At 64.4% G+C, this 112,353-nt stretch carries 109 protein-coding genes and 2 tRNA genes (2 of these 111 only partly in view); 57 read left to right on the top strand and 54 right to left on the bottom strand.

Annotated features, from left to right (window positions below; genetic code table 11):
- Positions 1-1,529: the 3' portion of a M13 family metallopeptidase gene (locus L7H23_RS02090; RefSeq protein WP_237837708.1), read on the top strand. 556 nt of this gene lie to the left of the window's left edge; 1,529 of the gene's 2,085 nt are visible here — the last part of the coding sequence; its start codon lies beyond the left edge, outside the window; the stop codon is at positions 1,527-1,529.
- A gap of 20 nt (positions 1,530-1,549) precedes the next feature.
- Here L7H23_RS02090 and L7H23_RS02085 read toward each other — a convergent pair whose 3' ends face one another.
- The 5 genes from L7H23_RS02085 to L7H23_RS02065 are packed head-to-tail and all read right to left on the bottom strand — an operon-like array spanning position 1,550 to position 4,569.
- Positions 1,550-2,365: a c-type cytochrome gene (locus L7H23_RS02085; RefSeq protein WP_237837707.1), complete on the bottom strand. Its 816-nt coding sequence runs from the start codon at positions 2,363-2,365 to the stop codon at positions 1,550-1,552.
- Positions 2,362-2,640 carry a hypothetical protein gene (locus L7H23_RS02080; protein WP_237837706.1) on the bottom strand — a complete coding sequence of 93 codons (279 nt, stop codon included), beginning with the start codon at positions 2,638-2,640 and terminating at the stop codon, positions 2,362-2,364. Before L7H23_RS02080 ends, L7H23_RS02085 begins: the two co-directional genes overlap by 4 nt.
- Positions 2,637-3,056 carry a VOC family protein gene (locus L7H23_RS02075; protein ID WP_237837705.1) on the bottom strand — a complete coding sequence of 140 codons (420 nt, stop codon included), beginning with the start codon at positions 3,054-3,056 and terminating at the stop codon, positions 2,637-2,639. The genes L7H23_RS02080 and L7H23_RS02075 overlap by 4 nt, the downstream gene beginning before the upstream one ends.
- Positions 3,053-3,403 carry a hypothetical protein gene (locus tag L7H23_RS02070; RefSeq protein ID WP_237837704.1) on the bottom strand — a complete coding sequence of 117 codons (351 nt, stop codon included), beginning with the start codon at positions 3,401-3,403 and terminating at the stop codon, positions 3,053-3,055. Before L7H23_RS02070 ends, L7H23_RS02075 begins: the two co-directional genes overlap by 4 nt.
- Entirely contained in the window at positions 3,400-4,569 is a 1,170-nt protein-coding gene (locus tag L7H23_RS02065) for an isovaleryl-CoA dehydrogenase (RefSeq protein WP_237837703.1), read from the bottom strand. The genes L7H23_RS02070 and L7H23_RS02065 overlap by 4 nt, the downstream gene beginning before the upstream one ends.
- 100 nt (positions 4,570-4,669) lie before the next feature.
- Between L7H23_RS02065 and L7H23_RS02060 the strand changes: the two genes are divergently transcribed.
- From L7H23_RS02060 to L7H23_RS02045, 4 genes are read left to right on the top strand one after another with little or no spacing between them, the layout of a single operon-like run.
- The gene (locus L7H23_RS02060; RefSeq protein ID WP_237837702.1) at positions 4,670-5,566 is read left to right on the top strand and encodes a LysR family transcriptional regulator; all 897 of its coding nucleotides are present in this window, start codon (positions 4,670-4,672) and stop codon (positions 5,564-5,566) included.
- 36 nt (positions 5,567-5,602) lie between these two features.
- On the top strand, positions 5,603-6,547 hold the full coding sequence (gene cysD / locus L7H23_RS02055) for a sulfate adenylyltransferase subunit CysD (RefSeq protein WP_275671249.1): 945 nt from the start codon (positions 5,603-5,605) through the stop codon (positions 6,545-6,547).
- Positions 6,548-8,449 carry a sulfate adenylyltransferase subunit CysN gene (gene cysN / locus L7H23_RS02050; RefSeq protein WP_237837700.1) on the top strand — a complete coding sequence of 634 codons (1,902 nt, stop codon included), beginning with the start codon at positions 6,548-6,550 and terminating at the stop codon, positions 8,447-8,449.
- Between the two features lie 3 nt (positions 8,450-8,452).
- Positions 8,453-9,202 carry a 3'(2'),5'-bisphosphate nucleotidase CysQ gene (locus tag L7H23_RS02045; protein ID WP_237837699.1) on the top strand — a complete coding sequence of 250 codons (750 nt, stop codon included), beginning with the start codon at positions 8,453-8,455 and terminating at the stop codon, positions 9,200-9,202.
- Positions 9,203-9,254: 52 nt separating this feature from the next.
- Here L7H23_RS02045 and L7H23_RS02040 read toward each other — a convergent pair whose 3' ends face one another.
- Positions 9,255-10,172 (bottom strand): MBL fold metallo-hydrolase, encoded by a 918-nt coding sequence (locus L7H23_RS02040; RefSeq protein ID WP_237837698.1) that lies wholly within the window; start codon positions 10,170-10,172, stop codon positions 9,255-9,257.
- A 220-nt stretch (positions 10,173-10,392) separates the two neighbouring features.
- On the opposite strand from L7H23_RS02040, the gene L7H23_RS02035 reads away from it, so the two are divergent.
- Positions 10,393-11,526, top strand: a complete 1,134-nt coding sequence (locus L7H23_RS02035) for a zinc-binding dehydrogenase (RefSeq protein ID WP_237837697.1) — start codon at positions 10,393-10,395, stop codon at positions 11,524-11,526.
- Here the strand turns inward: L7H23_RS02035 and L7H23_RS02030 are convergent.
- Positions 11,523-12,224: a YafY family protein gene (locus L7H23_RS02030; RefSeq protein WP_237837696.1), complete on the bottom strand. Its 702-nt coding sequence runs from the start codon at positions 12,222-12,224 to the stop codon at positions 11,523-11,525. The genes L7H23_RS02035 and L7H23_RS02030 overlap by 4 nt on opposite strands.
- A gap of 91 nt (positions 12,225-12,315) precedes the next feature.
- Here L7H23_RS02030 and L7H23_RS02025 point away from each other — a divergent pair, with 91 nt between their 5' ends.
- A complete protein-coding gene (locus L7H23_RS02025) occupies positions 12,316-13,053 on the top strand; it encodes a glutathione S-transferase C-terminal domain-containing protein (RefSeq protein WP_237837695.1) in 738 nt (245 codons plus the stop codon).
- A gap of 48 nt (positions 13,054-13,101) precedes the next feature.
- On the opposite strand, the gene L7H23_RS02020 is transcribed toward L7H23_RS02025, so the two are convergent.
- The 4 genes from L7H23_RS02020 to L7H23_RS02005 all read right to left on the bottom strand — a co-directional run bounded on the left by L7H23_RS02020 (position 13,102) and on the right by L7H23_RS02005 (position 17,313).
- Positions 13,102-14,256 carry a cell wall hydrolase gene (locus L7H23_RS02020; protein ID WP_237839311.1) on the bottom strand — a complete coding sequence of 385 codons (1,155 nt, stop codon included), beginning with the start codon at positions 14,254-14,256 and terminating at the stop codon, positions 13,102-13,104.
- Positions 14,257-14,265: 9 nt separating this feature from the next.
- Positions 14,266-15,186, bottom strand: coding sequence for a cysteine synthase A (gene cysK, locus L7H23_RS02015; RefSeq protein ID WP_237837694.1), 921 nt, complete (start codon positions 15,184-15,186; stop codon positions 14,266-14,268).
- Positions 15,183-15,851: an alpha/beta hydrolase gene (locus L7H23_RS02010; protein ID WP_237837693.1), complete on the bottom strand. Its 669-nt coding sequence runs from the start codon at positions 15,849-15,851 to the stop codon at positions 15,183-15,185. The genes cysK and L7H23_RS02010 overlap by 4 nt, the downstream gene beginning before the upstream one ends.
- A gap of 151 nt (positions 15,852-16,002) precedes the next feature.
- Complete coding sequence (locus L7H23_RS02005; protein ID WP_237837692.1) at positions 16,003-17,313, bottom strand: MFS transporter; 1,311 nt, start codon at positions 17,311-17,313, stop codon at positions 16,003-16,005.
- Between the two features lie 127 nt (positions 17,314-17,440).
- Between L7H23_RS02005 and L7H23_RS02000 the strand changes: the two genes are divergently transcribed.
- Genes L7H23_RS02000 through L7H23_RS01990 form a run of 3 tightly spaced genes read left to right on the top strand, consistent with a single transcriptional unit; the run spans position 17,441 to position 22,154 of the window.
- Positions 17,441-19,162 (top strand): DUF885 domain-containing protein, encoded by a 1,722-nt coding sequence (locus L7H23_RS02000; protein WP_237837691.1) that lies wholly within the window; start codon positions 17,441-17,443, stop codon positions 19,160-19,162.
- A gap of 53 nt (positions 19,163-19,215) precedes the next feature.
- On the top strand, positions 19,216-20,388 hold the full coding sequence (locus tag L7H23_RS01995) for a YARHG domain-containing protein (protein ID WP_237837690.1): 1,173 nt from the start codon (positions 19,216-19,218) through the stop codon (positions 20,386-20,388).
- Positions 20,385-22,154: an adenylate/guanylate cyclase domain-containing protein gene (locus L7H23_RS01990; RefSeq protein WP_237837689.1), complete on the top strand. Its 1,770-nt coding sequence runs from the start codon at positions 20,385-20,387 to the stop codon at positions 22,152-22,154. Before L7H23_RS01995 ends, L7H23_RS01990 begins: the two co-directional genes overlap by 4 nt.
- Here the strand turns inward: L7H23_RS01990 and L7H23_RS01985 are convergent.
- Entirely contained in the window at positions 22,146-23,441 is a 1,296-nt protein-coding gene (locus L7H23_RS01985) for a transcription antitermination factor NusB (protein WP_237837688.1), read from the bottom strand. The genes L7H23_RS01990 and L7H23_RS01985 overlap by 9 nt on opposite strands.
- A gap of 58 nt (positions 23,442-23,499) precedes the next feature.
- On the opposite strand from L7H23_RS01985, the gene L7H23_RS01980 reads away from it, so the two are divergent.
- On the top strand, positions 23,500-23,709 hold the full coding sequence (locus L7H23_RS01980) for a DUF1674 domain-containing protein (RefSeq protein ID WP_345790416.1): 210 nt from the start codon (positions 23,500-23,502) through the stop codon (positions 23,707-23,709).
- Between the two features lie 103 nt (positions 23,710-23,812).
- On the opposite strand, the gene L7H23_RS01975 is transcribed toward L7H23_RS01980, so the two are convergent.
- Together L7H23_RS01975 and L7H23_RS01970 are read right to left on the bottom strand one after the other, a co-directional pair.
- On the bottom strand, positions 23,813-24,595 hold the full coding sequence (locus L7H23_RS01975) for a SapC family protein (RefSeq protein WP_237837687.1): 783 nt from the start codon (positions 24,593-24,595) through the stop codon (positions 23,813-23,815).
- Positions 24,596-24,707: 112 nt separating this feature from the next.
- On the bottom strand, positions 24,708-26,132 hold the full coding sequence (locus tag L7H23_RS01970; protein WP_237837686.1) for an FAD-binding oxidoreductase: 1,425 nt from the start codon (positions 26,130-26,132) through the stop codon (positions 24,708-24,710).
- 185 nt (positions 26,133-26,317) lie between these two features.
- On the opposite strand from L7H23_RS01970, the gene L7H23_RS01965 reads away from it, so the two are divergent.
- Entirely contained in the window at positions 26,318-26,836 is a 519-nt protein-coding gene (locus L7H23_RS01965) for a hypothetical protein (RefSeq protein WP_237837685.1), read from the top strand.
- A 117-nt stretch (positions 26,837-26,953) separates the two neighbouring features.
- Positions 26,954-28,336, top strand: coding sequence for a DEAD/DEAH box helicase (locus L7H23_RS01960; protein ID WP_237837684.1), 1,383 nt, complete (start codon positions 26,954-26,956; stop codon positions 28,334-28,336).
- A gap of 12 nt (positions 28,337-28,348) precedes the next feature.
- On the opposite strand, the gene L7H23_RS01955 is transcribed toward L7H23_RS01960, so the two are convergent.
- Positions 28,349-29,365 carry an NADP-dependent oxidoreductase gene (locus L7H23_RS01955; protein ID WP_237837683.1) on the bottom strand — a complete coding sequence of 339 codons (1,017 nt, stop codon included), beginning with the start codon at positions 29,363-29,365 and terminating at the stop codon, positions 28,349-28,351.
- Between the two features lie 93 nt (positions 29,366-29,458).
- On the opposite strand from L7H23_RS01955, the gene L7H23_RS01950 reads away from it, so the two are divergent.
- A tRNA-Ala gene (locus L7H23_RS01950) sits at positions 29,459-29,534 on the top strand.
- A gap of 23 nt (positions 29,535-29,557) precedes the next feature.
- Here L7H23_RS01950 and L7H23_RS01945 read toward each other — a convergent pair.
- From L7H23_RS01945 to L7H23_RS01930, 4 genes are all read right to left on the bottom strand, one after another.
- On the bottom strand, positions 29,558-30,607 hold the full coding sequence (locus tag L7H23_RS01945) for an aspartyl/asparaginyl beta-hydroxylase domain-containing protein (RefSeq protein WP_237837682.1): 1,050 nt from the start codon (positions 30,605-30,607) through the stop codon (positions 29,558-29,560).
- A 52-nt stretch (positions 30,608-30,659) separates the two neighbouring features.
- Positions 30,660-31,571 carry a DUF4349 domain-containing protein gene (locus L7H23_RS01940; protein ID WP_237837681.1) on the bottom strand — a complete coding sequence of 304 codons (912 nt, stop codon included), beginning with the start codon at positions 31,569-31,571 and terminating at the stop codon, positions 30,660-30,662.
- A gap of 74 nt (positions 31,572-31,645) precedes the next feature.
- Positions 31,646-33,958 (bottom strand): UvrD-helicase domain-containing protein, encoded by a 2,313-nt coding sequence (locus L7H23_RS01935; protein ID WP_237837680.1) that lies wholly within the window; start codon positions 33,956-33,958, stop codon positions 31,646-31,648.
- 48 nt (positions 33,959-34,006) lie between these two features.
- Positions 34,007-34,876: a DUF2520 domain-containing protein gene (locus L7H23_RS01930; protein WP_237837679.1), complete on the bottom strand. Its 870-nt coding sequence runs from the start codon at positions 34,874-34,876 to the stop codon at positions 34,007-34,009.
- A 115-nt stretch (positions 34,877-34,991) separates the two neighbouring features.
- Between L7H23_RS01930 and L7H23_RS01925 the strand changes: the two genes are divergently transcribed.
- Positions 34,992-36,257: an MFS transporter gene (locus tag L7H23_RS01925; RefSeq protein WP_237839309.1), complete on the top strand. Its 1,266-nt coding sequence runs from the start codon at positions 34,992-34,994 to the stop codon at positions 36,255-36,257.
- Here the strand turns inward: L7H23_RS01925 and rsmD are convergent.
- A complete protein-coding gene (gene rsmD, locus L7H23_RS01920; RefSeq protein ID WP_237837678.1) occupies positions 36,244-36,786 on the bottom strand; it encodes a 16S rRNA (guanine(966)-N(2))-methyltransferase RsmD in 543 nt (180 codons plus the stop codon). The two genes, L7H23_RS01925 and rsmD, sit on opposite strands and share 14 nt — an antisense overlap.
- Positions 36,783-37,631 (bottom strand): pseudouridine synthase, encoded by an 849-nt coding sequence (locus L7H23_RS01915; protein WP_237837677.1) that lies wholly within the window; start codon positions 37,629-37,631, stop codon positions 36,783-36,785. The genes rsmD and L7H23_RS01915 overlap by 4 nt, the downstream gene beginning before the upstream one ends.
- 155 nt (positions 37,632-37,786) lie before the next feature.
- Between L7H23_RS01915 and L7H23_RS01910 the strand changes: the two genes are divergently transcribed.
- From L7H23_RS01910 to L7H23_RS01900, 3 genes are all read left to right on the top strand, one after another.
- Positions 37,787-38,224, top strand: coding sequence for a response regulator (locus L7H23_RS01910; RefSeq protein WP_237837676.1), 438 nt, complete (start codon positions 37,787-37,789; stop codon positions 38,222-38,224).
- Between the two features lie 128 nt (positions 38,225-38,352).
- Positions 38,353-39,696, top strand: coding sequence for an MFS transporter (locus L7H23_RS01905; RefSeq protein WP_237837675.1), 1,344 nt, complete (start codon positions 38,353-38,355; stop codon positions 39,694-39,696).
- A 4-nt stretch (positions 39,697-39,700) separates the two neighbouring features.
- The gene (locus L7H23_RS01900; RefSeq protein WP_237837674.1) at positions 39,701-40,444 is read left to right on the top strand and encodes a PLDc N-terminal domain-containing protein; all 744 of its coding nucleotides are present in this window, start codon (positions 39,701-39,703) and stop codon (positions 40,442-40,444) included.
- Here L7H23_RS01900 and L7H23_RS01895 read toward each other — a convergent pair.
- The 8 genes from L7H23_RS01895 to purB all read right to left on the bottom strand — a co-directional run bounded on the left by L7H23_RS01895 (position 40,441) and on the right by purB (position 47,684).
- Positions 40,441-41,781, bottom strand: coding sequence for a folylpolyglutamate synthase/dihydrofolate synthase family protein (locus tag L7H23_RS01895; protein WP_237837673.1), 1,341 nt, complete (start codon positions 41,779-41,781; stop codon positions 40,441-40,443). The genes L7H23_RS01900 and L7H23_RS01895 overlap by 4 nt on opposite strands.
- Before the next feature lie 19 nt (positions 41,782-41,800).
- A complete protein-coding gene (accD, locus tag L7H23_RS01890) occupies positions 41,801-42,652 on the bottom strand; it encodes an acetyl-CoA carboxylase, carboxyltransferase subunit beta (protein ID WP_237837672.1) in 852 nt (283 codons plus the stop codon).
- The gene (gene trpA, locus L7H23_RS01885; protein WP_237837671.1) at positions 42,649-43,440 is read right to left on the bottom strand and encodes a tryptophan synthase subunit alpha; all 792 of its coding nucleotides are present in this window, start codon (positions 43,438-43,440) and stop codon (positions 42,649-42,651) included. Before trpA ends, accD begins: the two co-directional genes overlap by 4 nt.
- Positions 43,437-44,648 (bottom strand): tryptophan synthase subunit beta, encoded by a 1,212-nt coding sequence (gene trpB / locus L7H23_RS01880; protein WP_237837670.1) that lies wholly within the window; start codon positions 44,646-44,648, stop codon positions 43,437-43,439. The genes trpA and trpB overlap by 4 nt, the downstream gene beginning before the upstream one ends.
- Positions 44,645-45,274 carry a phosphoribosylanthranilate isomerase gene (locus tag L7H23_RS01875; protein WP_237837669.1) on the bottom strand — a complete coding sequence of 210 codons (630 nt, stop codon included), beginning with the start codon at positions 45,272-45,274 and terminating at the stop codon, positions 44,645-44,647. Before L7H23_RS01875 ends, trpB begins: the two co-directional genes overlap by 4 nt.
- Before the next feature lie 10 nt (positions 45,275-45,284).
- The gene (pyrF, locus tag L7H23_RS01870; protein ID WP_237837668.1) at positions 45,285-45,959 is read right to left on the bottom strand and encodes an orotidine-5'-phosphate decarboxylase; all 675 of its coding nucleotides are present in this window, start codon (positions 45,957-45,959) and stop codon (positions 45,285-45,287) included.
- Positions 45,956-46,303 carry a LapA family protein gene (locus L7H23_RS01865; protein ID WP_237837667.1) on the bottom strand — a complete coding sequence of 116 codons (348 nt, stop codon included), beginning with the start codon at positions 46,301-46,303 and terminating at the stop codon, positions 45,956-45,958. The genes pyrF and L7H23_RS01865 overlap by 4 nt, the downstream gene beginning before the upstream one ends.
- 70 nt (positions 46,304-46,373) lie before the next feature.
- On the bottom strand, positions 46,374-47,684 hold the full coding sequence (gene purB, locus L7H23_RS01860; protein ID WP_237837666.1) for an adenylosuccinate lyase: 1,311 nt from the start codon (positions 47,682-47,684) through the stop codon (positions 46,374-46,376).
- A 199-nt stretch (positions 47,685-47,883) separates the two neighbouring features.
- Here purB and L7H23_RS01855 point away from each other — a divergent pair, with 199 nt between their 5' ends.
- A complete protein-coding gene (locus tag L7H23_RS01855; protein ID WP_237837665.1) occupies positions 47,884-48,384 on the top strand; it encodes a calcium-binding protein in 501 nt (166 codons plus the stop codon).
- 68 nt (positions 48,385-48,452) lie between these two features.
- Here the strand turns inward: L7H23_RS01855 and radC are convergent, their stop codons facing one another.
- The gene (radC, locus tag L7H23_RS01850; RefSeq protein WP_345790415.1) at positions 48,453-49,130 is read right to left on the bottom strand and encodes a DNA repair protein RadC; all 678 of its coding nucleotides are present in this window, start codon (positions 49,128-49,130) and stop codon (positions 48,453-48,455) included.
- 197 nt (positions 49,131-49,327) lie between these two features.
- Here radC and L7H23_RS01845 point away from each other — a divergent pair, with 197 nt between their 5' ends.
- From L7H23_RS01845 to L7H23_RS01810, 8 genes are all read left to right on the top strand, one after another.
- On the top strand, positions 49,328-52,477 hold the full coding sequence (locus L7H23_RS01845; protein WP_237837663.1) for a YdbH domain-containing protein: 3,150 nt from the start codon (positions 49,328-49,330) through the stop codon (positions 52,475-52,477).
- Positions 52,474-52,689 (top strand): YnbE family lipoprotein, encoded by a 216-nt coding sequence (locus tag L7H23_RS01840; protein WP_237837662.1) that lies wholly within the window; start codon positions 52,474-52,476, stop codon positions 52,687-52,689. Before L7H23_RS01845 ends, L7H23_RS01840 begins: the two co-directional genes overlap by 4 nt.
- Before the next feature lie 16 nt (positions 52,690-52,705).
- A complete protein-coding gene (locus tag L7H23_RS01835; protein WP_237839308.1) occupies positions 52,706-53,101 on the top strand; it encodes a YdbL family protein in 396 nt (131 codons plus the stop codon).
- A gap of 228 nt (positions 53,102-53,329) precedes the next feature.
- Entirely contained in the window at positions 53,330-53,659 is a 330-nt protein-coding gene (locus L7H23_RS01830; protein ID WP_237837661.1) for an AtpZ/AtpI family protein, read from the top strand.
- A gap of 50 nt (positions 53,660-53,709) precedes the next feature.
- The gene (locus L7H23_RS01825) at positions 53,710-54,462 is read left to right on the top strand and encodes a F0F1 ATP synthase subunit A (protein WP_237837660.1); all 753 of its coding nucleotides are present in this window, start codon (positions 53,710-53,712) and stop codon (positions 54,460-54,462) included.
- Between the two features lie 42 nt (positions 54,463-54,504).
- Positions 54,505-54,735 carry a F0F1 ATP synthase subunit C gene (locus L7H23_RS01820; protein ID WP_037515205.1) on the top strand — a complete coding sequence of 77 codons (231 nt, stop codon included), beginning with the start codon at positions 54,505-54,507 and terminating at the stop codon, positions 54,733-54,735.
- 68 nt (positions 54,736-54,803) lie between these two features.
- Positions 54,804-55,301, top strand: a complete 498-nt coding sequence (locus L7H23_RS01815; protein WP_237837659.1) for an ATPase — start codon at positions 54,804-54,806, stop codon at positions 55,299-55,301.
- A complete protein-coding gene (locus tag L7H23_RS01810) occupies positions 55,294-55,839 on the top strand; it encodes a F0F1 ATP synthase subunit B (protein ID WP_237837658.1) in 546 nt (181 codons plus the stop codon). The genes L7H23_RS01815 and L7H23_RS01810 overlap by 8 nt, the downstream gene beginning before the upstream one ends.
- A gap of 69 nt (positions 55,840-55,908) precedes the next feature.
- Here L7H23_RS01810 and L7H23_RS01805 read toward each other — a convergent pair whose 3' ends face one another.
- Both L7H23_RS01805 and L7H23_RS01800 read right to left on the bottom strand, forming a co-directional pair.
- Positions 55,909-56,340 (bottom strand): surface-adhesin E family protein, encoded by a 432-nt coding sequence (locus L7H23_RS01805; RefSeq protein WP_237837657.1) that lies wholly within the window; start codon positions 56,338-56,340, stop codon positions 55,909-55,911.
- A gap of 78 nt (positions 56,341-56,418) precedes the next feature.
- Positions 56,419-57,138: an SDR family NAD(P)-dependent oxidoreductase gene (locus L7H23_RS01800; RefSeq protein ID WP_237837656.1), complete on the bottom strand. Its 720-nt coding sequence runs from the start codon at positions 57,136-57,138 to the stop codon at positions 56,419-56,421.
- Positions 57,139-57,206: 68 nt separating this feature from the next.
- Between L7H23_RS01800 and uvrC the strand changes: the two genes are divergently transcribed.
- From uvrC to L7H23_RS01765, 7 genes are read left to right on the top strand one after another with little or no spacing between them, the layout of a single operon-like run.
- On the top strand, positions 57,207-59,141 hold the full coding sequence (uvrC, locus tag L7H23_RS01795) for an excinuclease ABC subunit UvrC (RefSeq protein ID WP_237837655.1): 1,935 nt from the start codon (positions 57,207-57,209) through the stop codon (positions 59,139-59,141).
- 25 nt (positions 59,142-59,166) lie between these two features.
- Positions 59,167-59,559: a PaaI family thioesterase gene (locus L7H23_RS01790; RefSeq protein ID WP_237837654.1), complete on the top strand. Its 393-nt coding sequence runs from the start codon at positions 59,167-59,169 to the stop codon at positions 59,557-59,559.
- Positions 59,547-60,284: a DNA repair protein RecO gene (gene recO, locus L7H23_RS01785; protein WP_237837653.1), complete on the top strand. Its 738-nt coding sequence runs from the start codon at positions 59,547-59,549 to the stop codon at positions 60,282-60,284. Before L7H23_RS01790 ends, recO begins: the two co-directional genes overlap by 13 nt.
- A gap of 45 nt (positions 60,285-60,329) precedes the next feature.
- Positions 60,330-61,379: a 3-isopropylmalate dehydrogenase gene (gene leuB, locus L7H23_RS01780; RefSeq protein ID WP_237837652.1), complete on the top strand. Its 1,050-nt coding sequence runs from the start codon at positions 60,330-60,332 to the stop codon at positions 61,377-61,379.
- Between the two features lie 4 nt (positions 61,380-61,383).
- Positions 61,384-62,592 (top strand): aminotransferase class I/II-fold pyridoxal phosphate-dependent enzyme, encoded by a 1,209-nt coding sequence (locus tag L7H23_RS01775; RefSeq protein WP_237837651.1) that lies wholly within the window; start codon positions 61,384-61,386, stop codon positions 62,590-62,592.
- 17 nt (positions 62,593-62,609) lie between these two features.
- Positions 62,610-63,011: a Co2+/Mg2+ efflux protein ApaG gene (gene apaG, locus L7H23_RS01770; RefSeq protein ID WP_237839307.1), complete on the top strand. Its 402-nt coding sequence runs from the start codon at positions 62,610-62,612 to the stop codon at positions 63,009-63,011.
- Positions 63,008-63,802, top strand: coding sequence for a LysR family transcriptional regulator (locus tag L7H23_RS01765; protein ID WP_237837650.1), 795 nt, complete (start codon positions 63,008-63,010; stop codon positions 63,800-63,802). The genes apaG and L7H23_RS01765 overlap by 4 nt, the downstream gene beginning before the upstream one ends.
- 2 nt (positions 63,803-63,804) lie before the next feature.
- On the opposite strand, the gene L7H23_RS01760 is transcribed toward L7H23_RS01765, so the two are convergent.
- Both L7H23_RS01760 and parE read right to left on the bottom strand, forming a co-directional pair.
- Positions 63,805-65,118, bottom strand: a complete 1,314-nt coding sequence (locus L7H23_RS01760; RefSeq protein ID WP_237837649.1) for a serine hydrolase — start codon at positions 65,116-65,118, stop codon at positions 63,805-63,807.
- 10 nt (positions 65,119-65,128) lie between these two features.
- Positions 65,129-67,108, bottom strand: a complete 1,980-nt coding sequence (parE, locus tag L7H23_RS01755; RefSeq protein WP_237837648.1) for a DNA topoisomerase IV subunit B — start codon at positions 67,106-67,108, stop codon at positions 65,129-65,131.
- A gap of 170 nt (positions 67,109-67,278) precedes the next feature.
- On the opposite strand from parE, the gene L7H23_RS01750 reads away from it, so the two are divergent.
- Positions 67,279-68,112 carry an outer membrane beta-barrel protein gene (locus L7H23_RS01750; protein ID WP_237837647.1) on the top strand — a complete coding sequence of 278 codons (834 nt, stop codon included), beginning with the start codon at positions 67,279-67,281 and terminating at the stop codon, positions 68,110-68,112.
- A gap of 54 nt (positions 68,113-68,166) precedes the next feature.
- Here L7H23_RS01750 and L7H23_RS01745 read toward each other — a convergent pair whose 3' ends face one another.
- Together L7H23_RS01745 and L7H23_RS01740 are read right to left on the bottom strand one after the other, a co-directional pair.
- Positions 68,167-68,562, bottom strand: coding sequence for a PaaI family thioesterase (locus L7H23_RS01745; protein WP_237837646.1), 396 nt, complete (start codon positions 68,560-68,562; stop codon positions 68,167-68,169).
- Entirely contained in the window at positions 68,559-69,242 is a 684-nt protein-coding gene (locus tag L7H23_RS01740) for a GcrA family cell cycle regulator (RefSeq protein WP_237837645.1), read from the bottom strand. Before L7H23_RS01740 ends, L7H23_RS01745 begins: the two co-directional genes overlap by 4 nt.
- Before the next feature lie 108 nt (positions 69,243-69,350).
- Between L7H23_RS01740 and L7H23_RS01735 the strand changes: the two genes are divergently transcribed.
- Entirely contained in the window at positions 69,351-70,223 is an 873-nt protein-coding gene (locus tag L7H23_RS01735) for an ABC transporter permease (RefSeq protein WP_237837644.1), read from the top strand.
- A gap of 7 nt (positions 70,224-70,230) precedes the next feature.
- On the opposite strand, the gene hspQ is transcribed toward L7H23_RS01735, so the two are convergent.
- Positions 70,231-70,617, bottom strand: coding sequence for a heat shock protein HspQ (gene hspQ / locus L7H23_RS01730; protein WP_237837643.1), 387 nt, complete (start codon positions 70,615-70,617; stop codon positions 70,231-70,233).
- 182 nt (positions 70,618-70,799) lie between these two features.
- Here hspQ and L7H23_RS01725 point away from each other — a divergent pair, with 182 nt between their 5' ends.
- Entirely contained in the window at positions 70,800-71,426 is a 627-nt protein-coding gene (locus tag L7H23_RS01725) for a Yip1 family protein (protein ID WP_237837642.1), read from the top strand.
- A gap of 90 nt (positions 71,427-71,516) precedes the next feature.
- Here L7H23_RS01725 and rlmJ read toward each other — a convergent pair whose 3' ends face one another.
- Positions 71,517-72,347, bottom strand: coding sequence for a 23S rRNA (adenine(2030)-N(6))-methyltransferase RlmJ (gene rlmJ / locus L7H23_RS01720; protein ID WP_237837641.1), 831 nt, complete (start codon positions 72,345-72,347; stop codon positions 71,517-71,519).
- 1,349 nt (positions 72,348-73,696) lie between these two features.
- Between rlmJ and L7H23_RS01715 the strand changes: the two genes are divergently transcribed.
- From L7H23_RS01715 to L7H23_RS01695, 5 genes are all read left to right on the top strand, one after another.
- A complete protein-coding gene (locus tag L7H23_RS01715; protein ID WP_237837640.1) occupies positions 73,697-75,949 on the top strand; it encodes a hypothetical protein in 2,253 nt (750 codons plus the stop codon).
- 97 nt (positions 75,950-76,046) lie between these two features.
- On the top strand, positions 76,047-76,484 hold the full coding sequence (locus L7H23_RS01710; protein WP_237837639.1) for a hypothetical protein: 438 nt from the start codon (positions 76,047-76,049) through the stop codon (positions 76,482-76,484).
- A 48-nt stretch (positions 76,485-76,532) separates the two neighbouring features.
- Positions 76,533-77,408, top strand: a complete 876-nt coding sequence (locus L7H23_RS01705) for a discoidin domain-containing protein (protein WP_237837638.1) — start codon at positions 76,533-76,535, stop codon at positions 77,406-77,408.
- A gap of 31 nt (positions 77,409-77,439) precedes the next feature.
- Positions 77,440-77,991: a hypothetical protein gene (locus tag L7H23_RS01700; RefSeq protein WP_237837637.1), complete on the top strand. Its 552-nt coding sequence runs from the start codon at positions 77,440-77,442 to the stop codon at positions 77,989-77,991.
- An 83-nt stretch (positions 77,992-78,074) separates the two neighbouring features.
- Positions 78,075-78,641 (top strand): ECF-type sigma factor, encoded by a 567-nt coding sequence (locus tag L7H23_RS01695; RefSeq protein WP_237837636.1) that lies wholly within the window; start codon positions 78,075-78,077, stop codon positions 78,639-78,641.
- A gap of 8 nt (positions 78,642-78,649) precedes the next feature.
- Here L7H23_RS01695 and L7H23_RS01690 read toward each other — a convergent pair whose 3' ends face one another.
- From L7H23_RS01690 to copC, 3 genes are all read right to left on the bottom strand, one after another.
- Positions 78,650-81,088 carry a serine/threonine-protein kinase gene (locus tag L7H23_RS01690; RefSeq protein ID WP_237837635.1) on the bottom strand — a complete coding sequence of 813 codons (2,439 nt, stop codon included), beginning with the start codon at positions 81,086-81,088 and terminating at the stop codon, positions 78,650-78,652.
- A gap of 199 nt (positions 81,089-81,287) precedes the next feature.
- Positions 81,288-82,199: a copper homeostasis membrane protein CopD gene (gene copD / locus L7H23_RS01685; RefSeq protein WP_237837634.1), complete on the bottom strand. Its 912-nt coding sequence runs from the start codon at positions 82,197-82,199 to the stop codon at positions 81,288-81,290.
- Between the two features lie 4 nt (positions 82,200-82,203).
- Complete coding sequence (copC, locus tag L7H23_RS01680) at positions 82,204-82,599, bottom strand: copper homeostasis periplasmic binding protein CopC (RefSeq protein ID WP_237837633.1); 396 nt, start codon at positions 82,597-82,599, stop codon at positions 82,204-82,206.
- 146 nt (positions 82,600-82,745) lie between these two features.
- Here copC and L7H23_RS01675 point away from each other — a divergent pair, with 146 nt between their 5' ends.
- The 8 genes from L7H23_RS01675 to L7H23_RS01640 all read left to right on the top strand — a co-directional run bounded on the left by L7H23_RS01675 (position 82,746) and on the right by L7H23_RS01640 (position 91,430).
- A complete protein-coding gene (locus L7H23_RS01675; protein WP_237837632.1) occupies positions 82,746-83,012 on the top strand; it encodes a hypothetical protein in 267 nt (88 codons plus the stop codon).
- Entirely contained in the window at positions 83,012-83,452 is a 441-nt protein-coding gene (locus L7H23_RS01670; protein WP_237837631.1) for a periplasmic heavy metal sensor, read from the top strand. The genes L7H23_RS01675 and L7H23_RS01670 overlap by 1 nt, the downstream gene beginning before the upstream one ends.
- Positions 83,449-84,012 carry an RNA polymerase sigma factor gene (locus tag L7H23_RS01665; RefSeq protein ID WP_237837630.1) on the top strand — a complete coding sequence of 188 codons (564 nt, stop codon included), beginning with the start codon at positions 83,449-83,451 and terminating at the stop codon, positions 84,010-84,012. The genes L7H23_RS01670 and L7H23_RS01665 overlap by 4 nt, the downstream gene beginning before the upstream one ends.
- Positions 84,013-84,069: 57 nt before the next feature.
- Positions 84,070-85,854 carry a copper resistance system multicopper oxidase gene (locus L7H23_RS01660; protein WP_237837629.1) on the top strand — a complete coding sequence of 595 codons (1,785 nt, stop codon included), beginning with the start codon at positions 84,070-84,072 and terminating at the stop codon, positions 85,852-85,854.
- The gene (locus tag L7H23_RS01655) at positions 85,851-86,942 is read left to right on the top strand and encodes a copper resistance protein B (RefSeq protein WP_237837628.1); all 1,092 of its coding nucleotides are present in this window, start codon (positions 85,851-85,853) and stop codon (positions 86,940-86,942) included. Before L7H23_RS01660 ends, L7H23_RS01655 begins: the two co-directional genes overlap by 4 nt.
- A gap of 335 nt (positions 86,943-87,277) precedes the next feature.
- The gene (locus L7H23_RS01650) at positions 87,278-89,980 is read left to right on the top strand and encodes a TonB-dependent receptor (RefSeq protein WP_237837627.1); all 2,703 of its coding nucleotides are present in this window, start codon (positions 87,278-87,280) and stop codon (positions 89,978-89,980) included.
- Between the two features lie 11 nt (positions 89,981-89,991).
- Positions 89,992-90,696, top strand: coding sequence for a PepSY domain-containing protein (locus tag L7H23_RS01645; protein ID WP_237837626.1), 705 nt, complete (start codon positions 89,992-89,994; stop codon positions 90,694-90,696).
- On the top strand, positions 90,693-91,430 hold the full coding sequence (locus tag L7H23_RS01640) for a PepSY domain-containing protein (RefSeq protein ID WP_237837625.1): 738 nt from the start codon (positions 90,693-90,695) through the stop codon (positions 91,428-91,430). Before L7H23_RS01645 ends, L7H23_RS01640 begins: the two co-directional genes overlap by 4 nt.
- Before the next feature lie 4 nt (positions 91,431-91,434).
- Here the strand turns inward: L7H23_RS01640 and hutC are convergent, their stop codons facing one another.
- The 11 genes from hutC to L7H23_RS01585 form a co-directional block, all read right to left on the bottom strand.
- Positions 91,435-92,235 carry a histidine utilization repressor gene (gene hutC, locus L7H23_RS01635; RefSeq protein WP_237839306.1) on the bottom strand — a complete coding sequence of 267 codons (801 nt, stop codon included), beginning with the start codon at positions 92,233-92,235 and terminating at the stop codon, positions 91,435-91,437.
- 148 nt (positions 92,236-92,383) lie between these two features.
- A complete protein-coding gene (gene speD / locus L7H23_RS01630) occupies positions 92,384-92,758 on the bottom strand; it encodes an adenosylmethionine decarboxylase (RefSeq protein ID WP_237837624.1) in 375 nt (124 codons plus the stop codon).
- A gap of 2 nt (positions 92,759-92,760) precedes the next feature.
- Positions 92,761-94,386: an FAD-dependent oxidoreductase gene (locus tag L7H23_RS01625; RefSeq protein WP_237837623.1), complete on the bottom strand. Its 1,626-nt coding sequence runs from the start codon at positions 94,384-94,386 to the stop codon at positions 92,761-92,763.
- Complete coding sequence (locus L7H23_RS01620) at positions 94,376-95,908, bottom strand: polyamine aminopropyltransferase (RefSeq protein WP_237837622.1); 1,533 nt, start codon at positions 95,906-95,908, stop codon at positions 94,376-94,378. Before L7H23_RS01620 ends, L7H23_RS01625 begins: the two co-directional genes overlap by 11 nt.
- Positions 95,901-96,110: a DUF350 domain-containing protein gene (locus tag L7H23_RS01615; protein WP_237837621.1), complete on the bottom strand. Its 210-nt coding sequence runs from the start codon at positions 96,108-96,110 to the stop codon at positions 95,901-95,903. The genes L7H23_RS01620 and L7H23_RS01615 overlap by 8 nt, the downstream gene beginning before the upstream one ends.
- 20 nt (positions 96,111-96,130) lie before the next feature.
- Positions 96,131-96,274: a hypothetical protein gene (locus L7H23_RS01610; protein ID WP_237837620.1), complete on the bottom strand. Its 144-nt coding sequence runs from the start codon at positions 96,272-96,274 to the stop codon at positions 96,131-96,133.
- Between the two features lie 10 nt (positions 96,275-96,284).
- A complete protein-coding gene (locus tag L7H23_RS01605; RefSeq protein ID WP_237837619.1) occupies positions 96,285-97,646 on the bottom strand; it encodes a DUF4178 domain-containing protein in 1,362 nt (453 codons plus the stop codon).
- The gene (locus L7H23_RS01600) at positions 97,643-98,269 is read right to left on the bottom strand and encodes a DUF4178 domain-containing protein (RefSeq protein WP_237837618.1); all 627 of its coding nucleotides are present in this window, start codon (positions 98,267-98,269) and stop codon (positions 97,643-97,645) included. Before L7H23_RS01600 ends, L7H23_RS01605 begins: the two co-directional genes overlap by 4 nt.
- Positions 98,270-98,339: 70 nt before the next feature.
- A complete protein-coding gene (locus L7H23_RS01595; RefSeq protein ID WP_237837617.1) occupies positions 98,340-99,332 on the bottom strand; it encodes an SPFH domain-containing protein in 993 nt (330 codons plus the stop codon).
- A 203-nt stretch (positions 99,333-99,535) separates the two neighbouring features.
- Positions 99,536-99,625: transfer RNA gene (locus L7H23_RS01590), tRNA-Ser, on the bottom strand.
- A 92-nt stretch (positions 99,626-99,717) separates the two neighbouring features.
- Positions 99,718-102,954 (bottom strand): amidohydrolase family protein, encoded by a 3,237-nt coding sequence (locus L7H23_RS01585; RefSeq protein WP_237837616.1) that lies wholly within the window; start codon positions 102,952-102,954, stop codon positions 99,718-99,720.
- Positions 102,955-103,094: 140 nt separating this feature from the next.
- On the opposite strand from L7H23_RS01585, the gene L7H23_RS01580 reads away from it, so the two are divergent.
- From L7H23_RS01580 to L7H23_RS01560, 5 genes are all read left to right on the top strand, one after another.
- Complete coding sequence (locus L7H23_RS01580; RefSeq protein WP_275671218.1) at positions 103,095-104,273, top strand: CoA transferase; 1,179 nt, start codon at positions 103,095-103,097, stop codon at positions 104,271-104,273.
- A gap of 74 nt (positions 104,274-104,347) precedes the next feature.
- Positions 104,348-105,232 (top strand): glutathione-dependent disulfide-bond oxidoreductase, encoded by an 885-nt coding sequence (gene yghU, locus L7H23_RS01575; RefSeq protein ID WP_237837614.1) that lies wholly within the window; start codon positions 104,348-104,350, stop codon positions 105,230-105,232.
- 159 nt (positions 105,233-105,391) lie between these two features.
- Complete coding sequence (locus L7H23_RS01570) at positions 105,392-105,814, top strand: TadE/TadG family type IV pilus assembly protein (protein ID WP_237837613.1); 423 nt, start codon at positions 105,392-105,394, stop codon at positions 105,812-105,814.
- 3 nt (positions 105,815-105,817) lie between these two features.
- On the top strand, positions 105,818-107,437 hold the full coding sequence (locus L7H23_RS01565) for a TadG family pilus assembly protein (protein WP_237837612.1): 1,620 nt from the start codon (positions 105,818-105,820) through the stop codon (positions 107,435-107,437).
- A 94-nt stretch (positions 107,438-107,531) separates the two neighbouring features.
- Complete coding sequence (locus L7H23_RS01560; RefSeq protein WP_237837611.1) at positions 107,532-108,410, top strand: PAS domain-containing protein; 879 nt, start codon at positions 107,532-107,534, stop codon at positions 108,408-108,410.
- Here the strand turns inward: L7H23_RS01560 and L7H23_RS01555 are convergent.
- A complete protein-coding gene (locus L7H23_RS01555) occupies positions 108,407-109,483 on the bottom strand; it encodes an MBL fold metallo-hydrolase (RefSeq protein ID WP_237837610.1) in 1,077 nt (358 codons plus the stop codon). The two genes, L7H23_RS01560 and L7H23_RS01555, sit on opposite strands and share 4 nt — an antisense overlap.
- 156 nt (positions 109,484-109,639) lie before the next feature.
- Between L7H23_RS01555 and L7H23_RS01550 the strand changes: the two genes are divergently transcribed.
- The gene (locus L7H23_RS01550) at positions 109,640-110,833 is read left to right on the top strand and encodes an acyl-CoA dehydrogenase family protein (protein WP_237837609.1); all 1,194 of its coding nucleotides are present in this window, start codon (positions 109,640-109,642) and stop codon (positions 110,831-110,833) included.
- Positions 110,834-110,930: 97 nt separating this feature from the next.
- Entirely contained in the window at positions 110,931-112,070 is a 1,140-nt protein-coding gene (locus L7H23_RS01545; RefSeq protein ID WP_237837608.1) for an acyl-CoA dehydrogenase family protein, read from the top strand.
- Between the two features lie 25 nt (positions 112,071-112,095).
- On the opposite strand, the gene L7H23_RS01540 is transcribed toward L7H23_RS01545, so the two are convergent.
- A protein-coding gene (locus L7H23_RS01540) for a TonB-dependent receptor (protein WP_237837607.1) crosses the window boundary here: on the bottom strand, positions 112,096-112,353 show its end. 2,229 nt of this gene lie beyond the right edge of the window; 258 of the gene's 2,487 nt are visible here — the last part of the coding sequence; its start codon lies off the right edge, out of view; the stop codon is at positions 112,096-112,098.

Raw genomic sequence — 112,353 nt, 5'->3', positions numbered from 1 at the left:
GCGAGGTCATCCCCTATATGCTGCAGGGCGGCCTCGGTATGCCCGAGCGCGAATATTATCTCTCGGCCGATCCCAAAATGGCGAGCATCCGCACCGCCTATAAGAGTTATGTCGCGAAGCTTCTGACCGAGGCGGGCATCGCCGACGCCGACGTGAAGGCGGGCCGCATCTTCGACCTCGAGATGAAGATAGCGAAGGCGCATGCGAACCGCGAAGCGAGCGAGGACTTCACCAAGTCCGCAGGTGTTTGGACGAAGGCCGATTTCGCCAAAAAGGCACCCGGCATCGACTGGGATGCCTATTTCGCGGCGGCGGGCCTCGACAAGGCGGGCAAGTTCGGCGCGTATCATGCGGGCGCGATCACCGGTCTGTCGGCGCTTGTGGCGTCGGAGCCGCTTGATGCGTGGAAAGACTGGCTGACGTTCCATCAGATCAACAGCCACACCGACGTGCTGCCGACGAAGCTCGATAATGCGCACTTCGCCTTTTACGGCACGACGCTTGCGGGCACACCGGAGCAGCGCAGCCGCGACAAGCGTGCGCTCGACGCACTGAACACCGATCTCGGCGACGCGGTCGGCCGCGTCTATGCCGAGAAATATTTCCCGGCCTCGGCGAAAGCCGAAGTCGGCGACATGGTGAAGGGGATCAAGACCGCCTTCGCCAAGCGCGTCAACACGATCGACTGGATGGCACCCGAAACCAAGAAGGAAGCGATCAAGAAGGTCGAAACGATCGTCGTCGGCGTCGGTTATCCCGAAACCTGGCGCGATTACGGCAGCTACACGGTCAGCGCCGACAACGCCTATGCGAACCAGATTGCGGGGCAGAAGGCCGAATATGCGCATCAGCTCGCCAAGATCGGCAAGCCGATGGACAAGGCCGAATGGTGGATGACGCCGCAGACCGTCAACGCCGTGAACCTGCCGGTCCAGAACGCACTGAACTTCCCCGCCGCGATCCTGCAGCCGCCCTTCTTCAACGCCAAGGCCGACCCGGCGTACAATTATGGCGCGATCGGTGCCGTCATCGGCCACGAGATCAGCCACAGCTTCGACAACAATGGTGCGGCGTTCGACTCGACCGGCGCACTCCGCAACTGGTGGACCGCGGCGGATCTGGCGAAGTTCAACGCGGCCGGTGCGGCGCTGGCGGCGCAGTACGACACCTACAAGCCGTTCCCCGACCTCGCCGTGAACGGCAAGCTGACGCTCGGCGAGAATATCGCCGACGTTGCAGGCCTGCAGGCCGCCTATGATGCCTACCGCGCGTCGCTCGGCGGCAAGGAGGCGCCGGTGATCGACGGCTTCACCGGTGATCAGCGCTTCTTTATCGCCTATGCGCAGACCTGGGCGACCAAGATGCGCGACGAGGCGCTGCGCGCGCGCGTTGCGACCGACGGCCACGCGCCGGGCATGTATCGCGCGCTCACCGTCCGCAATCTCGACGCATGGTACAAGGCGTTCGACGTCAAGGAAGGCGACAAGCTCTACCTCGCGCCCGACAAGCGCGTGCGCGTCTGGGGCTGACAGGGGAACGGGGCGGCCGTTCATTGCGGCCGCTCCGCCCGTGCCTTGAGATAAGCGATCAGGGCGTTGCGCTCGTGAGGCGTTAAGCGGTTGAGCCGGGCACGCACGGTGTCGCCCATCATGCCCAGGTCGCGCGGCGTAATGCCTTTACCTGTGATCAGCAACTGTTCGAGCTGTTCGGCGCTATAGGCGCCGGCGATATCGAGATCGGGCGTGAAGTCGACATAGCCCTGCAATTTTGAATTATGGCATTCGGAGCACACCAGCATCGCGATATAGCGGCCATAGCGATGCTGCGATCCCACGTCCGCGGGCTGTTCCTTCCGGAAGCGTTCGGCGATCTCGGGAGCCGGACGCATCTCGCCGGTGTCGATCAGATGGAAGAATAGCGGCCCTTTCATCAAAGGCGGCATTGGCTTTCCGCCGGGGGGCACGGTCCGGAGATAGGCAATCAACGCCGCCATGTCCGCATCGCCCAGAAATTGCAGACCCTCCGACGGCATAAACCAGAATTCGCGCCCGTCCTTCGGCACGCCCTTGCGCAGCGCGCGCTCGAACTCGGCATCTGAGTAGCGCGGCATCAGCAGGCTGAGATTCGGGGCGTTCATCTCGCCCATTTCGGGATCGTCGGCCGAGGCATTCGTGCCCTGCATCGTGGAACCGTGGCAGGACTCACACCCGAGCAGCACGGCCAGACGCTTGCCGTGCGCCAGCTTTTGCTGCGCGGTCCGGTAATTTGCGCCGTCGAGTTGAAATTCTTCCGCCTCCGCGCGCTTTCCGCAAGCGCCGAGGCATAGCGCGGCTGCTGTCAACAAAAAGGCAAGCGGCTGTATCATGCCTCCTCCTCGGCGGAGGACGGGGCCTTCTTGCGGATCAGATGGCTATAAACGCCGACAAGGTTGATGCAGAGCAGCGCAACATTCTGCCAGCCGATGCCTTCGCTGTCGGGCTGAAGGAAGCCCCATGCGATGAGCGCGAGGCTGCTCGTCACGAAGATCACGAACGCCCAGCCATTCCATCGTTCGCCGAGGTTGAGCGATACCAACAACGCCGCGAGCGTCGCGGCAGCCGCACCATAATATTGCAGCGCGTCGAGCAGCGTCCCGTTCATCCGCCGGTCGCCCCGAAAACGAACTCGAGCTTCAATCCGTCGGGATCGGCGAAAAAGACGGCGTAGTAGTTTGGGCCGTAGCGCGGATAATCGGCTGGTGCATCGAGCACGGTGGCGTCGATGCTGCGCAGCAAATCATGGAGCGTATCGACGTCCTCGCGGCTTTCGGCGGTCCATGCAAGATGGTGGAGGCCCGGGGAGTAACGGTCGTGGGTCCGCGCTGTGCCGTCGCCGCGCGCTTCGAGGATGCCGATCGAATGGAAGGGCTCGCCTTCGCGGTCCCAGTCGCTGCCATGATCGTAATCCGCCGCACGGCGATAGCCAAGGAAGCCAAGCACCGCGTCGTAGAAGACGCGAGACCGCTCCTTGTCTGTGACCGTAAGATCGATGTGATGGACGAGCCCGCGCATGGTCATGCCAACGCGCCGATGACAGCGAAGATGCCCGACGCGGTCAGGAACGGCCAGCCGATATGCTTGCCGCGCGTATAGATCGCATCGAACAGGCCGGTCGCGGTCCACGCGGCACCGATCAGCAGGATAAGCTCGCGCGGTGTGCCGGGCCAGATGACCGACGCCGCCGACACCAGCATCAGCAGCGACAGGGCGTGCCACGCGAGCCGGAACACCTTGCGCGCCAGATCGACGCTCATCACGCCCTGGTCGAGCGTCATCAGCGGCTGGATCAGCCGCCGCTCGCCCAGAAAGCCGTGAACTACGGCCGTCGTCGCCATGAAGGCGGCCGACAGCCAGAGCCAGATCACGCGCCCGCGCCGATCAGTTCGCGGCCGATCAGCATGCGGCGGATCTCATTCGTCCCCGCGCCGATGTCGAGCAGCTTGGCGTCGCGCCAGTAACGTTCGACCGGCCAGTCCTTGGTGTAGCCCGCCCCGCCCAGCGCCTGGATCGCTTCGCCGGCGACCTTCACCGCATTTTCGCTGGCGAGCAGGATGCAGCCGGCGGCGTCGAAGCGCGTGGTCTGCCCGGCATCGCATGCCTTGGCGACGTTATAGACGTAGGAGCGCGCCGACTGCAGCATCACATACATGTCGGCGACCTTCGCCTGCATCAGCTGGAACGATCCGATAGGCTTGCCGAACTGCTTGCGCTCGCGAACGTAGGGAATGACCGTGTCGAGGCACGCCTGCATGATACCAAGCTGAAGCCCCGCGAGCACGACGCGTTCATAGTCGAGCCCCGACATCAGGACACCGACGCCGCCATTCTCGGGACCCATGACCTGTTCTTCGCTGATCTCGCAATCGGTAAAGACGAGTTCGGCGGTCGGCGAACCGCGCATGCCGACCTTGTCGATCTTCTGCCCGATGCTGAAGCCCGGCATGTCCTTTTCGATCAGGAAGGCGGTGATGCCGCGCGAGCCCGCGTCGGGGCTCGTCTTGGCATAAACGACCAGCGTGTCCGCATACGTGGCGTTGGTGATCCAGAATTTGGTGCCGTTGAGGACATAACCGCCCTGAACCTTGTCGGCCTTCAGCTTCATCGAGACGACGTCGCTGCCCGCGCCGGCTTCGGACATCGCGAGGCTGCCGACATGCTCGCCGCTGATCAGCTTGGGCAGATATTTCGCCTTCTGCTCGGCATTGCCCCAGCGGCGGATCTGGTTGACGCAAAGGTTTGAGTGCGCGCCGTAGGACAGGCCGATCGCGGCGCTCGCACGGCTGACTTCCTCGACCGCGATAACATGCTCGAGATAGCCGAGGCCAAGACCGCCAAACTCTTCCTCGACGGTGATGCCGTGCAGGCCGAGCGCACCCATCTGCGTCCACAGTTCGTCGCGCGGGAACCAGTCTTCGGCGTCGGCCCTGGCGGCAAGCGGAGCGATCTGCTCGTCGGCGAAGCGGGCAGTGGTGTCGCGGATCATGTCGGCGGTTTCGCCGAGCGCGAAATCGAAATCGGGGGTAGCGCGCATGAGGGTCCCTTCGGTCAGGGGCGGAACATGCCGCGGTTGTGCCTCAAAGCGGCTTCATATGAAAATTGAAACTTCACGCGTTTCAGCATAAGAAAATCTTATGATAAAGCGTTCGCACATCCGCCAGTTCCTCGCCGTGGTCGACGCGGGCAGCTTCACCCGCGCGGCGCAGCAAATCCGCGTCACCCAGCCGGCGCTGTCGACGGGCATCGCCGACCTCGAACGCCTGGTCGGTGCGCCGCTCTTCATCCGCAATCGCCGCCAGATCCGCCTCACCGAAGCCGGCGGCCGCTTCTTGCCGATCGCCCGCGATCTCGAACGGGGTTTCCGCTCCGCCGACGGCTTCGGCCGCGCCGAGGAAAGCGACAAACCGGTACTGAAGCTCGGGACCATTCGCTCCGTGCCGGGCGAGTTTTTCCAGAATGTCGCGGGATTGCTGTCGCGCGACTTCGCGCTGGAGATCAGCGAGAACAGCGACTCCGAACTTCGCGCCGCCATTCATGCCGGGCGCCTCAATATAGCAATGCTGTCGCTGCGTTCGGGCGAGCGCGAGCCGAATGTCGTGCCGCTCTACGAAGAGCCGATGGTGATGTTCGTCGCGGTGAACCACGCGCTGGCGGCGCAGGGGGAGGTTACGCCGGAAGAGCTGGCACCCGAAACGATGATCGCCCGCCGATCGTGCGAGTTCCTCGACGCCACCAGCCGCTTCTTCACCCGCCACCGGGTGCGCCCGCGTTTTGCCCTGCGCAGCGACAGCGACGACCGCTGCCTGCGGATGGTCGCTGCTGGGGTAGGGATCACGACCGCGCCCGGGTCGCTCGCGATCGAGGGCATCGTGCCCATCAAGGTCAGCGGCTATGACTTCCGACGCGAACTGGGCCTGCTCATCGATCCGGCATGGCTCGCACAACCCGAGATGGAGCAACGCCTGTCTCGCGCCCTTCCGGCTATCCAACGCGCCGGCGCCGACTGGCAGGATGCAAAGGTTGATGGCTGAGCTTTCAAGTCTGGCTTGTCCCCACGAAAGCCCATACTGCTTGCCCGCCGTCATCCACAGCGGCAAGGGCGGGTCATGACCGATACGCTGACCCATCTCGACCGGCTCGAGGCCGAGAGCATTCATATCATGCGCGAAGTGATGGCCGACGCGGCCAAGCCCGTGATGCTGTACAGCGTCGGCAAAGACAGCGCGGTGATGCTCCATCTCGCGCGCAAGGCCTTCTATCCGTCGCCACCGCCGTTTCCACTGCTACATGTCGACACGACATGGAAATTCCAGGCGATGTACGAACTGCGCGACCGGATGGCGGCCGAAAGCGGCATGGAACTGATCGTCTATCAGAACCCGGAGGCCAAAGAACGCGGGATCAACCCGTTCGACCACGGCCCGCTCCACACCGACATGTGGAAGACCGAGGGGCTGAAGCAGGCGCTTGACCTTCACGGTTTCGACGTCGCCTTCGGCGGTGCGCGGCGCGACGAGGAAAAGAGCCGCGCCAAGGAGCGCATCTTTTCCTTCCGCACCGCAAGCCACGGCTGGGACCCGAAGAAGCAGCGCCCCGAGCTCTGGAACCTCTACAACGCCCGCAAGGCGAAGGGTGAGAGCATCCGCGTCTTCCCGATCTCGAACTGGACCGAACTCGACATCTGGCAATATATCGCGCGCGAGAATATCCCGATCGTACCGCTCTATTTCGCCGCGCCGCGCCCGACGGTCGAGCGCGATGGCCTGCTGCTGATGGTCGACGACGACCGCTTCCCGCTCAAGGATGGTGAAGTCCCAGTCGAACGTTCCGTGCGCTTCCGCACCCTCGGCTGCTATCCGCTCACCGGCGCGGTCGAGAGCGAGGCGAAGACCCTTTCTGAAGTCATTCAGGAAATGCTCCTGACCACGACGAGCGAACGACAGGGCCGCATCATCGACAAGGATGGCGGCGATGCGTCGATGGAGAAGAAGAAGCAGGAGGGGTACTTCTAAATGACCGATCCTGTTTACGTCACCGACGCGCTGATCGCCGAGGACATCGACGCCTATCTCGCCGGCCATGAGAAGAAGTCGCTGCTCCGCTTCATCACCTGCGGCTCGGTCGACGACGGCAAGTCGACGCTGATCGGACGCCTGCTCTACGACAGCAAGATGATCTTCGAGGATCAGCTTGCCGCGCTCGAAGCCGACAGCAAGCGCGTCGGCACGCAAGGGCAGGAGATCGACTTCGCGCTGCTCGTCGACGGCCTTGCGGCCGAGCGCGAGCAGGGGATCACGATCGACGTCGCCTACCGCTTTTTTACGACGGAGAAGCGGAAGTTCATCGTCGCCGATACGCCGGGGCACGAACAATATACGCGCAACATGGTCACCGGTGCGAGCACCGCCGATCTCGCTGTCATCCTGATCGACGCGCGCAAGGGCGTGCTCACGCAGACGCGTCGCCACAGCTTCCTCGCGCACCTCCTCGGCATCAAGCATATCGTGCTCGCGGTGAACAAGATGGACCTTGTCGGTTATGACAAGACAGTGTTCGACCGTATCACGCTGGCGTATCGCGCCTTCGCGAGCGAGATCGGCATCACGAATTTCGCCGCGATCCCGATCTCGGGCTTCAAGGGCGACAATATCACCGGGCTGTCGGACAACACGCCCTGGTTCAGAGGGCCGGCGCTGATCGAGCATCTGGAGAATGTCGAGATCGGCAGCGCTGCGGATGAAGCCAGGCCGTTCCGAATGCCGGTACAATGGGTCAATCGTCCCAACCTTGATTTCCGCGGTTTCTCGGGTCAGCTCGCGAGCGGCAAGGTCAGGCCCGGCGACGCCGTACGGATCCTTCCGAGCGGCAAGACGACGACCGTCGATCGTATCGTGACGCTGGACGGCGACCTTGACGAAGCCGTCGCCGGCCAGTCGGTGACGCTGACGCTCGCCGACGAGGTCGATTGCTCGCGCGGCGACGTCATCGCGACCGCCGACAATCCGCCCGCGGCGGCCGACCAGTTCGAGGCGACGCTGGTCTGGATGGCCGACGAGGCGATGATCGCTGGCCGCGCCTACTGGCTGAAGCTCGCGACGCAGAGCGTCTCGGCGACGGTGCAGGCGCCGAAGTACGAGATCAACGTCAACACGCTCGATCATCTGGCGGCGAAGACGCTCGACCTCAACGGTATCGGCGTCGTCGAGCTGTCCACCGACAAGCCCATCGTGTTCGAGGCCTATGCCGACAACCACAGCCTCGGCGGTTTCATTCTCATCGACAAGCTGACCAACGCGACCGTCGCTGCGGGCATGCTGCACTTCAGCCTTCGCCGCGCACAGAATGTCCATTGGCAGGCGACCGACATCGACCGCGACATGCGCGCCGGGCTGAAGAATCAACGGCCTGCGCTGCTTTGGTTCACCGGTCTCTCGGGCTCGGGCAAGTCGACGATCGCGAACCTGGTCGAGAAGAAGCTGCACCGGATGAACCGCCACAGCTTCCTGCTCGATGGCGACAATGTCCGCCATGGGCTCAACCGCGACCTTGGCTTCACAGAGGCCGACCGGATCGAAAATATCCGCCGCGTCGGCGAAGTCGCGAAGCTGATGACCGACGCCGGTCTCATTGTGATCACCGCCTTCATCTCGCCGTTCAAGGCCGAGCGCGACATGGTGCGGTCGATGCTGTCTGAAGGCGAGTTTCTGGAAATCTTCATTGATACGCCGCTTGCCGAGGCCGAGAGGCGCGACGTGAAGGGGCTCTACAAAAAGGCGCGTGCCGGTCAGCTCAAGAATTTCACGGGCATCGACAGCCCTTATGAGGCGCCCGAGGCTCCCGAAATTCGCATCGACACGACCGCGATGACGCCGGATGAAGCGGCGGATCTGATCATCGATCGCTTGCTGGGATAGGGTATGAGCGCGGAGGAAACCGACGAACAGCTTGCTGAAAGGCTCGCAACCGCGGCTGGCGTCATGCTGCTCGACCTTCAGGTATCCGGCAAGTTTGTCGGCAAGTCGCTTGGACAGGCCGGCGACGCGCGCGCCAACGCAATGTTGATGCACGAACTTCGCGCCGCGCGCGCCGACGACGCGATTCTGTCCGAGGAAGAAAAGGACAATGTCGTACGCTGCGGCAACAAGCGTGCGTGGATCGTCGACCCGCTCGACGGCACGCGTGAATATAGTGAGGGCCGCAGCGACTGGGCGGTTCACGTTGCGCTTGCGATCGAAGGCGTCCCGACGGTGGGCGCGGTCGCGCTGCCTGGGCTTGGCCTCACACTGACCTCGGGATCGCCGAAGTCGCTGGAGCCGGCGAATGTTCCGCTCAAGATGCTCGTCAGCCGCACCCGGCCCGCCGCCGAAGCGGTCTATGTCGCCGAAAAGATGGGCGCCGAGCTGCTGGCAATGGGTTCTGCCGGCGCCAAGGCCATGGCCGTGGTGCGCGGCGAAGCGGATATCTACCTCCACACCGGCGGGCAATATGAGTGGGACAATTGTGCTCCGGCAGCGGTCGCGGTCGCGGCGGGGCTCCACGTCAGCCGTGTCGACGGTTCGCCGCTCGTCTATAATTGCGCGAACCCCTATCTCCCCGACCTGCTGATCTGCCGGCGGGAACTGGCGGAAGAGGTGCTCCGTCTCGCCGCTGCCTATCCGGGCGAATAGCACCGCGGGCGGAACCGCCGACGCACTTGTGGCGCGCCGACGGTATCGGGTTTCAATAGTCCCAGACTGCCGGCACGGCGCGGAAGGCGTCGCCCGCTACTGCGACATGATAGATCGACGGGAAGGGCAGGTGCGTTGCGACGAACGGCTCGCGCGTAGCCGCAAACTCGCGCAGCAGATCGATCCGGACGCGCGCAGATTCTTCGGGATCGTGTTCGAATCCGTTGTACCAGTCGGGCTGGTCGAAGCCGACCTGGAAGATCGCGTCACCGACGAAGGTCAGGCGCTCGCCGCCTGAGACCACCCGCACCATGCAGTGTCCGGGGGTATGGCCGCCGGTCAGCTGCGCAACGACCCCGGGCGCGACCTGGGCTTCCGTCTCGAAGGTCCGGATTTGCGCTGCATATTGTTCCATGAAGCGCTTGGCGGTGCGGCGAAGCGCGTCGGGAAAACCGTCGGGCATGACGGTCCGCGAGAAGTCGGGATTCTTCCAGAACGCCACCTCTGCCGCCGCGACATGCACGCGTAGATCCGGGCGCATGCGTTCGTGCGTGCCTTCGATGACGAGGCCGCCGATATGGTCCATGTGCATGTGCGTTACGACCACGTCGGTGATCGAATCGAGTGCGATCCCCGCGGCTTCCAGACGCTGCACGAGGCGCCCGGCCTTCGCCAGTTTCAGGTCGGGATCCATGCCAAGCCCTGCATCGACGAGGATGGTCTGATCGCCGCTGCGCACGACGAGGACGTTGAGCGGCCATTCGGCAATTTCGCGCGGAAGAAACTGGGCGTCCAGCCAGTTATCGAGGGCCTTCGATTCGACATTGTGCGCCAGAACATGAGCCGGGATCGGCAGGATGCCGTCGCTGATCACCAGCACGTCGATATCGCCGACTTTCAGCGCGTACCGCGACGGAACCGGCTCGTCGAGGATCGGGCTTGCCGGGCGGGAAAGGGTATCAAGGGTCATGTCAGCCTCCTCTGCGTTAGGAAAGCAAGGATCGCGCAACTGCAAAGCGGCACATATCGTGCACGCCGACAGGTCTCGCAGTCGGTTCGACAGATTGACCTGTACCTCGGGATAGGCCGGGCTCGCGAAACGTGATCGGCGACCTTCGGTTGGCGATTGCCATCGGCGGCGCCGCGCCGTAATTCGGTTTCATCGAAAAACCGAACAACGGGAGACCCAGATGACCGACCTGCCGGCAACCAACACCGTCATGGTGACCCTCGTGAAGCCCGAGGGGCAGCTCGAGGTCTATTTCGAGCGCCGCCCGATGCCCGAGCCCAAGCCGCATGAAGTGCTGGTGAAGGTCCTGACGACGCCGATCAATCCGTCCGACCTCGGCCTGCTGTTCGGCGGTGCCGATATGTCGACCGCGCGCGCTGGCGAGCGTGACGGCTTACCGATGATCACCGCAGATGTGCCGTCCGCCGGCATGCGTGCGATGGGCGGACGTATCGGCGATGCGCTGGCGATCGGCAACGAGGGCTGCGGCGTGGTCGTGAAGGCGGGAGCCTCGCCCGAGGCGCAAGCGCTGGTCGGTAAAACGGTCGCGCTGCTCGGCGGCGAAATGTATGCCGAATATCGCTGTCTGCCGCTGCAGATGACGATGCCGCTGCCCGACGGCACCGATCCGGTCGACGGCGCCTCGTGTTTCGTCAACCCGCTTACCTCGCTGGCGTTTACAGAGACGATGCGCATGGAGAACCACAGCGCGATCGTCCACACGGCCGCCGCATCGAACCTCGGCCAGATGCTCGTCAAGATTTGCGCGAAGGACGGCATTCCGCTCGTCAACATCGTGCGCAGCGATGCGCAGGTCGAAATCCTCAAGGGCATCGGCGCGCAGCATATCGTCAACAGCAGCGCCGACGATTTCATGGACCGCCTCGTCGATGCGATCGCCGATACGGGTGCAACGCTGGGCTTCGACGCGACGGGCGGTGGCAAGCTGTCGGGGCAGATCCTGACCGCGATGGAAGCCGCGGCGGTGCGCAAGATGACGAACTACAGCCGATACGGTTCGGACACCTTCAAGCAGGTGTATATCTATGGCGCGCTCGACCTGTCGCCGACGACCTTCTCGGCGCGCAGCTTCGGCCTGACCTGGGGGCTGGGCGGTTTCCTGCTGACACCGTTCATGCAGAAAGCCGGGATGGAGACTGTAGGCCGGATGCGCAAGCGCGTCGTTGACGAACTGACCACGACGTTCAAGAGCCACTACAGCCACGAGATATCGCTGACCGAGGCGCTGAATCTCGACACGGCGCACGCATACAACGCGAAGCGCACGGGCGAGAAATATCTGATCCGTCCCTAATCGGACCGTTGCGTGCGGCACCTGCGCTGATCCGCTTCCCATCGCGCGCGCAGCCGCGCGAAGGGTTCGGGGATGCGTTCGTCGAGGCGCTCGACGCGCTGCATCCGGTCGGTCCGGAAGTGGCGGAAGGTGCCGCGCAGTTCGCAGTGGGCTGCAAGCAGCCGGACGTCGTCCTGGTAACCGATGACGATCGGCCATAGCACGCGTTCGGTCGCGCGGCCCTCGACGTCGGCATAGGCGATGGCGAGCTTGCGCCGGTCGCGGATCGCGGCGCGGACGACCGATACCTCGTCCCTGTCCGGACGGGCGTCACGGAACAGGAAGGGCTGGATCGCGGGGTCGATGATCGCCGTGCGCAAATGGTCGGGTACAGCAGCCGACAGCTTCGCGACCAGATCGCGCGCGCCGCGGGCGAGCGCTTCGTCGCCGCGCTGCGCGACCCATGCTGCACCAAGCGCGGCGGCTTCGAGTTCGTCGACGGTCAGCATCAGCGGCGGCATGTCAAACTCGCTGTCGATGACATAGCCCGTGCCCGCCTCGCCTCGGATCGGGACTCGCTGTGCCAGCAGTTCGGCCATGTCCCGATAAAGGGTACGGAGCGACACTTCGAATTGCTCCGCCAGTACATGGCCCGCCACAGGGCGCCGCGCGGTGCGCAGCGTCTGGATGATGCCGAAAAGTCGTTCGGTCCTTCGCATGGATCGATTCTGCCAAACCTATGCTGACATCATGCTGTCAGTAGTGGTTCGATAGAGGGGCGGCGTCCTTTTGAAAAGCAGGAGACGAGCCATGACGACGCTATACGGATGGGGGCCGATGTTCGGCTGCCAGAGCCCCAGCCCCTTTGTGATGAAGGCCGATATTCACCTTCAGATGTTCGGCATGCCGTTCGACCGCGCGATGGCGGACCTCGACAGCGTGAGCAAGCACAAGGCGCCCTATGTCGAGGACGAAGGACGCATCATCGAGGATTCGACCTTCATCCGCTTCTATTTCGAGGAAAAGCTCGGAGCCGACCTCGACCATGGCCTTAACACCGAACAGAGGGCGATTGCCGCCGCTGCTGAGCGGATGTTCGAGGACCGGCTGACCGCGATCGTCGGTCATGAGCGCTGGATCGAGGGCGACAATTTCGAACGCGGCCCGGCGGCCTTCTTCGGCGCCGTTCCCGAACCGGTGCGCGCGATGGTCATCGCCGAAACGCGCGAGCGTGTCCGGACGGGATATGAGATCAGCGGGATCGGGCGGCACAGCCGCGCCGAGCGGATGCAACTCGCGCGGCGGGATATCGCAGCGGCGGCGGCCCTGCTTGGCGACAAGCCCTTCTTCCTTGCCGACTATCCGACGGCGATCGACGGCATCGCCTATGGCGCGCTGTCGGCGTGCACCGCGCCGATCTTCGATACCGAGCTCAAGGATATGGTGGCAGCGCACGCCAATCTGGGCGCCTATTTCAAGCGAATGGAGGCACGCTTCTTCGCCGAGGATCGCTGGCCTTCGATGATGCCGCAGGCCGAGGCGGCCTGAAGAAGGGGACGGTCGCGCGCGGATGCCGCGACCGTCCGTTTCATTCCGTCAGCGCTTCATGCACTGGCGCACGTCGTCGCGCTTGTACTCGCTGCAGTTCCAGAGCGCCTTTTCGAACCCGGCCTTGTCATCGCGAAGGTAGGAAAAGGTCATCGCCGAACGCTGCATATCGTTCATCGCGTCGTTGTCGGGCTTGAGCGTCGGATTGGTCCAGCCCATGAACTTGCAATAGGGCTTGTCGCCGCAGAGGCGGAGCGCGGTCGTCACGAAGCTTTCGGGCGCCGCCTTCCGGTCGAGCGCAACATAGATGGTATCGCGGCCCGCCTTTTCTCCGGCGCCGGTCACAACCTTGGCTTCGCCGACAGCGGCATTGGCATCGACACCGGCAAGTTCCGCGGGTGGCAGCGTACCGATCGCAAGCGCATGCGCCGGCGAGAGCGCGGCCATCTTCACGATGCCCGGATCGCTCCCCGATACGGCGCCGCGGAAGGCGCCCGGCGTTCCCCAGAAGCCCGGCCAGCGAAAGAAGAGATGCGTGTCGACGATCGCAATCTTCTCGAGGCTGTCGCTCCAGTAGGGGCGCACCCAGTCGGTGTGATAGTGGGTCGCGAGCCCGACGGGCGAATAGACCGTTCCCGAGAGCATCATCTCGGCATTCGCCTGTGCACGCGCCCAGGCGGCGTCCGAATAGCGGCGGCCGAGCGCGCCATCGCAAGTGAAGGTGAACTGGCATCCCGTTGTGCGTTCGGAGCCCTGAAACACGACGCCGCAGATCGACTTCGGGAAGGCGGGATGGCGGGCGCGGTTGATCACGACCTGACCGACCGCCTGCTGCCCTTTGGCGTCGTCGCCCGCTTCGTAGATCATCGCAGCCGCAAGGCAGTCGCGCGCGCGGGCGCGGCCGTCGCCGCTTCCGGCATAGATGAACGGACGTGCTGCGACGAAGCCTTTGGTCACGAGCGGGATTTCGGCGTTCTGCGCCTTGGCGTCGGCCTCGGTCACCGGCGCCAGCTCCATTGGTGCAACTACGGGAACGACATCGGCGGGCGGGGCGACCGGATGCGGTCGTACGCCATGCTTGCCGGCTCCTGCATGGCTGCTCGCATAGAGCACGGCAACCATCGCCACGACCGTCAGCAGGACGAACAGCCAGCCCGTCCAGTCGCGCCGCAGCGGCATCGCCTGTTCGCCTTCAAGGCGCATCACGAAGGATCAGATTTCGGGCAGGAAATCGGGAACCGACAGATAGCGCTCGCCGGTGTCGTAGTTGAAGCCGAGCACGCGCGTGCCGGGCGGGAGTTCGGCGAGCTTCTGCTCGATCGCCGCGAGCGTCGCACCCGACGAGATGCCGACGAGCATCCCTTCCTCGGTCGCGGCGCGGCGTGCGAAATCCTTGGCCGCGGCGGCGTCGACCTTGATCACGCCGTCAAGCAGGTCGGTGTGCAGGTTGCGCGGAATGAAGCCGGCACCGATGCCCTGAATGGGATGCGGCGCGGGCTGCCCGCCCGAGATGACCGGCGAGGCCTCGGGTTCGACCGCGAAAACTTTCAGGTTGGGCCAGTGCTGCTTCAGGAACTGCGCGGTGCCGGTGATGTGGCCGCCGGTACCGACGCCGGTAATCAGCACGTCGATGGGTGCATCCTTGAAGTCGGCGAGAATTTCAGGGCCCGTCGTGCGGACATGGACGTCGATATTCGCTTCATTCTCGAACTGCTGCGGCATCCACGCGCCGGGGGTGGTTTCGACCAGCTCGATCGCGCGCTCGATCGCGCCCTTCATGCCCTTTTCGCGCGGTGTCAGGTCGAAGGTCGCGCCATAGGCGAGCATCAGGCGGCGGCGTTCGAGCGACATGCTCTCGGGCATGACGAGCACGAGCTTGTAGCCCTTGACCGCTGCGGCCATCGCCAGACCGATGCCGGTGTTACCCGACGTCGGCTCGACGATGGTGCCGCCTTCCTTCAGGCTGCCGTCGCGTTCGGCGGCCTCGATCATCGCAAGTCCGATCCGATCCTTGATCGACCCGCCGGGATTGCTGCGTTCCGACTTTACCCACACTTCGGAGTCGGGGAACAGTTTGGCCACGCGAATGTGCGGCGTATTCCCGATGGTCTCGAGGATCGAATTGACTTTCATGATCGGTGCGCTCTTTCTTTATACTCGAACCGGGGGTCGAGACGGACCCGGTTCGGCCAGTCTCCGGCGCGCAGCCACTGGGTCTCGTCGGCCAGGGCGGGCAACGGCGCGGGTTGTAACGAGGCGAGCAGATACTGTCCATAAGGCCAGTCGCCGATCCCCGAGTCCGCGTTGATGTGGCCGAACGGGCCGGCGTTGACGAAGCGGGCATCCCACTGCCGCGACAGGCGCCAGACGTGCGGCGTCTTCGCATAGGGATCATTGTCGCTCGCGACGACGATCATCGGGGTGCGCGAGGTGAAGCCGGGCGCGTCACCGAAGCCATAGAGGCGATTCTCGTGCCGCAGCCGCGACAGTTCGGGCGGTGCGACGAGCAACGCACCGGCGACACGGGTACGGGTCAGGGCGCTGGCGGCCGCGAACCAGTGCGCGAAGGCGTGGCAGCCGAGGCTGTGCGCAGCGATCAGGACCGGCTCGCCTTCGGCGTCGATCGCTTCGGCGATGCGCTTGACCCATTCGTCCTTGTCGGGGTTCGACCAGCGACCAAGATCGACTCGCTCGCAGTCGGCGAACTTGTGCTCCCACAGGCTCTGCCAGTGGGTCGGGCCGCTGTTGTGAAGGCCGGGAATGGTCAGGATTTTGTGGCGTATCGTTGCATTGGGCATCGGAGGTTCTCCATCGAAGAGGGGGAGGGGAACCGCGGTGACGGGTGCAATCGAAATAACTCAACTAATTTAGTTGGCAATCACTTTGTGGCGAAAGGAAGGCAGTTTGCGACGAGCCGATTCTGCCCTTTCGGGCGGCCGCGAAAATGCGTCAGTCGGCCTGTTTGAACTGTGGCTCGAAGGTCTTGGCGCGGCGCAGCTCGGGGAAGAGCCAGGCCCAGAGCGCGGTAACGCCGACTGCGGCAGCTCCTCCGACGACAACAGCGGGAACGGGGCCCAGCGCCGCAGCCATTGCACCTGCGCGCATCTCGCCGAGCTCGTTCGACGCCGAAATGGCGAGGCCCGAGGCAGCACTGACCCGGCCGCGCATATGGTCGGGGGTATTGAGCTGGATCAGCGTCCCGCGCACGAAGACCGAGAACATGTCGGCGGCGCCGAGCAGGACAAGCATTGCGAGCGAAAGGAGAAGGCTCGTGGAAAGGCCGAACGCGACGGTGGCGAGCCCGAAGACCACGACCGCCCACAGCATTTTCACCCCGACGTTGCGTTCGATCGGGCGGAACGAGAGTCCCAGCGCCACGACCGCCGCACCGAGCGCGGGCGCCGCACGGAGCAGGCCGAGGCCTTCGGAACCGACATGCAGGATGTCGCGCGCATAAACGGGCAGCATCGCGGTCGCGCCCGAGAGGATCACCGCGAACAGGTCAAGCGTGATCGTGCCGAGCAGGAAACGTTCCATCCACACGAATTTGAGACCATCGAGCATCTCGCGCAGCGGATGGCGGCGCACCTCGACCGGGGGCGGCAGCACGGGCCGGACGCGGCTGATCGTGAAGGCCGAGACTGCCAGCAGGATGGCCGCGAAGATATAGACCGACGTCGGATGCGCGGCATAGATCAGGCCGCCCGCGGCGGGGCCGATGACCGAGGCCGATTGCCAGGCGATGCTGCTCATCGCGATTGCCCGCGGCAGCACCGCCGGGGGGACAATGTTCGGCGCGATTGCGCTCATCGCCGGGCCCGAGAAGACGCGCGCCACGCCGTGCAGCGCAGCGAGTCCGAAGAGCAGGGGCAGCGTCAGGCCGCCGGTCCAGGTGAACCAGCCGAGCGTCGCGGCGATCGTCATGTCGATCAGGTTCGAAAAGATTGCGACGCTGCGCCGTTCGAAGCGATCGGCCGCCCAACCGGCGACCGGCGTCAGCACCGCAAGCGGGACGAACTGGAAAAGGCCGAGCAGGCCGAGCTGGAACGATGCTTCCTTGATCGACATGCCGTAATCGGTGCGGGCGGTGTCGTAGAGCTGGTAGCCGATGACCACCACCATCGCGATCGTCGCCATCACCGCCGTGAAGCGCGCGACCCAGTAATAGCGGTAATCGGGATAGCTCAGCGGGGAGGGGGCGGGGGGCGTGTGTTCGGGCAGAACCGGCTCTTCGCCATCGGGTGGTAGTATCGTCGCCATCGACATCCGCCCTATCGTGCTTTTCGCCGCTGTCCAGTAACCCTTACGTATGCCGTTCGTCGATTATCGGATGTCATCCGCCGGTCGTGGTGGCAGAAGCCCGCCATCGATTGAGGGAGATAATCGAATGACACGTAAATTTGCCCGTTTCGGCGGCGCGGCGATGGCTGCGACGCTGCTGGTCCTGACCGCCTGCAACGCGTCGGACAACAAATCTGCGTCGGCGCCGAGTGCGAAGAACTGGACCGAGTTTCGCGACAATTTCCTGAAGGGCTATTTCCCGCTCAATCCCAATTTCGCAGTCTATCAGGGCAAGCACGAGTTCGACGGCCAGCTTCCGGACTGGTCGCTGGAAGGCCTCGAAAAGCAGACTGCATTCCTCGAAAAGACGATCGCTGACGCCAAGGCGTTCGACGGCAAGATGACCGACGCGGAGAAGTTCGAGCGCGACTATCTGGTGCATGTAGCCGAGGGGCAGTTGTTCTTCCTGAAGGATGCGGATTTTCCGCACACCAATCCTGCCTTCTATGTCGGCTCGCTCGATCCGAACGTCTATATCGCGCGCCCCTATGCCGATGCGACGACGCGGATGAAGGCGTTCATCGCCTATGCGCAGAAGGTTCCGGCGGCTACCGCGCAGATCAAGGCGAACCTCAAGCTGCCGCTGCCCGCGACATTCGTCAAATTCGGCACTGCGGGCTTCGGCGGCTTCGCGGATTATTACACGGGCGATGCCAAGAAGGCCTTCGCCGAGGTCAAGGATCCCGAACTCCAGAAGCAGTTCGACGAGGCGGCGGCAAAGGCCGCTGCGGCCGTGAAGGATCTGGCAACCTATATCGGATCGAAGCCCGGCACCCCCGACGGCTATGCCCTGGGCGCCGACAAGTTCGCGAAGATGATCCTGACGAACGAGGCGGTCGATACACCGATCGACGAACTCGAACGGATCGGTCAGGCCGATCTCAAGCGCAATCAGGACGCGCTGAAGGCCGCCTGCGCGACCTATGCCGCGGGGATGACGATCGCCGACTGCATGAAGAAGATGAACTCCGACAAGCCCGCCGACGGTCCGGTCGCCGAGGCACGGCGCCAGCTTCCGTCGCTTCGTGCGTTCATCGTCGAAAAGGATCTCGTCTCGATCCCCGGCACCGAACAGGCGCAGGTCGAGGAATCGCCGCCGTACAACCGGCAGAACAGCGCCTATATCGACATCCCCGGGCCGTACGAGAAAGGCTTGCCGTCGGTCTATTACATCTCGCCGCCCGACCCGACCTGGGACAAGCAGACCCAGAACGACTTCGTCCCCGGCAAGAAGGACCTGATGTTCACCTCGGTCCACGAAGTGTGGCCGGGTCACTTCCTGAACTTCCTCCACTCGAACCGTGCCGAGAGCATCTTCGGCAAGCTGTTCGTCGGCTATGCCTTCGCCGAGGGCTGGGCGCATTATACCGAGGAGATGATGTGGGATGCAGGTCTCGGCAACGGCGACCCCGAAACGCACATCGGCCAGCTGTCGAACGCGCTGCTCCGCGATTGCCGCTATCTCTCGGCGATCGGGCTGCACACCAAGGGCATGACCGTCGCGGACTCGGAAAAGCTGTTCAAGGAACAATGCTATCAGGACGAGGGCAACGCCCGGCAGCAGGCGGCGCGCGGCACTTATGATCCGCTCTACCTCAACTACACGATGGGCAAGCTGATGATCCGCAAGCTCCGCGAGGACTGGACGAAGGGTGACCGGACGAAGTGGAAGGCCTTCCACGACGAGTTCCTGTCGTACGGCGGCCCGCCGATCCCGATGGTCCGCGCGGCGATGATGAAGGAAGATGCGCCGAAGGCTGTGTTCTAAGTCACTGGCGAATCGACCGACCCGAGGCTAGCCTCTTCGAAAGGGGCTAGCCGATGGTCGACGTCTTCATTTCCTATTCGCGCGATAACAAGGCGCGCGTCGCGCAGATCGCGCAGGCGGTCTCTGCTGCGGGCTATGCGGTTTGGTGGGACGCAGAGCTCCCCCCGCACCGTTCCTATGGCGATGTCATCACCGAAAAGATCGGCAGCGCAAAAGCCGCGATCGTCGTCTGGTCGCATCAGTCGGCGCAGTCCGAATGGGTGCGCGCAGAAGCGGATGTCGCGCGCAACCAGAAGAAGCTGGTCCAGACGGCGATCGACGATGTGATGCCGCCTTTGCCCTTCAACCAGATCCAGTTCGCCGAGCTTGCTGACTGGAACGGCGAGCCCGATCATCGCGGCTGGCGCAAAGTGCTGATGAGCCTTGAGGAACTGTGCGGGCGCGAGGCGGCACCGGCAGTTGCGCCTCGACCCGTGCCGACACCTGCTCCTTCGGGTGATTTGCATGTAGCGCCGGCGGAACGGAAATCGTCCACGGCCCTGACGCTTGCCTGGTTGCTCGTCGGGCTGGCGGTGATCGCGATTGCGCTCCTCGCGTGGAAGTTGACCCAATCGCCTCCGGCCTCGGCGCCTCCGGCGGAGACCGTTTCCGCTCCGGCAGAGGAGCGCGCATCCGGAACATCGTCCGCGACCGACAGCACACCGGTCGAAGCTTTCACCCTTGCGGCGGTGATCGACGACCCCGACGGCTTCACCAATATCCGGGCCGGCGGGAGTACGAAGGCCGAGATCGTCGGCAAGGTGCTCGATGGCGAGAAATTCCTGACCTATCAGCAGTCCGGGCAATGGTGGCGGGTTCGCAAGGCCGATGGAACGACCGGCTATATGTTCCGCAAATATATCCGGTTGATCGAGGGAGGGGTGGCACCGAAACCCGCTTCTGGCGGCCCCATGCCTACAGGCGTCGGCGGAAGCGGAGTCGTTATTCCCGACTCATCCGAAAGACTGCTGACGGCCGAAGAGCTTGGAAATTACAGCGCGCTGGAACTGCGGATCGCCCGCAACGAGATTTTCGCTCGCAAAGGTCTGCGATTCAAGGACCCGGCGCTGCAGGCGCACTTCAGCCAGTTCGGCTGGTACCGTCCGACGACCGACGCCGTTGCGCTGTCGTCTACCGAAAAGGCAAACGTCGCCCTGCTGAAATCGGCCGAAGACGCGGCGCAATGACTGACGCCGCCACGGTCGAGGCGGAGGTCGCACATCGGCTGGGCCAAGGCGACGCGCTGAGCGCTTTCGACTGTGCGGCGGCGGCACGACGCGAGGGGATCGAAAGCTCACGGCTGCGCTATCTGATGGTACGCGCGCTGGCGGCATCGGGCGACAGCCTCGGCGCGATGCATCTTTACGAGCAGCTCGATCTGGCGGCATCGGGCGACGTCGACAGCCTCGCGCTGGCGGGACGTATCTGGAAGGATGAGGCATTCGACCAGACGGGGACGGAGCGCACCGCCTTTCTTCAACGTGCGGCCATGGCTTATGACCACGCCTTTCAGGCGTCGGGCGCGGATTTCCCAGCCATCAACGCCGCAAGCCTTTATGCGATGCTCGGGGAGTTCGACCGCGCAGCGGCGCTCGCCGGACCGATCGCGGCCAATGGCGCGGCGGACAATTATTGGGATCAGGCGACGCTGGTCGAGGCATTGCTTCTGCTCGGTCGCGGCGACGAAGCGCTGTTTCACGCACATGCCGCCAATGCACAAGCGGGGACGCGGGCCGGGGATCGCGCCTCGACCTGCCGCCAGATCGCACGCCTTTCGGCGAGCGGTGCCGTCGACCCCGGCCACGCGAAAACCATCATGGCCTTGCTTCGTCCGCCTCCGGTCGGCTTCTATTGCGGCCGCATGTTCCGTGCGGGAGGCGAAGGCGAGGCGAACGCCGTCCGCGCGATCGCCGACACGCTCGACGCGCAGCCGTTGTCGGCGCTGATCGGCCCGCTCGCATGCGGCGCCGACATATTGTTCGCGGAAGCCGCGCTCGATCGCGGCATCGACCTGACGATCGTCCTGCCTTTTGCCGAGGACGACTTTATCGCCCAATCGGTGCAGTCGGGCGGCGATGAATGGCTGCCTCGCTATCTTCGTTGCCGGGACCGGGCTGCGATGGTGCATTTCGCCAGCACCGCGCGCTACGTCAGCGACGACTGCCAGTTCATCCTCGGGTCGCATACCGCCATGGGTCTTGCTCGGCTACGCGCGCGCGAGCTCGAAACCGTTGCGCTTCAGCTTGCGGTCGTCGATCCCGATGTGGCGGCGCGTTCCGGCGCCGAAATTGCGGGGACCAATGCCGATATTGCGCTCTGGCGGGACAAGGGGGGGGAGACACTGACGATCCCGGTCGGCGACCTTGATCGCAATCTCGATTTCCCGCCCGCTCCGAAGCCGCCCGAAGGGACCCGGCGCGGCCTTTATGCCATTCTTTTCGCCGACTTTGCAGGTTTCTCGAAACTTGGCGAGGCCGAGCTGCCGATCTTCGCGCATGAAGTGATGGGCGGAATAGGCCGCATTCTCGACGGCTTCGGCGATGCGGTCCTGTTTCGCAATACGTGGGGCGACGCAGTCTATGCCGTGATCGACAATCCCGCCACGGCCGCCCGAATCGCACTCGCAATGCAGGAAAGGCTCGACGTGCTTCCCCCCGGTCTCGGCCTCGAAGGCCAAAAGGCGGGCATGCGGACCGGTATCCACTTCGGGCCTATCTATCGCGGCGTGGATCCGGTTGTCGGTAACGAACTCTGGTATGGAACCGAGGTCACGCGGACCGCGCGGATCGAACCGGTCACGCTGGTCGGGCAGGTCTATTGCACCCAGCCGCTCGCGGCGATGCTCGCACTTGAAAATTCCCGCGATTTCGATTGCGACTATGTCGGCAAGGTCCGCCTCGCCAAGGATTATGGAGAACTGGCGCTGTATCGGCTCTCGCGCCGTTCAGCCTGAAGGCGCGCACAGTCGCGCGACGAAGAAGCCATCGAGGCCGCCGACGTCCGCCAGCATGCCGGGAAGCGTGCGGACAAAACCTTGCCCGTCTGGAACGATGCCGTCAGGGAGTTCGCCCGCGTCGACGGGCGCGATGCTCCAGCCGGGATGCGCTTTCAGGAAGGCGACGACCCGATCCTCGCCCTCGGCCCGCTCGAGCGAGCAGGTGGCGTAGACGAGCGTCCCGCCCGGCTTCAGCCATCCGGCCGCGCGAGAGAGCAGTTCGGCCTGCAAATTCGCCATGTCCCCGATCTGCCGGGGCTCGATCCGGTGCAGCACGTCGGGGTGACGTCGGAAGATGCCGGTTGCAGAGCACGGCGCATCGAGAAGGATCGCGTCGGCAGGGGCGTCGGGTGCCCATTTGCGGACGTCGCCCTGCACGACGCCGGCTTCGAGCCCGGTCCGCGCCAGATTGTCCGACAGCCGCTCGAGGCGCCTCGCGCTTGAGTCCACCGCCACGACCTCCCAGCCTGCGGCCGCCAGTTGCATCGTCTTGCCGCCCGGAGCGGCGCAGAGGTCGAGGACCGTCTTCCCGTGCCCCGCGCCGAGCAGGCGGGCGGGGAGGCTGGCGGCGATGTCCTGCACCCACCAGCCACCGTCCTGATATCCGGGCATGGTTTCGACAGCCTGGCCGCGCGGGAGGCGAATATGATGTGCGGCCAATGCTGTCCCGTCATCCCAGCCATCCCGCGGTTCGTCTGCAAAGCTGAGGTCGATCGGCGGCGGTACGCTCCACGCGGTCGCGGCCGCAGCGACGATTTCGTCGCCCCATTGCGCGGCCCATCGCTCGGCGACGGCTTCGGGCAGGTTGGCAGCGTCGGGAAGTGCCCATTCTTCCTGCTGCGCGCGCGAAAGGATGGCATGGACTAGCCGGCGCGGACCACCCGCCACGAGTGGGAGCGCCGTTGCGACGACGGCGTGCGGCGGCGTCTTCAGAACGAGCAGTTGGGCAAGGGCGAGGCGCAGCACAGCACGCGACTTCACATCCTCGGGCAAGGTTTGGGACGTCGCGCTGTCTATCAGCGCGTCAAGGTCGCCCATCCAGCGCAGCGCCTCCGACACGATGGCGATCGCGAAGGCACGGTCGGCAGGCGCCAGTCCCTGCGTCGCCGCGTGCGCCGCAATGTCGAGCGGGTCGCCGCGGCGGAGCACCGCATCGATCAGACGCAGCGCAGCGCGCCGCAGCGCGGTGCCGGGCGGATCGGCCTCGGCAGGGCCGCGACCTCGACGGGGGCGACGGTCAACCATATGATCGGTGCTCGGCGGGATTGGCTTCGGACATGCAAGCTCCTATATCCGCCATATCATGGCTGAAAACAGAGAAACCCGGGATATGGGCGGTACGCCCCGCGCAACGACGCGTCCGGCGCACGTCAAGGCGCCAGCGGGCTGGACCAACACGCCGCTTCCCGTTCCCGCGCCGATCCATGAGGACAAGGCGGAGGAGCAGCCCGGAGGGCGCAACCCCGTGCGTTACGGCGATTGGGAGCTCAAGGGCCTTGCGATCGATTTCTGAGATTCGCAGCCCGGTTCGCAAGCAAGCGAGCCGATGACCCGCAACACCGGCGCCGGAACCGCGATCGGTCCGGCTCCGGCGTCGACGGTCACCGGTCATGACGTCAGACGGCGGGGGTCTGAACCTCGAGGATTTCCGGCACCTTGCCTGCGCGAACCTGTTCGGCGAACACGTCGCGCATCAGCTGCAGCGAGAAGAGGTGCGCGAAGATCAGGCCGAGAATGCCGTTCTGCATCATCTTGCGCAGGACGTCGCCGCGCAGTTCGCGCAGCTTGTTCTCGTCAACCATCTGGAAGCCGCGGTAGACATAGGGCTTGTCGCTGCCTTCGGGCTGGATCGCGACTTCGCCGTCCATCAGCAGGTCGGCCTTCTTGAGTTCTTCCATGAAGAAACCGGTACGCTGTCCCGCTTCCTCGAAATTCTTGCAGAATTCGAGCACGGCCTGGACCGGCTGCGTCGGCTGGCCGTTCTCGAACAGCGCGTCGCCTTCCTCGAACTGACCGATCGCGCCCGAGGTCGGATCGAAGCAGAGCGACAGGTCTTCGCTGTCGGGATTGAGGCGCGCGAGGAGGAAGGGGTAGCGGCGAATATAGGCCGGGACATAGACCGGATTGAGCAGCTTGCCTTCGGTATCGACGAAGGTGTTCACACCCTCGTTGAGGCCCATCAGAGCGAGCGGGACGGGGTTGTCGCCCGCCGAAAACACGATCGGGAAGAAACGGCACGCCGAGACGAACTCGTCCGAGGTCAGCGGTACGGCATGCTGGTCGACCAGGAATGCGGCGCTGTCGAGCGGGCGAGCATGGAAATCGGCGTGATCGACGCTCGAAAGCGGAACCAGATCCTTGTAGAAAAGCGGCAGGTTGTTGGCGGGCGCAGTGGCCATGAATTGAACTCCGGTCATTGGCCCCGAGACCGTCGGGGCAAAAAGCTGATTGCGCGCCTTATTGGTACGCGCGCCGCCGCGCAAGGGGCGATGGCGCGAACCGTCCTGCAGCTCAGGCGATCAGCTTGCCAGGATTGAACAGACCGGCGGGGTCGAGCCCGGCCTTGATCGCGCGAAGCGCCGCGAGCCGCGCCGGACTGTCGAGTTCGGCGAATATGTCGCGCTTCATCTGGCCGATACCATGCTCGGCAGAGATCGAACCGCCCAGTTCGATGACATGGGAGTAGACGATCCGGCTGGCGGTTTCCCCGTGCTCGACGAGCCATGCCGCACCGTCGGTATCGACCGGCGGCTGGACGTGATGATGGACATTGCCGTCACCGAGATGGCCGAACGAGAGCGCGCGCACCCCGGGAAGCGAGGCCCGGAGACGCCCCGGATTAGCGGCGATGAAGCGAGGCATCAGATCTACAGGGACGCTGATATCGTGCTGCAGGGCCGGCCCCTCGGCGCGTTCGGCTTCGGAAATGGAATCGCGAATCCGCCAGAAATCCTCGCTTTCGCGGTCATTCTTGGCGATCGCGACATCGCGGATGAGCCCGGCGTCGAGCGCCGCGCCAAGCTCCACCTCAAGGGCGGCCGCCAAGGCTTCCTCTTCGTCGCCTGCAAGTTCGACGAGCGCATACCATGGGTGCCCGTCCGGCAGCGGATTTCGCGTGCCGGGAATGTGCCGCAGCACCGCCTCGATGCAGATGTGCGGGATGATCTCGAACCCCTCGAGCGGACCGCCGATCGCAGCGTCGAGGCGACGCAGCAGCGCGAGCGCCGCGTCCGGAGAATCGAGCCCGATCCACGCCGTCTGCCGTGCCGTGGCCGCGGGGACGAGCCGGAGACAGGCGGCTGTGACGATGCCGAGCGTTCCTTCAGCTCCGCAGAGAAGGTGGCGAAGATCGTATCCGCGATTGTCCTTTTTCAGAGGCGCGAGCCCGTCGTAGATGCTACCGTCGGGAAGTACGGCCTCGATCCCGGCGACCAAGGCGCGCATCGTACCGTGGCGCAGCACCTGCGTGCCGCCGGCGTTTGTCGACACCAGCCCGCCGATCGTCGCCGATCCCTTGCCGCCGAGAGTGAGGGGGAAGCGCAGCCCGTGATCGAGAACGGCATGATGGAAATTCTCGAGAATGACGCCGGCTTCGGCGATCGCGATGCCGGCGGCCGTGTCGATCTCGTGAATCCGGTCCATTCGCCGCAGACTGAGCAGCAGTTGATTGCCGCTCGGGTCGGGGGTCGCCCCGCCGACCATGCCGCTGTTGCCCCCTTGCGGCACGAGAGCGACGCCTTCGGCAGCGCAGAGGCGGACGATTGCCGCAACCTCTGCAGTTGTGGCCGGCGACAGCATTGCCACGGTGGCTCCGCGATATTTGCCGCGCCAGTCGGTCAGCCACGGGTTCAGGATATCGGGATCTGCGGTATAGCCTTTCGGCCCCAAAAGGTCGTTCAGCGCCTGAAGCAATGCGGTCGAGGGCGCCCGCGTCATGCCGGGGCCTTCCCCGCCGGGGCTCGACGATTGCGCGAAGGGGCTCGACAGCAATTCATTTCGTGTTCAATCATGGCTGTTAGAGAGGGCATTGGACGAATATCCTGTTTTCGTCCAGCATCGATGCGGGAGCCACAGGTGTACATCATCCGTCGTCACGACGCCGAAAGGGCGACAGCGCCGCTGTGCTGACGATTGCGGCCCTGTGGATGATGGTTGCGGGCCCCGCAGCCGACGCGCCCACGGCGCCCGAGCCTCCGGTTGCGGTGTCGATGCCCGCGCCTGACGTGCCGGCTTCCTTCTGGCAGGTCGTGATCGAGCAGCAGCTGATCATCCGCGTTCCGGCGCAGCGCTCGTCGCTCAACAATTTCGGTTCCGCACCGGCTCCCCAAATGCGCGCGCCGCAGGTTCCCATGGAATGGAAGGAAAAGAAGGCGCCGAAATGCGTCGCGATGCGCAACATCCTGGGAATGCAGGCTGCGCAGCGCGACAGCATCGACATCATCACCCGCCAGAAACAGCGTCTTCGTGCCCAGCTCAACCGCGGCTGCCGTGCGCTCGATTTCTATGCGGGCTTCTATATGCAGGGTACCAAGGACGGGCAACTTTGCGAGGATCGCGACCAGATCCACGCCCGAACCGGGGCGAAGTGCGAGATCGACAAATTCCGCCTGCTGGTCGCCGTCCCGCGCGACGAGGACTGAATCGCAGGCGAATTATCGCCTTTCCTTGACTTTTCATCGCATCTTCCCCTAGGGGCGCCCCCAGCAACGGTTGGCGTGGGACGCCGTGCTGAAACATTTTCCGGACAGTTTGACCCTATGAAATTTGCCGACCTCGGCCTTTCCGACGAACTTTTGCGTGCCGTGACCGAGTCCGGCTACGACGAGCCGACTGCGATCCAGGCGGGGGCGATCCCGTCCGTGCTGATGATGCGCGACATGATCGGCATCGCGCAGACGGGGACGGGCAAGACCGCGTCCTTCGTGTTGCCGATGATCGACATCCTGGCGCACGGCCGCACGCGTGCGCTGATGCCGCGCTCGCTGATCCTCGAGCCGACGCGCGAACTCGCAGCGCAGGTCGCGGAAAACTTCGAGAAATACGGGAAGTATCACAAGCTCTCGATGGCGTTGCTGATCGGTGGCGTGCAGATGGGGGATCAGGTCAAGGCGCTCGAAAAGGGCGTCGACGTGCTGATCGCGACCCCGGGCCGGCTGATGGACCTGTTCGAACGCGGCAAGATCCTGCTTACCGGCTGTAACCTGCTGGTGATCGACGAAGCCGACCGGATGCTCGACATGGGCTTCATCCCCGACATCGAGAATATCTGCACCAAGCTGCCCGCGAATCGGCAGACCCTGCTTTTCTCGGCGACGATGCCGCCGCCGATCAAGAAGCTGGCCGACAAGTTCCTGTCGAACCCGAAGACGATCGAGGTCGCGCGTCCGGCGAGCCGCAACGAGAATATCGAGCAGTTCGTCGTCAAGACGTCGGAGCGTGGCAAGCGCGATACGCTACGCGGGCTGATCGAGGCCGAGGACATCGGCACCGCGATCATCTTCTGCAACCGCAAGACGACGGTGCGCGAACTGGCGAAATCGCTGCAGCGGCACGGGTACAAGGCCGGAGAAATCCATGGTGACATGGATCAGTCGAGCCGCATTGCCGAGCTCGACCGGTTCAAGGCCGGCACGATCAACATTCTGGTGGCTTCGGACGTCGCCGCACGCGGGCTCGACGTGAAGGGCGTCAGCCACGTCTTCAACTTCGACGCCCCCTGGCATCCCGACGATTATGTCCACCGGATCGGTCGTACGGGCCGCGCGGGCGCGAAGGGGCGGGCGTTCACTCTCGTGACACCGTCGGACGACGAAGCACTCGACAATATCCAGAAACTGACCGGCTATCAGATTCCGGTACACGATACGGGCACGGCCGAGGCCAGGCCGGATCGGCAGACCGACGAGCGCGAACCCCGCCGCGGCCGCTCCGAGCGTGGCGGGCGCCGCCCTGCCAAGGCCGACAAGGAACCGGTGCGCGCCGAAGAGAAGCGCACGGCCCCGAAAGAAGAGAAGCGCGTGTCGCCGAAGAAGGACGAGCGTCGCAAACCGGCGCCCGCTTCGCGGCAGGACGACGATGGCCCCGACGACGGCTGGAACGGCCCGATGCCCGGCTTCCTGTCGGTGGGCTTCGGCGGCTGATCCCGTCCGGCCTCAGAGCCGGACGAGCATTTTCCCGATATTCGCGCCCGAGAAAAGACCGAGAAAGGCCTCGGGCGTCGCTTCGATCCCGTCATATACGGTTTCGCGGATCGTCACCGCCCCGCTGGCGATCAGCCCGCCCATGTCGGCATAGAATTCCTCCATGCACTCGATGAACTGGTCGGTGTAGATAAAGCCTTCCATGCGGATGCGCGCGGGGATCGAGCGGATGATATATTTCATCTCCTGCGGCTTGCCGTCGTTGTAGACGTCGATCATCCCGCAGATCGCGAAGCGCGCGAAATCGTTGGCGACCGCGAAGGCGGCGTCGAGGTGCTCGCCGCCGACATTGTCGAAATAGACGTCGACGCCGGACTTCCCGAGCCCTTCAAGCGCCTGAGCAAGCTGGGGCAGGACGGCCCCCGCTTTATAGTCGATTACCGCGTCGGCGCCGAGATCCGACACCCATGCGCATTTCTCCGCGCCGCCCGCCGAGCCGATCACCGTCATCTCGCGCGCCTTGGCGATCTGCACCACGGCCGAGCCCACCGCGCCCGCCGCCGCCGAAACGAAAACCGTGTCGCCGGGCTTTGCCGCCGCAACGCGGAGCAGTCCTATCCATGCGGTGCCCCCGGTCAGCCCCATATTGTGAAGGAAGGTCTGCGGCGACATGCCGCCAGCCAGCAGCTCGGCGGGCAGCTTGTTGGGCATCATGTCGAGACCGATGATTCCGCCCTCGCGCCAGCCGCCCATGTGAAGGATCATGTCGCCGGGGGCGAACCCCTCCATCGTGCTTTCGAGCACTTCACCGATCGCGCCGCCGGTCATCGGCTGGTCGATCTGGAAGCTGGCGGCATAGCTTTTCGCGTCGTTCATTCGCCCGCGCATATAGGGGTCGACCGACAGCCAGTGATTGCGGACGCGAAGCTGATCGGCTTCGAGCGGACCGTCAGGCAGTTCGCGAAGTGCAAAATTGTCCGCTGTCGGCAGTCCCTGCGGACGGCTGGTCAGATGCCATGCCTTGGCCATAATCCCCACACCCCCTTTTTGCCGGCGCTGGTGGCTAGGGTCAGAAAAGCCGTTGCCACTGTCAATCTGTATCGTTAAGAGCCGCCCGGTCGCGGGGCCGTAGCTCAGATGGGAGAGCGCTGCAATCGCACTGCAGAGGTCAGGGGTTCGATTCCCCTCGGCTCCACCAGCGACCTTTCTCCCCCGAATTCCTTACGATTCGCTATAGCTGTCGATGGCGGAGAATATACGCGTCAGCTGTTCGCGCTCGTCGGCGTCGATGTCGGGGCGCCAGATTTCGAACAGCAGGACGGTGCGGTCGCTCGTCCCGCGATTCCAGGCTTCATGCTCGAAACTGTCGTCGAAGATCGTCAGTTCGCCCTCGCGCCATTCCCGCGTTTCTGCACCGACGCGGAGACCACAACCTTCCGGCACGATCAGCGGCAGATGACAGATCAGCCGCGTATTGAGCATGCCGTGATGCGGCGCGATGTGCGTGCCGGGCGTCAATCGCGAAAAGAGCGCGAGCGGCGCTCGCCCCGGAATGACCGGCTGTGGCGCCTTTGCCAGAGCGGCGAGCGCTTGCGGACAAAGGTCCGCCATGTCGTCCGCGACCACGCCTTCCCGCCATAACCACGCCGCGCCCCAATCGGGCTTGTCGAGCAGGGGATTGTTCGGCGGCGGCCGATCGGGGCTGGCGGTCACATAGGGACCGAAACGATCGGATGCCGCATCGATCAGCGCCAGCAATTCCTTGCGGATTGCATCGGTCGCCGCCTCCACCGCCGGGACCCAGTCGAACTCTGCGCGGTCGAAAAAGCCACGCTGCGCAAGGCCGGGGAAATAGAACATGCTCGGCTGCTGGACATAGAGCGGTTGCTCGCCGGCGAGCATGCGCAGAGCTTCGGCCACGCGCGGCGTCGCGCCGCGCTGGTCGATACCGGCGTTGCGAAGCTGGCCGAGCAGATGGTCCGCAAAGGCGCGTTCGGTGGTTGCCAGATATTCTTCTGCGCGCCGAAGCCCCGAATGCAGGGCGGGGGGGACGCTTCGCGCCTGCGCCGCCGTGCCCAGCGCCAGGCGATAGAAGCTGCCTGCCGCGCGGTCGTCCTGCAGGCGTCGCTTGAGTTCGGCCATCGCCAGCATGGCGGCGATATTGCCGCGGTCGGCGCGGATGGCACTGTCGAGCGCTGCGGCTTCCGCCTCCACGTCGCCGCGGCGATGGGCGTCGCGTGCCTGGTCCAGCCATGAGGTTTGCCCCGTCATCGACGAAGCCATACCGCAGCACCCGACCTTTGCAAGCGACGCCCTGCCGTCGTCAGCTTGCGGGCGGGGTGGCGGGGTCGCTCGCCCCGGGCTTCGTGTTCCGCATCTGACGCCGGACGGCGGTCATGAAACGGCTGCGCCAGAAGGCGATGACCAGCATTGCAAGCACGCCCCACGGAAGCACGACCGCGCCGAGCGTCAGAATGAAGGTGAGGGCGGTGCTGCCGCTGCGCATCAGCGTTTCGCCAGCGTCGGAGAAGGGGTTCTCGTGGCCGATGCCGGGCAGGCCGCCGTCGCTGACATAGTTGAATGCGACGCTGGTCCAGGCGATTCGCGCTTCGCCGGAGCGGCGGCTCTGGCGCTCGTCGCCGACCTGGCCGCGGAGCTGACCGATCTGCGCCAGGATTTCGGCGCGTTCGCTCTTGCTGAGGCCGCCGGCCTTCAGCCGCTCTTCCAGACGTGCGATTTCGGCTTCGGAGCCTGCACTGCGTTGCTGCGAAGCGAGGATTTCGGTGCCGACGTCCTCGCCGGCAACGCTGGCATCCGCGAGCACGCCCTCGGCCTTCTCGACACTCTCGATGGCCTTTGCGCCGAACTTGCGGGCGATGCCCGGTTCCAGCTTGAACTGGGTTTGCGCCTCGACGAGTTTCTCGTCGGTCAGCTGGTAGCGCACATCGACGATGCGACACCGCTGGACGCCGAGCGTTTCGCACGCGGCGGCATGTTCTTCCTGGACTTTCGAAATCAGCTTGTCGGCAAGGCGGAAGGTGTAGGCATAGTCGAACGCGACGCCGGGAGCCGCTTCGACGCCGATCCGAGGCGTAGCGGCGGCATCGGCAGAGCCGCCTTCTTCGGCGACACTCTCGGCGGCGGGGGTATCGGTCGTCGCAGCTTCGTCGGCTGGCTTTTCGCCGCAGCCGACCAGGGCGAGCGCCATCGCGCCCGCTAAGAGCTTATTTCGCATGCAGATTCTCCCAAAACGCGACTCGTTGGCCGCGGGAGACGGCATATCATAACTGATATAGTTGACAATAGAATTCAGGCGGCTCGCACGAAGCCGTCCAGAACCTTCTTGCTGCCAGCCTGATCGAACTCGACGTCGAGCTTGTTGCCGTCGATATCGACGATCTCGCCATAGCCGAACTTTTCGTGGAACACGCGCATCCCGATCGCAAGGTCGGAGCGGGGTTTGGCGCCGACCGAGGCGGCTGGACCGCGTTCGCTGGGGGCGGGGGCCCGCGTGACGGTCGATGACGAGGCGACAGCGCGCTGCCACGCCGGCCCACGCGTCATGGTGCGCGATGGCTGGCGTTCGGCGACATGCGCGAAGGGATCGCCCTGCGCCGACCAGTTCGCGCGCCACAGGCTCTGCCCGCCGCCGAAGCTGTTTTCGCTGTCGACATGTTCGGGCGGGATTTCCGCGATGAAGCGGCTCGGGATGCTGCTCATCCACTGGCCATAGATACGCCGGTTCGCGGCGTGATAGATGCTCGCGCGCTGGCGTGCGCGCGTGATCGCGACATAGGCGAGACGGCGTTCCTCTTCGAGGCTGGCGGTGCCGCCTTCGTCCATCGATCGCTGCGACGGAAAGACGCCGTCTTCCCAGCCCGCGAGGAAGACATGGTCGAACTCCAGGCCCTTGGCGGCGTGGATCGTCATGATCGTCACCGTCTCGGTCTGGTCGTCATTGTCGCGGTCCATCACGAGGCTGACATGCTCGAGAAAGGCTTCGAGTGACTCATATTCCTCCATTGCGCGGACGAGCTCGGACAGGTTCTCGAGCCGCCCCGCCGCTTCGGCACTGCGATCGGCCTGCAGCATCGCGGTATAGCCCGACTCGTCGAGGATCAGCTGGGTCAGCTCGGGATGCGACAGCTCGTTCGCCTTGCCCTGCCAGCTGCGCATCTGGGCGATAAAGTTTGCGAGCTGGCGGCGCGCCTGCGGGGTCAACTCGTCGGTTTCGGTGATCCGCGAAGCGGCATGGAGTAGCGGCGCGCGCTCGATCCGCGCGAACTGGTGGATACGCGCGAGCGCCTTGTCGCCGAGACCGCGCTTCGGGACATTGACGATCCGTTCGAAAGCGAGGTCGTCGGCGGACGACTGAACGAGGCGGAGATAAGCGAGAGCGTCACGGATTTCGGCGCGCTCGTAGAAGCGGAAGCCGCCGACGATGCGGTAGGGCATGCCGATCGCGATGAAGCGGTCTTCGAACTCGCGCGTCTGGAACTGCGCGCGGACGAGGATGGCGGTGCGATCGAGGCTGACCTTGCGGTGCTGGAGAGTCTCCAGTTCCTCGCCGATCCGCCGCGCCTCCTCGGGACCATCCCATACCCCGACGACGCGCACCTTGTCGCCGGCATCGAGATCGGTCCACAGTGTCTTGCCGAGCCGGTCGCTGTTCTGTGCGATCAGCGCGGATGCGGCGGCGAGGATCTGCGGCGTCGAGCGGTAATTCTGTTCGAGGCGGATCACCGTCGCCCCCGGAAAATCCTTTTCGAAGCGCAGGATGTTCGCGACCTCGGCGCCGCGCCATGAATAGATCGACTGGTCGTCGTCGCCGACGCAGCAGATATTTTTCCGGGATTGGGCGAGCAGCCGCAGCCACAGATACTGGCTGGCGTTGGTGTCCTGATATTCGTCGACCAGCACATATTTGAAGCGCTGCTGATACTGCTCGAGCACGTCGCGATGCGTCTTCAGGATGACGAGCATGTGCAGCAGCAGATCGCCGAAATCGCACGCGTTCAGCGTCTTCAGTCGCGCCTGATAGAGCGCATAGAAATGCTGCCCCTTGCCATCGGCATAGGCTTCCTTGTCGGCGACATCGAGATCGGCGGGTGTCAGCCCGCGGTTCTTCCACTTGTCGATGAGCCCGGCGAGCTGGCGTGCAGGCCAGCGTTTCTCGTCGAGTCCCTCGGCCTGGATGAGTTGCTTGAGGACGCGGAGCTGGTCGTCGGTATCGAGAATCGTGAAATTGCTCTGCAACCCCACAAGCTCGGCATGACGGCGGAGCATCTTCGCCGCGATACTGTGAAAGGTGCCGAGCCAGGGCATGCCCTCGACCGCATCGCCAATCATCCGCCCGATGCGTTCGCGCATCTCACGCGCCGCCTTGTTCGTAAAGGTCACGGCGAGGATTTCGGACGGCCACGCGCGCCGGGTCGCGATGATATGCGCGAGCCGGGCGGTCAGCGCCGCGGTCTTGCCGGTGCCCGCACCCGCGAGCATCAGCACCGGACCTTCGGTCGTCAGCACGGCCTGCCGCTGCGGGCCGTTGAGGCCCTGCAGATAGGGCGGGTCCGACGGGTCGGGGCGGGTCAGATCGGGCGTCGAGGCGGGGAGGTGGTTCACGCGCGAACGATTAGGGAACAGCGGCCGCGCTGTCCAGTGCGCGGAGGCTCAACCGAGCACGTTGTGGAGCGCCGCAACGTCAACGGGAGCGCCCGCGCGTTCCAGCTCGTCGACCGTCGCAAGCGCCATCGCGCGATAGGCCGGCAGCAGTTCGGGGCAATCGGCAGCGAGCGCTGAAATATGGCTCGCGACCGTCTGCGCATCGCCGCGCAGCAACGGTCCCGACAATGCGTCGAACCCGCGATCGAGGCTGTTTTCCAGTGCGGCGCGAACCAGCGGTGCGATCAACGCTTCGGGATCGGCGACGCCGGCCCGTGTCAGCGCGTTCGATGCCCCGGCAAGCAGCGTCACGAGGTGGTTCGATGCGTGGCAGAGCGCCGCATGATAGAGCGTCCGCTGTGCCTCGCCGATTTCGACGGCCGTCCCGCCGAGCATCGCAACGATATGCTGCGCTTTCGCAGTTGCCTGGTCCGATGATCCCGTGATCGCAAATCGCGCTTCGGCCATTCGCGCCACTTCGCGTTCGGGATGTCCCGTGAATGTCATCGCCGGATGGATAGCTGCTGTCAGCGCGCCATGTGAGCGGAGCGGTTCGAGGATCGCCGCGCCGCTGCGTCCGCTGACGTGAAAGACGAAGGGCGCGCTCCCTGCTGTCAGCATCGGCGCCAGTTCGTCGATCACCGCCGCGATCGCGTCGTCGGACACCGCAATCGCGATGACATCGCAATCGACCGCGATCCGGTGAATCGACACCGCGACCTCGCTGCCGGTCGCAGCGGAGGCTGCGCCGAGCTTCTCGAGCGAGCGCCCCCACATCAGCGGCGGCTCGACCGAATGGCCGGCAAGCCCCAGCGCGAGTGCCTGCGCGGCGCGTCCTGCGCCGATGATGCCGAGTTGCTGGACCGGAGGGCTTTCCATCAGGCAACCTTAGCGCGAGCCGCGCCGCTTCACCAATGTCGATACGCCTTGCGTCAAAGCGGCAAAGACGCTCAAAGCGCGCCGACACACTAGGGGAGGGGCATCACCCGTGGATCTGGCACCCTATCGCGCGCACCGACGCATATTGACCGCGAGCCTCGTCGGCACCGCGGTCGAATTCTATGATTTCTACATCTACGCCACAGCGGCTGCGCTGGTGTTCGGCCCTCTGTTCTTTCCCGTCGAATCGGCGTCAGCGCAGCAGATGCTCGCCTTCATGAGCTTCGGCCTGGCCTTCTTCGCCCGGCCTGTCGGCGCGATTGTGTTCGGCCATTATGGCGACCGGATCGGGCGGAAGTCGACGCTTGTCGCGTCGCTGATGCTGATGGGAGGGTCGACGCTGCTGATCGCCTTTCTGCCGACCTATGCGATGGTCGGCTGGGTCGCACCGCTGCTGCTCTGCATCCTGCGTTTCGGGCAGGGTTTCGGGCTCGGAGGAGAGTGGGGCGGCGCGGCATTGTTGGCGGTCGAAAATGCACCGCCGGGATGGAAATCACGCTTCGGCATGTTTCCGCAGCTCGGCGCTCCGGTCGGATTCATCGCCGCGAACGGGTTGTTCCTTCTTCTCGGCCTGACGCTGAGCGATCAGGATTTCGCCAGCTGGGGCTGGCGCATTCCGTTCCTCTTTTCGGCGTTGCTCGTCGGACTGGGGCTCTGGGTGCGGCTCAGGATCGGCGAGACGCCCGACTTCGCCGAGGCGCTTGAAAAAGATGCACCGGTCGGCGTGCCGATCGGCGAGTTGCTGCGCCACCATTGGCTTGCAACCCTGGCAGGCACGTTCGCGGTCGTCGCCTGCTTCGCCATCTTCTATCTCGCGACCTCTTTCGCCCTTTCGCACGGCACGAAGGAACTGGGCTATCCGAAGGAGGCATTCCTTCTGGTCCAGCTCGGCGCGATCCTGTTCATGGCGGGTGGGATCATTTTCGCCGGCTACGCGAGCGATGCATCGAGCCCGCAGCGTATCCTGACGTGGGGCTGCGGCGCGACGATCCTCGTCGGCTTCCTCTTCGGGCCGGCGCTCGCGTCGGGAAGCTGGACGATCATCTTCGCCGGCCTCGCGACTTCACTGTTCGTCATGGGGTTGGTCTATGGCCCGCTCGGCAGCTGGTTGACGTCGCTGTTTCCTGTGCGCGTGCGCTACACGGGTGCGTCGGTCACCTTCAACGGCGGCGGCATCTTGGGCGGCGCGATGGCGCCGATCGCCGCGCAGGCGCTTGCAGACGGGCACGGGACGGCCGCAGTCGGGCTGTATCTGGCCTTGGCAGGCGTCGTCAGCTGGTTCGGGCTGTTGATGGTCCGTCGCGCCGCTACGCCGGCCTGAGCAGGGTCAGCTTCGCCTTGCCGACCTTCCGCTCGGTTTCGACCTCGAAGCCCGCGACTTCGACGGTTTCCTTTCCCGATGTCTCGATCGAAATCAGGCTGTCGGCGCCGATCCAGCCCAACCGATTGAGCTTGTCGAGCGCAACGCTGCCTGCGCCGGTATCGTAAGGCGCGTCGAAAAGGATCAGGTCGAAGCTTCGTTTGGCCGGACCGAGGCCGAGCACCGATCCCGCGCGCACGTCGGCGCGTGCGGACGCGCCGAGCGTTGCAAGATTTTTCTTCAGCGCGTCGAGCGCGTCACGGTCCTGTTCACCGAACAGGCAATGCTCTGCACCTCGCGACAGCGCCTCGATCCCGAGCGCACCCGAGCCTGCGAACAGGTCGGCGACGTAGAGGCCCTCGAAACTGCCGACGCGGCTTGCGAGCATCGAGAACAATGTTTCGCGCGTACGATCCGCTGTCGGCCGCGTCGCGTCATTCTTGGGCGCGAGCAATTTGCGGCCGCGCCATTCGCCCGAAATCACCCTCATTTGCTAAGGTAGCGACGGAACTGGAACAATTCGTCGCGCGGGACAATCTCGACCCCGCCCATGTCGAGCCCTTCAAGTGTGAACTGGCCATAACGCGTGCGGATCAGGCGGCTGACTTGCAGGCCCAGATGTTCGAGGACGCGACGGACCTCGCGGTTCTTGCCCTCAGTCAGCATCATCTCGATCCACTGGTTGCGCCCGGTACGGCGTTCGAGATTGGCGTCGATCTTGCCATAGCGGATGCCGTCGATCTCGATCCCCATGACCAGCTCTTCAAGCTGCTCCTGGCTGATGTCGCCAAAAGCGCGTGCGCGATAGGTGCGTTCGACCCCGCTGGCAGGCAGTTCGAGCTGGCGCTTGAACTCGCCGTCGTTGGTCAGGAGCAATAACCCCTCGGTATTATAGTCGAGGCGCCCGACGGGCATCAGGCGCGGCAAGCCCTTCGGCAGGATGTCGTAGATCGTTTTGCGGCCCTTGGGGTCGCGCGCAGCCGTGAGGCATCCGGCAGGCTTGTGGAAGCGATAGAGTCGCGTCGACACAGGTTTGGCGACCGGATTGCCATCAACCGTCAGACCCTCGAGCGACGCGAGGAGCGGTGCAGGCTGGGCGATCGTCTCGCCGTTCAGCGCGATGCGGCCTTCCTCGATCATCCGCTCGACATCGCGGCGCGAGCCGACACCGGCGCGGGCGAGCAGTTTTGCGATGCGCTGCGGTCCATCCTCGCGCTCGGGTTCGGCCTTCAATTTGCGCGGGGGAGCGTCGGCGCGGGCGGCACGGCGGCCGCGCGGGGCATCGCGCTCGGGGGTCGAGCGGGGCGTGTTACGGGGTGGGCGGCGGGTCGTCATCGGAACGGATGCGGCTTTCTTGTCGTTTTTGGGCACAGAAGTGTTGCGTTGTGATCACGCTCATAGCCGGAAACGTGTCGCTTCGTCGATGGCAAGCACAAGTGATATTGCAGGAAGCGGCGGAGCGAGTCATGGCGACAATGAAGGGAGTGTTCATGCTCTTTGCGTCCCGCCCCACGTGCATCAAGCGCCTGCTGGTCATCGAGGATGATCCGCTGACGGCGTTCGATAACGAGCACACGCTGAAGCACAGCGGGTACGATATCGTTGCGACGGTCGATTCGGGAGAGGCCGCGGTGGGCGTCATGGCCGTCGAGCAGATCGACGCGCTTGTCCTCGACCTTGGCCTCGCGGGTGACATGACGGGCCGCGAAGTTGCCCGCATCGCGCGCGACCGCGGCATTGCCGTGCTGCTCGTCACCGGCCAGTGCCCGGCAGATGCCGCGGATATCGCCGTCGCCTGCCTTGGCAAGCCGCATAGCGCCGGCGCGCTCGTGTCGGCGCTGAAGGCGGTCGAGAGCATGGCTTGCAAGAACCAGGCACCGCGCAAGGTCAGCGGCCTGACGACATTCTGGCGGCCGCAGGCCGCTTGAGCGCGACCGGACGATCGTCTCGGCGGTCAGGTGGTCATTTAGCCGCTTCCAATTTACTCCCGACGCTTTAGGCCTCTAGGCCTGATGGTCGCGGCGGCCGAATGCGGGCGCCATGGGGGAGATACAGCTTGCAGCCCGATACAGTGACACCGCCGCCGCAGGGCTGGTGGGACAGCATCCGGCCCTATCTGGAGCGCGCGCCGATGGCGGCGTTCCTTCTCGGCCTGTCATCGGGGTTTCCCTATGCCATGATCGGCGCAACGCTGACGACACGGCTGGCGCAGGACGGGATCGACAAGAAGACCGTGACGGCCTTCACGCTCGCCTTCCTCGTGTACAATCTGAAGCCGCTCTGGTCGTGGATCGTCGACGGGGTTCGCTTGCCGGGACTGGGTGTGCTCGGTCAGCGCGTTTCGTGGATGATTCTGGCTTCGGTGCTGGTGATGGCAGCGGTCGCGAACCTCGCGCTTCAGGAGCCCAAGGCGGATATCTATCAGACGGCGATCGCCGCCATTCTTGTCGGCCTGGCTGGCGCGACTTTCGATATCGTCATTGACGCCTATCGCATCGAGATACTGAAGCCCGAACAGCTTGGAATCGGTTCGGGCATGAGCCAGTATGGCTGGCGCATCGGATCGGCGGGGGCCGGTGCGCTCGCGCTCTTTCTCGCCGCGCGTTACGGGTGGGAGCCCGCCTATCTTGCCTGCGCGCTCTTTGCCTTGCCCGCGGTCATCGCGGCGTTGTGGCTGGGTGAGCCCGACCGGCATCGCGATCCTGCCCAGCGCAAGGGCGGGAACGCGATCCTCCAGTCGATCATCGGGCCCTTCACCGAATTCTTCCGCCGGCAGGGCGCGTGGCTCGTCCTGCTGTTCATCCTCGTCCACAAGATCGGCGATACGCTTGCCAATCTGACCTTCCGCCTGCTGTTCGACGACCTCGGCTACACCAACGACGAGATCGCGATCTACGACGTCGGGATCGGCTTTTGGGCCTATCTGATCGGCATCTTCGTAGGCGGCATCATGTATGCTCGCATGGGCATGAAGCGCTCGGTGCTCGTCAGTCTGATCCTGATGGCGGTATCGAACTTCAGCTTCGCGATGCTGGCGGCGACCGGAAAGAGCAATCTCGGAATGGCCGGCGCGATCGGGTTCGAGAATTTCGCGAGCGGGATCGGCGGCGTTGTCGTGGTCGCCTATTTCTCGGCTCTCTGCGACCTGCGCTTCACCGCGGCGCATTATGCGCTGATCTCGTCGGCGGCGAGCATCGTCGGGCGTTTCGTGACCGGCACCACCGCTGGCGGTCTGATCGAAACCTTCGGCTATGTGCAATTCTATCTGCTGACGACCGTCGCCGCGGTACCGGGCGTCCTGCTCTTCTGGTGGATGATGCGGACCGGGCTGGTCGACCTGTCGGTCGGGTCGGCGGGCAAGGTCGAGGGCAGCGAAGAAGCGCCCAAGCTGGCAGGCTGAGGCCGTGCATTTCCTGCTGATCTCGCTGGCACTGCAGGTGCTGTGCATCGTCCATGTCTTCCGTACGGGCCGCAACACGGCATGGATCATGGCGATCGCCTTTCTGCCGATGGTTGGCATGCTCGCCTATTTCATTGTCGAGGTGATGCCGGGCCTGAGGCATGACCGGCGCGTCCAGGATGCACGGACGAAGTTCGCCGACAAGATGGACCCCGAGCGGCGCGTGCGCGCCGCCAACGATGCGGTCGACTTCAGCAATACTGCGGGCAACCGGCTCGAGCTCGGTGACGCGCTGATGGCGCGCGAGCGCTATGCCGATGCGCTCGTCCAGTTTCGCGAGGCCGAACGGCTATCCCCGCATGTCGACCGGGCGATCGGGATGCGGATCGCCGAAGCAGCGTATGAAGCCGGGAGTTTCAGCGAAGCGCTGATAGCGATCGACGGGCTGGCGGAGACGATCTCGCAAACCGAACTGGACCGGCGTGCACTGTTGCGCGCGAAGGTCGCCGAAGCCGATGGCCGTCCGCAAGACGCGATCACCTTTTATCAGGATATCGTCGGGCGTGTGCCCGGTGACGAGGTACGTTGCCGCCTGGCGGCGCTTTTGATCGCCGAGGGCGACCGGCGCGGCGCCCGGGCCCTGCTGCAGGAGGTCGAGCAGCGAATGAAGCGGACCCCGCCGGTGACGCTGAAGGCCGAAGCGGCGATGTATGACTGGGTCACACGGACGCTTGCCGAAATGCGCTAGGTTGGTTGCTCCCCGTTGAGATCGAGCACGACGCCGGCGAGATAGAGCGAGCCACATATCAGCACGTCACCCGGCCCGCGATGAGCGGCAATGTGACGCAGCGCTGTGGTCACGTCTTCGCACGGTTGCGCGTTGACGATACCGAGGTCCGATTGGACCCAGTGACACAGATCCTTGGGATCGTGATGCTCGTGGCCGGGGATCGGAACCGCCTGAAACGATGCGATCCGGTCCGCGAAGGGGCGCAGAAAGCCCAGCGCATCCTTGTTGCGAAGCAGGCCGCAGACGATGTGGAGCGGCGCCCGATTGTCCAGCGCCTGCGCCAACGCAACGCCCGCGTCGGGATTATGGCCGCCGTCGAGCCAAATCTCCCGCCCCTCGGGAAGAAGCGCCGTCAGCGAGCCGGGCCCGAGCTTCTGCATGCGTCCGGGCCAGAAGGCGCGGGATACGCCCGAGGCAATGGCCGCTGGGTCCGGACGCGGGGCAGGGGCGATGGTCAGCATGGCGATGGCCAGTCCGGCATTGCGCATCTGATGCACGCCCGCCATCCGCGGTTCCAGACGCTCAGCGATGGAACCCGATTTCGACCGCCAGTGAAAGCCATTGCTCTGGGGCTCGATTGCCCAAGCATCGCCTTCGGAAAACAAAGCGCTACCTACCGCGGCGGCGCGTTCGCCGACCAGCTTCATCACGGCGTCGGGGTAGCGAAGCGTCGCCAGCGCGGCGCCGGGTTTGAAGATACCGGTTTTTTCCCACGCGATGCGTTCGATCGCTTCCTGCGGCACGCCGTCTTCGGGAGCGAGCAGGAACGCTTCGTGATCGATGCCCAGCGACGCGATGCCGCAGACGGCGGGTGCCGGGATGATGTTCGTGGCGTCGAGACGTCCGCCAAGGCCGACCTCTATGATGCAATCGTCCGCTGGCGTCCGCGCGAAGGCAAGAAATGCGGCGGCAGTGGTAACTTCGAAGAAGCTTGCCTGCAGCCCTTCCGCCTCATCCAGAACCTCTTCGAGAAGCGCTGCCAGCAGCGCATCGTCGATTAGCGTTCCCGCGAGGCGGATGCGCTCGTTGAAGCGGACGAGGTGCGGGCTGGTATAGGCATGAACCTTGCGCCCGCTCGCTTCGAGGATCGCGCGCAGATAGGCGCAGGTCGATCCCTTGCCGTTGGTGCCCGCAACGTGGAAGGTGCGCGGAAGCCGGTCTTGCGGATTGCCCAGCCGGCCGCACAGCTCGGCGATCCGCTCGAGCCCCAATATATCGCGGCCCGGCGACAGCGCGCCGAGGCGATCGAGCTGCGCCTGCACCGCAGGGTCGCTAGAACGGGCGAAGTCGGCCATGGCGGCGGGTGTGACCGGATCAGGCGGCCTTTTCGGGCGCCAGATAGCCGATCAGGCGGCCGAGCGCCTCGGGCAGGTCCTTGCGGTGCACGACCATGTCGATCATCCCGTGATCGAGCAGATATTCGGCGCGCTGGAAGCCTTCGGGCAGCTTTTCGCGGATCGTATTCTCGATCACGCGCTGGCCCGCGAAACCGATCAGCGCCTTGGGTTCGCTGATCTGGATGTCGCCGAGCATCGCATAGCTGGCCGTGACGCCACCCGTGGTCGGGTCGGTGAGTAGTACGATGTAGGGAAGCCCGGCGCGGCGAAGGCGCTGGAGTGCAACGGTCGCGCGCGGCATCTGCATCAGCGACAGTGTGCCTTCTTGCATCCGCGCACCACCCGCTGCGGTGATCGCGATATAGGGAACCCCGCGCTTGATCGCCTGTTCGACGCCGCTGACGAAGGCTTCGCCGACCGCGACGCCCATCGAGCCGCCCATGAAGGCGAAGTCCTGCACGCCGATCACCGCACCCTTGCCCGAAATACGACCGAACGCATTCTGATAGGCGTCGCGGTCGCCGGTCTGCGCGCGCGCGGCCTTGATGCGGTCGACATATTTCTTGGTGTCGCGGAACTTCAGCGGATCCTCAGGCGCTGCCGGCGAGGAAATCAGTTCATGCACGCCGCCGTCGAACAGCTGCGCGAAGCGTTCTTTCGCGCCGATGCGGTCGTGGTGGTCGCAGCGCGGGCAGACGTTCAGATTGTCTTCCCATTCCTTGACGAACACCATCTGCTGGCACTGGCGGCATTTGTGCCAGAGGTTGTCGGCGGTATCGCGCTTGGCGGTGAAGGGAATGGCGTTGCGAACGCGGTCGAGCCAGCTCATGCGGCGATCTCCTTTGCGCCGTGGATAGCATCGGCGAGCGAACGGGTGAAGGCTTCGACATGCGGCGCCGCGGCGTCGCCATGTTGGGCAATGATATCGATGAAGGCCGATCCGACGACGACGCCGTCGGCAACGCGCGCGATTGCGGCGGCCTGCTCGGGGGTGCGGACGCCGAAACCGACCGCGACGGGCAGGTCGGTCGCGGCCTTGAGGTGCGCGACAGCATCTTCGATGCTCGCCTGCGCGGCCTGCTGCATCCCCGTGATGCCGGCAACCGAGACATAATAGAGAAAGCCGCCGGCGCCGTTCAGCACGTCGGGCAGGCGCCCCGCGTCCGTCGTCGGTGTGGCAAGGCGGATCAGATCGACGCCAGCCTCGCGCAGAGCAGGGCCAAGCTCGGCATCTTCTTCGGATGGGATGTCGACGCAGATGATGCCGTCAACGCCGGCCTTGGCGCATTCGGCAGCGAACCAGTCGGCGCCGCGGATCGTCATCGGATTGGCATAGCCCATCAGGACGAGCGGGGTGTCCGGATGGCGCGCGCGAAAGGCCGCGGCGATACCGAACAGGTTGGCGGTCGTCGTGCCCTTGGCGAGACTGCGCAGATTGGCAGCCTGGATCGCGGGGCCATCGGCCATCGGGTCGGTAAAGGGCATGCCAAGCTCGATCACGTCGGCGCCGCCCGCGACGAGCGCGTCGAGGTTCGCGGCGGTGTCGCCGTCGCCGCCGGTGATGAAGGCGACGAGGGCAGGGTGTCCCTTGCCGAATCCTGCAGCGAAGCGGCTCACAGCTTCACCCCCAGCGCATCGGCCACGGTGAAGATGTCCTTGTCGCCGCGGCCCGAGCAATTGACGATGATGATCTTGTCCTTGCCCAAGGTCGGCGCGATGCGTTCCGCGGCCGCGATGGCATGCGCGCTTTCGAGCGCGGGGATGATGCCTTCGAGCTTCGTCAGCTTCTGGAAGCTCGCGAGCGCTTCGTCATCGGTGACGGGTTCGTAGCGGACGCGGCCGATTTCGTGGAGCCAGCTATGCTCGGGGCCGATGCCCGGATAGTCGAGCCCTGCCGAGATGCTGTGCGCCTCGGTGATCTGGCCGTCGTCGTCCTGCAGCAGATAGGTCTTGTTGCCGTGGAGGATTCCCGGGCGGCCGCCCGCGAGGCTCGCAGCGTGCTTGCCATCAAGTCCTTCGCCGGCGGCCTCGACGCCGACGATCTCGACGCCCTCGTCGTCGAGGAACGGATGGAAGAGCCCGATTGCGTTCGATCCGCCGCCGACGGGGGCGATCAGCATGTCGGGCAGCCGGCCTTCGGCTTCGAGGATTTGCTCTTTCGCTTCGTCGCCGATCACCGACTGGAAATCGCGGACGAGCTCGGGATAGGGATGCGGGCCCGCGACGGTGCCGATGATGTAGAAAGTGTCGTGGACGTTCGCGACCCAGTGGCGCAGCGCCTCGTTCATCGCGTCCTTCAGCGTCTTCGCGCCGCTTTCGACCGCGACGACTTCGGCGCCGAGCAGCTTCATGCGGAAGACGTTCGGCTGCTGCCGCGCAACGTCGACGGCGCCCATGAAGATGGTGCAGGGCAGGCCGAACAGCGCGGCGACGGTTGCGGTCGCAACGCCGTGCTGACCGGCGCCGGTCTCGGCGATAATCTTCGTCTTGCCCATGCGCTTCGCGAGCAGGATCTGGCCGATGCAATTGTTGATCTTGTGCGCGCCGGTGTGGTTGAGATCCTCGCGCTTCAGATAGATTTTCGCGCCGCCGAGATCGTTCGTCAGCCGCTCGGCGAACCAAAGCGGGCTCGGACGGCCGACATAATGTTTCAGCAGATAGTCGAATTCGGCCTTGAAAGCCGGGTCGGCCTGCGCGGCGCGATAGTGGCGCTCGAGATCGAGGATCAGCGGCATCAGCGTTTCGGCGACATAGCGGCCGCCGAACTGGCCGAAATGGCCGCGTTCGTCGGGGCCGGTGCGAAGGCTGTTGGGAAGCTGGGTCATCGACCGGCGGCTTTAAGGAATGCGGCGATCTTGTCCACATCCTTAACGCCCGGCGCGCTTTCGACGCCCGAGGAGACATCGACGAGTGGCGCGCCGGTCTCGGCGATCGCTTGCGCGACATTCGCCGGGGTCAGGCCGCCGGCGACGCCCCAGTCGATCGAATGGCGGTGGTTCCTGAGCAACGACCAGTCGAAACGCGTCCCGGTACCGCCCGGAAGCGACGCGGCCGGTGCATCGTAGAGAATGCGATCGGCGGCGCCTTCATATTGCCGGACGCGCTCCAGCGTACCGCTATCGCTCAGCCCCACGGCTTTCCAGACCTGCGCCGGAACAAGGCTCTTCACGCGAGCCAGCCACTCGGGCGTTTCATTGCCATGGAACTGGATGACATCGGGCCGGACCTTGCTGAGCGCTTCGCCGGTCAATTGCTGTGAGGCGTTTACCAGCAGCAGGGCAACCTGCACGCGGCCCTCCGCCAGCTTGCGCAGCTCGGCAGCGGTCTTGAGATCGACGTGACGCGGACTGGGTTCATAATGAACGAGGCCGATGTGCGTCGCGCCGAGGCGGATGGCGGCATCGACCGTCTCGGGCGTCGACAGCCCGCAAATCTTGACCAACGGAGGCATGGGAAACCTTCTAGAGCGTGGCTTCGATCTCGCGGGCGGCGAGATCGGGGTCGGTCGACTGGCTGATCGGACGGCCGACGACGAGGATCGACGCACCGTCGGTCATCGCCTGCGCCGGTGTGACGATACGCTTCTGGTCGCCAGCGGTGCCGTTCGAAGGGCGCACCCCCGGCACAACGAAAAAGCCGCCGGGCCACGCCTTGCGCGCGGCCTTCACTTCCTGGCCCGAGCAGACGATGCCGTCGAGCCCGGACTCGCGTGCGAGCGAGGCAAGCCGGACGACCTGATCGTGGGGCGTTCCGCCGACGCCGATGTCGTCGAGATCGGGGGCATCGAGGCTGGTCAGCACGGTCACGCCGACAACCCTGGTGTTCAGGCCCGCCGCAGCCTTTGCTTCCTCCATCATCGCGCGGCCGCCCGCCGCATGTACCGTCAGAATGGCCGGTTCGAGCGGACGCAGCGCCTGGATCGCCTTGGCGACCGTATTCGGAATGTCGTGGAGTTTGAGGTCGAGGAAGATTGGCAGCCCCAGCTTTGCCATCTCGTGCACGCCGTGATGGCCGTTGGCGCAGAAGAATTCGAGACCCAGCTTCAGGCCTCCGACATGGTGGCGCACCTTCTGCGCCAGCGTCAGCGCGGCGTCGAGATGCGTGGTGTCGATGGCGAGATAGATGGGAGAGGTCATGGCTTGTCCGTCGAGAAGAGGTCGGTGGGGGCGGGAGGCACGTCGTTGACCGGCGTCGTGGCCGCAGGAACCGGGTCGACGGGGCGGTTGGCGAGCGCACGCATGTCGGCCAGCTGGCGTTCGCTGCTGTCGAGCCGGCGCTTGAGCGACCAGCGTGTCGTCCGCAGCGCTATCCACATCGGCACCATGCCGATCAGGAAGCTTGCGAGGATCAGGACCGGCAGCTTCGTATCGAGCACCTGGCCCGGCCAGATCGTGACGGTCACCGGAATCCAGTTCGCCATGGCGAAAATGACCAGCACGGCGGTCAGTAAGACCCAGATGATCGTCCGCAGGATTCCCACTTCGTCTTGCTCCTCCGATGGTCCCGAGCGGCGACCCTATGACAGATTGCCGCGCGTTTCCAGTGGGGCGCTAGCCGAACACGCGATCGAAGATCGTGTCGACATGCTTCATGTGATAGCCGAGGTCGAACAGCGCGGTCAGTTCGTCGGCCGAAAGCTTTGCCGTGACGTCCGCGTCCGCCTTGAGCAGTTCGAGCAGTGAAAGCTGGCCGTCGCTTTCCCAGACCTTCATCGCGTTCCGCTGAACAAGCGCATAGCTGTCCTCGCGGCTCGCGCCGGCCTGCGTCAGCGCCAGCAGCACGCGCTGCGAATGGACGAGGCCACCCATGCGGTCGAGATTCTTCTGCATCCGCTCGGGATAGACGAGCAGCTTGTCGACCACCCCGGTCAACCGCGCGAGCGCGAAGTCGAGCGTGATCGTCGCGTCGGGGCCGATAAAGCGTTCGACCGACGAATGGCTGATGTCGCGCTCGTGCCACAGCGCAACATTCTCCATCGCCGGGATCGCGGCGCTGCGCACCATGCGCGCCAGGCCGGTCAGATTCTCGGTCAGCACCGGGTTCCGCTTGTGCGGCATCGCCGACGAACCCTTCTGGCCCGGCGAGAAATATTCCTCGGCCTCCAGAACTTCGGTACGCTGCAGGTGGCGGACCTCGACCGACAGGCGTTCGATCGACGAGGCGATGACGCCGAGCACCGCGAAGAACATCGCGTGACGGTCGCGCGGGATAACTTGCGTCGAGACGGGCTCGATCGACAGGCCGAGCTTGGCGGCGACATGTTCTTCCACGCGCGGATCGATGTTGGCGAAAGTGCCGACGGCACCCGAGATCGCGCAGGTCGCGATCTCGGCGCGCGCAGCGACTAGGCGTGCCTTGCAACGCGAGAACTCGGCATAGGCCTCGGCCAGTTTCAGTCCGAAGGTCACCGGCTCGGCATGAATGCCGTGGCTGCGGCCGATCGTGGGGGTCAGCTTATGCTCATAGGCGCGCCGCTTGATGGCTTCGAGCAGCGCGTCGAGATCGGCGAGCAGGATATCGGCCGCCTGGCTGAGCTGCACCGCGAGACAGGTGTCGAGCACGTCGGACGACGTCATCCCCTGATGCATGAAGCGCGCTTCGTCGCCGACATTCTCGGCAACCCAGGTCAGAAAGGCGATGACATCATGCTTGGTGACGGCCTCGATCGCGTCGATCGCGTCGACGTCGATCTTCGGGTTCGTTGCCCACCAATCCCACAGGGCTTTCGCGGCGGATTTGGGGACGATCCCCAGTTCGGCGAGCGCGTCGGTCGCGTGCGCTTCGATCTCGAACCAGATGCGGAAGCGATTCTCGGGCGACCAGATGGCGGTCATGTCCGGACGAGCGTAACGCGGGACCATTGATATTCCTTCCTTTTATGTCGCTTCATCGCGCGATCTCGGCGGAATCGCGACAGGGCGCCCCCTAGCAGGGGTAAGCCGCTTCGCCAATTGTCACGGTGCTGCAACTTACCCGGAAGCCCGGTGATTGATCCCATGCCCCTTCATGACAGGTGATCGATCGCAATCGCAGGTCGGCCGCCGATACAGGAGAAAAATCATGCTGAAACAAGTTCTTTTCATTGGTGCCGCGGCTATCAGCTTCCCGGCGCTGGCACAGAATACGGCGCCGACCGACACCACCGCGCCGCCGCCGACCGAACAGGCCGATCCTTCGGCGAGCCAGCCGGCTCCGGCACCGACACCGGCAAATCCGACCGATGCGGGAACGCCGGCGCCTGCACCCACCGAAAGCGCGCCGCCCGCCGGTGCCGCCTCGCAGCCCGCACCGGCTTCAGGCGCGGCGGCAACCCCGGCGCAGATCGCCCAGATCGTCAATCAGGAATTTCCGACCTATGACGCCGACAAGAGCAGCGACCTCAACGAAGCGGAATTTGCCGCGTGGATGAAGAAGCTGCGCACTGCGACCGATCCGACGGTGGATCCTGAATCGGAGCAGGTGAAAACCTGGGTCGGTCAGGCGTGGGCCGCGGCTGACGCCGACAAGTCGGGCAAGGTCAGCAAGGAAGAATTGACCGGTTTCCTGTCGCGCGGCGCCTGATTTATCGGGACGCCCGGATGGAGCGGTGCAGCCGTCGGAGCGATCCGGCGGCTGCATCGTATTCGGGCCTAGAGGAGCCCCATGGCGCGCAGGCTGCGATAGTCCGAACCGCCGACGATGATATGATCGTGGACGACGATCCCCAGCTTGCCGGCGGCTTCGGCGATGTCGCGCGTAATTGCTATGTCCTGCCGGCTGGGTTCGGGATTCCCGCTCGGATGATTGTGAACGAGGATGATCGCCGCTGCACCAAGTTCGAGCGCACGCTTCACCACTTCACGGACATAGATCGCCGACTGGTCGATCGACCCCTCGCTGGCGACCTCGTCGCGGATCAGCATGTTGCGCGAATTGAGATAAAGGACGCGGACGCGCTCGACGTCGATCGGCCCCATGTCGGCGCGCAGCCAGTCGAGCAAAGCGTCCCAACTCGACAGCAGCGGTTTGTCGGCGACTTCGCCCTTGAGCATCCGGAGGCTCGTCGCCTGCGCGATCTTGAGCGCCGCAATCGCACCGTCGCCCATGCCGTCTACCCGGCGAAGCGACTGCGGATCGGCGCTGACCAACTGGCCGAGCGAACCGAATTCGCGAAGCAGGGCCTTGGCAAGCGGCTTGGTATCGCGGCGCGGGATGGCGAGCGCGAGCAGATATTCGACGAGTTCATAGTCGGCGAGACCGTCCGCGTCGTCGATCAGCCGAGCCCGCAAACGGGCGCGGTGGCCCTGATGATCTGGCGCGTCCCCCATGGCAGAGGGCATAACCGGCTTGGCAGCCTCGCTCAACGCCCATAAGGTTTGCGGCCTATGGCAACGTCCTCATTTCTGCAGCCAATTGCGCCATTATGGCGTTATCTGCCTGCACGGAAAGCACTCGAGGGCCTGGAACATAGTGTCATGACGTCATCCGCCGCTCGATCACCGGCATCCTTGTCGGCACCGCCGTCATGAGCGAGGCCGACGAGGCGCCGCTGCTGCCGCATATTCGCACGATCCTGTTCAAGAAGCGCTGGATGACAGCGGCCGCGGTCGTGGCGCTCGCTGCCGGACTGTGGCTGGCGCGCGAGCCGATCGCCGACCGCATCATCCGCGACCAGCTCGACAGCCGCGGCATTCCGGCCACTTATGTCATTGAAGACATCGGCTTCGGATCCGAACGGCTGTCGAACCTCGTCATCGGCGATCCCAAGCGCCCCGATCTGACGGCAAAAAATGTCGAGGTGTCGATCGGCTATGGCTGGTCGGGACCCTATGTTTCGGGGCTGCGCGCCGACGGTGTCCGGCTTTACGGGCGTTTCGTCGACGGCCAGTTGTCGCTGGGTTCGCTCGACAAGTTTCGCGACCCGACCGACAAGACCCCCTTCGCCTTGCCCGATCTGTGGGTAAAGCTGGCCGATGCCCGGGCACGCGTCGAGACTCCCTGGGGCGACGTTGGCGCAGCGCTCAACGGCAGCGGCAATCTGCGCAAGGATTTCACCGGCGAGCTTGCGCTGGTCGCGCCGGAGATCGTCGCGGCAAATTGCTCCGCACAAGGCGCGAGCTTCTACGGCAGCGTCAAGGTCCGCGATGCACGACCGGCGCTCGAGGGGCCGTTGCGCGGCAAGACGCTGCGCTGCGCCGGCGGCAGCGTTGCCGCGCAATCGCCGCAAATTGCGCTCGATGTTTCGCTGTCCGAAAATCTGCAAAGCTGGCGCGGCACTGCCGATGCCAGCGTTGCGCGGCTCGTGGCTCATTCGCTGACGGCCGACCGGCTCGGCGTGAAGGCGACCTTTGACGGAACCGCCGCGCAAACGGCAATTAGCGTCGATGCCGATATGGCGCAGCTAGGTGGGACCGGCTTCGCGGCCCGTTCGGTGAATCTCGCGGCCAAAGGCACCGTCGGGGCGAAGGCGCCCGCGATCGATGGCACGCTCGGCTTCGCGCATGCGAGCGGGAGCAACGCGCTCCGCCGGTCGATCGTCGACAGCGTCAGGGCATTGGGCGGCAGCCCGATCGGTCCGCTTGCCGAACGCTCCGCCAAGGCAGCCGAACGGATGCTTGCCGATGCAAGTGGCGAAACGAAGTTCTCGGTGACCGGCGAGGGACAGAGCGCCCGCGTCGAATTGACGGCTCTGAAGCTGGTGAGCGCCAGCGGCGCCCGTGTCATCGGCAACGATGGCAGCCGGATCGCATACATCTACGGAACGCCGACCCCGGCGATCACGATTCTCGGCGACTGGAACTTCGGCGGCGGCGATCTGCCCAAAGGATCGCTGACGCTGGATCGCCGCGCCGACGGCCGCCTTTCGGGACTCGCGCGGATAGACGCCTATGACGCAAAGGGAGCGAGGCTGGCGCTGGCGCCGGTCCGTTTCTCCGGAAATGGAGGCCTTCTGCGCTTCGCAACGGTCGCCGAGCTGTCGGGGCCTCTTGCAGGCGGGAGCGTCGAGGGGCTGCGCATTCCCTTTACCGGCGCGGTTTCCTCGACCGGGGCGGTCGCCCTCGATGGCGGCTGCACGCGCGTGGGCGTCGACCGGATCGCCGTTTCCGGTTTCCGGATCAGCCCAGGCGGGATGGATCTTTGCAGCCGGCCCGGCGCGCCGCTGCTGAGCATGGGGCCCGGCGGTCTGCGCGGTACGATGCGTCTCCCAGGCGTCCGGTTACGCGGGACGAGCGGCTCGTCGCCTTTTGCGTTCGATGCACGCAACGCCGAAATCGACCTCGCTTCGTTGCGCTGGGCGGCATCGCTCGTCGATGTCCGGCTCGGCGCGGGCGACAGCGTGACGCGCTTTGCCGCGCAGCGGGTCGCAGGGCGCCCGGCGCAACAGGGAATGGGGGGCGAACTCTCGGGCGCCGGCGGCAGGATCGGCGCAGTCCCCCTCAATATGAGCGAAATCGCAGGGCAATGGCGCTGGGCGGGCGGCGCGCTGTCGCTAAACGGCGAGATGCTGCTGACCGATTCCGAGGCGGTTGCACGGTTCGAACCCTTGGTCAGCAAAGATGCGACGCTTCGCTTCGCGGGCGGAGTCATCGACGCCACTGCAGGCTTCAGCGAACGCGAGACCGGGACGAAAGTCCTCGATACCGTGATTCGGCACAAGCTTGGCGAAGGCACCGGCTTTGCCGATCTGTTCGTTCGCGAGCTGCGCTTCAACGACCGTTTTCAGCCCGGTCAGCTGACCCACCTCGCACTGGGCGTCGTCGCTAACGTCCAGGGCTCGGTCGTCGGCGACGGGCATATCCAGTGGTCGCCGCAGGGCGTGACGAGCCGCGGCACCTTTGCGACGACCGACACCAGCCTGGCGGCGGCGTTCGGCCCTGTGACGGGCCTGACCACCACGCTGACGTTCGACGATCTGATCGGATTGAAAACGGCGGTGGGACAGAAGGCGCGGGTCCGGGAGATCAATCCCGGCATTCCGGTCGTCGATGGCGAGATCGAATATGAGCTGCTCGGCAACAATCAGGTGCGGATCGAGGGCGGACGCTGGCCGTTCGCGGGCGGCGAACTGCTCCTTCACCCGACAACGCTCGATTTCGCCGCCGATCAGCCGCGGCACCTGACCTTCGATGTCGTCGGCGTCGAGGCGGCGGTGTTCCTCCAGAACTTCGGCTTCGACAATATCAACGCGACGGGCAAGTTCGACGGGACGCTGCCGGTCGTGTTCGATGGCCTCGGCGGACGGATCGTCAATGGCCGCATCGACGCGCGCGACGGCGGCGGAACGCTGGCCTATGTCGGCGAGCTCTCAAATCACAATCTCGGCACGATTGCCAATTTTGCCTTTGGCGCGCTGCGCAGCCTCAAATATGACGATCTGACGATCGTGCTCAACGGGGACCTCGATGGTGAAATGGTGACCGATATCCGCTTTGGCGGCGTGGGGCAGGGGGAGGGTGCGACGCGCAACTTCCTGACCAACCAGATCGCCAAGATTCCGCTGGTGTTCAATGTGAAGGTCACCGGGCCGTTCCGGCAGCTCGTGACCTCGGCCAAAGGCCTTTACGACCCTACGGTCTGGATCGAGCAGAATCTCGACCAGCTCATCCAGCAGCAACAGGAAGCCGCCAAGGCCTCCGCCCCCGTTCAGCCCCCAGAAAGCGAGCCCGTGCGATGAAGACGATGACGAATGGAGCGAGGAGGCTGGGTATCGGCGTTCGGTTCGCGGGCGTGGCGATAACGGGATTGGCCCTTGGCGGCTGCGTCCAGATCGCGACCCCCGACAAACCGATCGAGATCAACCTGAACATCAACATCAAGCAGGAAATCGTGTACAAGCTTGATGGTGACGCCAAGAAGCTCATTGAGCAGAATAGCGAAATATTCTGACGAGATAGGAATGACGATGCTGAAACAGTGGAAACCGGCGGGCTGGGCGATGGCCGCGATTGCAGTGACGGCGGCGATTGGCCTGGCCGTGCCTTCGGCAATGGCGCAGCGCGATCCCGCTTATGAAGCCGCGCGCTCGGGCGGCCAGATCGGCGAGCAGCCCGATGGTTATCTTGGCTTCGTGTCGACCCCGACGCCCGCCGTGCGCGACATGGTCAACGACATCAATATCAAGCGGAAGGCCGCCTACACCAGCGGCGCTCCTGCCGGCAGCACGATCGAGCAGTTCGCGTTCATCACTGGCTGCAACCTGATCGCGAAGACCAAGGCGGGCGAGAAATACAAGGGCCCCGATGGCCGCTGGCTGACCCGTGACGCGGGTCCGCCGGTGCGCGCCGCGAACTGCCCCTGATCCCGAGACGCAAGCGGCCCGCGGGCCGTATATGCCGCCGCGCCCCTAAACGCGGCGGCATTTTTGCATCCGCCACGAGCCCGCTGTTTTGTGCACCTGCGCACAAGCATTGACTTAATCGGGCGTCGTTCCTAAACGGGCCGCGCCTTAGGGGTCCCCCGAATTTTCGGGCCTTTTTTCGCAGGCGGAATCGGAATATTCCGGCTCCGTTTCAGGAGGATGGCACAAATGACGGGGAACGGCAGCGATCCGGAACCAGCTTCGGAGGATTCGCGCCTGGTCTCGCTCGAAGAGCGATTGGACCGGGCCGAAGCCGCAGAAGCAAAACGGACCGCAGTGAACGCCGGACCGGAAGCCGACGCGAACTACAAGCTCGGCAACCGCGTTCTGGCCGAACTGCTGGGCGGAATCGGTGGCGGCGCACTGGTCGGTTGGGTGATCGACCGCTTTGCCGGCACAGCACCCTGGGGCCTGTTGGTCGTGCTCTTCCTTGGAGTGGTCGTGGCCTTCAGAAACATATTTCGGATTGCGAACGTCCGGCCCGTGAAGCCGGATTGATGGAAATTTAGGCGAGGTATCGCGTGGCGGATCAAGGCAAAGTGGACCCGATGCACCAGTTCGAGGTGCAGAAGATTTTCGACATGTTCCATGTCGGGGGTCATGAGGTCGCTTTCACCACCAGCGCGGCGTGGATGATCGCCGCCGGCCTGCTGCTGTGGGTCTTCATGATCGGCGGAATGAAGCGCCAGCTCGTTCCCGGTCGCTGGCAGGTCGCCGTCGAGGGCTTCACCGGCTTCATCACCAGCATGATGAACGCGAATATCGGCCCCGAAGGCCGCAAATATACGCCCTATGTCTTCTCGCTCTTCATGTTCATCCTGATGCTGAACGTGCTGGGCCTGATGCCGCTCGGCCTGTTCGGCGTGCATCCCTTTACCGTGACGAGCCACTTCACGATCACCGGTTTCCTCGCGATCCTCAGCTTCGCGATCGTCCTGATCGTCGGTTTCTGGCGCCACGGCCTGCACTTCTTCTCGCTGTTCGTGCCGCACGGCACCCCGATCTGGCTGATGTGGCTTATTCCGGTGATCGAGCTCGTCTCGTTCCTCGTCCGCCCGTTCAGCCTCGCGCTGCGACTGTTCGTCGCGATGACCGCGGGCCACGTGCTGATGAAGGTGTTCGCCTCGTTCATCATCGACGGCCTGGCCGCCAGCCCGGCGATCGGCGTCGGCGTCGGCATCCCCAGCATGGCGCTGATGGTCGGGATCAGCGGGCTCGAACTGCTCGTGGCGGGCATTCAGGCCTATGTTTTCGCGCTGCTCACGTCGCTCTATCTGAACGATGCGATCAACCTGCACTGATTTTTCAACTGTATAATCTACGTTTTTCCCAAGGAGTATAAAATGGACGTTCAAGCTGCTTCGCTCATCGGCGCCGGTCTGGCCGCCATCGGTGCCGGTATGGCTGCCATCGGTGTGGGCAACGTGTTCGGTAGCTTCCTCGAAAGCGCGCTGCGCAATCCGGCTGCTGCCGACGGCCAGCAGGGTCGCCTGTTCATCGGCTTCGCGGCCGCCGAACTTCTCGGCCTGCTGTCGTTCCTTATTGCGATCCTGCTGTACCTCAAGGCAGCCTGATCCCGTCGGCGGGGCTGGTTCTTTAGGACCTCCCCGCGACCATTTTCTTTTGTCGGTCGAGAGTATCCATGCCTCAAATCAGCCAATTTGCTGAAAACTGGTATGCCGCATCGCAGATTTTCTGGGTGCTGCTGACCTTTGGCTTCGTTTTCCTGGTCATCGGCCGCGGCATGCTGCCGAAGATCGAGGCGACCGTGGATGCACGCGACCGCAAGGTCGCGGACGATCTCGCGGCGGCCAAGGCTGCGCACTCCGCCGCCGACGGCCTCGAGGAAAGCTATCGCCAGCAAAGCGACGCGAGCCGCGCCGCCGCGCAGAAGGCGGTTGCCGATGCGAAGGACAAGGCTGCGCGCGACGCCGAAAAGCGTCTTGCGAAGGTCGATGCCGAGCTCGGCGAAAAGCTGGGTGCGGCCGAAGCCGATGTTGCGGCTGCCCGCAAGTCGGCGATGGCAGAAATCGAATCGGTAGCGGCCGAAGCGGCAAGCGATCTCGTCGCGAAGCTGTCGGGCGCAAAAGTTGCCGCGGCGGACGCCAAGGCGGCGGTGAAGGCGGTGCTTCATGGCTGATTTCCTGTTTATCCTGTCCGAAGCGGCCGCCGCGACGCATGGCGAGCCGAAGTCTTTCGGGTTCATCGATGCGACGGCGTGGGTTTCGATCGCGATGGCGATCTTCATCGCCATCCTGCTGTGGAAGAAGGTGCCGGCGATGGTCGCGGGCATGCTCGACAACAAGATTGCCGAGATTTCGAAACAGCTCAATGAGGCTGAACAGCTCCGCCTTGAAGCCGAATCGCTGAAGGCCGAATATGAGGCGAAGCTTGCCGACGCGGCCAAGGAAGCCGAGGAAATGCGGGCTCGCGCCGACGCCGAAGCCGAAACGCTCGTTGCCAAGGCGAAAGCCGACGCGACGGCGCTGATCGCGCGGCGGAAGCAAATGGCCGAAGACCGCATTGCAGCGGCCGAAGCCAATGCTCTCGCGGAAGTCCGTAGCGCGGCTGCCAAGGCGGCGACGGAAGCTGCGGCGAAGCTGATTGCCGACAAGCATGATGCAAAGGCCGACAAGGCTCTGGTCGACGACGCGATCGCGGCTGTCGCCAAGCGCTGATTTTTTCGGGTTTTTCCGGGATTTCAAAACGGGCATCTCGCAATGTGCGAGGTGCCCGTTTTTCGTTGTCTAGCCGTGGAATACCGAGGCCGCATCCCTGAAGGGATCGGCGATCGGATCGCCACCCGTGCGATAGCAGGCGAAGTCCATGACAGCCTCGTTGATGCTGTTTGCCGCCGGAACCTTGCGCTCGTTGATCGTTTCCGACGCCTGGCTCTCGATGAAGCTGCCGTCCTGCCGATAATAGGTGTACACAAGCGTCCGGAAGGATTTGCCGGAACAGTCGAATTCCTCGCGTATTTTCGCGCCATAGATTTCACCGTCACCCACGGGCGTGGCATAGACGCTCAGAATATCCCCGACGATCTTGGTATCGAGCGACCTGAGGCTCGAAAGGTCGACATAGGTCCGCGTCTGATCGTTGCCTCCGACCAGATACCACTGCTCGGCGGATGCCGGCGTGGCGAACGAAATCAAGGCGGCAGCAAGCAACAGGCGCATAAAATCCTCCCCAAGGGCGCGACCCCTTCTTCTTGGTGGCACGGCCTGCGCCGCGCCGGAAGCGAAAAAGCGCGAGCGCTAGAATTTGATCATGATCCGCCGCGCGAGGGCCGGCGATATACTGTTCACCATCTGCAGCAGCTTCACCATGCCGGCATTGACCTCGCGCTTCCCGCTGCGAATGCCCGCCACGATCTCGGCAGCGCAATCATGCGCGCTCATCTTGCTGCCCGTACGCCCCGCCGTCATATTGGTCTCGACCACCGGAGGCAGAGCTTCGATCACCCGGACATTGCTGTCCTTCAGCAGGTACCGGATCGCCTGCGTATAGCTGCGCAGCCCCGCCTTGGTCGCGCAATAGATCGACCCGCCAGCCCGCGGGGCAATGGCAAGGCCCGAGGTGACGTTGACAATCGTGGCCTCGGGCTGCGCGCGCAGCGCAGGCAGTAGCCGCGTGCAGAGCGCGACCGGGGCGTCGAGATTGGTGCGTATGCAATGCGCAGCACTTTCGAGCGTGGCCGCATCGTCCAGCTCATATTCGCTGCCGACACCCGCATTGTTGACGAGGATTGCCAGCGGTTTGCCGGCGACGCCGTTCACGACGGCATCGACCCCCGTCGACGTCGACAGGTCGCCGGCAATCGTTCCGAAGCCCGCAGACGCCATCGCCTGCAGCTTTTCTGCCGATCGGCCCGTGACGATCACCTCCGCCCCGGCGCCTCGCAACTGCCGCGCGATCTCGCGACCGATCCCGTCGGTGCCGCCCGTAACCAGCGCCAGCTTTCCGCGAAGTTCCATAAGACCCCTCCCATGTTTTACCTCGCGCACTATGGCGGGGCGCACCGGCTTCGCCTACATGCAAAATCATGGCTCGCCCGAACGCTCCCGACCGATTCAATGAAGAGAAATCGGCCTATGTCGTCCGGGGCGACGGAGAGGGCGCGGACAAGCCCGATCTGGAGCGCGGGGCCGACGCGATCCGCAATGTAGTACGAAAGTTACCGGTACGTCCCGGCGTCTACCGGATGCTCGATGCGCGCGGCGAAGTGCTGTACGTCGGCAAGGCGCGCGCGCTCAGGAACCGTGTCACCAACTATACGCAGGTCGCGCGCCTGCCGCAGCGGCTGCAGCGCATGGTTGCGCAAACACGCGCGATGGAAATCGTCACCACGAACAGCGAGGCCGAGGCATTGCTGCTCGAGGCGCAGCTGATCAAACGCTATCGCCCGCCGTACAACGTCCTCCTTCGCGACGACAAAAGCTTTCCCTTCATCCTGCTGCGCACCGACCATGACTTCCCGCGGGTGCAAAAGCATCGCGGCGCGCGGCGCGCGAAGGGGCGCTATTATGGCCCGTTCGCGAGTGCCGGATCGGTCCACCGGACGCTCAATGCGCTCCAGAAGACCTTCCTGCTGAGAAGCTGCACCGACAGCTTCTTTTCGAACCGCTCGCGACCCTGCCTGCTCTACCAGATCCGCCGTTGTTCGGGGCCGTGCGTCGATCGCATCTCGAAGGAGGATTATGCGGGGCTGGTGAACGATGCGCAGGATTTCCTCGAGGGGCGCTCGACTGCCGTACAGAAGCGTCTCGGCGATGCGATGACCCGGGCGGCGGACGCCATGGACTTCGAACAGGCGGCCGTGCTCCGTGACCGGCTGAAGTCGCTGACGTTCATTCAGGGGAGCCAGTCGGTTCACGCGGACGGGCTGGGCGACGCCGACGTCTTCGCACTCGCGGCGAAGGGAGGGCAGCTTTGCATCGCGGGCTTCTTCATCCGCGGCGGCCAGAACTGGGGGCATCGCAGCTTTTTCCCCGCGCATGTCGCAGGGGTGCCCGAAAGCGAGGTGCTCGAAAGCTTCCTGATGCAATTCTATGAGGGCGTGCCGCCGCCCAAGACGATCCTCGTCGACCGCGAACCCGACGAGGCCGAGTTGCTGGCCGAAGCACTGGGCGAGATTGCAGGGCGCAAGGTCGAGATCAGCGTACCCCAGCGCGGCAACCGCAAGCGCCTGCTCGATCAGGCGGTGCGCAACGCCGGGGAAGAGCTGGACCGGCGACTTGCCGAGAGCAGCACGCAGGCGAAGCTTGGCCGCGAGCTCGCCGATCTGTTCGACCTCGACGACGTGCCGCAGCGGATCGAAATCTATGACAACAGCCACATTCAGGGCACCAATGCGCTCGGCGCGATGGTCGTCGCCGGCCCCGACGGCTGGATAAAGGGCGCCTATCGCAAATTCAACATCAAGCGCGCCGAAACGCAGCCCGGCGACGACTTCGCGATGATGCGCGAGGTGTTCCAGCGCCGCTTCGCCCGCGCGATCGAGGAAGACCCGGAACGCAGCAAGGGCGAATGGCCCGATCTTGTCCTGATCGACGGCGGCAAGGGGCAGGTGTCCGCTGCGGGCTCGGTTCTGGCCGAGCTTGGCATCGACGATCTGCCCTATGTCGGCGTCGCGAAAGGCCCCGACCGTAACGCCGGACGCGAGACCTTCTATTTGCCCGACGGACGCGAATTCACGCTGCCGACGAACAATGCGGTGCTCTTCTATATCCAGCGGCTTCGCGACGAAGCGCACCGCTTCGCGATCGGCGCGCACCGCCAGAAGCGGGCAAAGGCGATGGGAAGCTCGCCGCTCGACGAGGTTCCTGGGATCGGCCCGGCGCGCAAGAAGGCACTGCTGATGCATTTCGGCACCGCGCGCGCGATCCGCAGCGCCAGCCTCGAGGACCTGAAAAAGGCCCCGGGCGTTAGCGCCGGCGTCGCGCAGGCGGTCTATGATTTCTATAATCCGGGCAGTTGAGGCCGGGAAGCTGAGGGAGAGAGTCATGGATTTTGCGGCAAGCATGCCGCTCGCGGGAACGCTGGGCGTCACGATCCATGAAGGAAGCAAGGACCGCGTCGCCGGGAGGCTGCCTGTGCGGCCCGAGATCTGCACGGCAGGCAACATCGTCCACGGCGGCGCCATCATGGCCTTTGCCGATTGCCTCGGCGCGGTCGGTGCGTTCCTGACCCTGCCCGAGGGTGCGAACGGTACCACGACAATCGAGAGCAAGACTAACTTCCTCGGTGGCGGCCCCGTCGGATCGGTGCTCGTTGGTGAAGCAACCCCCGTAAAGATCGGCAAGCGCCTGTCGGTCTGGCAGACGCGTATACGCACCGAAGAAGGCGCGGAGGTCGCGCTGGTGACGCAGACGCAGCTGGTGCTTTGGCCAGCCTGACCGCCGATGCGATCGTCTGCGCGGTGCGCGTGCATGGCGAACATGGTGCTATCCTGCGCGCGTTGACGCAGGAAGCGGGGTTGGTTGCGGGCTATGTCCGTGGCGGGCGCTCGCGACGTTTGCGCCCGATCCTGATGCCTGGCAATCTCGTGGTACTCGAGCTGCGCGCGCGGACCGAGGAGCAGCTTGGCGGCGCGACCATCGAATTGCTGATGAGCCGCGCACCGCTGTTGGCCGAGCCGCTGGCGGCCGCGGCGATCGACTGGACCACCAGCCTGACCGCCGCGACCTTGCCCGAAAGCCAGCCCTATCCGGCACTCTACGCCGCGCTGTCAGCCGTTCTGGAAGCAATCGGGGTGGCGCCGTCGGCGCGGCAATGGGCGGCCGCGCTGGCGCGTTACGAACTGCTGCTGCTCGCCGAGCTCGGGTTCGGGCTCAATCTCGAAGAATGCGTCGTGACCGGGGCGTCGGACGATCTGGCTTTCGTAAGTCCCAGGTCGGGCGGCGCAGTGAGCGCGGGCGCGGCTTCGGGCTATGAGGGCCGCCTGTTCCGCCTTCCGCCCTTCCTGCGCGGGCAGGGCGGCGAGCCGTCGATGGCCGATGTTCTCGATAGCCTGACGATCACGGGGCACTTCCTCGATCGCGACGTGCTCGATGGCCGCAATCGCGACTTGGCGGGCGTAAGGGAAAGATTGGTCGACCGGCTGGGCAGGGCAGTTGCGTGACGCGCCGCCGCTGTCTAAGCGGCAGGCGAGACACGAAAGGGCGAAATGGTGCAAATCCTGCTGCTGGCTGGCGACGGTATCGGTCCGGAAATCATGGCGGAGGCCGAAAAGCTGCTCGCTGCGCTCGCGCTTCCGGTGACGCTCGACCGCGCGCTTGTCGGCGGGGCAGCCTATGCGGCCACCGGCCATCCGTTGCCGCCCGAAACGCTTGCCAAGGCCAGGGCCGCCGATGGCATATTGTTCGGTGCCGTCGGAGATCCGCGCTTCGACACCGTCGAACGCCATCTGCGGCCTGAACAGGCGATCCTTGGCCTCCGTTCCGAACTCGGACTGTTCGCCAACCTGCGCCCGGCCAAGCTGTTCGCCGGGCTGGAGGACAGCTCGGCGCTGCGTCCCGAAGTCGCGTCGGCGATCGACCTGCTGATCGTTCGCGAACTCAACGGCGACGTCTATTTCGGTGAAAAGGGCACGCGAACCACCGCCAGCGGCGAGCGCGAGGGCTATGACATCATGTCGTACAGCGAAAGCGAGGTGCGCCGTATCGCGCATGTCGCGTTCCGCGCCGCCCAAGGCCGCCGGAAGCGCCTCTGCTCGGTCGACAAGGCCAATGTGCTCGAAACCTCGCAGCTGTGGCGCGACGTGGTGATCGAGGTTGCGGCGGATTATCCCGATGTGGCGCTCAGCCATATGTATGTCGATAATGCCGCGATGCAGCTGGTGCGCAATCCCGGCCAGTTCGACGTCATCGTTACCGGGAATCTTTTCGGCGATATTCTTTCCGATCAGGCATCGATGTGCGTCGGGTCGATCGGCCTGCTCGCATCGGCATCCCTGAGCGAGGGCAAGCAGGGGTTGTATGAGCCGATCCACGGCAGCGCGCCGGATATCGCCGGGAAGGGCGTGGCTAACCCGCTCGCCATGATCCTGTCGCTCGCCATGCTGCTCCGCCATTCGGGCGGCGACGAAGCGAGCGCGGTCCGGATCGAGGCGGCCGTGGCCAAGGTCCTCGCCGACGGTTGCCGCGGCGCCGATCTTGGCGGAAATATGGGTACCACGGCGCTCGGCGATGCGGTCGTTGCAGCTTTGAACGGATGAGAAGATGAAAAAGACCACCGGTTTCGACCGCAGCAAGACGAAGAACTGGCATCCCGCGACGCAGGCGGTGCGCGGCGGCACCTGGCGCAGCGAGCATGGCGAGACGTCCGAAGCGCTCTTCCTGACCTCGGGCTACACCTATGACAGCGCCGAGGAAGTCGCGGCGCGCTTCGCCGGTGAATCGCAAGGCATGACCTATTCGCGGCTGCAGAACCCGACCGTCGCGATGCTCGAGGAACGCATCGCGCTGATGGAAGGTGCCGAGGCATGCCGGACGCAGGCAACCGGTATGGCCGCAATGACGACCGCGCTGCTCTGCCAGCTTTCGGCGGGGGACCATATCGTCGCCGCCAAGGCTGCCTTCGGGTCGTGCCGCTGGCTCGTCGATCACCTTTGCCCGCGCTTCGGGATCGAAACCACCGTCATCGATGGGCGCGACAATGATGCTTGGGAAAAAGCAATAAAGTCAAATACCAAAGTCTTCTTCTTCGAAACGCCTGCGAACCCGACAATGGACATTGTCGACATGAAATTCGTGTGTGGGCTCGCCAGGGCGCACGGCATCACATCGGTTGTCGACAACGCCTTTGCCACCAGCGTTCTCCAGCGTCCGATGGATTTCGGCGCCGACGTCGTCGCCTATTCGGCGACCAAGCTGATGGAGGGGCAGGGCCGCGTCCTCGCCGGCGCGGTCTGCGGGACCGAAAAGTTCATCAACGACGTACTGCTGCCGTTCCAGCGCAACACCGGGCCGAATCTGTCGCCGTTCAACGCGTGGGTGGTGATGAAGGGCCTGGAAACGCTCGATCTTCGTGCCCGACGCCAGTCGGAGAATGCACTTGCGGTCGGCAAGTTCGTCGAAAGCCGGGTGCCCCGGATACTCCATCCCGGCCTTTCGAGCCATCCGCAGCACAATCTGGCCAAAAGCCAGATGGACGACTGCGGGCCGATATTCTCTTTCGTGCTCGACGGGGGCGCCGATCAGGCGATGGCATTCCTGAACGCCCTCGAACTCGTCGACATCAGCAACAATATCGGCGATTCGCGAAGTCTCTGCTGCCATCCGTGGACAACGACCCACTATGGGGTGAGCCCCGAGGCACGGCTCGACATGGGCGTCGAGGAAGGCCTGCTCCGCATCAACATCGGCCTCGAAGATCCCCGCGACGTGATCGCCGATCTGGACCAGGCATTGACCAGGGTCGGGCTTTGAGCGACGCTACCGCGATGATGATCGACTCCTTCTTTCCCTTTGCGGCGACCACGGGATCGATCACGGTGCGCGTTTCGGTGAGCTATCTTCCCGAACAGTCGCATCCGGCGCTCGGGCGGTGGTTCTGGGCCTATCATGTCCGCGTCGAAAATCACGGCGAGGTCGCCGCGCAGCTTCTGACCCGGCACTGGCGAATCTGCGACGGCCGGGGGCAGGTAAGCGAAGTCGAGGGCGAGGGCGTCGTCGGCGAACAGCCGTTGATCCCCCCGGGCGGCGCATTCGACTATGTTTCAGGCTGCCCGCTCCCCACACCCGAGGGATCGATGGTCGGCAGCTATACGATGGAGCTCGGCGACGGATCGCAAATCCTCGTCGCCATCCCGCATTTCCCGCTCGTGGCACCCGCGACCGCGTCATGAAGCGCACGCACCTGCCTCTCAATGCGCTTCGCGTGTTCGACGCCGCTGCCCGGCACCTGAGCTTCACGCGTGCCGCCGACGAGCTGGCGGTTACGCCAGCAGCCGTGGGTCAACAGATCCGGGCGCTCGAGGACATGCTCGGCGTCGTGCTCTTCCGCCGGACGCCAAAGGGTCTGGAACTGACCGGCGAAGCGAACGCGGGCCTCGATGCACTGCGACAGGGGTTCCTGCAGTTCGAGGAATCGGTGCGCGCGATGCAGGCAGGCCAGTCGTCGCAGTCGCTGACGATTGCGGCGCCCCGCGACCTGACAGCCAAGTGGTTGGCGCCGCGGCTCGCGCGATACAGCCAGCAGGCACCTGACGTGCGCTTTACGCTCGTATCGGCCGACGGCGGCATCGATTTTACCGAAGCCAATCTCGATCTGGCGATTTTCTGGACCGACGGGACGGGCGAGCATGAGGGCGTTCCGCTCGCCGGGGCCATGATGGTCACCGTCGGCGGCCCGGGCAGCGAAAGCGATACGCGCATCGCATGGCCCGGATGCCCCGTCGATGACGGCGAGCCTGCGCTGCGGCTCGGCGATGCCGGCCTGGCGATCGATGCAGCGGCCAACGGACTGGGGCAGGCGAATGTTCCGGCCATGCTGGCGGAAGCCGATATCGCGGCAGGCCGCGTGCGGCTGGTCCGCGAGGCCTTCGAGGTAAAGCGCGGCTACTGGCTCGTCGCGCCGACCCCGCAATGGCGACAGGCAAAGGTCAAGGCACTGGTTGCAGCACTCACCGCGGCCTGACGCTATTTCGCAGCCAGCGCGAGCAGCCGCGTCACCAGTCCGACCAGCTGAACACTGTCAACATTAGCAGCAGGATTGTTCCAGCTCGCCGTGACGACCAACCATTTTCCGTCGGATTTGCGTTGTCCCAGCAGGCTCATCGACAGAACTCCGTTCTCGGACCCGCCTTTATAGCCGAGATAGGCCCAAGGTTCCGCGGCAACCGGCCCGACGCCGATGTTGATCGCCATCGCGGCCAGAACCTCCGCCGATCGGCGCCGGCGCAGGTCGATCATCACCCGCGCGATATCGTTGGGCGACGCGAACCACTCGAGATCGTCGATAAAGCGCGGACCCGCACCAAAGCTGACGCCGTCAACATTGCCCAGGACCAGCCGATCGCGATTGGTGTCGATCAATGCCCGTTGCGCGGCGTCATCGCCCTTCACAAAGGCCTCGCGTTCCTTTGCGAAGTTATTTCCCTTGAGCGCGAAGGCCTCGACCGTGGTCAGGAAGGGAATATTTCGCGACGGATCGCCATGTCCGGTGTCGCGCATCCGCTTTTCGATCGTTTCGCGACCGAGAAGGTGGATCAGCGTATCTGCGGCGCCATTGTCGCTGACAGAAATCATCCAGTTTGCAAGAGTTTGCAGGGTGACTTGCGTATCCTTTGGCCAGTTTGCGGTGGCGGCAGATGAAAAGCTGGGGTGGGAGAGGGGGACGACGTCGCCCCAATGCCGTTTTCCGGCCTCTATCTGGGCGGCCAGCTCATCGAGAATATAGAGTTTGAAGGTCGATCCCGTGGCGAAGCGGGTGTCTGCATTGGCGGATTCAAGGGGATTTATCCCGCTCTCCCCGATTTCGGCCACGAGGAAGCCTGTGCGACCGGGAAGCGCCGCAATTTCCCCGGATATGCGGGAAAAGCTGTCGTCGGCCATTGTCAGGCCCGTCAGCCGCAAACCGATGACCCTGTCGTCCGGCGGTGTGCCCGCATCGAGGGTGACGCTTGCCGTGCCCTTTTCGAAGCGCAGTTGCAGGGTTCCTGCCAGGCCGTCGGTCGACACGACCTTCTCGACCGCGATCGCCCGGCCATATTGCAGGCGAATTCCGTCGAGCATCGCACGGAACCGGTCCTCGGGAACCGCTGACTGGAACGAGGGGGCAAAATAATCCGCGAAGGCCATGTTACCATTGATAACATCGACCAGTTGCGCCGCCCTCCGATCAAATGCGGATGGAGTTTCGGCCTGGTTCGGGACGGGCTGTCCAGCTACGGGCGTGGCCACAAGCGTGGCCAGCAGGACCGCTCCGGTAACATGCCGCCATCGTCCGCGCATAACCGCCTCCTCAGGCGTCGATCGCAGCCTCGTCAAGGCTCGCGGCATTCGCCTGGATAAACTGGAAGCGATGCTCGGGATGCTTGCCCATCAGCCGGTCGACCAGATCCTTGACCTGGTGCCGTTCCTCATATTCCTGCGGTAGCGTAACCCGCAGAAGGCTGCGGGTTGCAGGATCCATGGTCGTTTCCTTGAGCTGGTTCGGATTCATCTCACCGAGCCCCTTGAAACGGCCGACCTCGACGCGCTTACCCTTGAACAATGTGGCTTCCAGTTCGGCCCGATGCGCGTCATCGCGCGCATAGGCCGAGGTGGCGCCCGCCGTGATACGGTAAAGCGGCGGCTGGGCGAGATAGACATGCCCCTCACGGACGATGTCCGGCATCTCCTGGAAGAAGAAAGTCATCAGAAGGGTGGCAATGTGAGCGCCGTCAACATCGGCATCGGTCATGATGACGATCTTTTCGTACCGCAGCCGGTCCGCGTCGCAATCCTTGCGCATTCCGCAGCCCAGAGCGAGCGCGAGATCGGCGATTTCCTGGTTTGCACGGATCTTGTCGGCGCTCGCGCTCGCGACATTCAGGATCTTGCCGCGGATCGGCAGGATCGCCTGTGTCTTGCGGTCGCGAGCCTGCTTGGCGCTGCCGCCTGCGCTGTCGCCTTCAACGATAAATAATTCAGTGCCTTCCGGACCATCATTCGCACAGTCTGTGAGCTTTCCGGGAAGGCGCAGCTTGCGTCCGCTCGTCGCGGTCTTGCGCTTCACCTCGCGCTCGGCCTTGCGCTTCAGCCGCTCATCCATGCGTTCAAGGATGAGGCCGAGCAGGGCGCGGCCGCGATCCATGTTATCCGACAGGAAATGGTCGAAATGGTCGCGCACCGCGCTTTCGGTAAGGCGTGCGGCCTCGGGGCTTGAAAGCCGGTCCTTCGTCTGGCTCTGGAACTGGGGATCGCGGATGAACACCGACAACATCATCTCGCCGCCGTTGAACACGTCCTCGGCGGTGATCTGCGCGGCCTTCTTCTGACCGATCAGTTCGCCGAACGACCGGAGGCCCTTGGTGAGCGCGGCGCGAAGCCCCGCTTCGTGTGTTCCGCCGGCGGGCGTGGGGATGGTGTTGCAATACCAGCTATAGCTGCCGTCCGACCACAGCGGCCACGCGATCGCCCATTCGGCCCGCCCCTGGTCGCCCGGAAATTCCTGCCGCCCGATGAAGGGCTCGGCCGTCGCGCACTCGCGCGTACCGATCTGCTCCCGAAGATGATCGGCAAGGCCGCCGGGAAACTGGAACACCGCTTCGGCCGGCGTATCGTCGCCGATCAGTTCGGGCGAGCATTTCCAGCGGATTTCGACCCCGGCGAAAAGATAGGCCTTCGATCGCGCCAGACGGTAAAGGCGTTGCGGCTTGAACCGCCCGTGCTCGCCGAAGATCGCGGGGTCGGGAACAAAGGATACACTCGTGCCGCGACGGTTCGGCGTCGGGCCGAGTTCCTCCAGCGGACCTTGCGGCGCGCCCTGGGAAAAAGACTGGCGATACAATTGCTTGTTTCGCGCGACCTCGATCACCGTTTCGGTCGAAAGCGCGTTGACGACGCTGACGCCCACGCCGTGCAGGCCGCCCGAGGTCGCGTAGGCCTTGCCTTCGAACTTGCCGCCCGAATGCAGCATGGTCATGATGACTTCGAGCGCCGATTTGCCCGGAAATTTCGGATGCGGGTCGACAGGCATTCCGCGACCGTTGTCTACGACCGTCAGCCGGTTGCCCGCATCGAGCGTGATCTCGATCCGCGTCGCATGACCGGCCACCGCCTCGTCCATGCTGTTGTCGATGATTTCGGCAGCGAGATGGTGGAGCGCGCGCTCGTCCGTGCCCCCGATATACATGCCGGGCCGGCGGCGGACCGGTTCCAGCCCCTCGAGGACCTCGATTTGCGAGGCGTTATAGCTGTCGGTCGCGGGCTGGTTGCTGTCGAACAAATCGTGACTCATGCAATGGCTATACGGGGCCGCCAAGCCCACTGGCAAGCGCGGTTTTCGAAGCGGAAGGGAAGGCGCGAGCGCCATCGGCTCATCGCGTTTCGGGCACAGGCAGGAAACTTGCAGCGGCTCGGGGGGTTGGTCCGCTGACTGCAAAGTCATTCAAAAAGTGGAGAATTATAATGAAATTCGCACCTCTCCTGGCTGCTTCGGCGGCTTCCCTTCTGGCTGTTCCGGCGATGGCACAGGACAATCGCGATCCTTCGCGGGACTTCAACGGCCCCTATATCGCCATCGGCGGCGGCGGCACCGTCCAGGGAAGCGATCGGGGCGAGAGCCTGATCTTCGATACCGATCTCGACGGCACCTATGGCGACACCGTCAACACATCGGCAGGGGCCAACGCGTTCTCGCCGGGCTTCTGCAACGGTGCCGCGACAAGTACCGCGAATATCGGCTGCCGCAACGACAAGGACGGTCCGGAGTATTTCGGGCGCCTCGGTTATGACCGGCGGATGGGGAATTTCGTTCTCGGCGCGCTGATCGAAGGCGGGCGCAGCGAAGCGCGCGACAGCGTCAGCGGTTTCTCGACGACCCCAGCCAGCTATACGATGAGCCGCGAGGCCGACTATCAGGCCAGCGCACGCCTTCGCGCCGGTTATACGCCGGGCGGCGGCGCGCTCTTCTATGTCACCGGCGGCGGCGCCTACGCCAAGCTCGATAACAGGTTCTCGACAACCAACGCCGTCAACAGCTTTGCCGATAACGGCCGGACGAACGCCTGGGGCTATGCCGCGGGCGGCGGCGCGGAACTGATGGTGACGAATAACATCGGGATCGGGCTCGAGTATCTGTACACGGACGTCAAGGACAAGGATTATGTCGTCAATGTCGGTGCGGGGACCGCGCCGCCGACCAATCCCTTCCTGCAGGACGGGGCGGGGACCGATATCCGGCGCAGCGACCCGCATTTCCGCACGCACAGCATTCGCGGAACGTTGAGCTACCGCTTCTGACCTCCCGGAGGCGGCAAGGAAAGGCGTCGGACCTCCGGTCCGGCGCCTTTTCGACTATTGCGCAGGGGCCGCAAAAATTGCGAAATTTCCGTTCGCGCTGCTGACAAGCCTGCCGTCCTGATACAGGCGGGCGTCGATATTCGCGATGCGCTTGCCCTGATGGAGCACTTCGGCCTCACAGGTGAGCCGCCCTTCGACCACGCGAGCGTGGTAGTTGAACTTGATCTCCAGCGTTGCGCACCACTGGTCATCGGGCAGCAAGCTGGTGATTGCGCCACCCATCGTCGAGTCCGCGAGCGAATAGGCGACGCCGCCATGCGCGGCGCCTTGCGGATTGAAATGCCGTTCGCGCTCGATATCGATCGCCATGATGCAGCGACCATCGCCACGCTCGACCATTTTCAGGCCGAGCGTCTGTGCGAAGTGAAAGTCCTGCCCGAAAGGCTTCAACGGACGCGCGGTCCGCCGAAGGGCGGGGGCGGGGGCGGACGCCGCGTCCCGCGGGGAAGCTGTGCCTGATAGGCACGGCCGCAATGCTCGACGCAATAGGGGAAGCCCGGATTCACGGCGACACCGCAGAAATGAAAGTCGGGTTCGCCCGGATGCCCCATCGGCCAGCGGCAGATGCGATCGTTGAGATCGAGCAGGCTCGTCTTGTCGGCGATCTCGGCGCTGGGCTTTGCAGGCACAAGCCGGCGCGGCGGCGCGGGCGGAATCGGCGCCTGCTGGTCGCCGGGCCCCTGCCGGATAAAGCCGCCCGGACCGATCGAAACGATACGCGGCGCGTCGGGCTTGCGCGGTGCCTCTTCGCCATCCTCGTTCGATGCCTCGACGGCGGGCTGGGGTTCCGGCCGCGGTGCGGCAGCGACCGGTCGCGGCGCGACCGGAGCGGCCGCACGCGGCGCCGGAGCGGGCGAAGCGGGCTTCGGCGCGGCAGGCGCTTTGGCGGGCTTCGCCACCTTTTCGGTCGCCTTCACCGGCGAGGGGCGCGATTTCAGGCCGAGGCGATGCGCCTTGCCGATTACGGCATTACGGCTCACACCGCCGAGTTCGTCGGCGATCTGACTGGCGGTCAGGCCCTTTTCCCACATGCTGCGCAAGCTTTCGATGCGCTCGTCGGTCCATGACATAATATAATTCCTCATCGTTCCACGCAGCGGGCAACCGGGCGATCCGGAAGGCCGCGTCCATACTGCCCAGCTTGCGGTAAGATCGGGGAGGCGATAGGCGAGATCGCCATGAACGACCAGCCCCAAATTTCGCACCCCGACTCGGCGATCGGCGCCCCCGCTCCGGCATTTGCCGAACCCGGCGTTCCCCAGATCCGGGCATTGAACGTGCCGGGCCTGCAGGCTCTATATGTCAAGGAGGTGCGGCGGTTTTTCAAGGTCCAGCTCCAAACAATCTGGGCTCCGGCGATCACTACGCTCCTTTTTCTGGTCATTTTCACCGTCGCGCTCGGCGGCTCGGGACGAACCGTGATCGGCGTGCCCTTCGCCGACTTCATCGCACCCGGGCTGATCATGATGGCGATGCTGCAGAACAGCTTCGCCAATTCGAGCTTTTCGCTGCTGGTCGGCAAGATCCAGGGCACGATCGTCGACTATCTGATGCCCCCGCTGGCGGTGGGCGAGCTGATCATCGCACTGATCGGCGCCGCGGTGACCCGCGCGATCCTGGTCGGCTGCGCATTGTGGCTCGCCATGCTCTTGTGGCCGGGCGTCCATGTTGCCCCCGATCATTTGTGGGCAGTGGCGCTGTTCGGCGTCCTCGGCGCCATGATGCTCGGCTTTCTGGGTCTGATAACGTCGGTCTGGGCTGAAAAATTCGACCATGCTGCGGCGGTGACCAACTTCGTCGTGACCCCGCTCGCGCTGCTGTCCGGTACCTTCTATTCGATCGACCGGCTGGCGCCCTGGTTCCAGACAGTCGCGCACGCAAACCCCGTCTATTATGCGATCATGGGCTTTCGTTACGGCTTTATCGGCACGGTCGACTCGACGATCTCCAATCCCGTGCTGACCGCAGCGTTGTTCCTGCTCGCGGTGAACGCCGTGCTCGGTGTGATCACCTATCGCCTGCTGGTATCAGGCTGGAAGCTGAAAGCCTGACCGAGGCCTAGTGACGGTGGATCGAACGGACGCGGTAGCGCCCCTTGACCAGCCCGTCGAACATCGCCTCGATTTGCGGATGGTCGACCGGGCCATGCTCTGAATCGCTCACCAGATTCTGCTGGCTTACATAGGCGATGTACGATGAATCCTCGTTCTCGGCGAGCAGATGATAGTAGGGCTGTTCCTTCGCAGGCCGGATTTCCTCCGGAATAGCCTCGTACCATTCGTCGCTGTTCGCGAACACCGGATCGACGTCGAAGACGACGCCGCGAAAGTCGAACATGCGATGGCGCACGATGTCACCCGGCCCGAAACGCGCGCGCTCGACCAGCGGGGCAATGACATGTTGCGATGCAGAATCGTGGAAATCGCGAGAGGTCTTTGACGTCATATCGTCAATCTATGCCTATTTACGCCTGTTTCAAGTCCGTTACATTCGCCCTCGCCGCAGCAGTCCGAATCCGGGCTGTGACCATGGTTACAGATGCATTGGCCGTTCGGGCTAATTTGCCCTCCCGGCTTCTGCGCGACCTACCGGTCGGCGGGCCGCCTTGATCAGGGGAGACGCATTGCATGACTGACGCACCTTCGAACAATCTGCCGCCCGCGGCATCGGGCATCATATCGCGCGCGAAGGATATCCTTCTCAAGCCGACGGAAACCTGGCCGGTAATCGCGGCCGAACCCGCGACGACACAGTCGATATATGTGCCCTATGTGCTCGTACTCGCTGCGCTCGGTCCGATCGCGGGCTTCATCGGGCAGCAGGTTTTCGGGATCACAATGTTCGGGGTCACCTATCATCCGCCGCTGGGTAGCGCTTTGGTGCTGGCGGTCGTTTCCTACGCGCTGTCGCTGGCCACCACCTTCGCCCTCGCGCTGGTCATCGACGCTCTCGCGCCGAACTTCGGCGGCGAGAAAAATCAGGTTCAGGCGCTGAAGGTTGCCGCTTACGCCGGAACCGCCGGTTGGGTCGGTGGCCTCTTCGGGATTCTCCCCGCGATTGCTCCGATCGGCATCCTCTTCGCGCTCTACGGTCTGTATCTGTTGTATCTCGGCCTGCCGGTGCTGATGAAGGCGCCGCAAGACAAGGCGCTCGTCTACACCGTCGTCGTCGTCGTCGTGTATATCGTGCTGTTCCTGATCGTCGGTGCAGTCGTCGGAGCGCTCAGCGCACCCTCGCTGGTCACGATCAACTGACGAGACCACACGCCACCTCGGCCATGCGCCGGGGCGGTGGTCTGTGGTCGAAATCAGGCCTACGGGATAACGGGAAAATGAGGATTTATCTCAGTCGTCCAACCAGTCGGCCGTGATTTCCCCCCTATGCCCTTCCGGCGCCAGCGCCGCGCGCAAGGCTTCCAGCTGAGGCGGCAGCGCCTGCGTGAAGGCGTAAGGCGGGTTGACGATAAAGAGGCCCGCGCCGTTATAGATGTCTGGCTGATCGCCATCGTACAACCAATGCTCCACCACCAGAAACTTCGGGATGCCAAGCTTGCGTAGCTGCGCCTTCCACCGCACATGCGTGGCGCGATCTTTCAGCGGATACCAGATCACCGTCACGCCATGCGCCCATTTGCGGTGCGCGGCGGCGAGGGTGGCGGTGATACGTTCGCGTTCATCGGTCTGCTCGTACGGCGGGTCGACCACCACCACGCCGCGCGCGGTGCGGGGCGGCAGCATCGCCAGCCAAAGCTCGTAGGCGTCGCGCTGATGGACGGCGGCAGATGTGCCGCGCATCGCGCCGCGCAGGGCATAGACGTCTTCGGGATGTTTCTCGTTCAGGATCAGAAAATCCTGCGGACGCAGAAGCTGCGCCAGGAAGCGCGGCGATCCGGGGTAGAGGTGCGGCTCCTCCCCGGCATTTACCGCCTGCACGGCGGCGCGATAGTCGTCCAGCAAGGGGTTCGTGTCGGCGAAGGCGCGCACTACGCCCTGCGTAGCCTCGCCGGTGCGCCTCGCCTCATCGCCGCCAAGGTCGTACAGCCCGCAACCGGCATGGGTGTCGATCAGGGTCAGCGCGCCCGGCTTTTGCTGCAACGCCCGCACGAGGGCGATCAGCAGGCTGTGCTTTACGACATCGGCGCTGTTGCCGGCATGAAAGCTGTGGCGATAATTCATCGAATTCAGAATCCCGGCGATCTGTCTTTGTACGAAATGGCTGGGCGCGGAAGCCGAGCACGAGGCGATGGAAGCGACCAATCCGTGCCCGTACAGGGTCGGGCGGAAACCTTCAAAGCATTCTGCGCCACGGCCACAAGCCCGCGTCGGCGATCGTCGCGAGAGGCGGGGAAACAGGCCTCCGGGCCGCATGGCGGTATCCGATCGTCGAGGAGCCGGATGCGATTGGCATTATGCGATTGGCATTGCAGGGAAGCGCCCGGTCGCCTGATGTCAGCCGAACGCTCATATAACGCGGCCTTCCCGGAATCGCAGCGCCTCGACGTCGGCGTCATGTCAGTAGTCGACCTGCCTCCGCTCGATGTCGAGTGACTGGGATCGGTCGGAGTGGCCATGGTTCCATGGCGGCTCTGTCTTGGCCTATTCCAGGGTTCCGAGCCCATTTGCACGCAAGAGTCCGCTTTCGCGCCACTTCCTCGTCTCACTCGATAGCCGTGCTGCCGATCGTCTCGCAGTGCCACGCACGGTTGTCCTGGAGGGATATGATGAGGGATCCGATTTTTCTTCGCACCGGCAGCTATACCGCCTTGGCAGGTCTTTTTGCGTTTCTCGGTGCAACGGGAGCTGTAGCCCAGGATCCGCCGCGCCGGATCATCAGACCGATCGTCGTCCCGGCGCCCGCACCCGCTCCCGCTCCGACGGAGGAGGAGGTCCGCGTCGACACCGCGGAAGGGACGACGCCCGCCCCGACACCGCCGCGCAGGCCGGGGCAGATCAGGCGTATTCCACCGGCCGTCACCACGCCCGTTACTACGCCCGCGCCGCCGCAAATCCGGCGCGCGCCGGTGATCACATCGCCGCCGCCCGAGACCGCACCTCCTCGCGAGGAGGTCGCGCCGCGCCGCCGCCCTCCCGTCGTCAACTCTCCGCCTGAAATCGCCCCCGAACCGGTGCGTGTCGTCCCGCGGAGGAGGGCGCCCGTTATCACCTCGCCGGACACTGCGACCGCGCCCGACACGGGGCAGCCCCGGCGTACGCCTCCGCCGATCGGGCCGACGGGACCGGTACGCCCGCGCCCCGGTACGACAACTCCCGCGTCCGATGCACCCGCCCCGGAAGTACGGCGGCGGCCGCCGGTCATCACGACGCCCGCCACCGACGGGGCCGACCTTCGACGACGTCCCCCGGTCGTGACGACGCCTCCGACAGGAGACGCACGCCGGCGACCGCCGGTCATCACGACGTCCGACGACGTCCGGGATGAGCCTCCGCGCCCGGCGCCCGCTATTGTACAACCCGACCGGCGGCCACCGACGCCCGTGCGTCCGCGCCCCGGATCCCAGCCCGATGTGCTGGCCAGTGAAATCGTCCCGCCGGCCGACGGCCAGACATTGCCATTGGCAGGGTCGGTCACCCTGCGGCCCGGCCGGTTCGGCGACATGATCAGGAGCCTGCCGGTAACGCGGCAAATCAGCGGCGAGCAGCTGCGCGTCAATCCGACGATCAAAGTCGGCAAGTCGCAGCTCGACTTCCGCAAGATGCTCGCCAATCCGATGGCGCTGGTCAACGTGTCAAAGCGATTGGCAGGCCTTCCCGATCTGGTCGAGGTCCGGCCGGGGGACCTGACGGCCTTTGAAGTGGGCAGGGGAGTCGTCGTTCGCGACTTCCTGTCCTACAGTTTCAAGCCCGGCGCATGCGCCACCGAAAGCAACCGGGCGCGGATAGCGGCCACGGGCATATCCTGCTTCACCCGATCCTCCCCCGCCGAGATCGACAACAGCTATGCGAAGACCGGAAGTCTCCGGTTCGTTCGCGACCCCGGTCGGCGCGCGAAGGCGCTCTCCGATGCCCGTGCGCGGCGTGCGCAGGTCGGGCAGGATATCGACAACCGCATCGCCGAATTTCGGGCGCAGCTGGCAAACCCGGCAAAGCGGGCGGAACTGGTTGCGGCGGTCGGCGAAGCCGAAATTGCGCGACTGGAGGCGATGGATGACACGACCCTCACCGGCGAACTGATCAACAGCAGCGAGCATCAGATCGAACAGGTCTTCTATGTGCCCACCAGCGCCGAGCCGCAGGAACCGGCCACGCCGGCGCCGCCACCGGCGCCGAAAGTGGAAGACGTCAGCGCCTCTTACCCGCTTGGTACGCATACATATCTGGCCGGCTTTACATTGGGGCGCGATTTCGAATGGAGTCAGGGTGTCCAGACCACGATCAAATGGTGCCTCGTGGGCTGCAAGCAGACCTATTATGCAAAAGTGTCTGCGGGCTTCGGATACAAGTTCGGCCTGCGTTTCCCGATCCAGCTGACCGGCACCTATGATTATGCGCTGAAGAACAACGTGCCGAGCGGCGCAGTGACGACGCAGATCGCGACGATCGACGGAAGCGCAGCGGATTATGCCGCGACCGGACTGCCGGGCAATCTTGTCTATAACGGCAAGGAACTGGTTGCCAGTTTCGACGCTCACGCAGGTGTCGGCGCCAAGTTGCCGCTGGTCGGGCAGATCGGCCCGATCGATATTCCGCTGGTCGATTACGATCTCACTACGCTGCTGCCGGGGTCCTTTGCCAATGGGCAGTTCAAACCGCCCCAGCCGGGAGTGCCCGGCCCCTCGGCGCCTTTCATCCTCGAACAGCTCGATCTGCTCGGCGGACGGGGCAATTTCGGGATATTGGGCGCGCAGGTCTTTCCCGCGGTCGATGTCCGGATGGACTCGACCTTGCTGTCGTTGACGCTGACCGACAGATTTGCAGGCAACAAGGCCGTTACCCTGCCCGCAGGGACGACGACCGTACCGGTGGCGCTGAAGAATGGCGCCGCCGAATTCCTGATCGGCAATCCGCAATATGGCATCCAGTTCACGCTGACGCCCGGTCTGAACGCGCGGCTGTTCATCGATCTCGCGGTATGGGGCGCAAAGGTGGACTGGCCGGTATGGTTCCCGCAGCTTGCCGTGACCGTACCTTCGGACGGATTGAAGTTCGAATGTCACGAGGGAACGGTCTGCTCGAACGAGTTCCGGTTTACCCCGAATGGGGCCCAGTCCATATTCCTGGGACGGGTCGAGCAATGGGGTCTGGATTTCGAGGCGCTCTGGCTCCCCAAGTGCATCGACGAGACCTGCAAGTTCGGCGTCAGGCTGGCGCAGAACAAGGTGATCTTCGAAGGCAGGAAGATGGACGCCGACAATCCGGACGGCGACGAAAAGGCGCTGTACCAGTCGATGCTGCCGCTCTTCGTCGAAGCGAAAAAGCGCGCGCAATCCTATGTCGCCGATGCGCAAGCACGCAAATCGCAGGACGTTTCTAGCGCGATGGGCACCTTGGCGCAGGCGATCTGGACGAAGCAGTGCAACGACAGTCTGTGCTTCGACAATGTGGCGGCGTTGGCGGCGCAGATGGGGCCGCGCGCGGCGCAGATTGCCCAGACGACCCCGGAGCTCGGGACGATGAAGATCAACCAGCAGGTCAACAAGGAGTTCGTGCCCAAATTCCAGAAGGAAATCGACGATTCCAAGCTCCGGCAATCAGCGGCGGAGGCCGCGCTGGTCGCCAAGCAGGTCAAGCTTGGCAAACAACCCCGACCCATCCGGTAGAAATCGGGCTCGCCCGTGTCCGCTTTGGATGCGCGGCGCCGTCTAGTTGGGAAGGACGACCCCGTCCTCCGGGGCGCTTATCGAGGGAGTGAAGATCATGCGACCAATGTTCTGGGTGACTTTTGCCCTGATGACCGCCGCCGGTCTGACAGCCGTCCCGGCCCACGCCCAGTTCGCGGCCGAAGACGCCGCCGAACTGCCGACGGACGCTGATGGTGCCTATGATGAAGCCGCTTATGATCAAGGGGATGCGGCGGCGGACCCCTATGCCGAACCCGCAGCCGTCGATCCCTATGCGACCGACCCGGCCTATACGCCGTCGCAATCGATCGGTGACCGCAGCGTCGCCGACCTCGCCACGAGCGTGCTCGGCGCGAAAGGCGCCCGGCGCGTGCAGGATGCCGAGACTGTCGTACGCACCGTCATCGGAAAAGCCGGGACCAGGGGCGAAACCCCCGGACCGGCGAACGCCGACCCTATCGGGTTGGTTCGGGACATTTTGACCGCAGCCGGAAAAACCAGGGACCCGCAATAGGCCGACCCTACGCCAATACCTGCCTCCGATCGAAAGGACATTCTCAATATGACCGGACTTCGCACATTATCCGCCGCTCTGATCGGAGCGGCAGCAATGTTTGCCGGAACGGGCATCGTCGCCGCGCAGACCAAGGGCGAACCCGACCTCTTCGCCTTTGCCGAGGGTGCTCGTCTCGTTGCCTACCCCGACGATGTTCTGATCAGCCAGATGGACAGCAGCCCGCTCAACCTGATCGACGGGTCTGACATAACCGACTGGACCGGGCAGGCCTCGCCGTCGCCCGTGTTCGTTCTCGAACTGGCGGAGCGTACCGAACTCAGCCGTATCTCCTTCGACGCCGGCCCGCTCAATCGCGATGCAAAAGCAGTGAGATCGGTGACGGTCGAAGTGTCCGACACCTCGTCCACCAGCGGTTTCGAAACCGTCGCCGCGGTGACGCTGAAGCCGCTCAAGAAAAATCAGAGCTTTTCCTTCGACCCCGAATTCCTGCCCGTCGGGCGCTGGGTGCGTCTGACCGTCGTCGATAACTATGCCGGCGACGAATATTCGGCGCTCACCGGCTTTCACGGTTACGGAAAGCAACTGACCAACGTGGCGAAAATGCCCAATGTGACGGGCACGTATCAGGGACATAGCGGCTGGGGGAAGATCAGCCTGACGCAACAGGGCGATCAGGTAACCGGATGCTACGAGTTGCTTCAGGGCCGGGTTACGGGCGTCATCAAGGGCCGCACGATGATCCTCAGCATGACCGAAATCGGTCTCGACGGATCGCCGATCAAGCATCGCGCCTATTTCGGGATGAGCCCCAATGGTCGCGAACTGATCGGCATCGGACGAAATGCCGATCCGTCGCTCATCGGCTATTTCGATTTCTACGCCGCCGATCGCACGGGCAATCGCGCCGGGACCTGCGGCTGACACCGCCGTCGCTTGAAAAGGACCGACTATCATGAAGACATGCTTATCCATTGCCCTCGTCGCCGGCTCGCTGGCGCTGGCGGGTTGCGGCCAATCGGGCGACGCCGCCAAAACCGGTGAACGAGCCGATGCGAAGGGTGCCGCCCCCGCGGACTGGAACGCCGCCGACGCCTGCGCGATGGTCGACAAGGCCAAGATGGCCAAGACGGCGGGCAAGCCAGTTGCCGAGGCCAGCCTGGGTCTGGTCCATGTCTCCAGCGGCGGTGGCGACGCGACCACGTCCGAATGCAGCTATATCATGGAGGATGGCAGCCGCGCGACGGTCCTGCTGCGCTGGTCGCCGATCAGCGACAACACGCCGGAGGCAATGGCCCTCACGCTGAAAACCACGAAGGAATCTTCGGAGGCGTTCGGCGCGACGGTCGAGCCTGTCGAGGGGCTCGGTAAATCGGCTTTCTGGACCGCCAAGATCGACTCGCTGGGCGTGTTCATCGGCGACGACAAATTCGCGGTCATCACGCTGCCCTCCAGCCCCTCGTCGAAAGAGCAGGCACTCGCGCTTGCGCGGGATCTCGGAGCCTGATCGCGCCCGGGCGTCGGTCCTTAAGGCTCTTTGCCGCTTGCCAAAGCGCTGATCGGTCCGCATAAATTTGATGGACCCATCGGGTGGTCCCATGGCAGGTGCGGAGAAAGTCGATCGACCCCGATACGAGTGCGGCGTCCGATTTTCCCGGAAGGGCCGATGACCTGATCGCGCTCCTTTACAGCGAGCTTCGGGTCATCGCGCGGCGTGAGCATTTTCGGGCCGGTCAGCCCCAGACACTTCAGCCGACGGCGCTGATCAATGAGGCCTATGTCAAATTGCAGCGCCGCGATGGCTGGGAGAGCCAGTCGCATTTTCTGGGCTGCGCGGCGACCGCGATCCGCCATATCCTGATCGATGCCGCGCGTGCGCGTATGGCATCGAAACGCGATGCTCCATCCTACAGCTTCACGCAAAGCCTCGATTCGATGGCCGCCGCGATCCCGGAGGATGCCGAGATCGTGAAACTGGGCGAAGCGCTGAAAGCCTTGTCCGAGGTCGACGCCAATCTTGCCAAGGTGGTCGATTGTCGCTTTTTTGCGGGCCTCGACGAGAAAGAGACGGCGGCGGTGCTTGGCGTCTCTGATCGCACAGTGCGGCGCTGGTGGGTGCAGGCGCGCGCGTGGATCCACGTTGAAATGGCGGCCTGAATTTTCGCCTAGCGTCCAGCCGCCAGTCGTTTGCGGAGCGCGGGAAACGCTTTCAGATAGGTTTCGCCGGTTGGGCCCATCGCCTTGAAGATCGCCTCCGCCCGGTCGGCAGCGGCTGTGGCTTCGGCGACGCGCCCCATCTTGAGCAGCGTGATTGCCCTTGCGCGATCGACGATGGCGTTCACCGGTCCGGAGGGCATATCTTTCAGGATCTGATCGACTTTTCCGAGCACGACATTCGCCTGCGCGATATCGCCCGTTTCGGCCAGCGCTTCGATCAATGTTCCCCCGATGATCAGCGTCGGCTGCGCAGCCGGGCTGAGCTTCTCGTTCGCCATAGGCCAGGACTCGCCGAGCAGCAGGCTGGCTTCCCTATATTTGCCGAGCGAAATCTTGACGCGGCCAAGATGAAACAGATCGACCGCGAGCCCGGCCGATCGGCCGAATGCCGCACGGCGACGCGCGATGACACGCTGGAGGATCGGCTCGGCGCGGGCAGGCTGGTCCAGCTTGGCGAAGCGCACGGCTTTCAGCTGGTCCATGGCCAGCGCCAGGGTGCTGTCGCCTTGCTTGTTCGCAGCTGTAATCTTGTCCGCCCGGTCGAAGATAGCGGGCATCGCATCGACCTGATTCGCCTCGATCATATAGGCGAGCAGATTGTTGTAGACCGTCATCCGGTCGCGATAATTGTCGGCATAGGCGATGTCGGCGTTGTCGAGCGTGTGCGTCAGCAGCGTGATGGCGTCTTCGATCCGACCGGTCCGGCGAAACAGCTGTGCGCGAGTCAGGTTTACATCCACCAGCTCACGGCGAAACCGGACGGGATCGGTTCGAAAGACCGGCTCGGCGGCATCGATGAGCGGCGCCATGGCGTCGATCTTTCCCAAGGATGCAGCCGAAGCCGCGGCGCGGACCTTCAACTGCGCCGTTGCCACGGCGTCGCTCTTGCCGATGCCGCGCGCCATCGCCTTGGTGATCAGCGCGTCGGCACCGACCGGATCCTCGAGGTTGATGTAGAGGTCGAACAGGGTCGACACGAGTGTCGCCGAGTCTGCGCTGGTATCGACGGAATTGACCAGGCGATCGGCGGTCGAGTTGAGCATCTGCTTGACCGTCACCTCGTCCCCGACATCAGCTTCCGCGGTGTCGCGCAGCATGATCTGCAACATCTGGTTGATCGATGCCGAGCGTCGCGCCGCATCCTGCGCGAGGTCGCGCTCGATCGCGGTCTGATGCGATTGCCAGACGATGCCGCCCACGCCTACGAGCAGCGCGGTAACGGCCGCCGCGCCCGCCGTCACCGCCAGCTTGTTGCGGCGCACAAAACGCCCGAACCGATAGCGCGTCGTTCCCTCGCGTGCCTTGACGGGCTTCAGGGCCAGATGCCGTGCGACGTCGTCGGCCAGATCGGACACGCTTCCATAGCGCTGATCGGGGTCGCGCCGCATCGCCTTCAATATGATGGCATCCAGATCGCCGCCGATCGCTTGCGCGCGGACCGGCGCTCCCTCGCGCGCGGCAATCTTGCTCGGCAGCGGGGGATCCTCCTGCAGGATGCGTCGCACCATCATCGGAACCGAGCTGCCGTCGCGTTGCCATGGCGAACTGCCTGTGAGCAGCTGAAACAATATGGTGCCGAGGGCATAGACATCGGTTGAAACCGTTACCTGTTCGCCGCCCAATTGCTCCGGCGCGGCATAATCAGGCGTCAGCATCGCCTGGGTTGTCTCGGGCGCCGCAAAATCGCCGTCGATCAGCTTGGCGATTCCGAAATCGAGCAGTTTCACCTCACCCGTTCCGTCGATCATGATGTTAGACGGCTTAAGGTCACGGTGCACCACAAGGTGGGCGTGAGCATAGGCCACCGCATCGCATATGTCGCCAAACAGCCGCAGGCGGTTGGCAAGATCCGTTTCATGCTCGCGGACGAAGACGTCGATCGGTTGTCCGTCGACATAGTCCATCACCATATAGGGCCGACCGTCCGCTGACACGCCGCCGTCGATCAACCGGGCGATATTGGGATGATTCAGGCTGGCGAGCAGGCGGCGCTCGCGGGAAAAAAGCTGGGCACGATCCGATGCCTCGATGCGCAACAGCTTGATCGCAACCGTCTGGACGAAATCGTCGGTCGTGCGATGCGCCAGATAGACTTCGCCCATGCCGCCGCGACCCAGATGGGCGTCGATCGTGAAGCCTCCGATGACCTGTCCGGTGGCAAGCGATGTAAAGTCGCCCGCGGGTTCCTGCTCGCCGGCAAACAACGGCGACCCCCGGTCGAGTACCCCTGCGGCGCGGTCGGCGATGAGCATGGCCCTGGCTTTGGCAACGACTTCGGCTGGAGCATCGGACCGGTCGAGCAAGCGATCCTGATCGGACGGTGGCAGGTCGACCAATTGATCGAACAGCCCCTGCACAGCTGACCATTTTGCCGCCTCGTCGCCCATAAGCCCTCCCTCGCTCAACGGTTATCAGAAGCGGAAGGAAACGCAACGAACGGAGCCGGAAGGGTTGGAATGGGCCGGGTTGCATGCCGGGAATTGCCTGGAAGTCTTCAAGTTTTGGCCGTGACGGCTTTCGATTCTTCCAGCCGCGAGATCGACCGCCCCCAACAGCCAAGGCAGGCCGGACAGGCGGCGGGAGGGATCAGGGTTCAAGCGTCCCGAGTATCGCGACAAGAGCAAGGATGCTGGCGGCAGCGCTCGCCTCGAGCGCAAGGCTGCGGCGAATTGCAGTGCTCGAAGGCCTGCCATCTGTGTCGGCAAGGGCCGGGGTCAGCCGCCAGCGGTTCAGAGCGGCCAACGCGAGCATGCCTGAAAAGAGCAGAAGCTTGGCGATGAGCAGATATCCGTAGGTTGAGCGAAGCACGCGGCTCGCGCTGTCCAGTCCCACAATGATTTCGAAGTTGATCAGGCCGGTTGCGGCGATCGCGATCACGCAGCCGGTGCCGACCCGGGCGAAGCGCTCGAGACTTTGCGCTGCTATGCGAAACCTCGGCTGCTCGCCATCATCGGCTGCGGGACGGAGAAGAACGAGAAACGCGGCGATGGCGCCGAGCCATATCCCGGCGGCGATCATATGGAGCGCGTCGGCGGCGCGATGGATGGTTCCCGCAAGCCCTTCGCTGGCGGCGGCGTGACCGGACCAGGCGAGGCTTGCCAGGGCGATTGCCGATGCGAGGGTCAATATGATGCCGGCGCCCGACGGCCGCCTGCGGAGCTGCCCGGCCGCGACGATCGCCACACCCAGCGCCAGCATCCTTGCGATCCATGCTCTGCCGACCTCGGTTTCGGTCGCCATCGAGACGAACATTGCCGGCGCGACATCGCCGACGGCGACGCCCTGCATACTCGCAGTGAGAGTGAGCATCCCACCGAGCGACGCGAGGAAACCGACGCCACACAGCCAGGGCTGCGCGACCGCGAACCCGGCGGTAATGCCGGTCACGTCACCCTCAAGGCGGCCGAGCGCGTAAAGCGGGAATGCCGCCAGCCCCAAGATCAGCATCAGGTCCGCGAAAAGGAGGAACCTGATGCCGATCATGAGGGTGTCGGCCATCGTCCTATTTCACCGTGAAGCTGAATTCGCTGCCCATGCGGTGCGTATCGGCCCCCGCAGCTGACCATTTGACCTTGTAGGTGCCGGGGACGAGCGCGCGCTTCGGGGTGAGCGTCAACGACTTGCCGTCCTTGCCCATCGCAGAGCCGATGGCGATCTTCATCGGCGGGTGATCGGCCATGCCGGGCATGCCGGTCATGACCAGTTCGGCCTTTACGGTCGAGGCGATCAGCTTTTCGCTGAACTTGAGCTGGATCGAGGCCACCTTCGCGACCTTGGCATTCGCTGCTGGGGTCGAGGCGACAAGTTTCGCATGCGCCAGCGCAGCCGTCGGCGAAAGCGCGAGCGCCGCTGCGGCGGCGGCGAGGCCGGCAAGGGGGGAGAGGGAAAGCTTGATCATAAAAGGCTCCAGTCACATGGTCATGCTGCTAATACGCATGGCGATGTTGCAGCCCTCGAAGAAATGGATCGGGGCAGTATCGGGCGAGGGTGAGGGGTGCGGCGTTCGCGTGCGTATAACCTGCTGAAAGGACCAGTGAGACGGTGATGGACGTAGAGCTTCGGAAATTGAATGCAGCCGCGCTGCCGTCGGCGCTCGATGCGCTGGACGATCGCGTGCTCGTCGCGCTTTCCGTCCGCAAGGCCGAAGCCGCGGCGACGCGCCGTCTGATGGCGGTTGCGGCGCTCTTTTCGCTTGGCGGCGGAATGGTTGCAGGCAGCGTGTTCGTGCCGAGCGCTGTTGCGGCAAGCCCGCTGACGCCGTTGATCCCCGCGAGCCCCCTCGCGCCGTCCGCCATATTGGACGCACGCTGATGACCGCCGCGCGCCGGGTGGCAATCATCGGCTTCATCGCGTTTCTCGCGGCGCTCGCCGGCGTTTTCGTCGGCCGGCTGCTTGTCGACGCGCCCAAGCCGAGCGAGGCCGAACTGCATACGCTGCTGCACCGCGAACTGACGCTTTCCGTTGATCAGGAAAAGCGGCTGCAGGCGATCGAGGCGCAATATTCCGGGCGGCGCGAAGCGCTCGAACTCGAAATGCGGGCGTCGAACATCCGTCTGGCGCAGGCGATCGATGCCGAGCATGGCTACGGTCCGCGCGTGACCAAGGCGATCGACGAGACGCACGAGGTGATGGGCGAATTGCAGAAGGAGACGCTCCGCCACCTCTTCGCGATGCGCAGCGTTCTCGATCGCGATCAGGCCGCGATGTTCGACAAGGTTGTGGTCAAGGCGCTGACCGCCGATGCGAGGTGACTGTCGATCTGTCGCAATGCAGCGACCGCGATCTCGCGGCGCTTGCCCTTTCCGGTCGGCAGGATGCGTATCGCGAATTTCTGGCGCGCTATAAGGCTGCCGTCTTTCGCCTGATCCGCAGCAATGTCGGCGACGAGAATGAGGCGATGGACCTGACGCAGGAGAGCTTTGTCGCCGGCTTCGCGGCGCTTGGCCGTTATGATGGCGAGCGGCCGTTTCGCATCTGGATTTCGCGCATCGCGCTCAACAAATGCCGCGACTGGGCGCGCCGCCGTGCGGTCCGGTCGTTCTTCACCCGCGCACTTCCTCTTGAAGCTGCATATGACGTCGCCGGTGAGGGCCCGACTGTCGAAGCGGAGGCTGCCGACCGCGCCCAATTGGCCCGAGTACAGCAGGCGATCGCCGATCTGCCGTCCAGTCTTCGCGAAGTCATCGTATTGCGCGGCGTCGAGGAACTCAGCCAGTCGGAGGCGGCGGAGATGCTGGGTATCAGCGAGAAGGCGATCGAGACGCGCCTCTATCGTGCGCGCGGCAGGCTGCGCGAGATGCTCGGCGAATGAGGGACGCGCGGGGTGCGTGCGTATGGCAATACAGGTTCGACAGGAAGAAACGGGATTATGCAGATCGATCGGCGGCGATTCATTGGCGCGGCAGCGGGCAGCGGGGCGGCAGCGGCGCTTGCCGCATGGATGCCGGCATGGGCGCAGCCGGTTTCGGCCGGCCTGAAAGCCCAATTGCCGACCGTGTCCGGCGAGGACATCACGCTGCGGATCGCGCGCCAGACGATGCGCGTCGATGGCAAGGTTGCCCGCGCGATCGGGATCAACGGGACGATACCCGGTCCGCTGATCCGCCTGCGCGAAGGGCAGAAGGCGCGGCTGACGGTGGTCAACGAGCTCGACGAAGACAGTTCGATCCACTGGCACGGGCTGATCCTGCCGTTTCACATGGACGGGGTTCCCGGGGTCAGCTTCCCGGGCATCAAGCCGCGATCGACCTTCGTCTATGAATTCCCGATCGTGCAGGCAGGCACCTATTGGTACCACAGCCATTCGGGGCTTCAGGAACAGATCGGCCATTACGGCCCGATCGTCATCGACCCGAAGGACGCCGATCCGGTCGCGTATGACCGCGAGCATGTCATTGTCCTGTCCGATCACAGCCGCCTGTCGCCCGAGGCGATTTTCCGCAAGCTCAAGGTCAACCCCGGCCATTTCAACATGCAGCGCCAGACGCTTGGCGGATTGTTGGCTGGCGAGGACCAGCCGCTGAAGGACCGCGTCGAATGGGGCGCGATGCGGATGGACCCGACCGACGTCGCCGACGTCAATGGCTCGACCTACACCTTTCTCGTCAACGGGCATGGCCCTCGCGACAACTGGACGGCGCTGTTCGCGCCCGGCGAGCGCGTACGGCTGCGCATCGTCAATGCCTCGGCGATGTCGATCTTCAATGTCCGCATCCCGGGTCTTCGCATGTCCATCGTGCAGGCCGACGGGCTCAATGTCGTGCCGTTGCCCGTCGACGAGTTCCAGATCGGCGTCGCCGAAACCTATGACGTGATCGTCACGCCGGTCGAAGATCGCGCTTACAGCTTCGTCGCCGAAGTCAACGACCGGTCGGGTATGGCGCGCGCGACGTTGGCGCCGCGCGCAGACATGGTTGCCGACGTGCCGCCGCTTCGCAAACGCCCGCTCGCGACGATGAAGGACATGGGCATGGGCGCGATGGGCGACGGCGGCGACGCGTCGTGCACTGCCGAACACGCCGCAATGGGGCATTGCACGCCCGCGGCCGATGCGGGCACCGACCATGCCGCGATGGGGCATGGTGCGGGCGGCATGAACCACAGCATGCGCGACTTCGACGTCGCGCCGCAGGTCAAGCGCGATCCGAGCGTCCAGTCGATTTCGCCGATGCCCGTCGACCGGATGGGCGAGCCGGGGCAGGGGCTGGAGGATGTCGGGCACAAGGTGATGACCTATCGCGACCTCGTCGCGCTCGACCGCAACCCCGACGTCCGCGCACCCGGCCGCTCGCTCGACATCCATCTGACGGGCAATATGGAACGTTTCATGTGGTCGTTTGACGGTGTGAAGATGTCCGACCATCACGAGCCCATCCCTTTCATCGAGGGCGAGCGCGTGCGCGTAAACCTCATCAACGATTCCATGATGAGCCACCCCATCCACCTCCATGGACATTTCTTCGAGCTGGTGACGGGGAAGGGCGACCGCGCGCCGCGCAAGCATACGGTGATCGTCCAGCCGGGCGGCATCGCCACCTTCGACTTCACCGCCGACGCGCTCGGCGACTGGGCGTTCCATTGCCACCTTCTTTATCACATGCACGCTGGCATGATGCGCGTTGTCAGTGTCCGTCCGAAGGGGGACGCGGCATGACGCGCGCGTCGCTGCTGCTGGCCGGCATCTCCGTCATGGCTGTCACAGCTCCGGCCGCTGCCCAGTCGGGCCATGGCGGGCACGGCAACGCGCCTGCGGCGCCGGTTGTCGAAGCGCCGATACCGATGGACCATGGCGATGGCGCGCAGATGGATATGGAGTCGTCGGCAACCTGCACGGCGGAACATGCGGCCATGGGGCATTGCACGCCGGAGCCCGAGGACGCGGCCGCACCCGAAGCGCCTGCCGATCCGGCTTGTCCGCCCGAACATGCGGCCATGGGCCATTGCACGCCCGCAGCGCCGGTACCGACTGCGGCTTCCGGCGCGGTCGGGACCGACCTTGCGCCCGGCGACGCGCCCGCGCCCCCTGTTCCGGATGACTGGTATGCCGATCGTCTCTACCCGAAAGGCGATATGGAGCATTCGCGCCATGTAATGATGGAAGAGAGCGGGGGTCTGACAACGGCCTTCCTCAGCTTCAATCTCGCCGAATATCAGGCCCGCAAGGGACGTGACGGCTATCGATGGGAAGCCGAGGGCTGGTACGGCGGCGACATCCATCGCTTCACGATCAAGAGCAAGGGCGAAGGTGCCTTCGGCGAAGCCATCGAAAGCGCCGAAACGCAATTGCTCTACAGCCGCGCGGTCGGCCCCTATTTCAACCTGCAGGCCGGCGTACGCCAGGATGCGGGGCACGGCCCCGACCGCACCTATGCTACTGTCGGCTTTGAAGGCCTCGCGCCCTATTGGTTCGAGGTCGAGGGTGCGCTTTTCCTGTCGAACAAGGGCGACCTTTCGGGCAGGATCGAGGGCTATTATGACCAGCGCATCACCCAGAAGCTGATCCTGCAGCCGATGGCCGAGCTCAATTTCGCGGTGCAGGACGTGCCCGAAAGGGGCATCGGGTCGGGGCTATCGGACATGGAGCTCGGCCTTCGCCTTCGCTACGAGGTTGTCCGGGAGTTCGCTCCCTATGTCGGGGTCGAATGGGCCCGCAAATTGGGCGACACGGCACGCTTTGCCCGCGCCGCAGGCGAGGGCGCGAGCGGCGTCAGCCTTGTCATGGGTGTCAGAGCCTGGTTCTGATCGATTTGAGAGAAGCCAAGGCATTGCGGCCGCGTTTCGAAGTTCGAGGCGCGGCCGTTCTGTTGATGGACGAGTCGCACGAGGCGGCGACCGGCCCGGGCGCGTTGATGCCGATGCCGATGCGAGCGGCGCTCGCAATATAATTTCAAAATTTGCGCATACGGGAAAAAAATGGGCACCGCATGAGGGGTGACGCTTTCCGATGCGTATCTGTTACGGGAATGCGTCTACTTTTAATCTTTTTAAGATATTGAAAAATCAGGTAATTTATTGTTGACCTGTATATACAATCGATGCTCTCTGACATGATGCAAAGCCAAAAAGGGGGTTTCGCCATGACGATCAGGACAACATTGCTGGCGGGCGCTGCTGCCGTCGCCTGTCTCTCAACACCAGTTTTCGCCCAGACCGAAAGCGCACCCGATGCCGAGGCCGAAAATGCCGGTCCCGGCAGCGACATTGTCGTGACCGGATCGCGTATCCGGCGTCAGGATCTTGCGGGTGTCGGGCCCGCGACGGTCGTGTCGGCCGAGCAGATCGAAAACACCGGCGTCGTAAACATCGAGACGGTGCTCCAGCGCCTGCCGGCCAACGCGGGCTTCGCGGGCAACCAGACGTCGGCTTACTGGACGAACAACGGCTATGGTACGGCGCAGGTCAATCTTCGCGGCCTCGGCATCAAGCGCACGCTGGTGCTGCTCAACGGCCGCCGCCTTGTCGCGGGCGGCACCGGCGCCAACTCATCGCCCGACCTCAACATGATCCCGGTCGCGGCCCTCGCACGGACCGACGTGCTGAAGGACGGTGCGTCGGCGATTTACGGAGCAGATGCGATGGCCGGCGTGGTCAATCTCGTCACCCGCAGCGACTATGAAGGCCTCGGCCTCAGTGTCCGGCAGGGCATCACCGGAAAGGGTGATGGGTCCGATTTCACCGCCGACCTGCTCTGGGGCATCCGCAACGATCGCGGCGGCTTCATGGTCGCGGTCACCTATCAGAAGACCGATGCCGTCAATATGGCGAGCCGGGCGCCCTGTTCGCTTGCCGAAACCACCCCGGGACAACTGTCCTGCGTCAACAGCGCGTCGACGATCGGCGGCCGCGCGGTGCTGCCCAACGGGCAGCAGATCAACTTCAACCAGGTCCCCGGCGGCAACGGCAATTTCTTCGAGCCGTACAGCGCCGCCAAACATAATTTCAATTCGGCCCCGTTCCTCAACGCGGTCAGCCCGGTCGAACGCGTGAGCACAGCCTTTTTCGCAGATTATGACCTGACCGACAGCATCGAGGCGTTCGGCGAATTTCTCTATACCTTCCGCAAGTCGAACCAGATCGCGACGCCTGGTACTCTACGCAATCTGTCGATCGCTGCGAGCAATCCGACGAACCCGACGGGCCAGAATATCGTCCTTGTCCAGCGTCGCCTCGCTGAACCGGGGCCACGCCAGTTCTTTCAGGAAACCGACACCTGGCAGGGGACTTTCGGTCTGCGTGGCAAGCTGTCGAACAATTGGGCGTGGGAAGTCGCGGGGAGTTTCGGGCGCAACACGGCGGTCGATGGTTCGACCAATATCGCCAATCTCGAGCGCGTCGCGAACACCCTCGACACGACCAAGTGCAACCTCGCGGCCGGGGCGTCGATCCCGTGCGGCGATTATCTGGGCTTTGGGGACCTGACGCCGCAGGTGCTCGATTATATCCTGTTCACCTCGCGTGACCGTGGCGGAAACGAACTGGCGACGTTTACCGCTGACCTTAACGGCGATCTGTTCAAGCTGCCTGCGGGGCCGGTGTCGTTCGCGGCAGGCGTTGTCTACCGCAAGGAAAAGGGCTGGCGCGATCCAGACCCGTTGACCGTACTCGGGGTTGCCAACACCAACCAGCAAAGTCCGATTTCGGGTAAGAGCGTCGCGAAAGAGGCCTATCTCGAGCTTTCGGTACCGATCCTTGCGGACACGCCCTTCTTCCAGGCGCTCACCCTCGACGGAGCCGTGCGCTATTCGGACTATGACCTGTTCGGCAATGACTGGAACTACAAGGCCAGCCTCGATTGGGTGATCAACGACAGCATTCGTCTGCGCGGCACCTATGGCACCGGCTTTCGCATTCCCAATGTCCCCGAACTGTTCGGCGGCGTGTCCGAAGGCAATCTGACGACGACCGACCCCTGCTCGCGCTACTCGACCAGCGGCAATGCGACGCTGATCGCGAACTGTCAGGCGTCGGGCGTGCCGGCGAATTATGTCCAACTCGGCACAACGATCCTGACCACGGTGGGTGGCAACCAGAATCTGAAACCCGAAAGCTCGACGACCTGGACTGTCGGCACGGTGATATCACCGAAGGGGCTGGTCCCCGGCCTGTCGCTGACCGCCGACTGGTTCGATATCAGGATCAAGGACGCGATCCGTGCGATCCCCGGGTCGACCAAGCTTTCCGTCTGCTATGCCAGCGCGAATTTGTCGCACCCTTTCTGCGACGATTTCACGCGCAGCACGCTGACCGGCGAAGTCACCTATCTGTCCGCGCAGCCGATCAACACCGGACGCGAGGAAATGAACGGACTCGATCTCGGGCTGGTCTACGCCGGCGGGATCGGCGCAGTGAACATCTCGCTCGACATGAACGTCACCTACCTCAACAAATATGTCGTCAATCCCTTCCCGGGCGGCGCGCCGATCTTCTTCGACGGCTTCATCGGCGGCGGCAATGGCGGCTATCCGAAGTGGCGCGGCTATGGCGTTCTGACGGCGGAAAAGGACGGCGTCAGCGCGACCTGGTCGACGCAGTGGATCGGCAAGGCGACCGACTTCAACGCGTCGCCGGGCGAGATCGGCTACCGGACGCCAAATGTCTTCTATCACAACATCCAGCTCGCCTGGGAGATTGACGAGAAGACGCGTTTCCAGCTCGGTGTCGACAATCTCTTCGATCGCAAGGCGCCCTATATCCAGAGCTTCACCGATGCGAATACCGATACGATGACCTATGACCTGCTCGGTCGCCGCTTCTATGTCGGCTTTCGCACCGCGTTCTGAGGATATCTGCAATGGCAATCCGCTGGCCGCTGCTCGTTCGGCGAACGCATAAATGGCTGGCACTCGTGGTCGGCGTCCAGGCGCTGCTCTGGACGCTGACCGGGATGTACATGGTCGCGGTCCATATCGACATCATCCACGGGGACAATCTGGTCCGCGCGCCGGTCGAACAGCCCTTCGACCTGTCACGTCTGGCCGAGCCGTCGCAAGTGGTCGCAGCGACGCCCGGTGCGTCGGAGGTACGCCTGCAGCGCTACTTTGGCGCACCGGTGTGGCGCGCGGAGACGCCCGACGGGCCGCGCCTGTTCGACGGCGCGACCGCGCGGCCCATGCCCCGGCCAACCGAGGCACAGATCCGGGCGCTCGCGAAGCGGATCTATACAGGCGACGGAAACATCGTCTCGGCCAAACTGTTGACCGACGCCCCGCAGGAAATGCAGTCGCGCAAGCCCCCCTATTGGCAAGTCGAGTTCGAAGGCTGGAACCGGCCGACGCTCTATCTGTCGCCCGCAACGGGCGAACTCGTCTCGCGGCGCCACGCGCTCTGGCGCGTCTTCGACTTCGCCTGGATGCTGCACATCATGGATTATGACGAACGCACCGACGTCAACAATCCGCTGCTCCGCATCGCGACATGGAGCACCTTTGCCATGGCGCTGACGGGGGCATGGCTGCTGATCTGGTCCTTCCCGCGCCGCAAGAGGAAGAAGGCATGAAAAGCTTTCGCCTGACGCCGCTGTTCTTCCGCCGCGTCCATAAATGGGTCGGCCTGATCCTCGGCCTGCAATTTCTTCTCTGGGCACTCAGCGGCTCGGTGATGGCGCTGCTCGACAAGGACAAGGTCGGCGGCCACGGCGGTGGCATGAGTCACGCGCATCCGTTGCCTGCCGGCGATTATGCCGCGCTCGCAGGGCTGCCGAATGGCGAGCCTGTCAATGGGCTGGTGCTCCGCGATCTCGGTGCGCGCGCCGTCTATGAAGTTCACAGCCCCAAAGGCATCCGGTTGGTCGATGCAACCAGCGGTGCGCAGATCCGCGTCGATCAGGACATGGCCCGCGAGATAGCGTCCATGATGAACGAGGCGCCCATCCGGGCGGTCAGCGTGCTGTCCAGGCCGAACCTTGAGGCGCGAGATTTCGAAGGGCCGATGTGGCGCGTCGACTTCGCCGATGAAGAGAACAGCAGCGCCTATGTCTCGCTCGATACCGCCCGGTTCCTTGTCATGCGCGGCGATACCTGGCGAACGTGGGACTTCTTCTGGATGCTCCACAATATGGATTATCTGAATCGGAAGAGCTTCAACCATCCGCTGATCATCTTCGTTGCGTTCGGGGCATTATGGCTGTCGGGAACGGGCTTCTATCTCCTGTTCAAGAGTTTCAGCCGCGCCGATTTCCGTTGGCTGCGCCGCCGTCGCAAGCCGGTGGTGATAACGAGGGACGCCACCTGACCGTTCAGTCGTCGATCGAAAAGGCCGCTGACAGCTCGAACCGGGTGCCGGGATGCGTCAGCCATGCGTGCGACACCAGACGTCCGCGGCTCCATGTTCGCCGCGTCATCCGCAACACGGGCTCGCCGGCTTCGAGGCCGAGCATCGCGCGGACGCGCTCGTCGGGCATCATCGCGCAGACCCGATGCTCGACACGTTCGAGCGGCGCGATGCGCGTGAGATACTCGTTGGGCGTCGTCGCGGTAAAATCCATGTCACCATAGTGAGGTGCGATCGATGCGAGGACGACGCGTTCCTCGAGCTGGATCGGAAATTCGGCTTCATGATGAACGATGATCGAATGGAACAGCTTCGTCCCCACGGGGACCGCAAGCAGCGGGGCACTCTCTGCGCTCGCTCGTTCAGCAACATTCTGGATCACGCGGGCGCGATAGACGTGGCCCCGCTCGCGAATCTCGTCGGCGATGTTACGGATCTCGATCATCTGCCCGATGGGTCTGGGCTCGGCAATGAACGATCCGATGCCGGCTCTCCGGACGATGACGCCAGCGGCCTGAAGCTCGCGCAAGGCCCGGTTTGCGGTCATGCGCGAGACATTGAATTGGTCGACGAGTTCTGCCTCGGAGGGAACACGGTCGCCCGATCTCAATCGGCCGTCGCGGACGGCGTCCGAGATAGATTGTTTGATAATCGCATAGCGGGGCGACGCATGGTCGGCGTTGTGAACAACAACTTCCACAATTCCGGCGGATTCCGGAGTCGCTTGTCCGACCGCGCCACGCGAAACTAATGAAGAGGAACTCATAGGTCGTATATACAGGCCGGAACCGAAGAAATCCAACCCGCTTCAATGGCTTTGCTACTGCGCCCCCCGCATAGCCAAGCCGGTCGATTTCCATCGCGGCTTCTTCGCTTTGGCCACCGGAAGCTGTCAGTCCGCTATCGGCCAGAGATCAGCTTGTGTCCGAAATGGATCCTGCAAGTCGCTCGATGCGGGCGACCTTCAAAACCTTCGCGGCAAGGGCGGATGTCATTTCGGTCAGCGCTGCCTCCGGATCGGCCTGTGCTCCACAGACAAAAATATCGACCGCAGCAAGGTTGTCTTCCGGCCAGGTGTGGATCGAGATGTGCGACTCGGCCAATAGCGCGACGCCGGTCACGCCGCCTCCTTCGCCGAAATGGTGCAGCCGCAACTCGAGCAGCGTGACCTTCGCCGCCGCGGCGGCATCGCGCAGGACCGCGGCGATGAAGTCCGGATCGTCGAGCCGTTCACGCGCTGTCAGATCGGCGATCAGGTGCAGGCCGTGAAGGAAGGGACGCGAGGACATGGTCAGATAAGGCTCGTGAACTTGTGGCCGATGGTCTGCATCGCGGCCTCGGCCGCGGTTACACCTCGATAATGCGCTTCTTCGAAAAGGGACAGTCCGCTGATGTCCGAATGGGCGTGAAAGATCGGCGGCGCGAGCTGCTGCGCGGCGGCGCGGGCGGGATCGGACAGAAAGCCGGGAACCGGGCGGATCATCGCATGGCCCCAGCGCCAGATGTCGATGCGCTCGATAGCGCCGTCGAGATCGGGGTTCATCGCCAGCAGGTCGTCCGCGACAAGCTTTTGCCAGTCGTCTAGGCTTCGGCGCTGGAGGATCCTGCGCGCGTCGGCGGGAGTCTCGCGCGACAGCGGCAGGTACCAGGTGAGCACCCGCGATCCGCCTGCCGCGGCTCCCGTCTGGTGCGCCGCGACGACATAACCGAGTGACTCGCTGCTCGCCGAGACATTGTCCCAAGCCAGCGGCGCCCCCCGGCCACGTGGCGGACGGCCCACCGTCACGTTGGCGACGATCCACGGCGCATAGGAGAAGGAAGCGCCCGGCGCCGCTGCGGGGGCTACCCGCGATGCGACGAAATGCGGCATTGCGATGATCGCGGCGCGCGCACGGGTGCGCACCGACCGTTTCTGCCGATGATCGAAGCGGTCGACGATCACGCCGTCGCCGTCGCGCTCGACCCGAAAGATGGTGCTGGCGGGGCGAATGCGATCGCCCAAGCGGCCGCCCATCAGCGCAACCAGCCTCCCGTTCCCCTCGGGCCAGGTCAGTTCACGGCCGCCGTCGCCGCCGGCGGCCCATCCGCGGCGCGAGGCGAAATAATGGATGCCCGCCCAGGCCGAGAGCTGATCGGGCTCGGTCCCGTAATCGTCGCGGCAGCAGTAGCGCAGGTGCGCGCGAAGCGGGGGCGAGTCGAAGCCGTTGGCGCGCAGCCACGCACCGAAACTCTGTCGGTCGAGCGCCCGATATTCCTCGTCGCGGCTCGAATAGGCGCTGGGAACGGCAAAGGCGGGCCGCCCGTCGCGTCCGACCGCGCGGCGATAGGCATCCATACGCGCGAAAAAGGCATCGCGTTGCGCCGCATCGTCTGGCGTCAGGCCCTTTTGCGGATATAGCCCTTCCTGCCACTGGCCGCGCCATAACAGCCGTTCCTCCAGATCGGCGCAGAGCTGGTACGGGTCGTAGCGTGGCGCGCCGTCCGCATCGGTCCCGACAACCATTCCGAAACGATCGAGCATATGACGGAGCGCGCGCGCTTCGCGGTTGGGGACGGGCAGATAATGGGCGCCGAGCGGATAGGCCGACACCGTGTTACGGCCCGACCGGGCATTGCCGCCGGCCCGGTCCTCCAGCTCATGAACCTGGAAATCGTCATAGCCCGCCTCGGCGAGCGTCCACGCCGCCGCGAGCCCCGCGACTCCGCCGCCCGCGATCAGGATGCCGACCGTTTCCTCGTCGGCGCCTGCTGGCGCGGGAAAGCCGCGATCGCGAAGCCGGTGCCCGCGCGCCATATCCACGCCGTCCAGCGTACCGGGAAAGGCGCGGGCCTCGCTGCACCCGCCGGGAAGCATTGCCGCGGCCGCCAAACCGGCGCCGCGTACCAACAATCCACGGCGCGTCGGCTCATCCCTCATAATGGCCCCATTCCTCGGCGAAGCTTCGCACCAGGGCCTGATTGTCCAGCCGGTTCACCGGCGTCGGTCGCCGCGCCATGTCGGGCGGAAAATCATACATGAGCGGCTCGCTCTCGGCGGTCAGGAAGCGTAACCCCGCGGGCAGCCGCGGGGTCGCCGGCAACGCCCCATGACCTGCCATGGTAAAACCCCATTCGCCAAAGCTTGGAACATAGGCGTGATAACCCCGCGCTGTCAGGCCGGCCGCCTCCAGTGTCGACGCCACGGTCCAATAAGATCGCGGCGCGATCAGCGGGGAAGTGCTCTGCACCGTCATCACGCCATCGGGTTTCAGGATGCGCGCGACCTCGCGATAGAAGCTTTCGGTATAAAGCTTGCCGAGCGCGAACTCGGTAGGGTCGGGAAAATCGACGATGATGACGTCGTACGATCCCCGCGCACGTCGGATCCAGCCGAAGGCATCGGCATTTTCAACGCGAAGCCGGGGGGAGGCGAGCGAGCCGCGATTGAGTGCTGCCAGCGTGCGGCTGTCGCGGAACAACCGCGTCATTTCGGGGTCCAGGTCGACCAGCGTGACCGCACGGACCTTCGGGTCGCGCAACACCTCGCGCGCCGCCAGCCCGTCACCACCGCCGAGGATCAGGACATTGGCGGGATCGGCGACGCGGCCCAGCGCAGGCCAGACCAGCGCCTCATGATAGCGATATTCGTCGCGCGAGGAGAATTGCAGGTTCCCGTTGAGATACAGGCGAAGGTCATCGCCGCGGCGTGTGAGGACGATCCGTTGAAAGCGCGTCGAGCGGGCGTAGACCACAGGCTCGTCGTAGAAGGCGACCTCGGACCAGCGTTGCAATTGTTCGGCATTGGCGAGCCCGCCGACCAGCGTCGCGAGGACGAGCAGCGCGGCGGCGAGATCCCACCCGACCCGCCGCGACCGCCGGAGCACCCAGATCAGCGCCAGCGCCACCGCGACATTGGCGATCCCGAATACGAAACCGGTACGGATCATGCCCAACTGCGGAACCAGCACGAGCGGGAAGAGCACCGAGGCGAGCAGGGCGCCGACATAGTCGAAGGTCAGCACGTTCGAAACGAGCTCGCGAAAGGCGAAGCGGTTTTTCAGGATGCGGATGAGCAGCGGAATTTCGAGCCCGACGAGCGTGCCGATCGCCAAGACCAGCGTGTAGAGCGCGAAGCGGAAGTCGCCGACGACCGGGAACAGCAGGAACAGTGCCGCGGCCGACCAGCCGCCGAGCAGCGCGATCATCAGCTCGACGCGCAGGAAAATGCCGAGCTCGTCGCCATGGACATAGCGCGACAGCCAGCTGCCGATCCCCATCGCGAACAGATAGGCGCCGATAACGGTCGAAAACTGGGTAACGCTGTCGCCGAGCAGATAGCTGGCGAGCGTTCCCGCCAGCAGCTCGTAGATCAGCCCGCAGGTCGCAACGACCAGAACCGAGAGAAGCAGGACAAAGGCAAGCGAAGGCCCGTCGACCTTGGGCCCTTCTTCTTCAGCCATGCATGACCGCGGCAATGATGTTCGAAATGCTGATCGCCACTGCACCGGCGAGCAATGCCACCGCCATATTCTTGCGTTCGATGATCTCCGCCCACAGCTTGCCGGGGGTCAGGAGGTCGACCAGCACGAAGCTGGCGATGAAGATGATGATGCCGACCACGGCATAGACCAGGGTGGCGAGGAATATATCGGTTGTCAGCATGACTGTCCTTTCGCGCGTGATTATTTGTGGGTCGGGCCGCGTACTGTGGCGGTCCCGCCGTGGTCTTCGTCCGAGAAGGGCGACCAGGCGTAATAGGAGGCGGCGACCGATCCGGCGAAGATCAGGAAGCACCAGGCTGCGAACAGATAAAGGCGTTGGGTCATCGCATCGCTCCTAATCCGCCCGCCACCAGAGGATAAGCAGTGGCAGCCCGAACAACAGGGCCATCTCCAGCCACAAATTGCTCCACATGATGCCGCCGGCGCTCGCCGTGAAGCGAAGCTCGATCCGTTCGCCGTCTGACCAAGAGGTAGCTTGCGGCAGGTCCCATGGGCCTGGCTCCGATCCGGACGGCGGTGCGGGGGGCATGATCGAGCTCGTCAGCGGCGCGGGCCAGGCATGGGCGCCGGCATCGACGACCACGTCATAGGTTCCGCGCGGGATCGACGAAAATTTGACCGTCGCCGAATAACCGCCTTCGGTCCACGGGCCGTCGCCGTCGCTGCCCGAATAGCGTTCGACCACGCCATAGGCGGTGTGGGCGCGCTGTGTCGCGCGGTCGACCAGCATATAGTCAAGATCGATCCAGCGGTTGTCGAAGCTGCTCGACCGCGCGCTGATCGTCACCGGCTGGTGTGGCCGGTTGATCGTGAGCGTACCGATCGTCAGGCTCTGCTCCTGCCCGTCTACGGCTACATTCAGGGTGTTTTCCACCGATTGGGTCGAAATGCCGAACCCGACCATGACAAACAGGGACGCCATGATCGTTGCCAGTCCGATCAGGAACATCTTCATGAGATCGTCCTGGCGCATCGCGCGCGCGCTCATGAAATCGTCGTGGGCGCGGCTCAAAAAACCGGGCGATGATGCAGCGGCCCCGCCGGGCCGTGGCGGCCCGCCCTTGCGTCCAAAGGTCTTGCGCGGCGCGCCGGCAGGCGGGCCGAAGGCGGTGCGGATCGTATAGTCGCTGAGCGGAATCAACTGGGTCCAGTTGATCTCGTCGCCGGTCCACTCGGCCGACAGCGTCTCATCGTCGCAGCTGTAGGTTGCGGCATTCACCCGATCGCCCGCGCGGACCCGCCAATAGAATTCGCCGACGACCCGATCGGTCGTCGTCGAGGCTGGATCATAGTCGAGATCATATTCCTTGCTGCGCCATATTGTGACGTCGCCGTCGGGAACAGGGCGGTCGAGAAGCATGGTACCGAACTGCCATTCGCCCTCGCTCGAAACGAGCCAGCGATAGCCGGCATAAGGATTGAACAGCAGGAATTCGGTCCAGCCGATTTCGTCGTCGCTACGCTCGAGCGCGCCGATAACCTCCCATTCGGTTTCGAACAGCGTGCCGCGCGCACCGAGCGGCAGGGGCAGGCTGCGCACGGCGCCTTCGTAGGTCGAGATTACTGCGACGTCGGGATGCGCGACGTCGAGCAGCGCGCCGCAATATTGGCAGCCAAGCGTCACCGAATGGCCCGCGGCCTTGATCGCGATGGCGCCGCCGCATGAGGGGCATTCGATGGCGCGCGACGCGGTCATCGCATCTCCGCCGGAATCGCCCAGCCCTCGATCGCCCGCAGATTGGCGGGTGCGAGCTGGTCAAGCTCCAGATATTCGCCGAGCCAGGCCGACGCGCCGCCGGCCTCGCGCTGCAGGCTGAGCGCCGCGCCGTCGGGGCTGCGGAAATCGACGCTGGTGATCGCGGTGCCGATCGCCGTTATGAAAGGAAGGTCGCCCTCGCTGCCGAGGCAGGACGCCTGCTTGAGGTCGCTGGCCTCGAACAGGCTTTCGCCGACCATCACCGTCGCGCCGGGGTTCAGTGGCTCACCCGCGGCAAAGGCGCGGATCGGCGGCAGGTCGAGCAGATCGGGACGTTCTTCGCTGATCAGGAAACTGCCCATCGCCTCGCCCAGCCAGCGGTGTACGCCGTCGGTACCTTCGGCGAACCATTCGTTCCACGATCCATCCTCCCATCCCCAGCGGACGCGGCCGACGAGCGTGAAGCGCGCGCCGCGCCAACCGACCGTCGAGCCGAGCTGGAGGGGCGAGACATCGAAGGGCAGCACAGCGACCTTGCCGATCGCCTCGATGTCGCCACCCTCGCGCCGGATCAGCGTCTGGCAATAGCTGCAGGTGACATAGGGCAGGGCTGCGCTGCGCACCGGCACCGCCGCCCCGCAGGATGGACAGGACAGACCTGATTGCATCGCGGCGACTCCCCCGGATTGCCGCTTATTTCACGCGGGCTAGAATCTCGGTCTTTTTCGCGTCGAACTCCTGCTGCGTTATCGCGCCGATGCTGAGCAATTTGTGGAGCTTTTCGAGCAGCGCGAAGGGGTCTTCGCCTGCGGTGCCGCCCGCGACCGGCGCCGATGCGGCACCCAGCCCTTGCGCCATCACCCCGCCGAGACTCGCGGCGGCGGCGATCCCGGCGCCGAGCCCGGCAATGCCGCCGTCGTTATCGGCCGCTTTTTCCAGCGCCTCCGCGGCCTGGAACTTGGCATAGCGATCAAGGTCGCCGATCGCGCGCATCGAGCTGCCCTTGTCGAGATGGCGCTGCACTTCCTCCGGCAGCGACACGCTTTCGACGAAGAAGGTCGGGCACGACAGCCCCCATTCGGCAAAGGCCTTGTCGACTTCGGCCTTGATCCTGTCCGACAGCGCCTGCTGGTTCGCGGCAAGGTCGAGAAACGCGATGCCGCCGCCGCCAAGGGCGGTGGCCAGCGAGGTCTGGATCGCGGCGCGCAATTGCGGCTCAAGCGCGCCGACGGTCATCCCGCCCAGCGTACCGAGTACACGCGTTGCAAAATTCTCCAGATCCTCGATGCGGATCGAATAGCTGCCGAAGGCGCGGATGCGCAGCGGCCCGAAGTCGGCGTCGCGCACAGTGATCGGCTGCGTCGTGCCCCATTTCAACCCGGCCTGTTCGCGCAGCGAAAAGAAGACGACGTCCGACTTGAATGGCGATTTGAACGCCTTGTCCCAGTTGAGCAGGTTGGTCAGGATCGGCAGGTTCGCTGTTTCCAGCGTGTGAAGGCCGGCAGTGAAATAGTCGGCCAGCCGCCCCTCGTTGAGGAAAGCGGCAACCTGTCCGTCGCGCACGGTCAGCTGTGCGCCCTGCTGAATCTCATTGTCGGTGAAGGGGACGCGCCATGCCAGCTGGCCGGGCTCCTCGAACCATTCAATGACGTCGACGAACTGCTTCTTCAGAAAATCCAGCACCATAAAACCCCGCCATCGCAATAAAGTTCGACGTTATCGACGGCGAGGTTTTTTGCAAGATGGGGCGTGTCCGCTTTTTGAACCCGGCACGCCCGGCTTTTGCTGCCTCCCGGGCACGCGGTAATCCATGGTGATGCGATTCATCGAAAAAGCCCAGGTTTCCCTGGGCCTTTTCCGGTGGTCGGGGATGTGTGGAAATAAGAAAATGGAGGAGAGTGAGGGATTCGAACCCTCGGTACCGTTGCCGGCACTTCGCATTTCGAGTGCGACGCTTTCGACCACTCAGCCAACTCTCCTCGCTGAGAGTGGACGCCCCTAGCGGCGGCTCGCGAGACTTGCAACCCTCTCGTCACAAAATCGCGACCCGCCGCATCCGGGCGCCCGCTAATCAGGGTTTGTCAGCCTCCCACCAATAGGGCTCGCGCTTGCGATTGCCGGTGTCGACCTCGTTCATGGTGAGCGGATCATAGAGCCGCCCGCCGAGCATCACTCGGTGAATCTTCTCGGTATTGCGAATGTCCTGCGTCGGATCGGCATCGAGAATCAGCAGATCGGCGAGCTTGCCCGGCTCGAGCGAGCCGACGTCCTTCGCATAGCCGAGCGAGACCGCAGGCATGATCGTCGCGGCCCGCAGCGCGTCGATGTTGCTCCATCCGCCCCGCACGAACGACCATATCTCCCAATGCGCACCGAGCCCGGCTTGCTGGCCGTGCGCGCCGATCGACACCATGCGACCGGTATCCGCGATCTTCTTGGCCTCGCGCGCATTGTCGTCGTCGACATAATCGGCTTCGGGCGCAATCACGCGACGCTTGTTGTTCGCTGCGAGCTCTGCCGGCGGCGCATGACGCGACAGGATCGGCTGCTCCCAGACGTTTGTATGCGCGCGCCAGTAAGGATCGCCCGCCGGCCCGCCATAGGTGACGACCAGCGTCGGGGTGTAGTTGGTCTTGGTCTGGCCCCACAGCTGCACCACATCCTTGTAGAAGGTATGAAGCGGGATGTTATGCTCGACGGTCGAGTTACCGTCCTGGATCAGCGTCAGATCCATCGTGTAGAGCGAGCCGCCTTCGGGCACGACCTCCATACCTTCTTCCTGTGCGGCGCGCACGATCATCTGGCGCTGTTCGCGCCGCGGCTGGTTGTAGTTCTTCACGCTGTGTGCGCCCTGCGCCTTCAGGCGACGGACATGCGCAAGCGCGTCTTCATAACTATTGATTTCGGCATAAACTCCGGCAGCCTTGGCGCCATAGATGATCTCGCCGGTCGAGAAGATGCGCGGCGCGAGGATCAGCCCCGCCCGCTGCATTTCGGACGATGGGAAGATTTCGGAGGAACGGGACGAGGGATTGTGGCTCGTCGTCGTTCCCATCGCGAGATTGACAATCTCCGACCAGTTCTGCTGCGGGATCAGTTCGTCGTCGCCATGCGGGCCATGCGCGTGCGCGTCGACAAAGCCGGGGACGATCGTCTTGCCCGCGGCGTCGACCGTTACCGCGCCGGCGGGAACCGTGATTGCTCCGGCTTGTCCGACCGCGGTAATGCGGTCGCCCTCGATGACGATGGCGCCGTTGTCGATGATGCCGCCGTCAGCGCCTGCCATCGTGACGATCTTCGCGCCGGTGATGACGACGGTGCCTTTATGCTTCGAGGCCGCTTCGGCCATTGAGAGCGACACGCCAGTCGTCGGCGGCTTGAACTTCGCAGGCTTGTCTTCGCCGGCGGCCGGCGCGGTTGCGAAGAAGCTGCCGAGGTCGGCGCTGAACAGGGTCGGCCCGCGCGTCCAGTGCAGGCGTTTGCCGCCATCGGACCAGTGCATATAATCGGCGCCGCTGTCGCTGACGCGCGTCACCGGCATCGCGCCGCCCGAGGTGGAGAGCGACACATCCTGCCCGCCGGGCATCAGCGGCGTGACATAGGCGTCGTAATTCTGGCGGAAGGCGAGCGTGCGCCCATCGGGCGAGACCTCGTAATCGCTGACCAGTTCGCCGCTGGCATGGATGCGCCTGTCCTGCCCCTGAAGATCGGTGCTGACGAGCTGGTTCTTGCCGTCCGCCGAGGCAACCATGAAGATACGATCGTTTGCCGTCCCGAACTGGGGCTTGGCGCCGTTGTCGCTGACCTTCTCGGGCGCGCCGCCGGTCGCTGCGATGCGATAGATGCCCGGATTCTCGCCCCAGCGTTCCGAGCGCAACCCGCCCCCGGCGCGCTTCTCGAACGCGATGATCCCGCCATCGGGCGAGAAGCGCGGTTCGGCGTAATGGCCGGGGACCGTCGTAAGCTTCCGCGACGCTCCGCCGCCCGCGCCGACGACATGGATTTCGCCGAGCCCGGCATCGGTCCAGCGCACGAACACGAGCGACTTGCCGTCGCGCGACCAACTCGGCCAGAGTTCGAACGCATTGTCCTTTGCCGCGGTCAGACGGCGCGCGGTGCCGCCGCTAGCCGGTTTGACCCAGAGCTTGCCAAGCGTCTCGAACACCACGCTGCGACCGTCGGGCGAAACCTCGGCCCAGCGCGGCATCTGCGTATTGAAACTGTCGGGCGCGACCTCGACCGTAGGGTGCGTGGCGTCGATGATCACGCGGTCGTCGCTGATGCTGAACGGGATGACGCGAGCTTCGCCGCCGGCAGCGCCCACGCGGCGGAGCTTGCCGCCAGCCCAGAAGACGACGTCCTTGCTGTCGGGGGTCCAGCTCATGTTCGGATAGACGCCTGTGACCGCCCAGGTTTCCTGAACGTCCTGATCGAGCGCATCATAGACCTTCTTCTCGGCGCCCGAGGCGAGATCCTTCACATAGAGCTTCGAGTGCGCGCCTTCGCGGCGGACATAGGCGAGCTTCTTGCCGTCGGGCGAAGGCGAGGGGCGCACCGCGCCGCCGGGGCCTGCGGCGACGGTCGTGACCTCGCCGTCGTTCAGGTCATAGCGCTCGATATGAAAGAGGTCGGTGTTGCTGTCCTGCGCATATTCGAAGATCGGCCCCGCGGTGACGTTGCGGGTATAATAGACGCCCTTGCCGTCGGGTGCGAAAGTCGGCTCGCCGAGTTCCTTCTGGTGGCGCTCGTTGGGTTTCTTGACGAGCGGCACGCCGGCGCCACCCGAGACGTGATACATCCAGACTTCGCCGGTGCCGAGCGAGCGGCCGGTGGTGAAATGCTTCTTGGCGACGATGAACTGGCCGTCGGGCGACCAGCTCGGCTGGTTCAGCAGGCGGAATTCTTCCTTGCTGAGCTGGCGCTTGTCGCTGCCGTCGCGGTTCATCAGCCAGATATTGTCGCCGCCGCCGCGATCCGAGACAAAGGCGATGCGTTTGCCGTCGGGCGAGAAGCGCGGCTGATGCTCATAGGCCAGTCCCTCGGCGATGCGCGTCGGCGTCCCGCCCTCGATCGGCATGGTGTAGATGTCGCCGAGCAGGTCGAAGGCGATGGTACGGCCGTCGGGCGCGACGTCGACATTCATCCAGCTGCCCTCGTCGACCGCGATCGGCACCTTGTGCGTCGTCATGCCGGGCGGCGCATTGACGTCCCATTTTTCCGGCTTGGCGTCGGTGGCGGGCGCCGTTTGCGCCCAAACGGAGGTCGAACAGGCCAAAGTCGCCGCAAGGGCGAGAGCGAAGCGCGCCATGAAATTATCCCCTGTTGAAATTATGTGGTGACCATATGGCTGGACCGCGAACATGCAAGGACGTGTTTCGACGAAGAACTGGCACGGTCGACGGGCGGCTGCTAGCGCCGGGTAAAGACAATGATCGGGGGAGGGCGGATGTGCCGCTGACGGGAATAAGGGTGCTCGATTTCGGCCGCTATATTGCGGGCCCCTATTGCGCAGCATTGCTCGGCGACTACGGCGCCGACGTCATCCGTATCGAGGCGCCCGGCGGCAACGACGATCGGTACACCGTGCCCGTCGCCGAAGATGGATCGGGCGCGATGTTCATGCAGATGAACCGCGGCAAGCGTTGCCTGACGCTGAAACCCGGCAGCCCCGAAGGGCGCGAGATCGTCCGGCGGCTCGTCGAGACGGCCGATGTCGTCGTGGCCAACCTGCCGTATGATGCGCTGGCCAAATTGGGCCTCGATTACGACAGCCTGTCGGCGATCAATCCGCGCATCATCCTCGCAACCGCGTCGGCATTCGGCAGCGAGGGGCCGCTGGCGAAGAATGTCGGCTTTGATGCAGTCGGACAGGCCATGTCCGGGGCGGTTCATTTGACCGGCACGCCCGATCAGCCGTATCGCGCGCAGGTCAACTATGTCGATTTCGGTACAGCGTTGCACACGGCGTTCGGCGTCATGGTCGCTCTGCGTGAACGTGAGGCGACGGGGAGGGGGCAGTGCGTAACGGGATCCCTCCTCGGTACCGCGCTCGCGATGACCAATTCGCTCGCCATCGACCACGCCCTGAACGGCATCGAGCGCCAGCCGATCGGCAATCGCAGCTTCAGTTCGGGACCGACCGATATCTTCCGTACCCGCGACGGATGGGTCGTTACCCAGATCGTCGGCGGCGGAATCTTCGCACGCTGGGCGGAACTGGTCGGGCGACCCGAACTTGTCGATGACCCGCTCTATGCCAGCGACATATTGCGCGGCGACAATGGCGAGGAGTTGAGCGTCATCATGCAGCAATGGTGCATCGCGCGGACGAGCGTCGAGGCGATCGCCCAGCTTGGCGCCGCACGCGTGCCTGCCGCTCCGGTGCTCAGGTCGAGCGAAGCACTCGCTCAACCGCAGGTCGCGGCGATGGGACTGGTCGAACCAGTCACCTATCCCGGTGCGCCGGGGGACGTCCCGCTCATCCGGGCGCCCATCGGCCTGTCGGCGAGCGCCAGGCCCGGCGTCGCACGTGCACCGCAAGTCGGGGAGCATAGCGACGCGATCCTCATGGAGATCGGTTACAGCGCCGACGCGATTTCGGCTTTGCGCGCGCAAAGGATTATTTGAGCGCGCACCGCTGGACGCCGCCCGACGAGCCGATTAAGTACCGGTCAGTACAAAATCTAGCGCAGGAGTCGCCGATGACCGATCAGACCGAATATGTGCCGCCGAAGATCTGGACCTGGGACAAGGAAAGCGGCGGTCGCTTCGCGAACATCAACCGCCCGGTCGCCGGCCCGACGCACGACAAGGATTTGCCGGTCGGCAAGCACCCGCTGCAACTCTATTCGCTCGGAACGCCCAATGGCGTGAAGGTCACGGTGCTTCTCGAAGAGCTGCTGGCGGCGGGCCATGACGGCGCCGAATATGACGCCTGGCTGATCAATATCGGTGAGGGCGACCAGTTTTCGAGCGGCTATGTCGCGGCGAACCCGAACAGCAAGATTCCCGTACTCGTCGACCGCAGCGGTGCCGAGCCGATCCGCGTCTTTGAATCGGGTGCGATCCTGATCCACCTTGCGGAGAAGTTTGGCGCCTTCCTGCCGACCGACACCGCGAAACGCGCAGAGACGCTGTCGTGGCTGATGTGGCAGATGGGCAGCGCGCCGTTTCTCGGCGGCGGCTTCGGCCACTTCTATGCCTATGCGCCGACGAAGCAGGAATATCCGATCAACCGCTATGCCATGGAAGTGAAGCGCCAGCTCGACGTGCTCGACCGGCGTCTGGCGGAGAGCGAGTATATCGCCGGCACCGACTATACGATCGCCGACATGGCGATCTGGCCCTGGTATGGCGCGCTCGTCAAAGGACTGGTCTATGACGCCGGCGAGTTCCTGCAGGTGCAGGAATACAGGAATGTCATCCGCTGGACCGACCAGCTGGCCGAGCGTCCCGCCGTGAAGCGCGGCCGTATGGTCAACCGTGTGATGGGCGATCCGGCAAGCCAGCTGCGCGAACGGCACGATGCATCGGACTTCGATCTGCGCACGCAAGACAAGCTCGAGGCGGCAACCGCCGCTGAATAGTTCGGATTTTAGGGATCGCGCCGTCGTCGGGCCCTTAACGGTCCGGTGACGGCGCGAAATTCGCCCGCGCAAGGCTCACGGGCCTTTTCGTAAAATGCGAAAAATTGCCAGGGCACCGGTTCGACGCGGCGTTCATCGGAGCGCTCCATTCTGCGTCCCATGACCTGTTCGGCTTTCCCGGTGCGGCTCGCCCGCAATGAATCCGCAGCGGCAATCGTCGAGATGGCGCTCGTCCTGCCGCTCTTCCTGGCGCTCGCGCTCGGCATCCTGATCTATGGCCAGTATTTCCTGCTCGCGCATAATGTGCAGCAGGCAGCGAACGACGGCGCGCGCGCGGCGATCGTCGGCCTCGACACCGCCGACCGCCGCGCGATTGCGGTGCGGGCCGTCGACCGTAGCATGGCGAACATCGGGGGCTTCACGCCGGCCACGCGAACGGTCGGCGTCAGCGAGACAACCGAAGCCGTCACCGTCGTGGTAACCTATACCGTGCCGCCGACCAGCTTCCTCCGATCCTCCTTCGTCCCGTCGCCCGGAAACGTGATCCGCGCCAGCGCGACATTCGAACTCCCGGTGGACTGAACCATGACAATCACGCATTTCTTTCGCGACACGCGCGCAAGTATCAGCATCGCTTCGGCTGCGGGGCTGACGATGCTCATCGGGTCGGCCGCGCTCGCGGTCGACGTCGGCTCCTTCTACCTCGATCGCCGCAAGCTGCAGGGGATCGCCGATGCCGCCGCGCTCGCTGCCGCTGGGCGACCGGGCGAGGAGCGCGCAGCCGCAGAGCGGATCATCGCCGCCAATTGCGACTGCGGTATCGCCATCGCGTCGCTGACGCCCGGCACCTATACGCCCGACGCAAAGGTCGTTGCCGAGCAACGTTTCGCGGCGGGCGGCGCTTCGCCCAACGCCGTGCGGATCCGGTTGACGCGCGACCGTCCGATGTTCTTCGGCCGCTTTCTCACCGGGCGCGAGGACACCATGATCAGCGCATCGGCGACGGGAGCACGCCGCGGCTATGCAGCCTTCTCGCTCGGCTCGCGCGTCGCAGCTGTCCATGGCGGGGTTCCCAATGCCTTGCTGTCGGCGCTTACCGGCAGCCAGGTCAATCTGTCGGTGATGGACTATAACGCGCTCGCCAGTGCCGACGTCGACCTGCTCGCATTTTCCGAAGCACTGCGAACCGAACTCGACGCCGATGTGCTGACGTTCGGCCAGACGCTGGACACGCAGGCGACGCTGCCGCAGGTGCTTTCGGCATTGTCGAAATCGACCACTGACGGGCGCGTCGCGTCTGCCGTCGGCCGGATTGCCGACACCGCCCTGCCGCGCAGCCTCTTCCCCTCCCGCGCAATCGATCTCGGGCCCCGTTCGTCCAGTATCCGTGTCGACCCGGCCAATCCGGTCAAGGTCAATGCGCTCAGCCTGCTCCGTTCGATGCTGCTGCTGTCCAACGCCAACCGACAGGTCGACATGTCGGTCGCGAGCAGCCTGCCCGGCGGGTCGGGAATCAATGTCGCGCTGCTCATCGGCGAACCGCCCGCGCAGTCGCCCCTGATTGCAGTGACCGACAACCAGCAGGTAATCGTCCGGACCGCGCAGGTGCGCCTGAAAATGGAAACCAAGGTAGCGACGCCGCTCGCGACCGTCGAAATACCCGTGTTTGCTGAACTCGGATCGGCCTCGGCACGGATCACCGACATCGACTGCCGACCGGGAAGCAGTCGCGCGGTGAACCTCGGCATCACGGCATCTCCTGCAACGCTCGCGATCGGAAAGGTCAGCGACAGCGATTTCCGGAATATGCAGCGCCCGCTCGATCCCACAGCGGCCAAGCTGGTCAAGCTGCCGCTCGCCAGCGTCGAGGCTAAGGCCGAGCTGGTGCTGTCCGACCTGAACCAGAAACCCGCAAGTTTCTCGCGCGATGACATCGATCGTGGCACGGTCAAGACGGTCGAGAGCAGCGGTCTTGTCGCTGGCGCCGCCAAGTCGCTCGCCGAACGCATGGACCTTAAGGTCAACATCCTCGGCCTCGGCCTCAACGCCAAGGCGCTGACCACCCTGGTCGGTGATACGGTCGGGCTCGCCGCGCCGGTCCTCGACGGTGTCCTCGAAAGCATTACCGGCACGCTGGGCGTCCACATCGGCGAAGCCGACGCCCGCGTGAATGCCCTGCGTTGCGGCAAGGCAAAGCTGGTCTAGCGGTCACAGCGGCGCCAGATCGGACCGTTATCGACGCCAAAATGCTGCTCCATTCGCCATAAAGGTCGCAAGAGCCAACCATGGGAGGCGAGGGGTGGCATCGGCACAGGAACCACAACGCGTATCGGCGGCAGACTTCATTCGCGGCTTCGCCAGCTGGCGGTTGCAGGCCGCGCGAAAACCGGTGGTGGTCACGCATCATGGCAAGGACGCGCATGTACTGATCTCGCTCGACGACTATCGACGTCTCGACGGCCACAGCCCGCAAGCCGACTATCTGCAGGCTTCGCTTCCCGGCCTGGTCGATGCAGTCCGCGACGGCATAATCGTGATCGACAGCACGTGGCGGGTCGCGATGCTCAACCCGGCGGCGAGCGACATGATCGAACGGCCGGCGGCAGCGCTGATCGGGCAAGAACTCGCCGATGTGCTCCCCGGACTACAGGGCAATCTGCTATCCAGTCACATTCACCGTCTGCTCGTCCATCGCGAACGCTTCTCCGGCGACATTCCGAGTCTGCTGCGGCCGCGGCAGTGGGCGCGCGTCGACCTGATTCCGGTGCCCGTCGGCGGCGCGCTGATCGTCCGCGATATCAGCGCAACAATGGACGATGTCGCCATGAACGATACGCGAGAGGCGACGCTGGCCGCGATGGAGGCGCAGGGCTTGATCGCCCGTGCGAGCATAACGGTGCGCGAGATGATCGAGGACGCGAACGATGCCTTGACAGCGCTCGTCGGCGTAGACCCCTCCGCCATCCGGCGAGTCCGCTTTTCGGCGCTGCTCGCAATGAGCGAACGCGCGGCCTTCGCCGAAGCTCTTGAGGGTGTTTTCCGGGCGGGCATTCCGGCGCGCCTTGTGTCGGCATTGGTGACGCGCGAGGGAGTCGCGACGCCGGTCATCTTGACGATCGCAGAACGGCGCGGCGCCTATGCAAGCGACGGCGCGGTCATCGTGATGACGCGCGCCTAGAACCAGCTCCCCCGCTCGATCGCCTTCGATCCTGAGGGAAGCGAATAATAATCGCCATCCTCGCCGACGAAGAGCGGCCCGGCGAACTTGTCCTTCGCATCGCCCAGAAACGCCGCGTTGAGGTACCGCATCGGATAGGGCGGCACGATGTGGCTGAGCACGAGCATCTTCACGCCTGCGATCTGCGCACTTTCGGCCGCCTGTGCCGGCGTCGCGTGATAATCGATAATATCGCGCATGATCTGCGCCGTCTGCGGGCGGCCGGCGGCCTTCAGACGCGCCGCGAGCTTCGTCACCATTTCGGGCTGGAGCGCTTCGTGGATCAGCAGGTCGCTTCCTTTCGCGACGGTCTCGACCATCTTCGACTTGCCGGTGTCGCCACTGATCGTGACGCTGCGACCCTTGTAGTCGAACCGATAGCCGACAGCCGGCTGGACCGGGCGGTGGTCGACCGGAAAGGCGGTGACCTTCAGTCCGTCGGCTTCATAGACGACGGTCGGTGCCGTCGGAACGGCGAAGGGCATCGCAACGCCGCCGGCGGCCTGCGGCGGGGTTATCTTCGGTCCATGGTGCGCGGTGCGATAGCCGTTGTCGGCGGCATAGGCGGTGCTGAAGCCGGCGATTACCGCCTCGACGCCCGTCGGCCCATAGACGGGAAGGGGAGCGGTGTTGCCGCTTGCCGTCCAGCGAAGCAGCATCATCGGCCCCAGTCCGTCGATGTGGTCAGAATGATAGTGTGTCAGGAACAACGCGCGGATCTTGCTGTTGGGCAAACCCATCAACGCTATGTTGCGGGCGCCTCCTTCGCCGGCATCGACGACGAACATCGCCTTGCCCGCAATGACGACGGTACAGGCACCCGCGCGGTCGCGGTTCGGGAGCGGGGATCCGGTGCCGCATAGGCCGATGTGAAGACCGTCGGGCAGCGACGCCAGATTGTCGCGTCCGGCGCCACGGTCGACCCCGCGCTGAAACAGCCACATTCCAATCTGTTGCTGGAAAAGCATCCCCGCGCCGGCCAGAATCCCGATCAGCAACAGCAATCCGGCAAGCGCCCGCAAGCCCTTCTTCATCGCCCCCTCCGCCATGTTGTTTTTCTCGTTTGACGTCGCTGGACAAGCCGCGACGACGGGCGCAGTCTTGCCACAATGGGTTGCGGCTCGCAACTTACCTTTACGTAAACGTGAGCGCCTCCTATAAAGGCGCCATAGCCCTGTGGGAGAATCATAATGGACATGGAATTCAGCCCGGAAGATCTCGCCTTCCAGAAGGAAGTGCGCGACTTCATCGCCGAAAATTACCCGCCTGAACTGCGCGGAAAGCAGGATGAGGGCGAGGAGATGTCCAAGGAAGATTTTCTCGCCTGGCACAAGGTGCTCTACAAGAAGGGCTGGGTCGCACCCGCGTGGCCAGTCGAATATGGCGGCACCGGCTGGACCCCGACGCAGCGCTTCATCTTCTCCGAGGAAACCGCGCGCGCCGACTGCATCCGCCTGATGCCCTTCGGGCTCGCGATGGTCGGCCCGGTGATCTACACGTTCGGCACGCCCGAACAGAAGGCCTATTTCCTGCCGCGCATCCTGTCGGGCGAGGATTGGTGGTGTCAGGGTTATTCGGAACCCGGCTCGGGATCGGACCTTGCCTCGCTTCGCACGGCGGCGGTTCCCGACGGCGACGATTATATCGTCAACGGACAGAAGACCTGGACGACGATGGCGCAATATGCCGACTGGGGCTTCTTCCTCGTCCGCACCGACAAGGAAGCCAAGCAGCAGGAAGGTATTTCGTTCCTGCTGATCGACATGAAGTCGCCGGGCATCACCGTGCGTCCGATCATCACGCTCGGCGGCGAGCATGAGGTGAACGAAGTGTGGCTCGAGGACGTCCGCGTTCCGCAATCGCAGCGCGTCTATGACGAGAACAAGGGCTGGACCTGCGCCAAGTTCCTGCTCGCACACGAACGCACCGGCATCGCCGGCGTTGCCGCGTCGAAGCGCGGGGTCGAGAAGGTGAAGGCGATCGCACGCACCGAGGTCGACGGCGACAAGCCGCTGCTTCAGAATCCCTTCTTCAAGCGCAAGATCGCCGAGCTCGAAGTCGATCTGACCGCGCTCGAATTCACCGAGCTCCGCAGCCTCGCCGGTCCGAACGCCGGCAAGGGCCCGGGACCGGAATCAAGCCTGCTCAAGATCAAGGGTTCGGAAATCCAGCAGCGGCTGACCGAGTTGACGCTCGAAGCGGTCGGCCATTATGGCGCACCCTATTTCCGCGGGTTCGGCGAAGGCGACAACGAGCATCCGATCGGGCCCGACTATGCCCATCGCGCCGCGCCGACCTATTTCAACATGCGCAAGACGACGATCTACGGCGGATCGAACGAGATCCAGCGCAACATCATCGCGAAGATGGTGCTCGGCCTCTGAAAATATCCGTCATTCCGGCGAAGGCCGGAATCTCAATGCCTCGACCTTGAGACCCCGGCCTTCGCCGGGGTGACGATGAAGTTAGGAAACACGAACAATGGATTTCACTTACACCGAAACGCAGGACATGATCCGCGACACGCTGTCGCGCTTTCTGGCCGACACCTATGACTTCGAAACGCGCCAGAAGTTCATCGACAGCGACGAAGGCCGCGACCCCGCCATCTGGACCGCGCTCGCGCAGGAACTGGGGATGCTCGGCGCGGCGTTCGCCGAGGAGCATGGCGGCCTCGGCGGCGGCGCGCTCGAAAATGCGATCGTGATGGAAGAGCTGGGCAAGGTGCTCGGGATCGAGCCCTATCTTCCGACCGTCGTCATCGCCGGCGGCGCGCTGAAGGCTGTCGGCGGCGCGCAAGCCGACAAGTTCATTCCAGAGATCATTGCGGGCAATGTGATCGTCGCCTTCGCCTATGCCGAGCCGCAGGGCCGTTACGACCTCGCCAATCTTCGCACTACCGCGAAGCAGGATGGCGCCGGCTATATATTGAACGGCCACAAGAGCGTCGTCTACGCCGCACCTTGGGCGACGCATCTGCTCGTCACCGCGCGCACCGGCGGCGGCCAGCGCGACCGGGATGGCGTCTCGCTGTTCCTGATCGACGCGAGCCTGCCGGGCATCGTGCGTCGCGACTATCCGACGGTCGATGGCAGCCGCGCGTCGGAAATCTATTTCGAGAATGTCGTGCTTCCTGCCGACGCGCTGCTCGGCGGCGAGGGCGCGGGCTTACCGCTGATCGAACAGGTCGTGGACGAGGCGACGGTCGCGATCTGCGCCGAAGCGACCGGCGTGATGCAGAAACTGCACGAAGGCACGCTGGAATATACGCAGCAGCGCAAGCAGTTCGGTGTGCCGATTGCCAAGTTCCAGGTCCTGCAGCACCGCATGGTCGACATGTTCATGGAGGTCGAGCAGGCTCGCTCGATGACGATCATGGGCACGCTGAAGCTCGACCTGCCCGCCGACGAGCGGAAGGCCGCGGTATCGGCAGCGAAGAACAAGGTCGCGCGCGGCGCGAAATTCGTCGGCCAGAACGCGATCCAGACCCATGGCGGCATCGGCATCACGCAGGAGCTGGCCATCGGCCACTATTTCAAGCGTGCGACGATGATCGAGGGCCAGTTCGGCAATGCCGACTATCACCTCGACCGCTTCGAGCAGATCACGCTCGCGGACTGACCGGACAAGCCGTCGGCGTCGCCGCTCAATAGGCGACGTCGATGGCGATCCGGAGCGTGCGCGGGCGCAACGGGGTCAGGAACCCCTCATTGCCCTCGACAAAGGGGGTTCCGAGCGAAAAGCGGTTGCCCCGCGAGTCGAACAGATTGGTGAGCGTCAGCGACAGGCCACGGCGCTCGTTTCCGACACGCATGGCGAGCCCGGTGTCGACATAGTCGCCCTGGCTCTCGCCGAGCACGGGGCCGATACCGAGGCGCGACGGCCCGATATAATTCGCCCACCC

The sequence above is a fragment of the Sphingopyxis sp. BSN-002 genome (assembly GCF_022024275.1).
GTDB lineage: Bacteria > Pseudomonadota > Alphaproteobacteria > Sphingomonadales > Sphingomonadaceae > Sphingopyxis.
This window is presented reverse-complemented; position numbering and strand designations above follow the sequence as displayed.

Coding starts and splice junctions, on each gene's coding strand:
- L7H23_RS02085 (WP_237837707.1), bottom strand. CDS start 2,365: ATGATACAGCCGCTTGCCTTTTTGTTGACAGCAGCCGCGCTATGCCTC.
- L7H23_RS02080 (WP_237837706.1), bottom strand. CDS start 2,640: ATGAACGGGACGCTGCTCGACGCGCTGCAATATTATGGTGCGGCTGCC.
- L7H23_RS02075 (WP_237837705.1), bottom strand. CDS start 3,056: ATGACCATGCGCGGGCTCGTCCATCACATCGATCTTACGGTCACAGAC.
- L7H23_RS02065 (WP_237837703.1), bottom strand. CDS start 4,569: ATGCGCGCTACCCCCGATTTCGATTTCGCGCTCGGCGAAACCGCCGAC.
- L7H23_RS02060 (WP_237837702.1), top strand. CDS start 4,670: ATGATAAAGCGTTCGCACATCCGCCAGTTCCTCGCCGTGGTCGACGCG.
- cysN (WP_237837700.1), top strand. CDS start 6,548: ATGACCGATCCTGTTTACGTCACCGACGCGCTGATCGCCGAGGACATC.
- L7H23_RS02045 (WP_237837699.1), top strand. CDS start 8,453: ATGAGCGCGGAGGAAACCGACGAACAGCTTGCTGAAAGGCTCGCAACC.
- L7H23_RS02040 (WP_237837698.1), bottom strand. CDS start 10,172: ATGACCCTTGATACCCTTTCCCGCCCGGCAAGCCCGATCCTCGACGAG.
- L7H23_RS02035 (WP_237837697.1), top strand. CDS start 10,393: ATGACCGACCTGCCGGCAACCAACACCGTCATGGTGACCCTCGTGAAG.
- L7H23_RS02030 (WP_237837696.1), bottom strand. CDS start 12,224: ATGCGAAGGACCGAACGACTTTTCGGCATCATCCAGACGCTGCGCACC.
- L7H23_RS02025 (WP_237837695.1), top strand. CDS start 12,316: ATGACGACGCTATACGGATGGGGGCCGATGTTCGGCTGCCAGAGCCCC.
- L7H23_RS02020 (WP_237839311.1), bottom strand. CDS start 14,256: ATGCGCCTTGAAGGCGAACAGGCGATGCCGCTGCGGCGCGACTGGACG.
- cysK (WP_237837694.1), bottom strand. CDS start 15,186: ATGAAAGTCAATTCGATCCTCGAGACCATCGGGAATACGCCGCACATT.
- L7H23_RS02010 (WP_237837693.1), bottom strand. CDS start 15,851: ATGCCCAATGCAACGATACGCCACAAAATCCTGACCATTCCCGGCCTT.
- L7H23_RS02005 (WP_237837692.1), bottom strand. CDS start 17,313: ATGGCGACGATACTACCACCCGATGGCGAAGAGCCGGTTCTGCCCGAA.
- L7H23_RS02000 (WP_237837691.1), top strand. CDS start 17,441: ATGACACGTAAATTTGCCCGTTTCGGCGGCGCGGCGATGGCTGCGACG.
- L7H23_RS01995 (WP_237837690.1), top strand. CDS start 19,216: ATGGTCGACGTCTTCATTTCCTATTCGCGCGATAACAAGGCGCGCGTC.
- L7H23_RS01990 (WP_237837689.1), top strand. CDS start 20,385: ATGACTGACGCCGCCACGGTCGAGGCGGAGGTCGCACATCGGCTGGGC.
- L7H23_RS01985 (WP_237837688.1), bottom strand. CDS start 23,441: ATGGTTGACCGTCGCCCCCGTCGAGGTCGCGGCCCTGCCGAGGCCGAT.
- L7H23_RS01980 (WP_345790416.1), top strand. CDS start 23,500: ATGGCTGAAAACAGAGAAACCCGGGATATGGGCGGTACGCCCCGCGCA.
- L7H23_RS01975 (WP_237837687.1), bottom strand. CDS start 24,595: ATGGCCACTGCGCCCGCCAACAACCTGCCGCTTTTCTACAAGGATCTG.
- L7H23_RS01970 (WP_237837686.1), bottom strand. CDS start 26,132: ATGACGCGGGCGCCCTCGACCGCATTGCTTCAGGCGCTGAACGACCTT.
- L7H23_RS01960 (WP_237837684.1), top strand. CDS start 26,954: ATGAAATTTGCCGACCTCGGCCTTTCCGACGAACTTTTGCGTGCCGTG.
- L7H23_RS01955 (WP_237837683.1), bottom strand. CDS start 29,365: ATGGCCAAGGCATGGCATCTGACCAGCCGTCCGCAGGGACTGCCGACA.
- L7H23_RS01945 (WP_237837682.1), bottom strand. CDS start 30,607: ATGACGGGGCAAACCTCATGGCTGGACCAGGCACGCGACGCCCATCGC.
- L7H23_RS01940 (WP_237837681.1), bottom strand. CDS start 31,571: ATGCGAAATAAGCTCTTAGCGGGCGCGATGGCGCTCGCCCTGGTCGGC.
- L7H23_RS01930 (WP_237837679.1), bottom strand. CDS start 34,876: ATGGAAAGCCCTCCGGTCCAGCAACTCGGCATCATCGGCGCAGGACGC.
- rsmD (WP_237837678.1), bottom strand. CDS start 36,786: ATGAGGGTGATTTCGGGCGAATGGCGCGGCCGCAAATTGCTCGCGCCC.
- L7H23_RS01915 (WP_237837677.1), bottom strand. CDS start 37,631: ATGACGACCCGCCGCCCACCCCGTAACACGCCCCGCTCGACCCCCGAG.
- L7H23_RS01910 (WP_237837676.1), top strand. CDS start 37,787: ATGCTCTTTGCGTCCCGCCCCACGTGCATCAAGCGCCTGCTGGTCATC.
- L7H23_RS01895 (WP_237837673.1), bottom strand. CDS start 41,781: ATGGCCGACTTCGCCCGTTCTAGCGACCCTGCGGTGCAGGCGCAGCTC.
- accD (WP_237837672.1), bottom strand. CDS start 42,652: ATGAGCTGGCTCGACCGCGTTCGCAACGCCATTCCCTTCACCGCCAAG.
- trpB (WP_237837670.1), bottom strand. CDS start 44,648: ATGACCCAGCTTCCCAACAGCCTTCGCACCGGCCCCGACGAACGCGGC.
- L7H23_RS01875 (WP_237837669.1), bottom strand. CDS start 45,274: ATGCCTCCGTTGGTCAAGATTTGCGGGCTGTCGACGCCCGAGACGGTC.
- pyrF (WP_237837668.1), bottom strand. CDS start 45,959: ATGACCTCTCCCATCTATCTCGCCATCGACACCACGCATCTCGACGCC.
- purB (WP_237837666.1), bottom strand. CDS start 47,684: ATGGTCCCGCGTTACGCTCGTCCGGACATGACCGCCATCTGGTCGCCC.
- L7H23_RS01855 (WP_237837665.1), top strand. CDS start 47,884: ATGCTGAAACAAGTTCTTTTCATTGGTGCCGCGGCTATCAGCTTCCCG.
- radC (WP_345790415.1), bottom strand. CDS start 49,130: ATGGGGGACGCGCCAGATCATCAGGGCCACCGCGCCCGTTTGCGGGCT.
- L7H23_RS01845 (WP_237837663.1), top strand. CDS start 49,328: ATGAGCGAGGCCGACGAGGCGCCGCTGCTGCCGCATATTCGCACGATC.
- L7H23_RS01840 (WP_237837662.1), top strand. CDS start 52,474: ATGAAGACGATGACGAATGGAGCGAGGAGGCTGGGTATCGGCGTTCGG.
- L7H23_RS01835 (WP_237839308.1), top strand. CDS start 52,706: ATGCTGAAACAGTGGAAACCGGCGGGCTGGGCGATGGCCGCGATTGCA.
- L7H23_RS01830 (WP_237837661.1), top strand. CDS start 53,330: ATGACGGGGAACGGCAGCGATCCGGAACCAGCTTCGGAGGATTCGCGC.
- L7H23_RS01825 (WP_237837660.1), top strand. CDS start 53,710: ATGCACCAGTTCGAGGTGCAGAAGATTTTCGACATGTTCCATGTCGGG.
- L7H23_RS01820 (WP_037515205.1), top strand. CDS start 54,505: ATGGACGTTCAAGCTGCTTCGCTCATCGGCGCCGGTCTGGCCGCCATC.
- L7H23_RS01815 (WP_237837659.1), top strand. CDS start 54,804: ATGCCTCAAATCAGCCAATTTGCTGAAAACTGGTATGCCGCATCGCAG.
- L7H23_RS01810 (WP_237837658.1), top strand. CDS start 55,294: ATGGCTGATTTCCTGTTTATCCTGTCCGAAGCGGCCGCCGCGACGCAT.
- L7H23_RS01805 (WP_237837657.1), bottom strand. CDS start 56,340: ATGCGCCTGTTGCTTGCTGCCGCCTTGATTTCGTTCGCCACGCCGGCA.
- L7H23_RS01800 (WP_237837656.1), bottom strand. CDS start 57,138: ATGGAACTTCGCGGAAAGCTGGCGCTGGTTACGGGCGGCACCGACGGG.
- uvrC (WP_237837655.1), top strand. CDS start 57,207: ATGGCTCGCCCGAACGCTCCCGACCGATTCAATGAAGAGAAATCGGCC.
- L7H23_RS01790 (WP_237837654.1), top strand. CDS start 59,167: ATGGATTTTGCGGCAAGCATGCCGCTCGCGGGAACGCTGGGCGTCACG.
- leuB (WP_237837652.1), top strand. CDS start 60,330: ATGGTGCAAATCCTGCTGCTGGCTGGCGACGGTATCGGTCCGGAAATC.
- L7H23_RS01775 (WP_237837651.1), top strand. CDS start 61,384: ATGAAAAAGACCACCGGTTTCGACCGCAGCAAGACGAAGAACTGGCAT.
- apaG (WP_237839307.1), top strand. CDS start 62,610: ATGATCGACTCCTTCTTTCCCTTTGCGGCGACCACGGGATCGATCACG.
- L7H23_RS01765 (WP_237837650.1), top strand. CDS start 63,008: ATGAAGCGCACGCACCTGCCTCTCAATGCGCTTCGCGTGTTCGACGCC.
- L7H23_RS01760 (WP_237837649.1), bottom strand. CDS start 65,118: ATGCGCGGACGATGGCGGCATGTTACCGGAGCGGTCCTGCTGGCCACG.
- parE (WP_237837648.1), bottom strand. CDS start 67,108: ATGAGTCACGATTTGTTCGACAGCAACCAGCCCGCGACCGACAGCTAT.
- L7H23_RS01750 (WP_237837647.1), top strand. CDS start 67,279: ATGAAATTCGCACCTCTCCTGGCTGCTTCGGCGGCTTCCCTTCTGGCT.
- L7H23_RS01740 (WP_237837645.1), bottom strand. CDS start 69,242: ATGTCATGGACCGACGAGCGCATCGAAAGCTTGCGCAGCATGTGGGAA.
- L7H23_RS01735 (WP_237837644.1), top strand. CDS start 69,351: ATGAACGACCAGCCCCAAATTTCGCACCCCGACTCGGCGATCGGCGCC.
- hspQ (WP_237837643.1), bottom strand. CDS start 70,617: ATGACGTCAAAGACCTCTCGCGATTTCCACGATTCTGCATCGCAACAT.
- L7H23_RS01725 (WP_237837642.1), top strand. CDS start 70,800: ATGACTGACGCACCTTCGAACAATCTGCCGCCCGCGGCATCGGGCATC.
- rlmJ (WP_237837641.1), bottom strand. CDS start 72,347: ATGAATTATCGCCACAGCTTTCATGCCGGCAACAGCGCCGATGTCGTA.
- L7H23_RS01710 (WP_237837639.1), top strand. CDS start 76,047: ATGCGACCAATGTTCTGGGTGACTTTTGCCCTGATGACCGCCGCCGGT.
- L7H23_RS01705 (WP_237837638.1), top strand. CDS start 76,533: ATGACCGGACTTCGCACATTATCCGCCGCTCTGATCGGAGCGGCAGCA.
- L7H23_RS01700 (WP_237837637.1), top strand. CDS start 77,440: ATGAAGACATGCTTATCCATTGCCCTCGTCGCCGGCTCGCTGGCGCTG.
- L7H23_RS01690 (WP_237837635.1), bottom strand. CDS start 81,088: ATGGGCGACGAGGCGGCAAAATGGTCAGCTGTGCAGGGGCTGTTCGAT.
- copD (WP_237837634.1), bottom strand. CDS start 82,199: ATGGCCGACACCCTCATGATCGGCATCAGGTTCCTCCTTTTCGCGGAC.
- copC (WP_237837633.1), bottom strand. CDS start 82,599: ATGATCAAGCTTTCCCTCTCCCCCCTTGCCGGCCTCGCCGCCGCCGCA.
- L7H23_RS01675 (WP_237837632.1), top strand. CDS start 82,746: ATGGACGTAGAGCTTCGGAAATTGAATGCAGCCGCGCTGCCGTCGGCG.
- L7H23_RS01670 (WP_237837631.1), top strand. CDS start 83,012: ATGACCGCCGCGCGCCGGGTGGCAATCATCGGCTTCATCGCGTTTCTC.
- L7H23_RS01660 (WP_237837629.1), top strand. CDS start 84,070: ATGCAGATCGATCGGCGGCGATTCATTGGCGCGGCAGCGGGCAGCGGG.
- L7H23_RS01655 (WP_237837628.1), top strand. CDS start 85,851: ATGACGCGCGCGTCGCTGCTGCTGGCCGGCATCTCCGTCATGGCTGTC.
- L7H23_RS01650 (WP_237837627.1), top strand. CDS start 87,278: ATGACGATCAGGACAACATTGCTGGCGGGCGCTGCTGCCGTCGCCTGT.
- L7H23_RS01645 (WP_237837626.1), top strand. CDS start 89,992: ATGGCAATCCGCTGGCCGCTGCTCGTTCGGCGAACGCATAAATGGCTG.
- L7H23_RS01640 (WP_237837625.1), top strand. CDS start 90,693: ATGAAAAGCTTTCGCCTGACGCCGCTGTTCTTCCGCCGCGTCCATAAA.
- hutC (WP_237839306.1), bottom strand. CDS start 92,235: ATGAGTTCCTCTTCATTAGTTTCGCGTGGCGCGGTCGGACAAGCGACT.
- speD (WP_237837624.1), bottom strand. CDS start 92,758: ATGTCCTCGCGTCCCTTCCTTCACGGCCTGCACCTGATCGCCGATCTG.
- L7H23_RS01625 (WP_237837623.1), bottom strand. CDS start 94,386: ATGAGGGATGAGCCGACGCGCCGTGGATTGTTGGTACGCGGCGCCGGT.
- L7H23_RS01620 (WP_237837622.1), bottom strand. CDS start 95,908: ATGGCTGAAGAAGAAGGGCCCAAGGTCGACGGGCCTTCGCTTGCCTTT.
- L7H23_RS01615 (WP_237837621.1), bottom strand. CDS start 96,110: ATGCTGACAACCGATATATTCCTCGCCACCCTGGTCTATGCCGTGGTC.
- L7H23_RS01610 (WP_237837620.1), bottom strand. CDS start 96,274: ATGACCCAACGCCTTTATCTGTTCGCAGCCTGGTGCTTCCTGATCTTC.
- L7H23_RS01605 (WP_237837619.1), bottom strand. CDS start 97,646: ATGACCGCGTCGCGCGCCATCGAATGCCCCTCATGCGGCGGCGCCATC.
- L7H23_RS01595 (WP_237837617.1), bottom strand. CDS start 99,332: ATGGTGCTGGATTTTCTGAAGAAGCAGTTCGTCGACGTCATTGAATGG.
- L7H23_RS01585 (WP_237837616.1), bottom strand. CDS start 102,954: ATGGCGCGCTTCGCTCTCGCCCTTGCGGCGACTTTGGCCTGTTCGACC.
- yghU (WP_237837614.1), top strand. CDS start 104,348: ATGACCGATCAGACCGAATATGTGCCGCCGAAGATCTGGACCTGGGAC.
- L7H23_RS01570 (WP_237837613.1), top strand. CDS start 105,392: ATGACCTGTTCGGCTTTCCCGGTGCGGCTCGCCCGCAATGAATCCGCA.
- L7H23_RS01565 (WP_237837612.1), top strand. CDS start 105,818: ATGACAATCACGCATTTCTTTCGCGACACGCGCGCAAGTATCAGCATC.
- L7H23_RS01555 (WP_237837610.1), bottom strand. CDS start 109,483: ATGAAGAAGGGCTTGCGGGCGCTTGCCGGATTGCTGTTGCTGATCGGG.
- L7H23_RS01550 (WP_237837609.1), top strand. CDS start 109,640: ATGGACATGGAATTCAGCCCGGAAGATCTCGCCTTCCAGAAGGAAGTG.
- L7H23_RS01545 (WP_237837608.1), top strand. CDS start 110,931: ATGGATTTCACTTACACCGAAACGCAGGACATGATCCGCGACACGCTG.